The organism is Rhizobium altiplani (genome assembly GCF_001542405.1).
Lineage (GTDB): Bacteria > Pseudomonadota > Alphaproteobacteria > Rhizobiales > Rhizobiaceae > Rhizobium > Rhizobium altiplani.
Window position 1 is genome coordinate 1 of the sequence record NZ_LNCD01000085.1, and the last position, 113,540, is coordinate 113,540.

The window sequence follows — 113,540 nt, forward strand, 5'->3', positions numbered from 1 at the left end:
AAAAACGCTGTTCGCCCTTGAGCAGGGCCGCGTCGACATTGCCCGGCGCAGAGCCCGCTGGAAAGCCTGGCAAGACCGCTTCGATCCGAAGCGGCTCGTCTTCATCGACGAGACCTGGATCCGCACCAACATGGCGCCGTTACGCGGGTGGGGGCCGAGGGGCAAAAGATTGCGCGGCTTTGCCCCGCATGGCCGCTGGCGCACCCTGACCTTCCTCGGCGCCCTCCGCTGCGACAAGCTCACTGCGCCCTGCGTCTTCGACGGTCCCATTAATGGCGAATGCTTCCACGCCTATGTCCGCCAGCAGTTGATCCCGACCCTCAAACCTGGCGACATCGTCATCCTCGATAATCTCGGCTCTCACAAAGCCAAGGCCATCCGCGATGCCATCAGGGCCGTCGGCGCCAGGCTATGGTTCCTGCCGAAATATTCCCCCGACCTTAATCCGATCGAGCAAGCCTTCGCCAAGATCAAGCACTGGATGCGCCAGGCTCAAAAGCGAACCATCGAGGAAACGTGGCGCCACCTGGGCTTACTCGCCGACACCATAAAGCCAGAGGAATGCGCCAACTACTTCTCAAATGCCGGCTACGCTTCCGTCAAAACATGAAAGGCTCTAGCATCCGCTTATGAGACCGGCCGAATGCCGGCATTCCCTTGCGGACATGAGGAGCTACGGAAGGCTTGCAGGAAGAGTTTCAGCGAGAATGCAGGTCTGCCGAAAAAAGTGTTAGCGGCGGTGTGTCGTGCCGCTCGCCACGATCGGGCCCGTGGCCTGGCCTGTCGGAGAGCCGCCAAAGGGCTCGAGGCTGACGGCAAGGGACGTGCCCTCGCTTATGTTGCCGCGCATATCAACCGGTATGACCAGCTCGCCGGTCTGATCCGGAGGAAACACGCCAAGCGATCTTGGCGACCCGGTTGCCGGAACAAGCCAGAGCTCCAGTGACTTCTCCTGCGGCTTGCCAATGGCGACGGGTACGATCCTCACCCTTCCGCTCTGCCGCTCATAGGAGGCGAGCAGGTTCACCTGGCTGTTGGCAGCGGTCAGCTCGGCGACGAGCGGTGCCGGTGTTTGAGGCGGCGTGACCGCGACGGTCGCGATTGTCAGTGCACCCGCCGTGATCAGCAGCGAGACGAGCGCAAGACAGCGCCAGAAAACGATAGAGCTCCATAGACCGCGCGACGGCACCGAGACAGCTTCCGGCTCACCGAACAAACGTGCTTCGATCTGCTTGAACGTTTCCTGACCGGGGCTGACGACGTCGTAATCGTCGTTGAAAGCGGAAAGGTTGGTCTCCCAGCGGCTGACGATGGCTGCGAACTGCCTGTCGCGGCGCATCCGCTCTTCCACAACCCGCCGATCCTTGAAGGAAAGAACACCAAGAACATACTCACCGGCGAGTACCTCGTCGCGGGAGCGGCCTCCCTTGCTCTGATCCGGCGATGTCATCGTTCCATGCACTCTCTCAGTTTCAAGAGGCTGCGACGCAGCCATGTGCGCATCGTGTTCAAGGGGACGCCAAACTGATCGGCCAGTTCCTGATAGCTCTGCCCTTCGACATAGGCTCTCTTCACCGCCGTTGCCCGATCAGCTTCCAACTCTTCCATGCAGGTGTCAATCCGCCTTCCCTCATCCTTGATCACAGTCTGTATCTCGGGCGAAGGATCGTCATCCGCGAGGTCGTATGCACCGTCCAGTTCGTCGGCGATCGGCTTGCGCGCGCGCATGATGTCGATCGCCTGGTTACGCGCAATCGCAGCGAGCCAGGAAGACGGTGCCCCCGATCCAGCAGCAAAAACGCCGGCGCGTTGCCAGATCTTGACGTAGACCTCCTGGGTCGCCTCCTCGGCGTCCGTTCTGTCTCTCAAGATACGCAGGCAGATGGAAAGAAGTTTCGGGCTCGTCTCGCGATAGAGCACAGCGAATGCCTTGCGGTCCCCGATCGCAACGAGGCTTATCAAATGTGCGATTTCGTCGCTGGTCATCCCATGCCTCTTGCCAAAGCGCCGATCTTCTCGAGCGCGGTTGCCAGCACATACGGCAAAGTATTGGCCTCTGGATTATTCCATCTGTCAAAAACTTGAGATAAAAGGCCGCGATCAATTCCACGGGGTATCCCATGAACCAGTCCGAAAGCGAAACCCAGGCACGCCTCCTAGCGCAGGCCCTGCCCTTCATGCAGCGTTACGAAAACAAGACGATCGTCGTGAAGTACGGCGGCCATGCCATGGGCAATCCCGAGCTCGGCAAGGCCTTCGCGAGCGACATCGCGCTGCTGAAGCAGTCCGGCGTCAATCCGATTGTCGTCCACGGCGGCGGCCCGCAGATCGGCGCGATGCTGACGAAGATGGGCATCGAATCGAAGTTCGAGGGCGGCCTGCGCGTCACCGACGCCAAGACGGTCGAGATCGTCGAAATGGTTCTAGCCGGCTCGATCAACAAGGAGATCGTCGCGCTCATCAACCAGACGGGCGAATGGGCGATCGGCCTTTGCGGCAAGGACGGCAACATGGTCTTTGCCGAAAAGGCGCAGAAGAAGGTCAAGGATCCGGACTCGAACATCGAGCGCGTGCTCGACCTCGGCTTCGTCGGCGAGGTGGTCGAAGTCGACCGCACGCTGCTTGATCTGCTTGCCCGCTCCGAGATGATCCCGGTCATCGCACCGGTCGCGCCCGGCCGCGACGGCGCAACCTACAACATCAACGCCGACACTTTTGCCGGCGCGATCGCCGGGGCGCTGAGTGCAACCCGTCTGCTCTTCCTGACGGACGTCCCCGGTGTTCTCGACAAGCAGGGCAATCTGATCAAGGAACTGTCCGTTGCCCAGGCGCACGCGCTGATCGCCGACGGCACGATCTCCGGCGGCATGATCCCGAAGGTCGAGACCTGCATCGATGCGATCAAGGCCGGCGTCCAGGGTGTCGTCATCCTGAACGGCAAGACCGCGCATTCCGTGCTGCTCGAGATCTTCACCGAGCATGGCGCGGGAACGCTGATCGTTCCCTGAGCCGCGGCTCTGCGCTTTTCCGGGAGTTGTGCTTTAGCCTGCGGCGGCATAGACCGCCGTGGCTGCCTCTTTCAGCTTCTCCATCATCATCCGATAGGGTCCTGGCCCATAGCTGACGCGGCTGACGCCAAGCCTCGCAAGCGTCTTAACATCTGGAGCGCCCGGTCGCATCATGATGTTGACCGGCAAGTCCGAGGCGGCCGAGATTTTCTCGATCAGGCCCTCATCGATCAGCCAAGGCACGAAGAAGCCGTTGGCACCGGCAGCGGCGTAAGCCTTGCCACGCTCGATCGCTGCATCGACCAGTCCTGCGTGCTTTGAGAGATCACCTTCGCGCAGAAACAGATCGGTGCGGGCGTTGATGAATAAGGCAATGCCACGGCGATCCGCCATCTCGCGAATGGCGCGGATGCGGGCGGCCTGCTTCTCAACCGGGTGCAAGCCTTCACCGCCGACCACCTGATCTTCGAAATTGATGCCGATGGCGCCGGCGTCGATCAGCTTTTCGACATTGGCGGCGGCACCGGCCGGTTCCGTCGAATAGGCGCCCTCGAAATCGACCGAGAGCGGCAGGTCATTCACCGTGGTGATCGACCGCGTGGTGGCAACCAGCGCTTCGAGCGGAATCTTTTCACCATCCCCATAACCCTGCGCGGCGGCGACTGACCAGCTTCCCGTCGCAAGAGCCTTGGCGCCGGCTTCGGTCACGGCCTTCGCCGTTCCGGCGTCCCATATGTTGTAAAGGACGACAGGGTTGCCCTTCTGATGCAGCGCACCGAATGCCTTTGCCTTCTCAGCCTGATTCATTGGATCTCCTCCACAAACAATCCCTTGGTCTTCATCTCATCTTCGTGCCGCAAAAGCCATTGCTTGCGCCAGAGCCCGCCGCCGTAGCCGGTCAGAGATCCGTCAGCGCCAATCAGGCGATGGCACGGGATGACGATTGCCATCTGGTTCGCGCCATTGGCGCGCCCGACGGCCCGCACCATCTGCGGGTTCTCCATGTCACGCGCAATATCACCATAAGCGCGTGTCTCGCCGACGGGTATCTCCATCAGTTTCGACCAGACCTGACGTTCGAAGGCTGTGCCGAAGCCCAGCGCAAGCGGCGTCCGGAACGCAGCAGACCGGCCATCGAAATAGTCCTTCACCTCAGTATCGATCTGATCGATCGCAGGTGTGCGGCCGGCCGCAACCGAGGAGCGCGTCTTGCGCTGCAGCTTATCCAGCTCGGCCGGCAGCGCCTTGCGGTCGTGGAATTCAAGGAGATGCAGATGTGTCTGGTCCGCGACCGCCACCATGGGCCCGAGAGGCGTTTCGAACCAATCGGCAAACAGGAGATCACGCTTCTGCGACATGACAGGCGCCTTGCCGATCAGCCGCTGGAATGCGGCGCGAAAGCCGCTGCCGGACTCATACCCAGCCTCAATCTGAGCATCGATGACACGAGCGCCATTCGCCAGTTGCTTCGCCGCCTCGCCAAGACGGCGATAGCGGGCGATATCGAGGAACGTCACGCCTGTTGATCGCTTGAAAGCCCGCCGCACGGTCGAGGGGTCGTAGCCGCGCGCGATAAGATCGTCCTCCGTCCATCGCGCTGCCGGATTGTTGTCGAGTGCCTCGAGGAGTTCGTCAACGATCGGCTCCCTGCCCGCCTCTTCCAATGGCCGGCACCGCTGGCACGGCCGAAATCCGGATCGCATGCAGGTGGCGATGGAATCGTAGAAGAGGGTATTTTCTCGCTTCGGCTTGCGAGCCGGGCAGGTCAGCCGGCAGAAAATGCCGGTTGTCTTGACGCAAACGTAAGCGCGGCCCTCATAGGCAGGGCTTCGGGTAATCAGCGCGTCGTAGAGCGCATCGTCATTGGGCAGATCGAAGAGCATGAGGCGTTCTAACATCCCTTGCCGGCTGCGTCCGCCGCAAATCGGGCGTCTATTTTTTCTTGCCGATTTCCTTGCGCGGCAAGCCGTGCCATAACGCCCCCATGACCAAGATAGATCGCACGCCGACCAAGGCGGACTTCTCGCATGTGACCGAGTGGGTTTTCGACCTCGACAACACGCTCTACCCGCATCACGTCAACCTGTTCGCGCAGATCGACAAGAACATGACGGCCTACGTCTCGACTTTGCTGCAGATGGAGCGGGATGAAGCCCGCAAGCTGCAGAAGCAATACTATCTCGATCATGGCACGACGCTGCAGGGACTGATGATCCACCACGGCATCGATCCGAACGACTTCCTAGAGAAGGCACATGCGATCGATTACTCCAGCCTGACGGCGCAGCCCGAACTGGGCGCGGCCATCAAGGCCCTGCCGGGTCGGAAATTCATCTTCACCAATGGAAGCGTCAAGCATGCCGAGATGGCGGCGGGCGCGCTGGGCATCCTCGAGCATTTCGACGACATCTTCGACATCGTGGCGGCGGACTTCGTGCCAAAGCCGGCGCAGGCGACCTACGACAAGTTCGCAGCGTTGAAGCGGGTGGAGACCGGCAAGGCGGCGATGTTCGAAGACCTGCCGCGCAATCTCAAGGTTCCAAAGACCCTTGGCATGCAGACAGTGTTGCTGGTGCCAAACAATCTCGAAGACACGGTTGTCGAATGGTGGGAAAAGACCAGCGGCGAGGACGATCATATCGACTTCGTGACCGACGATCTCACTGATTTTCTTGCGAAGATTACCGGTTAGGTTACGAAAGTTTTATCCAGCTTACCGATCTTTAATTGGGCGTTTTGCCACACCAGCCCTACCCTCTCATCTGTAATCCGATTGCGATTGCATATTGAAAGGAGCTGAAATGTCTCGGAACAAGCTGATACTGGCCGCACTCTCCTCCGTCTTGATCGTTGGTGCCGCAGGCACCAGTTTTGCAGCATCTCACGACAAGAAGCCTCATCGGCCTCGCCCGCAGCACAGCATGGGCATGATGATGGGCCCGCGCATGGGCGCGATCCGCGAAGTCATCTTCGTTCGCATGCTGAAGCAGTTCGACACCAACAAGGACGGCCAGATCTCCAAGCAGGAAGCCAAGGACGGCATGGAGGCAATCTTCGTCGCGATCGACACCGACAAGGACGGCTCGCTGACGCCAGGGGAAATCCGCAAGCACCGCGAAGCCATGATGGCCAAGATGAAGGCACCTGCGGATGATACCGCGGATGACGATGCAATGCCAATGGCACCGCCGGCCGATGCCGACAGCGCCCAGCCAGCACCACCGCAGGCCACCCCTGAAGGCCGCGGCATGCGTGGCGGAATGATGCGAGGCATGATGATGATGCAGCGCTTCGACACCGACGAGAACGGCCAGATTTCCAAGCAGGAAGCGGAAGCCGCCTTCGACAAGTTCTTCACCTGGATGGATCGCAACAAGGACGGGGTGATTTCGCTCGACGATATGCCGGATCGTCCATTCCCGTAAGCTAATACTTACCGATCGATCGCCAGGGCCCGCCGTTCCGGCGGGCCTTTCTATTCGTGGTGTTCGTAGAAGTCCTCGATGATCTTCCAGGCGGCATCCGCAGTGTCGACGAAACTGATCAGGTCGACATCGTCAGGCGCAATCGTGCCGAACTCGGCCAATGCCTCGAAATTGATGATGCTGCGCCAGAACTTCTCCCCGAACAGGATGAGCGGCATCTTCTCCATGCGGCCTGTCTGAATCAGCGTCAGGCACTCAAAGAATTCGTCCAGCGTGCCGAAACCGCCGGGAAAGACCGCAATCGCCTTTGCGCGCACCATGAAGTGCATCTTGCGGATGGCGAAGTAGTGAAAGTTGAAGCTGAGCTCCGGCGTGACGTAGACGTTCGGCGCCTGCTCGTGCGGCAAAACGATATTGAGACCGATCGACGGCGCGCCTTCATCGGCGGCACCACGATTGCCGGCCTCCATGACACCAGGCCCGCCACCGGTGACAATGACGTATTCGTGGAAATCGAAGCTCGCCGAATACTTCGAGCAGAGCCGCGCAAACTTGCGTGCCTCGTCGTAGTAGACCGACGCGGCCTCGAGATTGGCCCGCTGCACCTCGTTGCGCGCCGCCCATGCGCTCTGGCCGGGAGCAGGAATACGGGCGCCACCAAACATCACCACCGTCGACTTGATGCCGCGCTCGGCGAGCAACATCTCGACCTTCAGCAGCTCGAGCTGCAGCCGGATCGGCCGCAACTCCTCGCGGCACAGAAAATCCTCGTCGACATAGGCAAGGCGATAGGCCGGTGACAGGGTCTGCGGCGTCTTTGGGACGGACTCGGCGCGATGCTTGTCGACCGCGCTCGTCTTGAGCGGGGCCCAAACGCCATCCTTGCGCCGCAGTCTACCGTTTCGTGCCTTTGCCATGCCTAATGCCTTTCAATACCGCCGGCTTCCACAGCCGGTATGTCGTCCCGAGGCGTTGAAACACCGCGGGAAAAATCATTCCATTTTACCCGTTCATGCGATAGAGCAGATCGCACCCTGCCAATCACAATTCCGGAGGCTTCGGTCTCCAACGATAAAGATCGAAGTTTAAGGAATTCTCATGAGCGCCAGCGACCTTTCCTCCCTCGAAAAGACCATCGAAGCCGCCTTCGACAACCGCGACAATGTGAACACGTCGACGAAGGGCGAAGTCCGCGACGCCGTCGAAACCGCGCTCGAACTTCTCGATGGCGGCAAGGCGCGCGTTGCCGAGCGTGGCAGCGATGGTGTCTGGAAGGTCAATCAGTGGCTGAAGAAGGCCGTCCTCCTCTCGTTCCGCCTGAACGACATGGAAGTCGTCAAGGGCGGTTCGGGCAACTCGACCTGGTGGGACAAGGTGCCATCCAAGTTCGAAGGCTGGGGTGAAAACCAGTACCGTGCCGCCGGCTTCCGCGCCGTGCCGAACTGCGTCGTGCGTCGCTCCGCCTACATCGCCAAGAACGTCGTGCTGATGCCGTCCTTCGTCAACCTCGGCGCCTTCGTCGACGAAGGCACGATGGTCGATACCTGGGCGACCGTTGGTTCCTGCGCACAGATCGGCAAGCATGTGCACCTCTCGGGCGGCGTCGGCATTGGCGGCGTTCTTGAGCCGATGCAGGCAGGCCCAACGATCATCGAGGACAACTGCTTCATCGGCGCGCGTTCGGAAGTCGTCGAAGGCTGCATCATCCGCGAGGGCTCGGTCCTCGGCATGGGCGTTTATATCGGCAAGTCGACCAAGATCGTCGATCGCGCCACCGGCGAAGTCATGTACGGCGAAGTGCCGCCCTACTCCGTCGTCGTTGCAGGCTCGATGCCGTCGGGCAACGCCACCATGACCAACGGCCAGCCGGCGCCGCACCTCTACTGCGCCGTCATCGTCAAGCGCGTCGACGAAAAGACCCGTTCGAAAACCGGCATCAACGAGCTGCTTCGCGACTGATCAAGTCTTGAGGTTCCGGCGGTCTACGCGTCTGAAACGATGGGTGCCTCCGGAACGCTGACGGTCGGACTTGATCCGGCAAAATGAACGGCACATTTCAACAAGGCGGTACCGCCGCCTTGCCTTTTCTTTGCCACTACCGCTGGATAGTTCCACTCCCATGACCGCTACCGATCCCGTTGCCAATCTTCAGACTCTGATTCGCTGCCCGTCCGTCACGCCCGCTGAAGGCGGCGCGCTTTCGGCGCTCGAGGCAATGCTGTCGCCGCTTGGCTTCAAGGTGGATAAGGTGAAGGCGACCGAGCCGGGAACGCCCGATATCGAGAACCTCTATGCGCGGCTCGGCGGCGAAGGCCCGCACCTGATGTTTGCCGGGCATACCGACGTCGTGCCGGTTGGCGACGAAGCCGCCTGGACGCATCCGCCCTTCGGCGCCGAGATTGCGGACGGCGAACTCTTCGGACGCGGCGCTGTCGACATGAAGGGCGGGGTCGCCTGCTTTGTCGCGGCCATTGCCCGCTATATCGAAAAGCATGGCGCACCGAAGGGCTCGGTCTCGTTCCTGATCACCGGCGATGAGGAGGGCCCGGCGATCAACGGCACGATCAAGCTGCTGCAATGGGCGGCCGAGCGCGGCGAGCGCTGGGATGCCTGCCTCGTCGGCGAGCCGACCAATCCGAACAAGCTCGGCGACATGATCAAGATCGGCCGCCGTGGCTCGCTCTCCGGCAAGATCACCGTGCATGGCGTCCAGGGCCATGCCGCTTACCCGCATCTTGCCGACAATGCGGTGCGCGGCATCCTGCAACTCACGCAAGCGCTGATGGACCCACCTTTCGACGCTGGCACCGACAATTTCCAGCCGTCCAACCTGGAAGTGACGACCATCGACGTCGGCAATCCGGCGACGAACGTCGTACCCGCCAAGGCAACGGCGAGCTTCAACATTCGCTTCAACGACACGTGGACCGCCGCGAGCCTGCAACAGGAGATCCTGCGCCGCCTCGATGCCGCGGCAGCGGAAGGCGTGCTGCGCCCCGGCCGTGCGCCGCTCAAATACGATATCGTCTGGGCCGAGCGCCCGAGCCACGTCTTCCTGACCCGCAACAACGCGCTGATCGCCTCGCTGTCTTCGGCCGTCGAAAGCGTCACCGGCCAGTCCCCGAAGCTCTCCACGACGGGCGGCACGTCGGACGCCCGCTTCATCAAGGATTACTGCCCGGTCGTCGAGTTCGGCCTTGTCGGCCAGACGATGCACATGGTCGATGAACGCGTCGCAGTTTCCGACCTCGAGCGACTTACGGTAATCTATGAAACCTTCATCGAGCGCTGGTTCGCTAATGCCGGGCTTTAGGGAAGTTCAGTACTATCTTGCCGGGATCTGGCTGCTGATCCGCATGGATCCGCGCGGCTTTCGCTTCCTCGACATGTCGGATCGCGGCGTCAACCGCTCGTTCTGGGCGATCTTCTGGTGCCTGCCGCCAATGGGCATCTCGTGGCTGTGGTGGCGCCAGGCCTTCCTGCAAACGATGCCGCCGCATACCGACGTCGGCGCACTCTTCTATTTCAGACTCGGGCTCGTCGAGGCCGCCAATTGGTTCGTGCCGCTGGTCTTTGCAGGCTTGCTGCTGCTGGCCTTCAAGAAGGGCGAGCGTTTTGGGCCTGTTATCGTCAGCGTCAATTGGCTCGGCGTGCCGCTGTCCTACGTCAATGGGATGCTGCTCGCGCTCGTCTTCTTCCTGCCACAGCTGGTTGGCCTCGTCTCGGTGCTGCTGCTGGCCTTCATGCTTGCGCAGGTCTTTGCGATCGCACGCATCCTGAGGATGATCTTTTACGGCCAAGGCCTGATGGTTGGGGCACTCACGCTGGTGCTGCTCGTGCCATCACTGATGCTGTCGGAATACCTGCAGCGCTTTCTCGGCATTTATCCCGTCTGATCAGCGAAAAAATCAGAAGTCCTCGCCGTCGTCGCCTTCCACCGGCGGGCGCCGGTCGACGATGACGTCGGGATAATCCACCTGCATGAAATAGAGTCCATCCGGCGGCGCGACCGGGCCACAGGCCTTGCGGTCTCGCGCATCTAACGCGGCGCGGACGTCGGCCGGCGTCCATTTGCCCTCACCCGCGAGCTTGAGTGTTCCCGCGAAAGAACGGATCTGGTTGTGCAGGAAGCTTTGGGCCGTAGCACGAATCTCGATCAGTTCGCCGTTTCTCGTCACGTCCAGCCGATCAAGTGTTCGAATCGGACTGTTGGCCTGGCAATGTGCGGAGCGGAAGGTGGAGAAATCGTGCTTGCCGACGAGCGTCTGCGCCGCCGCATGCATGACCTCATGGTCAAGCGCTTTTGGGACCCACCATGCCTTCCCGGCCTCCAGCGCCAACGGCGCCCGGCGGCTGATGATGCGATAAAGATAATGGCGCCGCAGCGCCGAGAACCGTGCGTCGAAGAACTCGCTCGCCGCTTCCACGCTGACGATCGCGACCCGCTCCCCGGCCATCTTGAGATGGGCGTTCAGCGCATTCTGCAATTTGAAGGCCGACCACACCCTGGCGAGATCGGCATGGATGACCTGGCCCATTGCATGAACGCCGGAATCGGTGCGCCCCGCGCCGCGGATCGACACCGTCTCACCGCTTGCCGACAGAATCGCCTTCTCGATCGCCCCTTGGACAGACGGTCCGTTCTCCTGCCGCTGCCAGCCAACGTAAGGACCACCGTCATATTCAACGATCATGCGGTAACGATGCATCAGGGAAGCCTCGTGCCTGATGGAAGCGGTGTCCCGCGCAGGAAATCAGCGGCCGGCAACGGCTTGCCGCCGGCTTTCTGCAGTCTGGTCAGGCGAACGGCGCCGGTTCCACAGGCAACGACCAGATCATCGGTCAACAACTCGCCAGCGCTGCCGCGGCCTTGTGCGATTTCCGAGGCCAGCACCTTGACGCGCTCAGGCTTGCCGCCGATTGCCACTTCGAACCACGCACCCGGAAACGGCGCCAGACCGCGAATGTGATTGTGGATGTCAGCGGCGTCCCGCGAGAAGTCGATCCGCGTCTCGCCCTTGTCGATCTTGGCGGCGTAGAGCACACCGTCCGACGGCTGCGGCGTCAGGGGAAGATCGCCCATCTCGAGCTTGACCATCGCCTCAGCCATTGCCCTGGCCCCGACATGCATCAGCTTGTCGTGCAATTCCCCGGCCGTGGTGTCGGGGCCGATCTCGACTTCACCGGTGAGAGCCACCGGGCCGGTATCGAGCCCCTTGTCCATCTTCATCACCATCATGCCGGTCTTTTCGTCGCCGGCCATGATCGCCCGCTGAATCGGAGCAGCACCCCGCCACCGGGGCAGGAGTGAGGCATGACCATTGTAGCAGCCGTGGCGCGTGCCGGTCAGAATCGCCTCCGGCAATAGCAGTCCATAGGCAACCACAACAGCGACATCTGCATCATGCGCCCTGAAGCGCTCGCGCTCTTCCGGATCCTTGAAATTCACCGGCGTAAAGACGGGAATGCCGAGCAGCTCAGCCGCCTGGTGCACCGGCGACTTCTGCAGGTCCAACCCGCGCCGTCCGCCCGGCCGCGGCGGCTGCGTGTAGACGGCAAGAATCGTGTGACCCGCGTCGATCAGCGCTCGCAGGGTCGGGACGGAGAATTCGGGCGTGCCCATGAAGATGATGCGAAGCGACATTTCTATCCCGCCATGTTTCTGGTCAGACGTCTTCAAACGGGCTTGCGAGCTTCAGATCAAGCCCCTTCAGGCATCCGGCCCGCGAAATCGCCTGTCCAGCAGGGCTGCGTCAGCAAAAGTCCGGTTAGAGCGCCTTCGCCGACTTCGCCGCCTTTGTGAACTTCTTGATCACCATGTCCCGCTTCAGGCGAGAAATGTGGTCGATGAAGAGTACGCCGTTCAGGTGGTCAATCTCGTGCTGCAGGCAGGTCGCGAGCAGGCCGTCGGCTTGCACCGTCTGCTCCTTGCCATCACGGTCGAGATATTTGACGGTGACGGTCGCCGGGCGTTCGACTTCGGCATAATAGTCAGGGATCGAAAGGCATCCCTCCTCATATACCGAACGCTCGTCTGTCGATGCCACGACCTCCGGATTGACGAATACGAGGGGCTGCTTTTCTTCGCCCTCGCGGGAAACGTCGATGACCAGCATGCGGCGCGGCACGCCGATCTGGATGGCAGCAAGGCCGATACCGGGCGCGTCGTACATGGTTTCAAGCATGTCGTCGGCAAGTCGCTGAAGATCGGCGTCGACGCGCTCGATCGGCTTGGAAACCTGACGAAGCAGCGGATCGGGGAGAATGATGAGTGGCTTGATGGTCATGGCGTTCCCATAACGCATCTTTTTCCAGGATGGAATTATCCGGTGGGCGGGCGGAGCGCTTTTTTACGCCCCAGCCCGGAATTTCGCCGCATTCCCGTCATGCGGCGCGGCGTGTCGTGGTCATCGAACGTTGCTCGACGCCGGTACGGAAGCGCTGCAGCAGTGCAACCAGATTGTCGACTTCGCCGCGCAGGCGCCGCGTCTCGGCAGAGGTGTTCTCGACCATTCCCGAGTTCTGCTGCGTGATCGTGTCCATGTTGCGGATGGCGACACTGACCTCGTTGACCCCGGTTGCCTGATCGCGCGCGGCAGCGGCGATATCGGCAACGAAGCTGTTGATGATATCGATGCGGTTGATCATGTCGTTCAGCGCCTCGCCCGTGCTGCTGACGATGTCCACCCCTTCGTTCACCTGGACCGAGCTTTCCGAAATCAGGTTCTTGATCTCCTTGGCCGCGTCGGCGGTGCGTTGCGCCAGTTGGCGGACCTCTTGCGCAACGACGGCAAAGCCCTTGCCCGCTTCGCCGGCCCGCGCAGCTTCCACGCCGGCGTTCAACGCCAGCAGGTTCGTCTGGAAAGCGATCTCGTCGATGACGCCGATGATCTTGGCGATCTCGGTCGAGGATTTTTCGATGCCCGCCATCGCGGAAACGGCGCTGGTGACGAGTTCGCCGGAGTTCTTGGCCTTCAGCTGCGTCTCACGGACAGCACCTGATGCCTTTTCGGCGTTTGCGGCAGTCTGTCCGACACTGACCGAAAGCTGTTGCAGCGCCGCCGAGCTTTCCTCGACGCCAGCTGCCTGCTGGGCCGTCCGCAAGGCAAGGTCATCGGAGGCCTTGGCGATCACGTCCGTACCCCTCAGGATCTCGCCCGAGGTTGCCCGCACCGAGCCAAAGGACGTGCGAAGAGCGGCGACGGCGCGGTTATAGTCGTCAGCCATGGCTTTGAAATTACCGGGGAGATCTGGCGGCAGCGTGGCCTCGAGATCGCCGTTCGACAGCGCCTCCAGACCGCGGCGAAGATGATCGAGCGCAACGGCCTGATCCTGCTCGGCCTTTACGCGCTCTTCTTCCAGCTTTCGTCGCCTCTCTTCGAGCGCTTCCAGATAGACCGAGATCGAATAGTCCATATCGAGCATCGCGGCCTTGATGACCGCTGAAAGCTTCTCGGCCAGCACCTTGCCCTGCTGCCTGGCGAACATGGAGGGCCACTGCTTGGCCATCAGGCCCTTCACGAGTTCGCTCATCAGCAGCGCGTAGCCACCGATATACCAGCGAGGCTCGAGGCCAATACGGGCATGGGTCTTGCCCACCGTGACCACGCCTTTGACGTAGGTTTCGTCGAAGTTGCCGCCAGCCAGATTGGCCCAGTGGTCTTCCTGGCGCTTCTTGGCGTGTCCCATATGCGCTTTATCGGCAAAGAAGCTTGCGACCTCAGACGTCCTTGCCAGCTTCGCGTAAAACTTGTCGAGAGCGCCGCCGAGCAACTCCGAGATTGCCGGGCGCATCTCACGCAGCGCCGCGCGGGCTCCGTCGTCCAGCTCGATGAAATCGAGGCGTTGCTTGAGCGTGCTGTCGGACTGCTGGCTGGTCATGATCTCTCTGCTTTGTAATTGATGCAAAAGGGAATTTGACCTGACCTTTTACGTAATATGGTTGAGCAAAGGTTAAATCAACTTGAGATTTGTCAACTGTCGTTTGTTCCCTCTACGAGCCAATCCTTTCTGAAGGCTTGCAAGTTGTTCACGTTTTGATCTAGCCATCCCACACGAGTTTGTTATGGTGGCAAAATGAACACCAACTCTGAGTCGTTTCTCCTCGCCCTTTCCCGTATCAGTCCTGCCACGCTGGCGCTCGCCGGAGGCGCGATCGCGGCTCTGGTCTTGTTGCTGATCCTCCTTCTCGTCCGCAGCGGGCAGGTGCGGCGCGAGCAGGCCGAGGTAGCGAGCCTCCGTGCCGCCGAGACGGATGCTCGAATGGCCGAACTTCTGAAAATCCAGGCGGAAATGCACGGGCGCATGTCGACAATGGCCGAAGTGTTCGGCTCGAGGCAGTCCGAGCTGAACCAGGCGATCAACCAGCGTCTCGATGGTATGTCGCAGCGCGTCAGTTCGACGATCAGCGAGCAGACCAAATCGACGCACGAGAACCTGCAGCGGCTGCAGGAGCGTCTCGCCGTCATCGATGCCGCCCAGAACAACATCCAGACACTGGCGAAAGATGTCGTCGGTTTGCAGGCGATCCTCTCCAACAAGCAGACACGCGGCGCTTTCGGCCAATCGCGCATGGAGACGATTGTCGCCGACGGCCTTCCGATGGGGGCCTATGCCTTCCAACAGACGCTTTCCAATGGCTCGCGCCCGGACTGCACCATTCGCATGCCCAACGGCGCACCACCGCTGGTGATCGACGCGAAGTTCCCGCTTGAAGCCTGGAACGCGATCCGGGACGCCGGCGGACCTGACGGAGCCAAGGTCGCCTCGCAGCAGTTCCGCCGCGACATGGAAACGCACATCCGCGATATCTCCGAGAAATATCTGATCCAAGGCGAGACGCAGGACACGGCCTTCATGTTCGTGCCGTCGGAATCGATCTTCGCGGAGATCCACGAGAATTTCGAAGCGATCGTGCAGAAGGCGCACCGGTCGCGCATCGTCATCGTGTCGCCTTCGCTGCTGATGCTCTCCATCCAGGTTATTCAGGCAGTCCTGAAGGATCAGCGGATGCGGGCCCAGGCACACGTCATCCAGGGCGAAGTCGCGAACCTGATGGACGATCTCGGCCGTCTCGACGAGCGTGTCCGCAAGCTGCAGAGCCATTTTTCCATGGCCCAAAGAGATGTCGACCAGATCCTCACCTCCACCGATAAGCTCACCAAGCGCGGCGCGAAAATCGAAGCTCTGGAGTTCGAGGGCGGCGACAACAGCAAGGCCGCGGCGCGGGACGGTGATGGCGCGCCAAAATCCGTCGACAGCCGCAGCGGGCTTCTGAAGCTCAGAGTGGTTGACGACGAGTAAGCCCTTCAGGCAGTGTCGCGCTCAAGAAAAAGCATTGGACAGGACACTCATGATCACAGTCTTCGGCTCCATCAACATGGATCTCATCGCCACCACCGCGCGCTTGCCGAAGCCCGGCGAAACGGTTGCCGGCAACGGCTTCTCAACGGCAGCAGGCGGCAAGGGCGCCAATCAGGCACTTGCGGCGCGACGCGCCGGCCGAACCGTTCACATGGCGGGAGCCGTCGGCCGCGACGCCTTTGCGGAGCCGGCGGTTGCTCTTTTGAAGGACGCCGGCACCGGACTTGAAACCGTCAAGCAGGTCGACGAGCCGACCGGAACCGCACTGATCCTCGTCGGCGGTGACGGCGAGAACATGATTGCCGTTGTGCCCGGCGCAAACGGCACGATGACGCCGGCCGATGCCGACGCCGCGATCGACGCGATGAAGGAGGGCGACATCCTGATGCTGCAGCTCGAGGTGCCCGTTCCGGCCGTCGAGCGGGCGCTGGCCGCGGCGCGCGCCAAGAGCGTCACGTCCATCCTCAACCTGGCCCCACTGATTGAAGACGCTCCACGCCTCGGCCGCCTTGCCGACATCGTGATCGCGAACGAAACCGAGTTCGAGCGTCTTGCCGGCCAGGAAAACATGGGCACGGCGGATCGCGAGGCCGCGCTGAAACGGCTCAATGCGGAGACGGGGCAAACCCTGATCGTGACGCTCGGCGCAGACGGCGTCATCGCAATCCGCGACGGCGTCATCTCCCGTGCGAAGGGATTGAAGATCGAGCCTGTCGATACGGTCGGTGCCGGCGACACCTTCTGCGGCTATTTCGCCGCGAGCCTGGACGAAGGCCTCGATTTCGAGGCATCGCTGCGACGGGCCGCCGTCGCAGGATCGCTCGCCTGCCTCAAGCAAGGCGCTCAGCCATCGATCCCATCAAGCGCCGAAGTCGCAAACGAGCTATAGGGCAATTCGCCCCGCGACATATCGGGGCGGTTTGCCATACGCAGCGTCTGTTTTCATTAGATTTCATTCAAATTTAATAGGTTTCCGGCGATGTTCCAGCCATCGCCGGCCTTCGCCAAAGGGGGCGGCTTCTGTCACGGCTGCTCCATGAGGGGGCGACGCCTTCGTCCCCTGTGCCGATGAATGCCCCGTACGGCACATCCTTGCTTCCCGAGGAATCCATGTTCATCTTTCGCATGAAATCGCTTGCAGCCAAGCTTATCCTCATTACGGGCGTTGCCATCGCCCTCGTCCTCCTCATTTCCAACTTCTTCCTCATCGGCGAGACGCGCAACCGCGTGCGGACCCTCACCATGGACCAGGCTAATCTCGAGGCGAAGGCTATCGCCAACGAGGTTGCCTCATCCGTCGGCGAGCTGGCAGGGGCCGCGCGCTCGATGGCCGGCACGATCGGTCATGGTCAAGAGGGCAAATATCTCGACCGCAAGGCCGTTCTGGACATGCTGAAGGCAAACGTCGAGCGCAACCAGTTTGCCTTCGGCAGCTGGTTTGCCGAAGAGCCGAACGCCTTCGACGGCCAGTCGCCGTCCATGGCCGGCAAGGCCGAATTCGGCGCAGCCAAGGATGGCACATTCAACCCGTACTGGACGAAGAGCAAGGACGGCGGCTTCAGCTTCTCCACCTTCGATTCCGACTATAAGGCTGCCTGGTACGCGCTCGCCGCAGAAAGCAAGAAGGGCGCGCTTTCGCCGCCTTATGCCGAGACGACGACCGGCGAGAATACCGCGATGACGTCCATTGCCTATCCGGTGTTCTCGGGTGGCAAGATGATCGGCGTCAGCGGCGTCGACATCTCCCTCAAATCGCTCCGCGATAAGCTTTCGACGCTCCACCCCTTCGGCTCTGGCCGCGTTACGCTGCTCTCGCAGACCGGCAAATGGATTGTCTCGCCGATTCCCGAGCTTTCCATGAAGGACTATGACGGCGAAGGCACAGATGCCGTGAAGAGCGCGCTTTCGACGCTACAGCCAGCCGTCGTCAAGGACCTGAGCTACGATAGCTACGAGCCCTTCGACCGCGTCGTCTATCCCTTTGCCCTGCCCGACGTGAACACGACCTGGGTCATCCTCGTCGACGTCCCGCACTCGGCCATCAACGCGCCTGTTCAAGATCAAACCTTCATGATGGTTGTCGCCGGCATTCTCGTGCTCGCAGCCGTCATGATTGCCCTCTACCTAGCCGTCCGTTCCCTCGTCCAGCGTCCGATCGGCGGTCTCGTCGCCAGCGTCAAGGCACTCAGCGACGGCAAGTACGAGCAGCCGGTAGCCGGTCAGGATCGCGCTGACGAGATCGGCGCCGTGGCCAAGGCTCTTGAGGGCTTCCGCTTCGCACTCGCCGACACGCAGCGTCTTGAGGCCGAGGCAAACAACCAGCGCGATGCAGCCGAAACCGAGCGTGGCCGCTCGGAAGCCGAGCGGCATCAATCGATCACGCTGCAGCGTCATATCGTGTCGATCGTCGGCTCAGGCCTGTCCGAATTGTCCCAGGGCAACCTCGGCCATCGCATCACCGAGGACTTCCCGGGCGAATACGCCAAGCTGAAGCAGGACTTCAACGCGGCTCTCGAAAGCCTCGAGGAAACCATCAACACGATGAACCTCAGCGTCGTGAACATCGGCTCCGGTACAAGTGAAATCAGCGGCAGCGCCTCCGACCTCGCCAAGCGTACGGAACAGCAGGCAGCAAGCCTGGAAGAAACGGCAGCCGCGCTCAACGAGCTCACCGCACAGGTCAACTCCAGCGCCGACAACGCCCGCACGGCGGCTGATAACGTCAACCTCGCCTGCGAGGATGCCGAAAAGTCAGGCGAAGTGGTGCGCAAGGCAATTGCTTCGATGCAGGGCATCGAGCAGTCCTCCACCGAGGTCTCGCGCATCATCGGCGTCATCGACGAGATCGCCTTCCAGACCAACCTGCTGGCCCTGAATGCCGGCGTTGAAGCCGCACGCGCCGGCGAAGCCGGCAAGGGCTTTGCCGTCGTCGCGCAGGAAGTCCGCGAGCTGGCCCAGCGTTCCGCGAACGCCGCCAAGGAGATCAAGACGCTCATCAACACTTCGGCCGTACAGGTCAAGGAAGGCGTCGATCTAGTCGGCCGCGCCGGCGATACGCTGCATAAGATCTCCGAGCAGGTCATGGGCATCAACGGCCTTATCCGCCAGATCTCCGCATCGGCCAGTGAACAGGCGATCGGACTGAAGGAGATCAACCAGGCCATGAACCAGATGGACCAGGTTACCCAGCAGAACGCAGCCATGGTCGAGGAGACGACGGCAGCCAGCATCACGCTGAACGATGAGGCCCAGACGCTGAAGCAACTCGTGACACGCTTCCGCGTATCCGGCATGAGCCACGCTTCCGCACTACGCTCGACGGCTCAGCAGATGCGCGGGCCGACTGCTGCACCGACGTATCGCCAAGCTGCAGCACCGGCACCGCGCCGCGCAGTTCCGCAGACTCAGGGCTCGGCAGCGCTTGCTCAGGACAACTGGGAAGAGTTCTAGAGTTCTAAGCCGAACTCGACGGCTTGAATGAAAAAAGGCGCCTGGGCAATCAGGCGCCTTTTTTACTGGCATGTTGAATGCTCAGGCTGCGTTCGAGGTCTGCTCCTCATTGAGGAACGCATAGATCGCCGAGGCGGAGTCGGTCGCACGCAGCTTGGCGACGAGATCGTGGTCGCGCAGCACGCGGGCGATGCGCGAGAGGGCCTTGAGGTGATCAGCGCCAGCGCCTTCCGGTGCGAGGAGCAGGAACACCAGATCCACGGGTTGATCGTCCAGGGCCTCGAAATCGACGGGCTGATCGAGACGCGCGAAGATGCCGACGATGGAATGGACGCTTGCCAACTTACCGTGCGGAATAGCGATCCCGTTACCGACGCCGGTCGAGCCAAGGCGTTCGCGCTGCAGGACAACATCGAAAATTTCCCGCTCCGAAAGCCCTGTGACTTTCGACGCCTTTGCAGCCAATTCCTGGAGGAGCTGTTTCTTGGAATTTACCCTAAGGGCGGGAATGATCGCATTTTGCTGCAGCAAATCTGCCAAAGCCATTTTATTTTCCTTCTGCGCCAAGAGAGGAGAGCGGCAGCCTAACTGCCGCCCTTCGCCTTGATCTCAGCTTTTGATACTGGCTGCATCGATCCAGCCAATGTTACCGTCGTGCCGACGATAAACGATGTTCAGTTGTTCCTTGCCTGGACTGCGGAATAGCAGCAGCGGCTCATCCGTCATGTCGAGCGCCATCACGGCGGTCGCGACAGACATTGTTTTTAGTTGCTTGGTGCTTTCGGCGACGATCGCCGGCGCGAAGTCATCCGGGATCTCGTCTTCGTGGTCCGACATGCCATCCATGACGGTGTAGGCAACTTCCGCAGAACCATTCTGGTGATTTCCGGCGTAGTGATCCTTCAGCTTGCGCTTGTAGCGGCGAAGGCGCTTCTCGATCCGCTCGGAAGCGGCATCGAAGGCCAACTGCGGGTCCATCGCCTCTCCGGCGGCATGCAATACAACTCCGCTATCGAGATGAAGCTTGCAGTCGGCGGAAAAACGGGCGTTGGCCTTATGCACGATCACTTGACCAGAATACCCTCCGTCGAAGTATTTCGTGACGGCGACACCGATTTGGTCCTCGATCCGCTGACGGAACGAGTCACCAATTTCCATATGTTTACCGGATACACGCACACTCATGGAGTTTCCCTTCTTACAGTGTTTGCGGGTACCAGTTTACGCCAAGGCTCACCCTCATCCAAGCACTTCGCGCGATCCCAAGCAAGATCGGCCGAAGTTGCCGGCTTCAGGCGCCCTGAGGATGATGGGGATAACTTCCAACGCTGTCCACAGCGCCAATTGCGGCGCGCTTCTAGCCAGAAGTTACCAAAATGTCAACAGACGCATGAATTAGAATTTATAAATACACGTATCGGTAGCTCCAGGCAGCAATCAAAAACCCGCAACCTTGGCCAAAGCGCGCTTCTCCCGCCGGCGCTGGACCGACGATGCGATGTTCATCGCTTCCCGGTATTTAGCCACCGTGCGACGGGCCAGGTCGATGCCGCCCTTCTTGAGAATATCCACGATATCGTCGTCGGAAAGCACGGATTCCGGGCTTTCCTGCGAAATCAGCGTCCGAATCTTGTGGCGTACGGCCTCGGCCGAATGGCTGTCACCGCCTTCGACGGCGCTGATCGAAACGCTGAAGAAATACTTGAGCTCGAAGAGCCCCCGCGGCGTCAGCATGTACTTGTTGGATGTGACGCGGCTGACGGTGGATTCGTGCATCTTGATGGCGTCGGCCACCGTCTTGAGGTTGAGCGGCCGCAGGTGATCGACCCCATGCATCAGGAAGGCGTCCTGCTGCCGAACGATCTCACTCGCCACCTTCATGATCGTCTTGGCGCGCTGGTCGAGGCTCCGGGTCAGCCAGTTGGCGGTCTGCAGGCATTCCGACAGAAACGCGTGATCCTCACCACTCTTGGTGACTTTTGAAAAATACGCCTGGTTGACCAGAACGCGCGGCAACGTGTCGGGATTGAGCTCGATCAGCCAGCCGCCGTCGGAGCCTGCCCGCACGACGACGTCAGGCATGATCGCTTCCGACATTCCGGTTTCGAAGCCGGCACCTGGCTTGGGATTGAGCTGCCGGATCTCGCCCAGCATGTCGAGCAGATCTTCCTCGTCCACGCCACACAGCCGCTTCAGCGTCGCGAAGTCACGCCGGGCCAGGAGCTCGAGATTGCTGACCAGCGCCTGCATGGCAGGGTCAAAGCGGTCTTTCTGCCGAAGCTGGATCGCCAGGCACTCCGCCAGATCGCGGGCGAATACACCGGGCGGATCGAGCGCCTGCAAGGCGGCGATTACACGCTCGACATCGTCGACACCCGCGCCCAGCCTGTCGGCTGCTTCCGTCGCATCGCCCTGGAGATAGCCTGCCTCATCCAGCTGATCGACGAGATGTTGCGCGATCAGGCGATCGGCCATATCGGGCAGGACAAAGGGCAACTGCTGGGCAAGGTGATCGCGAAGCGAGATTTGACCGGCAACGAAATCATCGAGATCGTAGCTCTCCGCCCCTTCGCCGCTGCCGGGCATCGACTTCCACTGGCTGATCAGCTCCGGAGCATCGGCGCGCTGCGGGACGCCGTCATCGGGAAACACGTTGGCATAATTGGCGTCGAGTTCGTCGCTGAGGCGGCTTGCCCCACCGCTGTTGCCACTCTCGTACCAATCGCCCGACAAGACCTCGGTTCGGCTATCGTAGCCGTCGTCGGAGGGGTCTTCAGCCTGATGCGCGTAGGCCTCGTCCTCCGCGCCCCCGCGCTCGCTGCCCGATTCCGCATCATTTGACGGAATCTCGAGCAGCGGGTTCTTTTCGACTTCCTGGGCAATAAACTGCGTCAGCTCGAAATGCGTCATCTGCAGCAACTGGATGGACTGCATCAGTTGCGGTGTCATCACCAGCGACTGGTTCTGGCGCAGGAAAAGATTGGCCGACAGTGCCATAGCGGACGCGAAACTCCCGTTCGTCTCCTCCGGGAAACCGCGTCCTGCCAAGGGCTCAGGCCACGGAAATCCAAGTTGGCCCAAAAATTGCTTTTTTATTCTACTTGGTCAAGCGGAACCGTCACAGAAGGTGAATTTCCGCGGCGCGAGAGCGCGTCAGAGGCTGAAATTATCGCCGAGGTAAAGGCGCCGCACTTCCGGGTTGTTGACGATGTCGTTGGCACGACCGTGCGTCAGCACTTCGCCGGCATGGATGATATAGGCGCGGTCGATCAGGCCCAACGTCTCGCGCACATTGTGGTCGGTGATCAGCACGCCGATGCCGCGCGCCGTCAGATGATGCACAAGATGCTGAATGTCGGCGACGGAGATCGGATCAACGCCCGCAAACGGCTCATCGAGGAGCATGAAGGTCGGATCGGTCGCCAGCGCGCGGGCAATTTCGAGGCGGCGACGCTCGCCACCGGAAAGCGACACGGCGGCGCTCTTGCGCAGCTTGCGAATGTGAAACTCATCGAGCAGTTCGTCGAGCTTCTTCTCGCGCGCAGCCTTGTCGTTGATGTGCACTTCCAGGACGGCGCGAATATTCTCTTCGACGGTCAACCCCCGAAAGATCGACGCTTCCTGCGGCAGATAGCCGACGCCCAGCCGCGAGCGACGATACATCGGCATCGTCGTGACTTCGTTGCCGTCGATCTCGATCGTACCTTCATCAACGGGCACAAGCCCGGTGATCATATAGAAGCAGGTTGTCTTGCCGGCGCCGTTCGGACCCAGCAGGCCAACGGCCTCGCCGCGTCGAACGACCAGCGACACGCCGTTCACGACACGGCGGGTGCTATAGGTCTTGGTCAGACCGCGCGCAATCAGCGTGCCCTGGTAACGGCTTTTGTCGCCGGCGGGGGCTTCAGCAGCTTGCTGCCCGGACCTGCCGAACATGGTCGATAGCGAGAATAACTTCACGTGGTACGGCCGGGGTCAGTTCTGTTTCTGCGATTTCGGATCAAGCTGAATCTGGACGCGCCCCCCGCAGCTCTCCAGCTGTGCCTGTCCCGTCTCCATGTGCACAGTCAGCTGGCAACCCGTAAAGACGTTGGGCCCATCGGTGAGGACGACCCTGTCACCCTTGAGGATGAAAAGCTGCTTGGCCATGTCGAACGAACCGTTGTCGGCGGTAGCTGTCTGCGTGCCCGAGGTCAGGTACACCTTGTCCGTCACCACGATGTGATCGATATCGGCGTTTCCGGATGAAATCGATGCCGAAGCATTCTTGGTGTCGGCGGCCTTGGCGTCGGCGGCAGGCGCGTTCGCATCGCCGGCCTTCGGCTTGTAGTAGACCGTCATGTGGCCGGCCTGCAGCGTCGTCTTGCCCTGCACGACCTTCACATTGCCAGTGAAATCGGCCGTGTGCTCCTTATCGTGGATCTCCAGCTTGTCGCTCTCGATCTGGATCGGTTCGTTACTGCTGAGCTTCAGCCCATCCATCTGACTGGTTGTTGCCTGCGCCAGGGCGCCTCCGGTCAACACGAGCAGCGCAACCGCGCCACTCAGAAATACTGCTCCCGCCTTGCGGGTAGAAATGCGACAAGCGTTTGTCATGGTGACCCGGCTGTTAAGTGCCCTGTTTGTGAATAGCTGAGGGATCGACGTTCATGCGTACATTTCCCTCGAATGTGATCGTCTGCCCCTTATCCGTCATCTTGACCGACTGCGCAACAATAGAGGCACCATCTTTCTGAATGCTTACGGGATCCTCGCTGGTGAGCTTCCCGCCCTTGATGTCGACCTTGGCGCTCTGGAAGTTGGCCGTCAGCCCATTGCTCAAAAGGATGGCAAAGGGAGATTTGACATCGAGATTGTCGGTCGCACGATCGTAGTCTGCGGCCGTCGCCTCGACGCGGGCGATCAGATCGTCCTTCATCGGGACGGCCGCCTTGATATTCTCAAGCGTCATCAGGTTGGGATTCTTGATATCCTGAAGCGCGCGTTCCGCCAGCATCGAATAGTTGATGCCATCCGAGTTGCGGCCGGAGATGGCGGGCTTTTCCATCACCACCTTGCCATTCTCGATCTTGGCGCCCTCGATCTTGATGTTCTCCGGCAGGTAGGTGCGGATCACGGATACACCAATGAAGATCAGCGACACCACAACGGCCGCGATCGGAAGGATGACCTTCAGGCGGCGCACCCGTGCCGAATGGAAGCGCGCAGCGACATAGGCGCTTCGCTCCGGCGTCACATAGTCAGCCTGTGCCGTTGTGTTCAAAGTATTGAGCATAACCTGGTCCGTGTAGGTGATGGAGCAGCGTATATAAGCATTCTCGCGCTCGATCACAGTTCGTTTCGCATTATTACACTGACTTGCCAATATGGATTTTTTTCTGCAACAAGCAACAAAGGCGCCGACGCGTGCAAAATCTACGTGTCCGAACGGCGCAGGAGCCCTAGATTTGCGGGATCACGCGTGCTCCCACCCCCTGGAGGAATGTATGGACAGTTCCATGATCGCCGATCGCCGCAGGCTTCGCCGCAAGGTCGGTTTCTGGCGCGTCGTCGCGGTGCTGCTGCTCGTGCTATTGGGTTACGCTGCTTACCGGGCACTCATCGGCGATATCGCGACCAGTCGGCCGCACGTCGCCCATGTGACCATTTCCGGGCTGATCACCGATGATGACGAGCTGCTGGAGCGGCTGAAGAAAATCGAAAAGAGCGATGCGGTGAAGGCCGTCATCGTCTCGATTTCCTCACCCGGGGGCACGACTTATGGCGGAGAGCGGATATTCAAGGCAATCCGCGCCATTGCCGCCAAGAAGCCTGTCGTATCCGACGTGCGCACGCTGGCCGCTTCCGCCGGCTACATGATCGCGACCGCCGGCGACATGATTATTGCCGGCGACAGCTCGATCACCGGCTCGATCGGGGTGATCTTCCAGTATCCGCAGATCAGGCCGCTGCTCGACAAGATCGGCGTTTCGATGGAAGAAATCAAATCGTCGCCCTTGAAGGCCGAACCGTCGCCATTCCATCCGGCGAGCGAAGAGGCCAAGGCCATGATCAACAACATGATTCTCGACAGCTACGGCTGGTTCGTCGATCTCGTCGCCGAGCGGCGCAAGCTGCCGCATGATGAGGTGCAGAAGCTTGCGGACGGCTCGATATTCACCGGCCGTCAGGCGCTCAAGGTCAAGCTGATCGACCAGATCGGCGGAAATGACGAGATCAGGGCCTACCTTGAGACGCGCAAGGTCAGCAAGAACCTACCTGAGGTCGATTGGGACAAGAGAAGAAACACAGCTTTCCTGCTCGCAAACAGCGCATCTCATATCCTCACGCTGCTTGGTTATGACGATCTTGCCAAGGCGCGCGACCTCGGCGGAATCCTGCCGCAGAAGTTGCTCCTTGACGGGCTCCTTTCAGTTTGGCAGGTTGGCAATGATTGATAAAAAATCAATAATTTAAGGGGGACGAAAGTGATCAAGTCCGAACTGGTGCAGATCGTTGCAGCCCGCAACCCGCATCTTTATCATCGTGACGTCGAGAATATCGTCAACGCGGTTCTCGATGAGATAACCGACGCGCTCGCGGCCGGCAATCGCGTCGAGTTGCGCGGCTTCGGCGCCTTCTCGGTGAAGAACCGCCCGTCCCGCTCCGGCCGCAACCCGCGTACCGGCGATACCGTTTTCGTCGAGGAGAAGTGGGTTCCCTTCTTCAAGACCGGCAAGGAGCTGCGTGAGCGCCTCAACCCGGGACAGGCCGACGAAGAGGATTGATCCTCTCCCTGATGCAGCCTGCGGCAGGCCCGCACTTGAACTTGGGTCTCGGCCCACTATCCTGCTGACCAGATCAAAGCGCTGCGTCAAAGTCGACGGGCGTTGATATACGGAGGCCGAGCATGGCGAAGAAGATCACCAACCTTTTGATTTTTTTACCACTCGGAATCATTTTGATCATCTTCTGCGTCGCCAACAGGCAGGTGGTGACGCTCGCCTTCAACCCGTTTCGGCCGGACGACCAAGTCCTTTCCTTGTCAGCGCCGTTCTTCGTGTTTCTTTTCATCACGCTGATCATCGGCATGCTGGTCGGCTCGGCAGCCACCTGGCTCAATCAGGGCAAATACCGCAAGCGCGCGCGAACCGAAGCGAAAGCGGCCGTTCGCTGGCAGGCCGAGGCGGGCCGCCACAAGACCCACGCCGAGGAAATTGCGGGCCATCTGCCGTCGAGGTGACGCGCACGCCAAGGGCGGACAGCGGGCCGAAATTCAGCTATGCAACCACTTGCAGCCATAGATCCGGCTTCATAGCTATATAAAATGCGACCCACTGCACATCTGCTAGGCGGCACAGTCGTTTCGCGGCATACGAGCCCTGCCTTGCGAGGATGAGACCATGAATATCGACGAAATCCTGCGGTCAGTCGTGGCCGTTCGCTCCTCAATTCCTGATGATGCCTTTACGGCCGGCACACTCGGCACGCGCCGGGAGGGAAGTGGCGTCGTCATCAAGCCATCCGGACTGGTCCTCACCATCGGCTACCTGATCACCGAGGCCGAGGAAGTCTGGCTGACCACGCTAGACGGGCGCGTTGTCGCGGCCCATCCTCTCGCCTACGATCAGGAGACCGGGTTCGGCCTGCTTCAAGCACTGGGTGACCTCGGCCTGCCGGCATTGGAATTCGGCGACGACATCGGCGCTAACCTCGGTGATCCGGTCGTGCTGGCGGATGGAATCGGCCAGTTCGTGGAAGCCAGGATCGTGGCAAAGCAGGAATTCGCGGGTTATTGGGAATATCTGCTTGATGAGGCGATCTTCACCACGCCTGCGCATCCCTCCTGGGGAGGCGCGGCACTCATTAATGGCGACGGCAAGCTGCTTGGCATCGGGTCACTGCGGCTGCAGATGAGTCAGGGCGGCGACGCCGTCGATATCAACATGATCGTGCCAATCAATCTGCTTCCGCCAATTCTGGACGACCTGATGACCCAGGGCCGCGTCAACAAGCCACCGCGTCCATGGCTAGGCGCGTTCTCCGCAGAAAGCAACGGCGATGTGATCGTTATGAGCGTCGCCGACGGAAGTCCTGCGGACGAGGCCGGCCTGCGCCGAGGCGACATCATTTCCGAGATCCGCGACGGCGAGGTCGATGGACTTGCCGATTTCTATCGCAAGGTCTGGAGCAGCGGCCCAGCCGGCGCGGAAATCCCGATGCGGGTGGTGCGCAATGGACGCGAGGCGTGGCTGCGCATCAGGTCCGCTGATCGCAATGCTTTCCTGAAGAAGCCGCAGCTTCAATAGGCGTGCGCATCCCGGGCGGCTGGGTAGAAACTCATCTCTTCGTAGTCGCCTTCCGCCGATGAGCCGGATCCCGTGACGATGAACCCCTTGGATCGATAGAAGGCGTTCGCACGCTCGTTCTTGACCAGGCATTTCAGCCGATACTTCCTGAGTGGCCAGTTCGGCAGCGCCGCGAGCAAGGCGGCTCCCGCCCCCTGCCCTTGCCAGGACTTGCTGATATAAAGCATGTGAATGAAATCGTCCGGCGGCCACAGGGTCATGAAGCCCGCGGTCTCACCGTTCGGCGCTTCTGCAATCCATAGGTCTTCGCCCTGTGTGTGGACGCTGAAATCCTCGTGGCGGAAGCTGGCCGGATCGACCCATTTGAATGTTTCGCGGCGGACGGCCAGATAGATGTCGGCCAGCCTTTCCAACTCCGACTGAAGTGGCGATCTGATGGTCCACTTCACGGATGGTGACGTCGTCTGAATGGAGAAATCTGTCAATTCCGACCCTTATTCTGCGGCTTTGGCACTGACGGCGGCGTTGAAGCTGGAGAAGAACTGCTGTGCCAGTTTAGCGGAGGTTGAGTCGATCAACCGCGCGCCGAGTTGGGCAATCTTGCCACCAACCTGGGCCTTTGCTTCATACTGCAGGACCGTTTCCCCGCCCTCGTCCTTCAATACGACATCAGCGCCGCCCTTCGCAAAGCCGGCAATACCGCCCTTACCCTCGCCCGAGATCGTGTAACTTTCCGGTGCCTGAATGTTGGAGAGCAAGACCTCGCCGTTGAACGTCGCCGAAACCGGACCGATCTTGACCTTCACCACTGCCGTGAGCTCCGTCGGGGACTTCATCTCCAGTTTCTGACAGCCCGGAATGCACTGCTTCAATATCTCGGGATCATTGAGTGCCGCCCATACGACATCCCGGGGTGCGGTAATCCGTTCTTCGCCGGTCAAGTCCATCCGAAAATCCTCCCCTTTTCGATGTGGCTCAATTTATCACAGCCCGAAAGCGCTTTGCCAAGATGAAACGGAATGCTATTTGCACGGACTCTATCGAATTGAAGCACGCGGAAGATCACGTTGAGACAGAAAGAACGCCGGCCAGGCCAGAAACCCGCCGCCGGCCCCTCCGGCGGACGCCGCGCCGACGATCGAGGCCCGCGCCCGGCAAAGCCCGCGGCGAAGCCGGCGCCGGCCCGTGAAAGGGTGCGCGAACCTGCCTCCGTGCCTACGGCAATCGACCGGCCGCTGATGGTGCGGACTGGCGAGCGTCCGGCTGAACGCGTGCCCGTCATCCTCGAATCCCTTGGCGCAGGCGACTTCCATCTGATCGACAGCGGCAATGGCGAGAAACTGGAGCAATACGGCCCCTACCGGATCGTGCGACCGGAGGGCCAGGCGTTCTGGCAGCCGTCCTTGCCGAAACAGGCCTGGGAGAAGGTCGATGCAGTGTTCACCGGCGATACCGACGAGGAAGGCACCGGGCGCTGGCGCTTTCCTAAGGAGGCGCTCGGCGAGACCTGGCCGCTCAATCTGCTCGGCGTGGATTTCCTCGGTCGCTTTACCTCGTTCCGCCACGTCGGCGTCTTTCCCGAGCAGATCGCCCACTGGACCTGGATGAAGCAAAAGGTCGAGGCCGCCAAGCGGCCATTGAAGGTTCTGAATCTGTTCGGCTACACCGGTGTAGCCTCGCTCGTCGCCGCCGCCGCGGGCGCCGAGGTTACGCATGTCGATGCTTCCAAGAAGGCGATCGGCTGGGCGCGCGAAAACCAGGCGATGAGCCGGCTGGAGAAGGCGCCGATCCGCTGGATCTGTGAAGACGCGATGAAGTTCATCCTACGGGAAGAACGCCGCGGCAACACCTACGACATCATCCTCACTGATCCGCCGAGCTTCGGCCGCGGCCCGAACGGCGAGGTTTGGCATCTTTTCGCGCACCTGCCGCTGATGCTCGATATCTGCCGTGAAATCCTGTCTCCGAAGGCGGTTGGACTTGTGTTGACGGCCTATTCGATCCGGGCCAGCTTCTATTCGATCCATGAACTGATGCGCGAGACCATGCGCGGGGCCGGCGGTGTCGTCGAATCCGGCGAGCTCGTCCTTCGCGAGGCCGGGCTGGACGGCAAGGCGCCGGGCCGCGCACTCTCCACCTCACTCTTCTCCCGTTGGTACCCAAATGAGCCATGAACACAGGGGCCACGGCCCGCATAAGGTCGGGCACGTGAAAGAGGTTACCTCGCTCGCCAATCCGATCATCAAGGACATTAAGGCGCTCAGCGACAAGAAGACCCGCGAGCAGAGCGGCACCTTCATGGCCGAAGGCTTGAAGCTGGTCATCGACGCGATCGAACTCGGCTGGACGATCCGCACGCTTGTCTATGCCAAAGCGGCCAAGGGCAAGCCGCTGGTCGAGCAGATGGCGGCAAAGACGGTCGCCTCCGGTGGGCTGGTGCTCGAGGTCAGCGAGAAGGTGATTTCCTCGATCACCCGTCGCGACAATCCGCAGATGGTGGTCGGCATCTTCGAAAGCCGCTGGAAGCCATTGCGCGAGATCCACCCAAGGCCGGGTGAAACCTGGATCGCCCTCGATCGCGTGCGCGATCCCGGCAACCTCGGCACGATCATCCGCACAGCCGACGCTGCCGGCGCCTCTGGCGTCATCCTTGTCGGCGAGACGACCGATCCCTTCTCGCTCGAAACGGTGCGCGCCACCATGGGCTCGGTGTTTGCCGTTCCCGTTGCACGCGCCACGGCGGAAGAATTCATTGCCTGGAAGAAGCACGCTGGAGCTTCCGTCGTTGCTACGCATCTGGCAGGGTCAGTTGACTACCGTACCATCGACTACAAGAAGAAGCCGGTGGTGATCCTGATGGGCAACGAGCAGTCCGGGCTGCCCGAGCATCTTGCCAAGGAAGCCGATGCGCTTGCCCGCATTCCGCAGCAGGGCCGTGCCGACTCGCTCAATCTTGCCGTCGCCAGCGCCGTCATGCTGTTCGAGGTGCGCCGCCACCTCCTCTCACTCGACGAGGCCAAATGACCGAACAGACGCTAGAACGACCGACGCTGCTTGCCCGGCCGCTGCCAATCCTGATCTTCATCGTCATCGCCGTCGCACTCGACCAGATCGTCAAGATCGTTGTCGACCACACCCTACCACTGCAGGAGCCGGTGCATCTTTTCCCGATGCTGGCGCTTTACCGAACCTACAATCTCGGCGTCGCCTTCTCGATGCTCTCGGGCATGGACGGCTGGTTCATCGTCGGCATGCGCCTCATCATCGTCGCTTTCGTCATCTGGCTCTGGCATCGCACCAACAAGCAGCGCACCTTCGCTCACCTCGGCTACGCGCTGATCATCGCCGGCGCGCTCGGGAACCTGATCGATCGCTTCCTCTACGGGCATGTGATCGACTACATCCTGTTTCACACCGAGACATGGTCGTTCGCCGTCTTCAACTTGGCCGACAGTTTTATCACGATCGGCGCGGGATGCGTGATTCTGGACGAGCTGATACAACCTAAAAACGCAGACCGTTAAAATCTTAGCGGTTTGCTGAAGGCATTTGGAACCGCCGCCGTGCTATTCCGGCGGGCATGCAAGGTCTCGGTCAATTGCACGACAGACTTGCCGCCGCGTTCGGGCGGCATACCGCTCATCGCCACGGTGAGCGGGACTCGGATATTGTTGCCTATCAAGCCGAGTTCGTTTCACCGCAATTCCAACGCAGCCGCGTCGGCCGCAAGCTTCTATCCTGGTGGTTGGGCGGTCTCGGCCTTGTTGGCGGCTTTCTCCTTGTTGTCGTGGCGCAGACGGGCGGCCCTCTGCTGCCATCGATAGGGCTCGGCGTTGCCGCGCTGTCCTTCGTTGTCCTGCTCGCGATGCTCGCAACCACCAGACAACGCCCGTTGCGGAAACACCTCACCGGCGTTTCATCCGCATGGAGCCAGAGGGCGGCTCTCTTTGCGGAGATCCACGATGCGCTTGGCGACATTACCGTCACACGGAACATGGATCGGCGCATCGTTGGCGCCAACGAGGCGTTTCGTCGGCTGACCGGCAGGCTCAATCCAGAGGGACTGACGTGTGAGGAGATTGGCATCGCCTTTCGACCGGGCTCGGCACCGCATCGCTTCGAGGTGGAGATCTCGACGCCGGAAGGCCAACGCATCTTTTTCTGGCGTGACGTCGTTACCCGCGACCCCGCCGACGGACGGCTCCTGCTGCAGAGCATCGCTCGCGATATCACCGACGAACGGCTGACCGCACAAGCCCGCGAGGAGGCCCGGCAGAAGGCCGAGTACAACAGCGCAGCCAAATCACGCCTGCTTGCCACGGTCAGCCATGAAATCCGCACTCCGCTGTCCGGCATCCTCGGCATGACGCATCTGCTGACCGAGACACGGCTGACGCAGGAACAGCAGAACTATCTGACGGGCATCCGCCAATCCGGCTATGCGCTGACGCAGCTGGTCGAGGACCTCCTAGACTTCTCGACCATCGAGGTCGGTCGTTTCCAATTGCGCCCCCGCGCAGAATCGCTGCGCAAACTCCTTGAAAGCGTCGTCGAAATGCTGGCCCACCGCGCCCATGAAAAGGGCATCGAGATTGGGACAACGGTATCCTCCGACCTTCCAGACATGATGAGCTTCGATCCGGCGCGCCTGCGACAGGTGCTGTTCAACGTGATCGGCAACGCCGTGAAATTCACGCAGGCGGGCGGCGTTTTCGTCCAGGCATCGCTGCAGGCGAACAACGTGCTGATCAGTGTCACCGACACCGGCCCCGGCATGACCGAGGAAGAACAAAACCGCATCTTCGGCGAATTCGAGCAGGGCGGAACGCTGGTCGAGAAGAGCGCCGGGACAGGGCTTGGTCTCTCCATCTCCGCCCGCATCATGCGCGAATTTGGCGGCACACTTACGGTGACAAGCGAAAAGGGAGCCGGTAGCGAGTTCAGCATCCGCTTTCCGATCGCCATTCCGGAGGAACGCCGCAGTCGCCACAAGGCCGTGCTTGCAGGCAGCGTCGTGCTGCTGCTGGCACCGGCCGGTTCGGCGCGCAAAGCGATATCGGAGACGATCGCAACGCTCGGCGGCGATTGCCACCTGGTCACCGACGGTGCGAGCGCCCGTGACATGTTGCTCGCCATGGCTGCGGGCGACCGCAGGCCAACCGACATCATCGTCGACCACCGGATGTCGACGGAGTTCGCCGAGCACCTTGCCGACCGTGCTGAAATCGCGGCACTGGGACTGCGCAAAATCTTCCTGGTCAACCCCGAGGAGCGCAACGCCCATCCCCTCGACCTATTCGACGCGTGGCTGATACGGCCGCTGCGCGAGCAATCGCTGATCGACGTGCTGCGTGGACGGATGCGCGGCATGGAGAAGCGCGATGCGTTGAACGATAACCAGCCCGGTTTCAGCGTTGCCATTCCGGAAGCGGGAATCCAGAGCGGGCTGCGTATCCTGCTGGCGGAAGACGACCCGATCAACGCGATGCTCATTCGCGCCATGCTCGAAAAAGCCGGTCATACCGTCGAGCACGTCGAGCACTTCGAGATGCTGCTCGACGCCGCGCTGTCGGAGGGAAGCGTGCGCCCTGACATTGTCATCAGCGACCTTTCCATGCCAGGAGGCGACGGCATCGACATGCTTGGCCGGCTACGCGGGCACGAACGCCGGCTCGATCTTCCGCCTGTTCCGATCCTCGTGCTCACCGCCGACAAGCGCGACGAATCCCGTAGACAAGTCTTGCTGAATGGTGCAAACCGCGTCATGGTAAAGCCGGTTGACCCGATAAGGTTGCTGACGGAAGTCCAAGCTGTTGCTGCGCTTTCGGCCCGCCGCGTGGAAGCGCGGTAGCCATCAAATAACCGGCACGCTTCTTGCGTATGGCGGCTGTATGATGTCACTTTCCTGTCGCATATAAGTGTTTTATGGCGTGTCAAAAGCCGGCAACGGGAGAATCGCCATGTCAGCAGACGCCCTCAACTGTGACGCTGTCGCCGAGCCCCCCCGGCCATCGACCACGCTTGCGCTAAAGGAAGGCGACGTTCTCGGCCGCATCGGCAATCTCGAAACTCGCCTTGCCCGAACGGCCAGCGAGATCGATGCCGCCCAGGCCGTCCGCTTCCGCGTCTTCGTCGAAGAAATGGGGGCACAGCTTTCGCCGGAGGCCATGCGCCGCAAGCGCGATTTCGATTCCTACGACACGTTCTGCGATCATTTGCTCGTGCTCGACCGCTCGATCGAGGGTGACAGCGAGGACCAGATCGTCGGCACCTATCGCCTGCTGCGACAGGAAGTCGCCATGGCGAACGGCGGCTTTTACTCGGCTTCGGAATTCGCCATCGACGAGCTGCTTGCTCGCCATCCGGACAAACGGTTCATGGAACTCGGCCGCTCCTGTGTGCTGCCCGACTACCGCACCAAGCGCACGGTCGAGCTTCTGTGGCAGGGCAACTGGGCCTATGCGCTGAAGCATGGCATGGGCGCCATGTTCGGTTGCGCCTCCTTCCCGGGCATCCACCCGGAAAGCCATGCGCTGGCACTGTCCTTCCTGCATCACAACGTCGCCGCGAAGGATGAGTGGGCCGTCGCCGCTCTTCCGCACCTTGCGCGCGACATGGATCTGATGCCGGCCGAAGCCGTCAACCCGAAGCGGGCTCTGATGGCACTGCCGCCGTTGATCAAGGGTTACCTGCGCCTCGGCGCCATGGTCGGTTCGACCGCCGTGGTCGACAAGGCCTTCAATACGACGGATGTCCTGATCGTGTTGCCGATCGCCAGCATTTCCGATCGCTACCTGAACTACTACGGCGCCGACGCCGGTCGTTTCGCGAGCTGACTTTCAAGCAGATGGAAGACGGAGCGGGAGGATGCCTCCCGCTCCGTTTTTGTTTCACGATCCAGCCGTATAGGCGGCGATCGCCGCCATGTTGACGATGTCGGAATCCTTTGCGCCCATCGAAGTGATCTGAACGGCCTTGTCGAGGCCGACGAGGATCGGGCCGATGACAGTCGAACCGCCAAGCTCCTGCAGCATCTTCGTGGAGATCGAGGCTGAGTGAAAGGCCGGCATGACGAGCACGTTGGCCGGGCCGGACAGGCGGCAGAACGGATACTGCTCCATGACCTTGCGGTTCAGCGCCACGTCGGCCGCCATCTCGCCGTCATACTCGAAATCGAGGCGGCGCTTGTCGAGGATTTTCACCGCCTCGCGCACACGCTCGGAGCGTTCGCCCGACGGATGACCGAAGGTCGAATAGGCAAGCATGGCGACGCGCGGCTGATAGCCCATGCGGCGCGCAAAGCCTGCGGCCTCGACAGCGATATCGGCGAGCTCCTCGGCGTTCGGCATATCGTGAACCGCTGTATCGGCGACGAACACCGTCCGGCCGCGGCACAGCGCGATCGATACGCCGATGACCCGATGGCCGGGTTTCATGTCGATGCAGCGGCGCACATCTTCCAGGGCCGTCGAATAGTTGCGGGTGATACCAGTAACCATCCCATCGGCGTCACCAAGCGCCACCATGCAAGCGGCGAAGTGGTTGCGATCCTGATGGATCAGACGCTGTGCGTCACGATGCAGGTAGCCTTTGCGCTGCAGGCGCGCATAGAGGTAGTCGATATAAGTTTCGACGCGGGTGGAGATACGTGCGTTGACGATTTCCAGCCCCGGCCGATTGAGGTCGATGCCGGCGCGCTCGGCGGTCTGGTGGATCAGGTCTTCGCGGCCGAGCAGGATCGCCGTGCCGAGCTCCTGGTTTGCGTAGGACATTGCCGCACGCATGACCTGCTCTTCTTCGGCCTCGGCAAAAACCACCCGCTTTGGACGGCGGCGAACGCGTTCGTAGAGGCTCGCCAGCGTCGAGGCGATGGGATCGCGGCGGCCGGAAAGTTCGCGGGCATAGGCCGCCATATCTGTAATCGGCTTGCGCGCTACGCCGCTGTCAATCGCTGCCTGTGCCACAGCAACCGGGATCGCCGAGATCAGGCGCGGATCGAACGGCACCGGAATGATGTATTGCGCACCAAAGCGCGGGCGGTTGCCCTGATAAGCGGCAACAACATCGTCAGGAACGTCCTCGCGGGCGAGATTTGCCAGCGCCTCAACAGCAGCGATCTTCATGGCGTCGTTGATGGTGGTCGCACGGACGTCCAGCGCGCCACGGAAAATATAGGGAAAACCGAGGACGTTGTTGACCTGGTTCGGATAATCGGAGCGACCCGTTGCCATGATGGCGTCGTCGCGGATGCGGGTAACCTCTTCGGGCGTAATTTCCGGATCGGGATTGGCCATCGCAAAGATGATCGGGCGATCAGCCATGGAGCGGATCATGCTCTCGGAGAACGCGCCCTTCTGCGAGAGGCCAAAAACCACGTCCGCGCCCTTCATCGCCTCCTCGAGCGTGCGCGCCTTGGTCTTGACCGCATGCGCCGACTTCCACTGGTTCATGCCCTCGGTGCGGCCCTGGTAGATCACGCCCTTGGTGTCGCAAAGGACGATATTCTCGGGCGCGAAGCCCATGGCCTTGATGAGCTCAACGCAGGCGATGGCTGCTGCACCCGCGCCATTGCAGACGAGTTTCGTCGTTTTCAGGTCGCGACCGGTCAGTTCCAGCGCATTGATGAGACCAGCGGCAGCAATGATCGCCGTGCCGTGCTGGTCATCATGGAAAACCGGGATGTCCATCAGTTCGCGCAGACGCTGCTCGATGATGAAACAGTCGGGCGCCTTGATGTCTTCGAGATTGATGCCGCCGAACGAGGGACCGAGGAAGCGGACGCAGTTGATGAACTCATCGACGTTTTCGGTATCGACTTCGAGATCGATGGAGTCGACGTCGGCAAAGCGCTTGAATAGCACCGACTTGCCTTCCATAACAGGCTTGGAGGCCAGTGCACCGAGATTGCCGAGACCGAGAATTGCGGTACCATTCGAGATGACCGCGACCATGTTGCCGCGCGTCGTATAATCATAGGCGGTGGCGGGATCGGCGGCGATTGCCTTCACCGGAACGGCAACGCCAGGCGAATAGGCGAGCGACAGATCGCGCTGGGTCGCCATAGGCTTCGTGGCGTTGATCTCCAGCTTTCCGGGCCGCCCCATGGCGTGGAACTCAAGAGCCTCGTTGTCGGTCACTGATGTAACCGGCCGCTGCTTCTTCTCGGTGTCGGGCATTTTTCCTCCAACGTCTTGTGGGTGACGCCTTGCTCTTCCTCAATCGCGGTTGTCATCTATAGCGGCGGGCGGCTAGGGTTGGCACCTCTTTTTTGGAAAAAATGCATCTCCGTGAACGAACGAATAGACACTGGAATAGAAGCCTTTTCGGCTGCCGAGCTGGCCACGGAAGAAAGCCGCGCCTCGGCAACGCCGATGATGGAGCAATTCATCGAGATCAAGGCCAACAACCCTGACTCGTTGCTGTTCTATCGCATGGGCGATTTCTACGAGCTGTTCTTCGAGGATGCTCTGGAAGCCTCCCGTGCACTGGGCATCACGCTGACCAAGCGCGGCCAGCACATGGGGCAGGACATTCCTATGTGCGGCGTGCCTGTTCATGCGGCCGACGACTACCTGCAGAAGCTGATCGCCCTCGGCTTCCGGGTTGCCGTCTGCGAGCAGGTCGAGGACCCGGCCGAAGCCAAGAAGCGCGGATCCAAGTCCGTCGTGAAACGCGACGTTATCCGCCTGGTGACGCCGGGCACGATCACCGAGGAAAAGCTGCTTTCGCCGTCGGAATCGAACTATCTGATGGCACTTACCCGGATTCGCGGCAGCGCCGAGCCGGTATTGGCGCTGGCTTGGATCGACATCTCGACCGGAATTTTCCGCCTGGCCGAGACCGAAAGCTCGCGGCTGCTTGCCGATATCCTGCGGATCGACCCGCGTGAACTGATCGTGCCCGATACGATCTTTCACGATGCCGAGCTGAAACCTGTTTTCGACGTACTCGGCCGCACCGCCGTTCCGCAACCATCCGTGCTCTTCGACAGCGCCACCGCCGAGGGGCGGATCGCGCGCTATTTCAATGTCTCGACGCTTGATGGCTTCGGCACCTTTTCGCGCGCCGAGCATGCCGCCGCCGCTGCAGCCGTCGCCTATGTCGAGAAGACACAGATCGCCGAACGGCCGCCGCTCGGGCGGCCGGAGCGCGAAAGCGCCGCGTCAACGCTGTTCATCGATCCCGCCACCCGTGCCAATCTCGAACTTGCCCGCACGCTTTCAGGCGATCGCAACGGCTCGTTGCTGAAGGCGATCGACCGTACCGTGACGGGCGGCGGGGCACGCTTGCTGGCCGAACGGCTGATGTCGCCGTTGACCGATCCCATCCGGATCAATGAGCGGCTGGATTCGATCGGTTTCCTGATGGAGGAGCCTTCGCTTTGCGGCGACCTGCGCCACCATCTCAAGCATGTTCCCGATATGCCGCGCGCGCTTTCGCGTCTTGCACTCGACCGTGGCGGGCCGCGTGACCTTGCCGCCATCCGTCAGGGCCTGAGTGCTGCGGGCGATGTCGCCCGGCTGCTGTCGGAAGCACTGCTGCCGGAAGAGCTGAAGCTCGCGCTTTCGCGCCTCGAGGCCCTCCCGGCCGGCCTCGCAACGCTGCTTTCCGAAACACTGGGCGACGAGCTGCCGCTGCTGAAGCGCGACGGCGGCTTCTTGCGGGACGGCGCCAACACCGAACTGGACGAGGTCAGGGCGCTGCGCGATCAATCGCGCCGGGTGATTGCCGGCCTGCAGCTGCAATATGCCGAGGAAACCGGCATCAAATCGCTGAAGATCAAGCACAACAATATCCTCGGCTACTTCATCGAAGTCACTGCCGGCAATGCCGGGCCGATGACCGATACGCCGGAGGCCAAGGGTCGCTTCATCCACCGCCAGACGATGGCGAACGCGATGCGCTTCACCACCACCGAGCTTGCCGATCTGGAAAGCCGGATCGCCAACGCCGCCGACAAGGCGCTTGCTATCGAACTGGCGGCATTCGACCACATGACCTCGGCCGTCGTCGCCGAAGCGGAAGCAATCAAGGCGGGGGCTCGCGCGCTCGCCGTCATCGACGTTGCCGCCGGCCTTGCGCTGCTTGCAGACGAGCAGGCCTATTGCCGGCCGCTGGTCGACGGCTCGAAGATGTTTGCGATCGAAGGCGGACGCCACCCTGTCGTCGAACAGGCGCTGCGGCGGCAATCATCTGGCCCGTTCGTTGCCAACAACTGCGATCTCTCTCCCGTCTCCGGCGGCAAGGATGGCGCGATCTGGCTGCTGACCGGCCCGAACATGGGCGGTAAGTCGACCTTCCTGCGTCAGAATGCACTGATCGCGATCCTCGCGCAGATGGGGTCCTTCGTGCCGGCGACGTCAGCCCATATCGGCATCGTCGATCGGCTGTTCTCGCGCGTCGGCGCTTCCGACGATCTTGCGCGCGGCCGCTCGACCTTCATGGTCGAAATGGTCGAAACGGCGGCGATCCTCAATCAAGCGACCGACCGGTCCCTTGTTATTCTCGACGAGATCGGCCGTGGTACGGCTACCTTCGACGGCCTTTCCATAGCCTGGGCCGCCGTCGAACATCTGCACGAAGGGAACCGCTGCCGCGGCCTCTTCGCCACCCACTTCCACGAACTGACGGTGCTGTCGGAAAAGCTTGCACGGTTATCGAACGCGACGATGCGCGTGAAGGAATGGGACGGCGACGTGATTTTCCTGCACGAGGTCGGCCCGGGTGCTGCCGACCGCTCCTACGGCATCCAGGTTGCCCGGCTTGCCGGCCTGCCGGCCTCGGTGGTGGCGCGTGCCCGCGACGTGCTGACACGCCTCGAGGACGCCGACCGCAAGAACCCGGCGAGCCAGCTCATCGACGACCTGCCGCTGTTCCAGGTGGCGGTTCGGCGCGAGGATGCCAGCCGTGGCCCATCGAAGGTGGAAGAAGCGCTAAAGGCCATGAGCCTCGACGACATGACCCCGCGCGAGGCGATGGACGCGCTCTACGACCTCAAGAAGAAGCTGAAGCAGGGCTAGCCGATGTTCATGGATCGGCTGCTCAACGAGACCCAGAGGCTTGCGGCGATCTTCAGCGCGCTTGAAGCGCTGCGGCTTGCGGATGAGCACGGCACCCCGCGCGGCTGGGCTTCTCCCTTCGGCCTGCTGCAGATCATCCGCTGCTGCGCCCGGATTCTGGAACTTTCCTCGTGTGTTGCCAAAGCCGGCTACCGCGAGTGCGACCAAGAGACGCTGGAGGCGATCACCAGCGAAACGCGGCAGGTGCTCTATTCCGTACAGGCTCAGATCGCTGCCTGATCGCCCGATGCCGCCGCTTTCGCGCGCGGCAACACCTTTTCGCCAAAATTAAAGGTTCTGCAGTATGAAAGCCCGTGTCATCGGCGGGCAAAGAGGCTATAGCGCATGCAGACGAAACGAGAGGAGCAGCAGCACACGGCTGCGCCACGCGAACAGGGAGCCGCCCCGCGCATGGCGACGACGAACGACATCGATTTCTCCGATATCCTCGACACCGATCATCTCTCGAAGACGTGCGACGCGGTGGCCGAGGCCAACAAGACGCGGCCCGACGTCATGCGGTCCGATCTGCTGGCGATCCTCAAGAAGGCGAGCAGCGAAGGTAGACAAATTGCGCGCGAGTTGCTTTCTGCCGATGGCAGCGGCATCAATTGTGCCCGCCGTATTTCCTGGCTGCAGGACCAGATCGTCACGGTCCTCTACGAGTTCGTCTGCACCCACGTCTTTCCGAAGCAGAAGGACAAGTTCGCCGTCACCGCCGTTGGCGGGTATGGCCGCGACACGCTGGCGCCAGGCTCCGATATCGACCTTCTGTTCCTGTTCCAGCCGAAGCCGGCGGAGGAGACGCACAAAGCAGTCGAATTCATGCTCTACGTCCTCTGGGACATGGGCTTCAAGGTTGGCCATGCTACGCGCACCCTGGAAGAGTGCATTGCGCTGTCGAAGTCGGACATGACGATCCGCACTGCGATCCTCGAGATGCGCTACATCTGTGGCCTGCGATCGCTGGAAACGCAACTGGAGACGCGCTTCGACAAGGAAATCGTCACCGGCACCGGCCCCGAATTCATCGCCGCCAAGCTTGCCGAGCGTGACGAGCGCCACCGCAAGGCGGGCGACACGCGCTATCTCGTCGAGCCGAACGTCAAGGAAGGCAAGGGCGGCCTGCGCGACCTGCACACGCTCTTCTGGATTTCGAAATACTACTACCATGTTCGCGACACGGCGGAGCTGGTGCCACTCGGCGTTCTCTCCAAGCACGAGTATCGCGTTTTCGAGAAGGCCGACGACTTCCTCTGGGCGGTGCGCTGCCACATGCATTTCCTGACCGGAAAGGCCGAGGAACGGCTGTCCTTCGACATTCAACGCGAGATCGCCGAAGCGCTTGGATATCATTCGCGACCCGGCCTTTCGGCCGTCGAGCGCTTCATGAAGCACTACTTCCTCGTCGCCAAGGACGTCGGCGACCTGACGCGCATCCTCTGCGCGGCGCTCGAGGATCAGCAGGCGAAGTCGACGCCCGGCCTCACCGGTGTCATCAGCCGCTTTGCGCACCGCAGCCGCAAGATCGCCGGCAGCACGGAGTTCGTCGAGGACCGCGGTCGTATCGCGCTTGCAAGCCCGGATGTCTTCAAGCACGACCCGGTCAACATCATCCGCCTGTTCCATGTTGCCGACATCAACGGGCTGGAATTCCATCCCGATGCGCTGAAGCGGGTGACGCGCTCGCTCAACCTCATCGACAGCGATCTGCGCGAAAACGATGAGGCCAATCGCCTCTTCATGTCGATCCTGACTTCGAAGGGCGACCCCGCGCTCATTCTGCGGCGCATGAACGAGGCCGGTGTGCTCGGCCGCTTCATTCCCGAATTCGGCAAGATCGTCGCGATGATGCAGTTCAACATGTACCACCATTATACGGTGGACGAGCATCTGATCCGCACCGTCGACGTCCTGTCGGAAATCGACAAGGGCAAGGCCGACGACCTGCACCCGCTCGCAAACAAATTGATGCCCGGCATCGAGGACCGCGAGGCGCTCTACCTTGCCGTGCTGCTGCACGACGTTGCCAAGGGCCGCCAAGAAGACCATTCCATTGCCGGCGCCCGTGTCGCCCGCAAGCTGTGCGCCCGTTTCGGCCTGTCGCAGAAGCAGACAGAGTTGGTCGTCTGGCTGATCCAGGAGCATCTGGTCATGTCGATGGTCGCGCAGACGCGCGACCTTACGGACCGCAAGACGATTACCGACTTCGCCGATGTGGTGCAGTCGCTCGACCGGCTGAAGATGCTGCTGATCCTGACGATCTGCGACATCCGCGCCGTCGGTCCCGGTGTCTGGAACGGCTGGAAAGGCCAGTTGCTGCGCACGCTTTACTATGAAACGGAACTGCTGCTTGCCGGCGGCTTCTCGGAGGTTTCGCGCAAGGAGCGCGCCAATTTCGCAGCCGAAGCGCTCTACAACGCGCTCTCCGACTGGAGCCAGAAGGACCGCAAGATCTACAGCAAGCTGCACTACCAGCCCTATCTGCTCTCCGTTCCCCTGGAAGATCAGGTCCGGCACGCCGGCTTCATCCGGCAGGCGGACAAGGCCGGCCAAGCGCTGGCGACAATGGTGCGGACCGACAGTTTCCACGCGATCACCGAGATCACGGTGCTCTCGCCCGACCATCCACGCCTCCTGGCCGTCATCGCCGGTGCCTGTGCCGCTGCCGGTGCCAACATCGTCGACGCGCAAATCTTCACGACGTCGGATGGGCGTGCGCTCGATACGATCCACGTCAGCCGCGAATTCAAGGACGATGCCGACGAGTTGCGCCGCGCCGGCACCATCGGGCGGATGATCGAGGACGTGCTTTCCGGCCGCAAGCGGCTGCCCGAGGTCATCGCGACCCGCACCAAGAACCGCAAGAAGAGCAAGGCCTTCGTCATCCCGCCGTCGGTCAACATCTCCAACAGCCTGTCGAACAAGTTCACGGTCATCGAAGTCGAATGCCTTGACCGGCCTGGCCTGCTGTCGGAAATCACAGCGGTTCTCTCGGATCTTTCGCTCGACATTCAGTCGGCCCGCATCACCACCTTCGGCGAGAAGGTCATCGACACCTTCTACGTGACCGATCTCGTCGGCCAGAAAATCTCGGGCGACAGCAAGCGCTCGAATATCACCGCGCGCCTCAAGGCCGTGATGGCCGAGGAACAGGACGAGCTGCGCGAGCGCATGCCCTCCGGCATCATCGCGCCGCCTGCTACGGCCAGCGCCGCGACGCAAACAGAAAAGAAGGCGGATTCGCCCGCATGAGCCCAAACGCATGAGCCTCGTTAGAAAATTCGCCACCGTCGGCGGCGCCACGCTCGGCAGCCGCATCTTCGGCTTCGCCCGTGAAACGCTGATGGCGGCCGCACTCGGCACCGGTCCGATGGCCGACGTCTTTTATGCCGCCTTCCGTTTTCCGAACCTCTTCCGGCGGCTCTTTGCGGAAGGCGCTTTCAATGCCGCCTTCGTGCCGCTCTTTGCCAAGGAGATCGAGGCGAACGGCACCGATGGTGCCAAGCGCTTTTCGGAAGAAGTGTTCGGCGTGCTGTTTTCGGTGCTGCTGCTCATCACCATCGTGATGGAGCTCTCCATGCCCCTGCTCGTGCGCTTCGTCATCGCGCCGGGCTTTACCAACGATCCGGACAAGTTCGACATTACCGTGCGCATGGCGGCGGTCATGTTCCCCTACCTCATGTGCATGTCGCTGACGGCGATGATGAGCGGCATGCTGAATTCGCTCCATCATTTCTTCGCCGCCGCGATTGCGCCCGTTTTCCTCAACGTCGTGATGATCGGCGCGCTGTTCTATGCGCTCTATATCGGCGCGGAGCCCCTGCAGACCGCGTGGTATCTCTCCTGGGGCGTGCTCGTCGCCGGTATCCTGCAGCTCGCCGTCGTCTACTTCGGCGTGCTCCACGCCGGCATGAGCATCGGGTTGCGTTTCCCGCGCTTCACGCCCAACGTCAAACGACTGCTGATCCTCGCGATCCCCGCGGCGGTGACTGGCGGCATTACCCAGATCAACCAGATGATCGGCCAGGCGATTGCGTCCTCGCGCGAAGGCGCCATTGCAGCCCTCCAGTATGCCGACCGTATCTATCAGCTGCCGCTCGGCGTCGTCGGCGTCGCCGTCGGCGTGGTGCTGCTGCCGGAACTCGCCCGCGCCCTGAAGGGCGGCAATCTGCGCGAGGCCGCAAACCTGCAGAACCGGTCGATGGAATTCGTACTGTTCCTGACCATCCCCGCTGCCTTCGCGCTCTGGATTCTCTCCGACGAAATCATCCGTGTGCTCTATGAGCGCGGTGCCTTCCATCAGGAAAACACCTCCATCGTCGGCTCCATCCTCGCCATCTACGGCATTGGCCTGCCGGCTTTCGTGCTGATCAAGGCGCTGCAGCCGGGATTCTACGCGCGCGAGGACACCAGGACGCCGATGCGCTTTTCCGCCATCGCCGTTGGCGTCAATTGCGCCTCGGCGCTGACACTCTTCCCGTTCCTCGGCGCTCCCGGCATTGCAGTCGCGGAAGCGACGGCAGGCTGGATAAGCACCGTACTGCTCTTCACCACCCTGCTGCGTCGTCGCCATCTCACCTGGGAATGGGCCTTGGCGCGGCGCACGGCGCTGCTCGTCGTGTCGGCGGCCGTCATGGGCGGCGTGATCATGTACCTGCAGCACCGCTGGGAGCCGTGGCTTGCCTCAAGCGCGCACCTGACGACGAAGGTCGGCACGCTCGGCCTTCTGATCGTGATCGCCATGGCTGTCTACTTCGCGACCGCATTCCTGATCGGTGGCGCAAATCTCGGCATGATCCGGCGCAATCTCAATCGCAAGCCGGCTGCAAAGGTAGACGGTTGAGGCTCAGCAATAGGTCCATCGTCGTTTGGGGCCCACGTCCACATGGACGATGCCGTTGCAGTAACGGCCGATCCCGCCGATTCCTGGTGCCGATTCAGCGATCGCAATGATGGTGCGCTCCGAAACGCCGGGGATCCGGATATCGGCGGCTGCGCAGTAGCGATGCTGGGAATGAGATCGACCGTGCGCCCGGAACCCCGAGGTTACCATTGGACGGCGACCGGTCTTGGCGGCGATATAAGCAAGAACGCCGCGTAGCCGCGGCGGGAAGCAGTTCGCCTGGACGCTGACGGTCTGCAGCGAGTAGGCAAGCGTTTCCTTATGCTTGAGCGGCGGTATTGCAACTCTTCTGACGTTCTGGGCGTCGGCACTGTCGAAACACGACAGACTGAACAGGCCGGCGAGTGCGATGGAAAATGCCGAATGCATGGTTCCCTCCCCTCGAAATGCGCCGGCATCGCTGGCGCAGTTTTTGGCGAATGGAACGCTCACCCCAAAAATGGCCTTTTTGTGAAATTCTTTACCTACCGTTACGGAACCGTAACACAATTTACGGCCAATTGATGAATTAGCTCTACCTCAGAGGTGGTATAAATTTCCAAGCTGCGCAAATTTTCTTGACATATTCACAGCAAGCAATTCATCGCCAAACTCCCATTCATAGCGTTTCTCGTGCAAATACCACCGCGAATCCCCGCCGGGTGCAATGAGTGTTCAAACGCTTGCTAGACCTCACGGTCGCGAAGGCGCTCCCGTCGGCGCGAGGAGCATGATCCTTGACCGAGCCCCCGCAACCGGCAACAACACGACACGACAAATCGGAGCCTGCAATGTCCCAATCGCTCTTCCTCGTAACGCTCGTCGTCGACGACTACGATCGCGCCAAGGACTTCTACTGCGGCGCGCTCGGCTTCGATTGCCTCCAGGATGACGTCCAGCCGGATGGCAAGCGCTGGGTCGTCGTCAGACCGAAGGGCAGCGACGCAGCCTTTCTGCTCGCGCAGGCGGCCAACGATCGGCAGATGGCGGCAATGGGCAACCAGACGGGCGGGCGTGTCGGCTTCTTTCTCAAGACCGACGATTTCGCAGGCGACCATGAGTCGATGCTGGCCAAGGGCGTGCAGTTTCTCGAGGCGCCGCGGCATGAAAGCTACGGGACCGTCGCCGTGTTTGCGGATCCTTATGGCAACACCTTCGATCTGATCGAACACGCCGCAGGCTGAACCCCTTGATTGCGGGAGCGCGCGCGTGCATAAGCGCGCCCGTTAGCAACATGGGTTACAGACCCTGGGGCCCTCCACCAGCCTAATCGAGGACATAATGAACGAATTCAAGAAAGTCGTTTTTTCCGGCGTCCAGCCGACCGGCAACCTCCATCTCGGCAACTATCTCGGCGCGATCCGCAAGTTCGTGGCACTGCAGGAAGGCAACGACTGCATCTACTGTGTCGTGGATATGCACGCGCTGACGGCGCAGCTCGTCCATGAGGATATGCCGAACCAGATCCGCTCGATCGCCGCCGCCTTCATCGCCTCCGGCATCGATCCGGAAAAGCACATCGTCTTCAACCAGTCGGCCGTGCCGCAGCATGCAGAACTCGCATGGATCTTCAATTGCGTCGCGCGCATCGGTTGGATGAACCGCATGACGCAGTTCAAGGACAAGGCCGGCAAGGACCGCGAGCAGGCCTCGCTCGGTCTCTACGCCTATCCGAGCCTGATGGCTGCCGACATCCTCGTCTATCGCGGGACGCATGTCCCCGTCGGCGACGACCAGAAGCAGCACCTTGAACTCGCCCGCGACATCGCCATGAAGTTCAACCTCGACTACGCGGAGCATATCCGCAAGACGGACTATGGCATCGACATCACCGTCGGCAACGAGCCGGTGCATGCCTATTTCCCGATGGTCGAGCCGCTGATCGATGGCCCGGCGCCGCGTGTCATGTCGCTTCGCGACGGTACCAAGAAGATGTCGAAGTCGGATCCATCAGATCTTTCGCGCATCAACCTAATGGACGACGAGGAGGCGATCTCGAAGAAGATCCGCAAGGCCAAGACCGATCCGGACGGCTTGCCCAGTGAAGTCGACGGTCTCAAGGGTCGCCCGGAAGCGGACAACCTTGTCGGCATCTACGCGGCGCTCGCTGACAGGTCGAAAGCTGACGTGCTTGCCGAATTCGGCGGGCAGCAGTTCTCGGTCTTCAAGCCGGCGCTCGTCGATCTCGCCGTCAATGTGCTCTCGCCGATCACCGCCGAGATGCGCCGCCTGATGTCGGACACCAGTCACATCGACGCGACCCTGCGCAACGGCAGTGAACGGGCTCGGGCCCGCGCCGAGGTGACGATGAAGCAAGTGCGCGACATCGTCGGCTTCCTGTACTGAGATAGGCCTCAAGAGCTTACCCGGGGCGACCTTTGCCGCCCCGGGCTTGTCGAAGCCAGACCTGCGGCGTAGTCTGTTGAAACGACCGTCAGGAGGCTTCGATGCGAGATCGCAACCTCATCCAGATCGGCACGATGGAGATCCGGTTTCTGATCGACGAGGATCAGAGTGCCGGCGGTCTCGTGATGTTCGAATTCACGGTCCCGCCCCAGGCACGCGTCCCCGCCCCCCATTACCACCGCGACGTCGACGAAGTGATCTACGGATTGTCCGGCACGATGTCGACGACGCTGGACGGGCGCAAACACGAGATCGCAGCAGGGGAAACCCTGTTCATTCCGCGCGGTTACGTCCACACCCACGAGAACCTGCATGGCGAAACCGCCAAGGCGTTGATCACCATGACGCCCGGCCTGATCGGCAGGCGCTATTTCGAGGAGATGGCATCGGCCATCAATGTTCAGGGCAAGCCTGACATCGAACACGTGAAGGCGATCATGCGTCTCTACGGACTGGTTCCGGCCTGACTACACAGCACGCAGGCGATCCTTCGAAGGCGACCAAACGAGGGCTTGCAAATCTTCAGGTTCAGGTGTCAGAGTCCGGCCCATGGTATCAAAACGACTCTCCCGGCTCGAAGGTCATCGCCGCAAATTCATGGCGGTCATTGACGATACGCCCGAATGCTCCCGCGCCGTCCACTACGCCGGTCGGCGCGCCAAGAACTCGAATGGCGGCCTTGTGCTGATGTACGTGATTCCGGAGGGCGACTTCCAGCAGTGGCTGGGTGTGGAGGAAATCATGCGCGCCGAGGCGCGCGAGGAAGCGGAAGCAGTGGTCGCCAAGGCGGCGCATGTGGTTCGCGAAACGATCGGCATCGACCCTGAGATCGTCATCCGCGAGGGAAGCGCCACGGAACAGATCAACGCCGTCATCGAAGAAGACCGTGATATCGCCATCCTGGTGCTGGCCGCAAGCTCGGCAAAGGAGGGACCGGGGCCGCTGGTGTCGTCGATCGCCGGGCGTGGCGCGACATTTCCGATCCCCGTCACGGTCCTGCCGGATACATTGACCGACGAGGAGCTGGATGCCCTCGCATAAAGCCATTTCTTGAGTGCCAGTCTCTTGAATAGAGTTGCCAATCGGCTTATTTTCTTTTTTGAAGAATTCTAAAGACGGCCTGGGCCACTGCCCGCCGCACGGAGAGCGACATGTTTATTCAGACCGAAGCCACACCGAATCCCGCCACGCAGAAGTTCCTGCCGGGTCGGGTCGTGATGGAAAACGGGACTGCCGAGTTTCGGAGCCCCGACGAGGCCCAGGCATCGCCGCTCGCGGCTCGTCTGTTCGAAATCCCGGGCGTGACCGGCGTCTACTTCGGTTATGACTTCATCTCCGTCTCCAAGGACAATGCCGAGTGGCAGCACCTGAAGCCGGCGATCCTTGGCTCGATCATGGAACACTTCATGTCGGGCAAGCCTGTCATGGGCGATGCATCGATTCTTTCCGAAGATCTCGATGCCGGCGGCGAATTCTTCGACGAAGCCGACGAGTCGATCGTGCTGACGATCAAGGAGCTGCTGGACACACGCGTGCGGCCGGCCGTTGCACAGGATGGTGGCGACATCACCTTCCGCGGCTTCAAGGACGGCAAGGTTTATCTCAACATGAAGGGCTCTTGCTCCGGCTGCCCGTCCTCGACGGCGACGCTGAAGCATGGCGTGCAGAACCTGCTTCGCCATTTCGTTCCGGAAGTCGAGGAAGTCGTCGCCGCCTGACGGCGACGCCCCTGTTCCGGCATTCGTCCTGGCGCAGCAATTGCAAGCGCGGCAGGGTGATTGTATGGACGCTGAGGAACGCTTTATTCGGAAATTGATGCCATGATCATACTGGCGCTCGACACCGCAGGTGTGGATTGCGCTGCCGCTCTCTATGACAGCGGCAGGAATACGATGCTGGGGGAGGCATCGGACATGATCGGCAAGGGGCATGCTGAGCATCTGATGGGGATCGTCGACCGCGTGATGGATCAGGCGGGCCTGGCGCTTTCGGCCGTCGATCGTATTGCCGTCACCATCGGTCCTGGCTCCTTCACGGGCATTCGCGTCGGCGTCGCCGCTGCCCGCGGCTTTGCGCTGTCGCTCGGCGTTCCGGCCGTCGGCATCACCACGCTTGCGGTGATGGCTGAAGCGCAGCGGCAAAAGACGCTCGGGCGCCCGGTGCTGACAGCCATGGATGCCAAGCGAAACGAGATCTACTTGCAGGCCTTCAATGCCGATGGCGAACCGCTCGACGAAGCGCGCGCCGTGACTGTCGAGGAAGCGCAGACGGTTGCTGCGGCATTCGATGGCGAAATAACCGGTTCGGCCACGCCCCTCCTGAAGCCGGACGCGACCGGCGACCATGCCAACCATTTCCCGATTTCTTTGGTGGCGCGCCTCGGTGCCGCCGCTGATCCGTCTGCTGGAAAGCCTAAACCTCTTTATCTGCGCGGACCCGATGCCAAGCCGCAGGCCGGATTCGCAATTGCGCGAGTATGACGATGTTGGAATCCTATTTGACCTTGAAGCCGGAATTTGAAATCGTCGCGATGGATGCCGATGATTGCCGCGCGGTCGCCGCGCTGCACGGCGAGCGTTTCGCCCGCCCGTGGGGCGATGGCGAATTCTACAGCCTGCTCAGCCAGGATACCGTCTTCGGATTCGTGGCCCGCCAAACCAATGCATTCCTCAAGAAGCCGTTGCCGGGCTTCGTGCTGGCGCGCCAAGTCGCCGGCGAAGCGGAAATCCTGACGATCGCCGTGCAGACAAAGGTCGCGCGCGCCGGCCTCGGCTGGCGGCTGATGCAGGCTGCCATGCGCGAAGCGAAACTGCGCGGTGGCGAGAGCATCTTTCTCGAGGTCGACGACGGCAATGCGGCCGCACTCGGGCTCTACGGCAAGCTCGGCTTCGAGAAGGTCGGCGAACGCCGGGGATACTACAAGGATGCCAAGGGCGCGGTTTCCACAGCGCTTGTCATGAAGCGCGTTCTTCGCTAGTTCCGTTGCTTGAACGTTGACTATCGGAAGGCAGCCCATGACTGACGTCGCCAAGACCCTCGAGGAGCTTTGCGCTGAACGCGGCATGCGCATGACCGAGCAGCGCCGTGTAATCGCACGCATACTCGAAGAATCCGCCGACCACCCCGACGTGGAAGAACTTTATCGCCGCTCGGTGAAGGTCGATGCGAAGATTTCGATCTCGACAGTCTACCGCACCGTGAAGCTGTTCGAAGACGCCGGCATTATCGAGCGTCATGACTTCCGAGACGGCCGCTCGCGTTATGAGACGGTGCCGGAAGAGCACCACGACCATCTCATCGACCTCAAGTCGGGTGTGGTGATTGAGTTTCACTCGCCCGAGATCGAGGCATTGCAGGAGCGCATCGCCCGCGAGCACGGCTTCAAGCTGGTCGACCACCGGCTGGAACTTTACGGCATCCCGCTCAAGCCGGACGAGCGCTGAGACATGATCGCAGCCATGGAGTCTTCGTCTTGATCGCCTGGCTGCGCGTCGCCTTTGCGGGTATCGTCATTTTCGTCGCCAGTCTCCTGCTCATGCCCTGGCAGCTTTTGGCGCTCCGCTTCGACTGGAAGCTGCGGCGCTGGCTGCCCCGCGTCTGGCATCGCATCGTCTGTTTCTGTCTCGGCATCCGGATTCGCGTCCATGGGAAGATGGAAACGCACAGGCCGTTGATGCTGTGCGCCAATCATTCGTCGTGGATGGACATCATGGTGCTCTCCGCGGTTGCCGACGTTGCCTTCATCGCCAAGATCGAGGTGCGCGACTGGCCGATTTTCGGCACGCTGGCGAAGCTGCAGAAGAGCGTCTTCGTCGTGCGCGAGGAAAAGCGCAAGACCGGTCATCAGGCGAACGAGATAGCGACCCGAATGGCGGATGGCGAGATCGTCGTCCTGTTTCCGGAGGGCACGACGTCGGATGGAAACCGGCTTCTGGAGGTCAAATCGTCGCTGTTTGGTGCCGCCGCCATGGCGGTTCCCGCTTCGCCGACCGGAGCCGTCGTCGTCCAACCGGTCGCGGTGGCCTATACCGGCGTCCACGGTCTGCCGATGGGGCGCTATCATCGCCCGCTTGCCTCGTGGCCGGGCGATGTGCAGATGTTCCCGCATCTGAAAGACATGCTGCGATGCGGCGCCTTTGAGGTGGAAGTCTGTTTCGGCGAAGCCGTCGAATATCGTGCGAACAGCAACCGCAAGGAAGTCAGCACGACCATCGCTCGTCGCATCCGCACGATGCTTGGCGCAGCATTGCGCGGTCGCAAAGCGGCCTGAGGCAAGATTTCCTTTTCTCGCGCATGAAAAACCACTAAATAGCCGCCCATGACCCAGGACAGTGCCCTACTTCATGCCCCGGAGACCGATCTCCGTGATGGCAGCAACAGCCGCAAGGTGTTCATCAAGACCTATGGCTGCCAGATGAACGTCTATGACTCGACACGCATGAGCGATGCCCTCGCGCGTGACGGATACGAGTCGACGGAAGTCTTGGAAGAGGCAGACCTTGTTCTGCTGAATACCTGTCATATCCGCGAAAAGGCTGCCGAAAAGGTCTACTCGGCGCTCGGCCGCCTGCGCGACATGAAAAAGGAGCGCAACAAGGAAGGCCGGGAGTTCATGATCGGCGTCGCCGGTTGCGTGGCACAGGCGGAAGGCGAGGAAATCCTGCGCCGGGCGCCCGCCGTCGACGTCGTCATCGGTCCGCAGACCTATCACCGCCTGCCGGAAGCGCTGCGCAAGGCGAAGGAAGGGCAGCGGATCGTCGACACGGAATATGCCCTCGAAGACAAGTTCGAGCATCTGCCGATCGCCGAGAGCAAGAAAATACGCTCTCGCGGCGTAACCTCCTTCCTGACGGTTCAGGAAGGATGCGACAAGTTCTGCACCTTCTGTGTCGTGCCCTATACGCGCGGTTCGGAAGTATCTCGGCCTGTCAGCCAGATCGTCGAGGAAGCACAGAAGCTCGTGGAAGGCGGCGTGCGCGAAATCACGCTGCTCGGCCAGAACGTCAACGCCTGGCATGGTGTCGGCCCGAATGGTCAGGAATGGACGCTCGGAGACCTGCTCTACCGGCTGGCCGAGATCCCCGGACTTGCACGTCTGCGCTACACCACCAGCCATCCTCGTGACATGGACGATCGCCTAATCGAGGCGCATCGGGACCTGCGCGCGCTGATGCCCTACCTGCATCTGCCGGTGCAGGCCGGCTCCGACCGCATCCTGAAGGCGATGAACCGGCGCCATACGGCCGCCGAATACCTGACCCTCGTCGAGCGCATCCGCGCCGCTCGCCCAGACATTGCCCTTTCCGGAGACTTCATCGTCGGTTTTCCGGGGGAGACAGAGCAGGATTTTGAAGATACACTCCGTCTCGTGGAGGAGGTGCGCTATGCGCAGGCCTTCTCCTTCAAGTACTCGACACGGCCGGGCACGCCCGGTGCGGAACTGAAGGACCAGGTGCCGGAAGAGATCAAGGCAGAACGGCTAGAACGCCTGCAGGTGCTTCTTCTGAAGCAACAGCAGGAATTTGCCGAATCCTGTGTCGGGAAAACGATCGAACTGTTGCTCGAAAAGCCCGGTCGCATGCCAGGACAGCTTATCGGCCGTTCTCCGTGGCTTCAGTCCGTGAATGTTGATGCAAAAGCATTGCAAATCGGTGACATTATTAACGTGCGAATCACCGGAACCGGAACCAACAGCCTGTTTGCCGAGATAGCAGAGGCTGAGGTCTAAACCCTAGGAGCTCGACCGCTTGAACGGACAAGAATTGGTTTCTTCACCGCGCCACCCACGCATTGCGAGCGACGCCAATCACTTTATTCTGACGTTCGAGAACAATCGGTTCGCCAGTGAGTTGTTCGGTCAGTTTGACCAGAACCTCAAGCTGCTTGAAGAGCGTCTCCACATCGACGCTCGAGCGCGCGGCAATTCCGTCGTTATCTCGGGAGACATTGTCGCCACCAACCAGGCGCGGCGTACACTCGATTACCTCTATGAGAAACTCCAGAAAGGCGGCAGCGTGGAGCGATCCGACGTTGAAGGCGCGATCCGCATGGCGGTCGCCGCAGACGATCAACTGAGCCTGCCGACGATGGAGCGCAAAGCCAAGCTCACCATGGCGCAGATTTCGACCCGCAAGAAGACTATCGTCGCGCGAACGCCGACCCAGGACGCCTACGTGCGCGCTCTGGAACGGGCCGAACTGGTTTTCGGCGTCGGTCCGGCGGGTACCGGCAAGACCTATCTCGCCGTCGCTCATGCGGCCCAGCTCCTCGAACGGGGTCTTGTCGAGAAGATCATTCTTTCCCGCCCGGCCGTGGAAGCCGGCGAGCGGCTCGGCTTCCTGCCCGGCGACATGAAGGAAAAGGTCGATCCCTATCTCCGCCCGCTCTATGACGCGCTCTACGACATGATGCCCGCCGACAAGGTCGATCGGGCAATCACGGCCGGTGTTATCGAAATCGCTCCGCTCGCCTTCATGCGCGGTCGGACGCTCGCAAACGCCGCCGTCATTCTCGACGAAGCGCAGAACACGACCTCGATGCAGATGAAGATGTTCCTGACGCGTCTTGGCGAGAATTCCCGCATGATCGTCACCGGCGACCCGAGCCAAATCGACCTGCCGCGTGGTGTCAAATCCGGACTGGTGGAGGCCCTTCAACTGCTGAATGGCGTCGAAGGCATTTCGATCGTCCGCTTCCGGGATACGGATGTCGTACGTCATCCGCTAGTCGGCCGCATCGTCAAGGCCTACGACTCGACCTATATCGCGGAAGCAGAGGAAGCCAGCCGGCAGGATTGATGGCCGAACTCGACATTCAGATCAGCATCGAAGAGGGCGACTGGCCCTCCGAGGATGCGTTGCATGCATTGGCGGATCGGGTGCTGGAAACAGCCGCCACCTATCTGCGTGAAACGGTCAAGCAGCCCTTTCCGAAGATGGTGCCCGAGGTTTCGCTTGTTTTCACGGATGATGCCTCGATCCAGGACATCAATGCCGAGTGGCGCGGCAAGGACAAGCCGACCAATGTGCTTTCCTTTCCGGCCTTCCCGGTCAAGCCGGGCAACGTGCCGGGACCGATGTTGGGCGACATCATTATCGCAAGAGAGACCGTTGAGCGGGAGGCAGTCGAGCTCGAAAAGAGCTTTGACGACCACCTGACCCACTTGATGGTGCATGGTTTCTTGCATCTCTTCGGCTACGATCATAATAATGACGCTGAAGCCGAGATAATGGAGGGGCTCGAGACTCGCATTTTGGCGGTACTCGGCCTATCTGACCCATACGAGGGTCAAGACCTTAAAATGGAACCATGAGCGACTTTACGACGAGACCGGCCGCGGAGGCCAAGGACGCCGACCAATCCTCCTCTTCTGACGAGGGTGGCAGTAGTAGTAGGCAGTCTGGACGACCCCAATCCTTCTGGACGCGCGCCGCGCGTATCTTGAGACCACAGCAGGGCTCGCGCCTTCGCGAGGACATCGCCGATGCGCTGCTGACCGACGCTGCCGACGGTGACGTCTTTTCGCCCGATGAACGGGCAATGCTGCACAACATCCTTCGCTTCCAGGAAGTGCGCGTTGCTGACGTGATGGTGCCGCGGGCCGATATCGAAGCCGTCGATCAGAACATCACGATCGGCGAACTGATGATCTTGTTCGAGGAATCTGGCCGTTCGCGCATGCCTGTTTATGCGGATACGCTCGATGATCCGCGCGGCATGGTGCATATCCGCGATCTCCTGTCTTACGTCGCCAAGCAGGCGCGCAACAAGCGCCGGGGCAGCACCAAGACAGTCAAGTCGACAGAGGCACTGGTCGAGGTTTCACCCGAACACTTGCAGAAGCCTACACGCGCTGCGAAGCCGAATTTCGACCTCAGCCGCGTCGACCTACAGAAGACGCTGTCGGAGGCCGGGATCATCCGCAAGATCCTGTTCGTTCCGCCGTCGATGCTTGCGTCGGACCTCCTTCGCCGCATGCAGGTCAACCGCACTCAGATGGCGCTGGTCATCGACGAATACGGCGGCACCGATGGATTGGCCTCGCACGAGGACATCGTTGAGATGGTCGTCGGTGACATCGATGACGAGCACGACGACGATGAAGTCATGTTCAAGCGCGTCTCCGAAGACGTCTTCGTCGCGGATGCCCGTGTCGAACTGGAGGAGATCGCCGAGGCGATCGGGCCGGACTTCGACATCACCGAACAGGTCGACGAAGTCGACACGCTGGGCGGCCTGATCTTCTCCGAGCTCGGGCGTATTCCGGTGCGTGGCGAGGTCGTGCAGGCTCTGCCCGGTTTCGAGTTCCATATCCTCGACGCCGATCCGCGCCGGATCAAGCGCGTGAGGATCACCCGCAAGCGTCAGGCCATCCGTCGCCGCGTCAAGATCGACGGCGACAGCACGCCCGGTTCGGATCACGGCGAGGAGAGGCAAACCGACGCCTCCACGTCGACCTGATGCCGCAACGCACGACAAACGGCGGCTTTTTTGAAAGACTGCGAGCGGGTTGATTCGCAGCTTGATGGGAGTGCGCATGGAGCGGCTTGCGGACAGGGTTATCCTTGCCTGGGGGTTCAAGAGGGTTGCGTTGGCGGTCCTTGCTGGCGCCGTCGGCGTTCTGGCCCTGCCTCCATTTGGCTTCTTTGCCGCAATGTTCGTGTCGTTCACGCTGCTCGTCTGGCTGATCGACGGCTCAGCTGCCGCTCCGGAAAGCGGGCTCATTGGGCGACTGTGGCCATCTTTTACCGTCGGTTGGCTCTTCGGCTTCGGCTATTTCGTCGCGGGTCTCTGGTGGCTTGGCCACGCCTTGATGATCGACGCGGAGGCCTTCGCTTGGGCGCTGCCGCTGGCGATCCTCGGGCTGCCTGCCGTGCTCGCCATCTTCTACGGCATTGCTGCGGCGCTGGCGCGAACCATGTGGTCCGATGGCATGGGGCGGATTGCGGCGCTTGCGGCGAGCTTCGGGTTGCTGGAGTGGCTGCGGAGCGTGCTTTTCACCGGCTTCCCCTGGAACGCTATCGGCTACGGCATGACGCCCGTGCCGCTCATGATGCAATCGGCGCACGTCATCGGCATCATGGGCATCACGTCGCTCTCGGTCTTCATCTTCGCCGCGCCCGCACTCCTCGGCACCCGGCAGGGCGCAAAGCTCGGGCTCTCGCTGGCAGCCCTGCTCTTCGCCGCACATATCGGCTATGGCGCCTATATCCTCCATGGCCCGCAACCCGCGCCTGCATCCGACTCCCCGAGCCCGGTCATTCGCCTGGTTCAGCCGATGATCGAGCAGACGGCGAAGATGGACAGCGACGCCGACCGCGCTGCTATCTTCGAGAAGCACCTGAAGCTTTCCGTCGAGTCTCCGAAGGACGGCGGGCGGAAACCGGACATCATTGTCTGGCCGGAAACGTCCATTCCCTTCATCCTGACCGACAATCAGGATGCGCTCAGCCGGATTGCGGACACGCTCGACGACAATCAGATCCTGATTGCCGGCGCTGTCAGGGTGGAGGACATGGGGCCTGGCAATCCGCCTCGCTACTACAATTCGATCTACGTCATCGACGGCCGTGGGCAGATTGCCGGCGCGGCCGACAAGGTGCATCTCGTGCCGTTCGGCGAATACGTGCCGTTCGAGAATATCCTCGACGATTTCGGCATCCAGAATGTGGTCGAGATGCCAGGCGGCTTCTCACCCGCCGCCACGCGCCAGCTTCTGAGTTTGCCCACGGGGATCAAGTTCTATCCCCTCGTCTGCTACGAGATCATTTTCCCCGACGAGATGACCGGCGACCTAGGCGCCGCCAATGCCATTCTCAATGTCACGAACGACGCGTGGTTCGGTGCAACACCCGGCCCCTACCAGCACTTTCAACAGGCTAGGTTGCGTGCCGTGGAGACCGGCTTGCCGCTGATTCGAAATGGCAATAGCGGAATTTCAGCCATCGTGAACGCCCGTGGCGAGGTCATTGCGGGTCTCGGCCTCAATGAAACTGGCTTTGTCGACGCAACCATTGAGCGTTTCGACGCCCAGCGCGATCCGGGTTACCCGCGCCAAACTTACTTCCGGTTGATCGAGATACTTCTGTTTGCAATTGCGCTGGTTTCGCGTTTTGGTTTAGTTTTCAAGCAGAATTGACCGAAAACCCCTAAAATTGCATAGTGGTTCGGATCGGCGTTCTTAGCGTATGTTTCAAGGTGGTTAATCAAGACTTTGCAACGTGGCGTTTTGGGGATGGGTTTGGGCATGCCGGTTTGAACAAGGTTGAAAATTTTTGTTAGGGCAGGACCATGATTGAGAACAAGAAGCGGCCGAACCCCATCGACGTCCACGTTGGTAGTCGCATTCGCCTTCGGCGAACGATGCTCGGAATGAGTCAGGAAAAGCTCGGAGAGAGCCTCGGCATCACCTTTCAGCAGATCCAGAAATACGAAAAAGGCACCAACCGTGTCGGTGCCAGCCGCCTCCAGAATATTTCCAGCATTTTGAACGTTCCGGTTTCCTTCTTCTTCGAGGACGCGCCGGGCGAACAATCCTCCGGCCTGTCCGGCATGGCGGAAGCCTCCAGCTCCAACTATGTGGTCGACTTTCTTTCGTCGTCCGAGGGGCTTCAACTCAACCGCGCCTTTGTAAAAATCACCGATCCCAAGGTTCGCCGCAAAGTCGTCGAGCTGGTGAAGGCACTCGCCGCCGAAGCCGACAGCGAATAAACGCCATTCAAAATTCGGAGCAGAGACAAAAGCGGTCGCAACGGCCGCTTTTGGCATTTTTGGGGCAAAATTTGCCACTTTGCAGCAGATATAAAGATATATTTATGTCCTTCTACGCTTGTTTTTCTGATGCGAACTGAGTACCTACTAGGCAGCTTTTGTTCTTTGAGGGGAATCCCGGAATGCGCGCGAATTACCTTTTCACCAGCGAGTCAGTTGCCGAAGGTCACCCGGACAAGGTGTGTGACCGGATCTCCGACGAGATCGTGGATCTGGTCTACCGCGAAGCCGCCAAGACCGGCGTCAACCCCTGGGGCGTGCGCATTGCCTGCGAGACCCTGGCAACCACCAACCGCGTCGTGATCGCCGGTGAAGTGCGCCTGCCGCCGAGCCTGATGAAGAAGGACAAGAACGGCAACGACGTCATCAACCCTTCGAAGTTCAAGGCCGCTGCCCGCCGCGCCATCAAGGACATCGGCTATGAGCAGGACGGGTTCCACTGGAAGACGGCGAAGATCGACGTGCTCCTGCACTCGCAGTCCGCCGACATCGCCCAGGGCGTCGATAGTGCCGCCGACCAGCAGGGTGACGAAGGTGCCGGCGACCAGGGCATCATGTTCGGCTACGCCTGCAAGGAAACGCCTGACCTCATGCCGGCGCCGATCTATTACTCCCATAAGATCCTGCAGCTGCTCGCGACTGCCCGCAAGAAGGGCGACGGCGAAGTTGCAAAGCTCGGCCCGGACGCCAAAAGCCAGGTGACGGTGCGCTACGTGAACGGCAAGCCTGCCGAGGTCACGTCGATCGTTCTCTCCACCCAGCATCTCGACGAAAGCTGGGATTCGAAGAAGGTTCGCGCGGTGGTCGAGCCCTATATCCGCGAAGCCCTCGGCGATCTGCCGATCGCCGGCGATTGCAACTGGTACATCAATCCGACCGGCAAGTTCGTCATCGGCGGTCCTGACGGCGACGCCGGCCTCACCGGCCGCAAGATCATCGTCGACACCTACGGCGGCGCTGCTCCGCACGGTGGCGGTGCGTTCTCCGGCAAGGACACGACCAAGGTTGACCGCTCGGCTGCCTATGCTGCCCGCTACCTCGCGAAGAACGTCGTTGCCGCAGGTCTTTCCGACCGCTGCACGATCCAGCTCTCCTACGCTATCGGCGTCGCACAGCCGCTGTCGATCTATGTCGACCTGCACGGCACCGGCAAGGGCGTGACGGAAGACCAGATCGAAGCCGCTATCCGCAAGAACATGGACCTGTCGCCAACAGGTATTCGCCGTCACCTCGACCTCAACAAGCCGATCTATGCCAAGACTTCGGCCTATGGTCATTTCGGTCGCAAAGCTGGCCGCGACGGCTCGTTCTCCTGGGAGCGCACCGACCTCGTCAAGGCGCTCAAGGACGCCGTCAAGGTCAAGGAAGCAGCATGACCGACATGGAGCGTCGCGGCCGCGCGACCGAAGCCTTCTTCGGTCGCCGCAAGGGAAAGGCTCTGCGCGAACATCAGGCAGAGCGACTGAACACCCTGCTTCCGGCGTTCCTCATCGATCTTTCAGCGGCTCCGCCCGAGCCGCTGAAGACCCTCTTTCCGGTGCCGACCGAAAGGCTGCGCCTGGAAATCGGTTTCGGCGGCGGCGAGCATCTGATCCATCGCGCCGTGGAAATGCCCTCGACCGGCTTTATCGGGGTCGAGCCTTTCATCAATTCCATGCAGAAGCTGCTGACGAGCGTCGACAAGGCAGGCGCCAAGAACGTTCGTGTCTACAACGATGATGCGACGCAATTGCTGGATTGGTTGCCGGACGCCTCGATCGACCAGATCGACCTGCTTTACCCGGATCCGTGGCCAAAGCGGAAGCACTGGAAGCGCCGCTTCGTGTCGAAGACGAACCTCGACCGATTCCACCGCGTGCTGAAGCCGGGCGGGCTTTTCTGCTTTGCGTCCGATATCGATACCTACGTCAACTGGACGCTGCTCAAATGCCGCGACCATGGCGGCTTCGAATGGCTAGCACAGAATGCGGCAGACTGGCTGACGCCCTACGAGGGCTGGCCGAGCACACGCTACGAGGCCAAGGCACGGCGTGAAGGCAGATCTTCCGCCTATCTCACATTCAAGCGCGTCTGAGCCTGCCTAGTGCAGGCTCACCGTTTTCAGCTCATCCTCAGCGGCCTTGAAGAAGGTGCTGGAGCGATTATCCGTCAAAAGGATCGGCGTGCCATCGGCGCCGAATAGCGCCCAGAGGTCAACGCTCGGATCGATGTCTGGCGCTTCCGGGAAGCACTTGGCAACTTCTTCGTTGCGCATCTTGCGGATATAGGCGACCTCGCCGTTGCCGATGCCGGCAAGTTCGGTTTTGGTCAGGTGCGAATTGGCTTCTTTCATCAACATTCCTGTACCTCCAAGAGAAGGGACCAACGGCTCAACATGCGCCGTTGTCCTACTGTGAGACCGAAATGTTAATTTTCTTCACCATGCGGCTCGGTTCGGGGCGGATGAGATCCACCGACAGCAACCCATTCTTGAGGCAAGCGCCCAAAACCTGCATGCCGTCGGCCAGAACAAAGGTCCGCTGGAACTGACGCGCGGCGATGCCGCGATAGAGATAATCGCGCTCTCCCTGCTCTGCCTGACGGCCGCGGATCGACAGCTGATTTTCCTCGACGGAGACATCGAGGTCGTCCTCAGCGAATCCCGCGACGGCAAGGGTTATGCGCAGCCTTTCCGGATCGCCGGAAGCGCGGTCAGGAGCAACGCGCTCGATATTGTAGGGCGGATAGCCATCACTCGCCTTGGAAAGGCGCTCCAGCGTCTTCTCCATGGCGTCAAAGCCCAAAAGCAGCGGGCTCGCGAAAGGCGTCATGCGGCTCATCTTTCAAGTCCTTGATTCAAGCGACCTTGCCGGACCTGAAATGCAGCATCCGACTGCCGACTATATGGGAATTGCCGAGCCCGGGCGCAAGGCGGACGTCCATGCTCGCTCCCCGGAAGCCAGCAAGGGTCCGACCTTGACAAAGCAGGCGCCGCCTCGCATCAAATCCTGCCCGCGCCGGCTGTGCCGATTTGCGACGGGAATATAAACAAACGGTGCATGCCACGAAGACGCGCACCACGAGGATGGGAACGATCGGAATGGCAAACCCTAGAAAGATCATCATCGACACTGACCCCGGTCAGGACGACGCAGCCGCCATCATGCTGGCCTTTGGCAGCCCGGAAGAGCTCGATGTACTCGGCATCACCACGGTCGCCGGCAACGTGCCACTGTCCTACACCAGCCGCAATGCGCGCATCGTCTGCGAGCTCTGTGGTCGCACCGATACGAAGGTCTTTGCCGGCGCCGACAAGCCGATTGCGCGCAAGCTGGTGACAGCGGAGCACGTGCACGGCAAGACCGGCCTCGACGGTCCGGTTCTCGACGAGCCCACGATGCCGCTGCAGACGCAGCATTCGGTGGATTTCATCGTCGAGACGCTGCGCAGCGAGCCGGAAGGCGCAGTGACGCTCTGCACGCTGGGGCCGCTGACCAATATTGGCCTGGCGTTCCAGCAGGCGCCCGACATCATCCCGCGCGTCCATGAACTGGTTATGATGGGCGGCGGCTTCTTCGAGGGTGGCAACATTACGCCGGCCGCCGAATTCAACATCTACGTGGATCCTGAGGCAGCCGACATCGTCTTCCGCTCCGGCGTTCCGATCGTGATGATGCCGCTCGACGTCACGCACAAGCTTCTGACACGCAAGGACCGCGTCAAGCGCATGGCTGATCTCGGCACACGCCCGGCCATCGCCATGGTCGAGATGCTGGAATTCTTCGAACGCTTCGATGTCGAGAAATACGGCTCGGACGGCGGCCCGCTGCACGACCCGACGGTTATCGCCTATCTGCTGAAGCCGGAGCTTTTCAAGGGGCGGACCTGCAATGTCGAGATCGAGGTGAAGTCGGAACTGACTGCCGGCATGACCGTCGTCGACTGGTGGCACGTGACCCACCGCAAGCGCAATGCGCAGGTCATACGCGATGTCGATGCGGACGGCTTTTTCGATCTGCTGATCGAGCGTTTCGCCCGCATCTGATTTCGGATTGTTTGACGGGGGCCTGAGGGATCAGGCGTCCTTCTGGTCGAAAACCGAATTGGTTTCGGGTTCGACCAGCTTCGGTCCGCCCTTGGCGACGCCGACCATGGCCGGGCGCAGAACACGCTCGCCAATCGTGTAGCCAGCCTGAACGACCTGAACAACGGTGTTGTTCGGCACCTCAGGGTTCGGTACTTCGAACATGGCCTGGTGGAAATTCGGATCGAACTTCTGGCCAACCGGCTCCAGCTTTCGGACGCCGTGGCGCTCGAGCGCCGACAACATCGAGCGTTCCGTCATCTCGACACCCTCGATCAGCGTTGTCAGGCCGGCATCAGCGGCAGCCTTTGCTTCCTCCGGAATCGCATCGATGGCGCGGCGCAGGTTGTCCGAAACGGCCAACATGTCGCGGGCGAAGCCAGCAGCCGAATAGGTCTTGGCGTCCTTGATTTCCCGCTCGGTGCGGCGGCGCAGGTTATCCATCTCGGCAGCAAGCCGCAGATAACGGTCGCGCAGCTCTGCGTTCTCGCCCTTCAGAAGTTCCAGCGGATCGGGCTGTGCGGTGGCTTCGTTCTCGACGTTTGCGGCAGCGTCCGCTGCGGCTTCGGCCGCGGCTGCGTCAGGTCCGTTCTTCGTCGTTTCGTCAGTCATGACGTTCTCCGGTGATTGGTGTCTTTTAGGATGTGCCCGATATCGAGCTTTGACGGGCAAAAATCAAGTCTGCGTGACTGAAAAGCGCGCGATGCGGGGCAACTCATGCCGGGTTGAGCGAGAGGGCCAGCTTGACTTGCTCGCGCTAAAGTTCTTTTATTTTAGAGCTACCTAAATCTTTCTCGCTTCGGCCTAATCCTGGGTCAGGGAGCTGCTACCATGAGCGATCAGAAAAGCTATTCCGGGCGCTGCTTCTGCGGCGCCGTGGAGATTGTTGCTACCGGCGAACCGGTGGCGATGGGATACTGCCACTGTGCCTCCTGCCGGCATTGGTCCGCAGGGCCGGTCAATGCCTTCACGCTCTGGCAGCCGCAGGCTGTCCGGGTCACTAAAGGCGGAGAGCATGTCGAGGGCTATCAGAAGTCCGATACCAGCGTGCGGAAGTTCTGCGAGCTGTGCGGTGGGCATCTCTACACCGAGCACCCGACCTGGGGCGTCACCGACGTCTACGCGGCACTTCTGCCGGATCTCGACTACACCCCGGCGCTGCACGTGAACTATCAGGAGAGCGTGCTGCGCATTCGTGACGGCCTGCCCAAATATAAAGACATGCCCGCGGAGATGGGCGGCTCGGGCGACACGTTGCCTGAGTAGCTGCGCTACTTCGCGCTGCGTGACAGTCGCGTCATAAGCTGAGCGGTATAATCGACCATCGGGACGATGCGCGAGTAGTTGAGACGCGTCGGCCCGATCACTCCCACGGCACCTACAATGCGGTCGTCATCATCACGATATGGCGCAACGATCAACGACGAGCCGGAGAGCGAGAAGAGCTTGTTCTCCGAGCCGATGAAAATGCGCACACCTGGCCCGCTTTCGGCCAGATTGAGGAGTTCCAGCAAGCTGTCTTTTTTCTCGAGGTCGTCGAACAGCATGCGCAGGCGGTCGAGATCGTCGGCACCGGCGAGACCGGCGAGCAAATTGGCGCGGCCGCGAATGATGAGCTGAGCCGGTTTGCCTTCGTCCGCGCTGCCAGACCACACAGCGATGCCGCGCTCGACGAGATCCTGCGACAGCGTGTCGAGTTCGCGGCGGACATCGTCCTTCAGTCGGCTCAGCTGATTGCGCAGTTCCGGCAGCGTCTGGCCGGTCATATGCGCGTTGAGGAAGTTTGCGGCCTCGGTCAATTGCGATGATGTGACGCCTGCCGGAAGCTCGATGATGCGGTTTTCCACCTGGTCGTGATCGCCAACGAGCACCGCAAGCGCCTTGGTCGGCTCGAGGCGAATGAACTCGACATGCTTGAGCACAGGATCGCTTTTCGAGGTGATGACAAGTCCGGCGCCGCGCGAAATGCCCGAGAGCATTCGGCTCGCCTCGTTCATCATCAATTCCATCGGATTGTCGCGGCTTTCGGCGCGCACCTGCCGATCGATGTTGGCACGATCCTCGGCCGAGAGATCGCCCACCTGCATGAAGGCGTCGACGAAGAAGCGCAGGCCGATCTGCGTCGGCAGACGCCCGGAACTGACATGCGGTGAATAGATGAGGCCGAGTTCTTCCAGATCGCTCATCACATTGCGTACGGACGCCGGCGACAGCGACATCGGAAGGATTCGCGAAAGGTTGCGGGAACCGAGCGGTTCGCCCGTTTCCAGATAGCCCTCCACGATGCGGCGAAAGATTTCCTTGGAGCGTTCATCCAGCGCAGCCACTGCCTCTGAAACCGACGTCGATCTGAACTCCATGAAACCTTGCGTACCCGTGCTGACGATGATCCGACAAAATATAGCCAATCTCTCCGCAGCGGCAAAAGGGAAATTGCAAATGGACGCTGCCAATCGTAGAAGCTCTCAACACCATAGCACGCATGATCTACCCGAAGCCTGCTTGGGTCTTCGGCACGATGATTAGGAGAATAGTATGCGGCCCTCAGGCAGAAAAACCGACCAGATGCGCAAGGTCTCTTTCGAGCGCAATTTCTCCAAGCACGCGGAAGGCTCCTGTCTGGTGAAGTTCGGCGATACGCATGTGTTGTGCACGGCGAGCGTCGAGGAAAAGCCGCCGGCATGGCTGCGCAACACCGGCAAGGGCTGGGTTACGGCCGAATACGGCATGCTGCCGCGCGCCACCGGCGATCGCATGAAGCGCGAAGCTGCGGCCGGCAAGCAGGGCGGTCGCACCCAGGAGATCCAGCGCCTGATCGGCCGCTCGCTGCGCGCCGTCGTCGACCTCAAGGAGCTCGGCGAGCGCCAGATCACCCTCGATTGCGACGTCATCCAGGCGGACGGCGGAACGCGCACCGCCTCGATCACCGGCGCCTGGATTGCGCTCTACGACTGCCTGAAATGGATGGAGAGCCGCAACATGCTCAAGGTCGAGCGCGTACTCAAGGACCATGTCGCGGCCATTTCCTGTGGCATCTTCGCAAACCAGTCGGTCCTTGACCTCGACTATCTCGAAGACTCCTCGGCCGAGACCGACGCGAACTTCGTAATGACCGGCACTGGCGGTATCGTCGAAATTCAGGGCACCGCCGAAGGCACGCCCTTTACCGACGAGGAGTTCGCTTCGCTGATGACGCTCGCCAAGGGGGGCATTGCCGAACTCGTGGCGATGCAAAAGCAGGCGATCGCCGGATGAACGACGTGCTGGAAGGCATGCTGGAGACGGCGCTCTATGCTGAGGATCTCGACAAGGTCGAAGCCTTCTATGAAGGCGTTCTCGGTCTTTCGAAGATCTCGCGGAGCGGCAACCGGCATGTCTTCTTTCGCTGCGGCCCCGGCGTGCTGCTGATTTTCAATCCGAAAGAAACGATCAAGCCGCCCTCACCGACCGCGCTGCAGGTGCCGCCTCATGGCACGACAGGTGCGGGACACGCCTGTTTCCGCGTCTCGGGCGAAAATCTCGATGCGATTGCCGCCCGGTTGATGTCCGAAGGTGTTGCCATCGAATCCGAAGTCACCTGGCCGCAGGGCGGCCGATCGATCTATTTCCGCGATCCAGCGGGCAACAGCCTTGAATGCGCTGAAGCCCGTATCTGGGGCATCGAATAGGACAATCATGCGCAAGCTCGAAACCAAGACCATTGTCGTTGCCAGCCACAATGCCGGCAAGATCCGGGAAATCCAGGACCTGATCGGCCCCTTCGGCTTCACCGCGAAGTCGGCGGCTGAATTGAACTTCGTGGAGCCTGACGAAACCGGCACCACCTTCGAGGAAAACGCAAAGATCAAGGCGCTCGCTTCTGCGGAAGCCGCTGGACTTCCGGCGCTGTCGGATGATTCCGGCCTCGCCATCGATGCGCTCGGCGGCGATCCTGGCGTCTATACCGCCAACTGGGCCGAGAAGCCCGACGGGACCCGCGACTTCGCGATGGCGATGGAGAAAGTCGAGGCGGCGCTGGACAAGGCCGGCGCTTCAAAGCCGGAACAGCGTACCGCCCGCTTCGTAAGCGTGCTCTGCCTTGCCTGGCCGGACGGCCATACGGAGCTCTTCCGCGGTGAAGTCGAGGGCGCTGTCGTCTGGCCGCCGCGCGGCAGCCAAGGCTTCGGCTACGATCCGGTCTTTCAACCCGAGGGCTATGACACTACCTTTGGAGAGATGAGCGGGGAAGAAAAACACGGCTGGAAGCCGGGCGACGCAGAGGCCCTGTCGCACCGCGCCCGCGCCTTCAAGATTTTCGTCGAAACCTGCCTGGAAGCCTAAGGGCACACGTGGACACTTTGGAACAGCCTGACCTGATGCGCTATGCCGCTCTTCTGCCCGATACCGGCGAACCCGGCTTCGGCGTCTACGTGCATTGGCCGTTCTGCGCCGCCAAGTGCCCCTATTGCGATTTCAACAGCCATGTCCGCCACCAGCCGGTCGATCAGGAGCGCTTCACTGCGGCCTTCCTGAAGGAAATGGCAACGGTGCGCCAATTGAGCGGGGTGAAGACGGTGACGAGCGTCTTCCTCGGCGGCGGCACGCCCTCTCTGATGAACCCTTCGACGGTTTCGGCCATTCTCAATGGTATTGCCAAGCATTGGCATATGCCAGACGGTATCGAGATCACCATGGAGGCGAACCCCTCCAGCGTCGAGGCGGAGCGTTTCCGGGGCTATCGCGCCGCCGGGGTCAACCGCGTCTCGCTTGGCGTCCAAGCCTTGAATGACCGCGACCTGAAGTTTCTCGGACGGCTGCACGACGTTGCCGACGCGCTGAATGCGATCAAGCTGGCACGCGACATCTTTCCGCGCATGTCCTTCGACCTGATCTATGCTCGCCCGAACCAGACTGTCGAGGAATGGGAGCGCGAGCTGAAGGAGGCGATCTCCTACGCGGTCGATCACCTCTCGCTCTACCAGCTGACGATCGAGGAAGGCACGCCCTTCTACGGTCTTCACAAGGCGGGCAAGCTTGTCGTTCCGGACGGCGATCAATCGGCATTGCTCTACGAAGCGACGCAGGAGATCACGGCTCGCGAAGGAATGCCGGCCTACGAGGTGTCCAACCACGCACGCCCCGGCGCGGAGAGCCGCCACAACCTCACCTATTGGCGTTACGGCGACTATGCCGGTATCGGCCCCGGCGCCCACGGGCGGCTGACGCGCGGCGCGATGAAGATCGCGACGGCGACCGAGCGGAAGCCGGAAAGTTGGCTCGATCTCGTCGAGCGCGACGGCCACGGCATCCTCGATCAGGAACAACTCGGCTACGAGGAGCAGGCGGACGAACTGCTGTTGATGGGACTACGCCTGAAGGAAGGTGTCGATCTCGCCCGCTGGCAACAGCTTTCAGGCCGCGATCTCGACCCAAAGCGTGAAGAATTCCTGCTGGAACACGGCTTCGTCGAGCGGATCGGCAATTCCCGGCTTCGCTGCACGCCGTCGGGTATGCTGATCCTCGATTCCGTCGTAGCCGACCTCGCCTGCTAGGCCGGCCGCTTTCGTCCCAGGGAAAACAACCGCCCGTCGATCGCCGCAAGGCCGATCGCGATCATCGCCATGCCGATCAGATGCTTGGCTTGCAGTTGCTCGCCGAGAATAGCTGCGCCGAGCAGGATGGCGCTGACCGGGATCAGGAAGGTCACGAGCATGAGGTTTGTCGCCCCTGCCGTTGCCAGGATGCGGAAGAACAACACATAGGCGATCGCCGTCGACAGCAAGGCCAGGCCCAGCAAGGCCATCCAGGTCTCGAGTGACGGGGCGGCCAAAGTCCAGGGTTGATCCACGACGAGCGCGATCGGCAGCATCAGGATGGTCGAAGCGGTAACCTGTCCGGCGGCGGGAATGAGCGGCGCCATGCCCATCTGGCGGAAGCGTCGGCCGAAGATCCCGGCGAAGGAGTAGGAGAGCGCAGCACCGAGCACGGCAAGCTGCGCCAGCACGTTCGAGCCGAGATCACGCAACACGTCGAAGCCAATCATGTAGGCAACACCAGCAAAGCCAACGAGGACGCCGAGCAGGCGGTTGCCGGTCATCTTTTCGTCCGCTGTCAGGAAATGCGCGACGACGACACCGAAGAGCGGCGTCGTGGCATTCAGGATCGAGGCAAGGCCGCTTGCGATGTGCGTCTGGCCCCAGACGATGAGGCAGAACGGGATCATGTTGTTCAGGATGCCCATGCCGAAGAACGCAGCCCAGGACCTAGCGTCGCGCGGCATCGCATGGCCGGTGGCTCGGACGATAAGGTTCAGCGCAAGTGCGGCAATCAGGACCCGGCCCGCGACGATCGTGAACGGCGGCAGGGTCTTCACCAGAATACCGTTGAAGAGGAAGGAGCCGCCCCATAACAGGGACAACACCAGCAGCATTCCCCACTCGGCAAGACCCATTTGTTTCTGCTGCATTATCTTCTCCCTAGTCAGCCTGACCGGAATACATCCAGCCGCTGGCTGCCACCACCCGATTGTTGCGCGTCTCGAACGCGGCCATTCTCGATTAATTCTCGCTCATCGCGCAGCTTAAATCAGCTTTTTCGACGGCTTTCATGCTGATATTATTGCGATGCCAGGCAGGAGACAAACGAGTCTTTCTCGTTACATGATATAGCTGAGCTAAACCATGAGCGACTATCTTCCCTCTCTTTCAGCACTTAGGGCCTTCGAAGCCGCCGCGCGACACCTCAGCATGACGCTTGCGGCAAAAGAGCTCAACGTCACGCCGGGCGCCGTCAGCCTGCAGATCCGTGACCTGGAAGCATCGCTTGGCGTCAAGCTCTTCGAGCGCAAGACGCGCGCGCTGGCCTTGACGGTTGAGGGCGCGGATTATTTTTCGACGCTTAGGGCAGCATTCCGTCTGGTCCGGGAGGCGACGGCAGCGATCACGGCGCGGGGACGCGGCACCGTCCTCAACGTCACCTGCACGGCGGGCTTTGCGACCTACTGGCTGGTGCCACGTCTCGGACGTTTCGAAGCCATGCACCCTGAAATCGACGTTCGCATCAGCGCATCGCACCGCGTGCTCGACTTTCAGCGTGACGGCATCGACCTCGCAATCCGCCACGGGCTCGGCGGGTATGACGGCCTGATCAGCGAGCGGCTCGTCGATGACGAACTCGTGCCGGTCTGCACGCCAAAGCTTGCCGCTGAACTGGGGAGCAATCCGTCGCCCGGCGCGCTCGCTGGTTTCCAACTGATCCATGACGTCTATCGCCATGACTGGCAGCTCTGGCTGGAAGCGGCCGGCGCAACGGGGGTCGATCCGTCGCGCGGGCCGATCTTCATGCATGGCAACGGAGCCTATGACGCGATGAAAGCCGGGCTCGGCTTTGCCTTGATGCGACGCTCGTTTCTGGAGCGGGACCTGAAGGAAGGTGCGGTGATCACGCCTTTCCCGCTTGGGATCGCAAGCCGCCTTGCCTTCCACCTCGTCTATCCGGGCCCTGCGCTCGAGCGACCGGCAGCGGCGGCCTTTCGCCGCTGGCTGCTGACCGAGGCACAGGCCTGACCTGACTGTGGCTGATTTGTCATGCTGATTAAAAAGTGGAGCATTTTAATCATAAAATAGGGTTTTCTTCGGGCTTTTTCTTGACTATTACACTCCAGATAAAATTCTGCAATGAGCCTTCCGGTGTGATAAGCTAATGAATAATCTTCAATTTTCTTCTCGATTCCTTTCCACATCAGCTTTGACGGGCGTGGTGCTCGCCCATCTTCTCGCGCCGGCTGCGGCACAGGATGCCGCGGGGCAGCAAGACGGAGCGACGGTTCTCGAAGATATCATCGTCAATGGCGGCAGCGGCGGCGTGATCCAGGCTGACGGCTATGTCGGCAAGAGCAGCGCGACAGGCACGAAGACCGACACGCCGTTCATCGAGATTCCTCAGTCGATTTCGTCCGTAACCGAGCAGCAGTTGAGGGACCGCAATCCGCAGAGCCTGCTCGATACGGTCGCCTACACACCGGGCACTCGTGTCGGTGCTTACGGCTTCGATCCGCGCTTCGATTCATTCTCGGTGCGCGGCTTCGACGTGACCTATACCGGGATCTTCCGCGATAACCTTCGTCAGCCCGGCGCAGGTTCGTCACTCTTCAAGACCGAGCCTTACGGCCTCGAAGGTGTCTCAATCCTGCGTGGACCATCCTCAGCGCTGTATGGAGCAACGGGCGCCGGGGGTCTCTACAACCTCATCACCAAGCGGCCGACGGAAGACGCTTTTCACGAAGTTCAGCTGCAGTATGGCACCGACCAGCGCTATCAGACCCAGTTCGACCTCTCGGGTCCCGTCAACAACGAGGACCCCTTCTACTATCGCCTGACGGGCCTCTACCGCGATGCCAACACGGAACAGGTCAGCGTTCCCGACGACCGCGTCTATATCGCGCCGGCCTTCATGTGGAAACCGGACGAAGATACCAAGCTTACCATTCTTGGGGAGTATTCCCGAACCAAGACCGGCGGCACGGCGGCCTACTATAACGATCCGGCCGGCAACGTAACCGACATTTTCGCAGGCAATCCGGCCTTCAACGATTCAGTCCAGAACCAGGCGCGCATCGGCTATGAATTCGAGCACCGGCTGAACGACGTCTTCGTGTTCCGCCAGAACGCCCGCGCATCGACGCTCAACATCGACGCCGACTGGGCCTTTGCCTACGCCCCCAACGCGGTCGATCCAAGTCTCCTCGACCGCAGCGCCGGCACGTTCGACGAGCGGCTGACGGCCTTCGTCATCGACAATCAATTGGAAGCCAAGTTCGAAACGGGGGCGGTCGACCATACGGTGCTTGCGGGCCTGGACTTGACCAAGCTGCGCTGGCGTTCGCTCGATGGTCGTGGCGTGTCGCCGCCGCTCGACACCAACAATCCGACCGCGGGAGCGCCCGTTGCACCGATCGACTTCGACACGCGCACCATCCAGGATCAATGGCAGGTCGGCACCTACCTGCAGGACCAAATCCGCTATGACGCATGGATACTCACCGTCGGCGGGCGCTACGACTGGGTTTCCACCGACACCGACAATACCGACCTCAGCACGAACGCTCTGACCAGCCTCTCGCAAAAGGACAAGGCATTCTCCGGCCGTGTCGGCTTGGGCTACGAGACCGATTTCGGCGTTGTACCTTATGCCAGCTACTCCACCGCCTTCGCACCCAATGCCGGTATCAACCAGGAGACGGACCAGCCCTTCAAGCCGACGGAAAGCGAGCAGGAAGAGATCGGCGTCAAGTACCTGCTCCCGAACAGCAACACGCTGCTGACGGCTGCGCTGTTCAATATCGACCAGAAGAATAGCCTCTACTACGAGGTCGTGAACCTGCCGACAGGACCGGCGAACATTCAGGTGCAGCGCGGCAAGATTCGCTCCCGTGGCTTGGAACTCGAAGCGAACACGAGCCTCGACAACGGCCTGTCGCTGGTCGCGTCTTATACCTACACCGATACCGAGATCCTGGAAGGAACGACCGGGACCGTTGGCAATTCCGTCTCGTCGGTTCCGAGGCACATGGCTTCGCTCTGGGCGAATTACACATTCCAGGAGAGCAGCCCGGTCTACGGCCTCGGCATCGGCTTCGGCACCCGTTATCTCGGCAAGAGTTACACCAGCGACGCCAACACGGCGCAGAACGGCTCACGCGTCCTCTTCGACGCCGCCATCAGCTATGATTTCGCGGCGCTGGACAAGAAATACGACGGCCTGAGCCTGCAGGTGAACGCCACGAACCTCTTCGACCGCCGGGAGGCCGTCTGCTCGGCGGGCTTCTGCTATCGCGACCAGGGCCGCGCCGTGATCGGCAGCCTGCGCTACACATGGTGAGCTGATGGAGAGCGCACAGCACCATGTCGCCGATCGAGGCCAGAGCGCCTCGATTCTCTCGCCGGCTTTCGCCGGCGAGCATGCGTGGTGCAGCGAGAAGATGGTACTCTCAACCGAGCTATCGGACGGGGTACCGCTGCCGCGCTTCTTCGGTGACGGCGGGTTCAGGCAGGCGATTGATCGCTATGCCGAGGCATGTGGAGACAGCGACAGGCGCGCCGTCGTCTCGATGTGGTCGTTATATTACTTCTCCACTCTTTCCATCCCCTACGTGCTGGCGCGCCGCCTCGCCGCGCAGGCGCTGCCGATCGCCTTCGATGAGATGACCATCGCATTGCAGGAGAACGGGCTGCCACGGGCGTTCGGCGTTCCACACCGGGGCGGGCATGCCGCGGTCGAGGAGGACGACGGGTTCGGGGCGATAGGTCCATTGTTGGAGCAACATCTTCCCGAGGCGGTCGCGAAACTCAACGCTTGCGGTATTTCGGCCAAGCTGTGCTGGAACAATGCCGCTGTCTATCTCGACTATGCGCTGCGATTGACCCGGCCAGCTGAAGGCCCCGATCTCACGGTGTTCGTGCGTGGCTGCCTGCCGGATGGCGGCGTCAATCCTCTTTGCGGCAGCGTCCGATATGTCGAGGAGGATGGTGAGCGCGTCGCCCGGCGGAAGATATGCTGCTTGCGCTACATGCTGCCCGGCGTGCCTAGCTGCGGCAAGCCTTGCGCTCTTCCGAGCCAAAGGAACGTACAATGACCCTTTCCACGATCACGAGACGTGGCTTTCTCGCCGCCGCGTCCACGACGCTCTGCGCGCCGGCTCTCTTGAAGGCCGAGACGCGCTGGCCGCTGACCGTGACCGACGCGGTCGGTCGAACGGTGACGATTTCAAGGAAGCCGAAGTCGATCATCCTCGGAACGGGATTCAATCTTTTCGCGCTGTCGCTGATCCATCCGGATCCGGTCAGCCTGCTTGCTGGCTGGGCGACCGACATGAAGACGGACAATCCGTTCATCTACGACGCCTTTCGCAGCAAGTTTCCGGCCCTCGACAAGGTCCCGCTCGTCAGCAATGGGCAGGCGGATGGCATGAACTTTGAGGCCGCACTCTCCTTGGAGGCGGACCTTGCAATCATGGGCAGGTGGCAGGCCGATGGCGAACAAGGCGAACGTGCCATCGACTATCTCCAATCGATCGGCGTGCCTGTCATCGTCGTCGATTTCAATCTCGATCCACTGAAGAACACCCCGCGAGACATTCGCCTCCTCGGCCGCGTTCTGGAATGCGATCGGCAAGCGGAAGATTATGCGCAGTTCTTCGAAAAGCGGGTGCAGCGCATCAAGGCGGAGTCGGCAGGGAGAGGCGAGGATGCGCCGCTGGTGCTGATGGACGCCTTCCCGAGCGCAACACGGGGCAGCTGGGCGATCGGCCGGACCGGCCTCGGCGAGTTGATCACGCTTGCCGGCGGACGCAACATCGCGGACAAGAACCTACCGCCGCAGGGCGGGCCGGTGACGGCTGAATACATCATCGCGGCGGAGCCGGACGTCTATATCGCCACAGGCTCGCCGGGTGGCGTCTACACCGTCTTCTCGATTGGCCCTGGCGTCGATCCCGCAGAAGCCCGTCGGTCTCTCCAGGAAACCGTTAAGGCACCCGCCCTTGCCCCACTGAAGGCTGTGCGCGATGGAAATGTGCATGGCATGTGGAACTTCTTCAACGCCGTGCCGCTGAATGTGCTGGCGGCGGAAGCCGTGGCATCCTGGGTAAGGCCTGACCTGTTCGGCGATCTCGATCCGGCGGGCAGCCTCGCCGAAATCAACGAGCGTTTCGCTGCGGTCCCGTTCGAGGGGGCATACTGGACTAGCTTGGCGGGCTAACGTCCAGGCGCACCGGTCTTGAAAAGACTGCCCGTCGGCGTGTTGAGGAACATCTCCAGCGGAATGTATTCCTGATGCAGGAAGCCGGTGGACGGCAGCAGATCCTCGCGCACCATTTCGATCACGGCAACCACCGAGGCCGATGTCGTCCAGGCAATCGCCGTCCGGCGAGCGCCTGCTATCTCTATCGGATAGTAGGCGCGCACAAACTCCTTGCGGCGCAGGTTGCCGTTCTCCGTGCCCTCCGCTGCCACGTGGACATACACAACATCATCCTCGACCGGCGGCTTGGCGTTGGTGAGGATTTCACCGGCAAGCTTGCGCCTGTCGCGCATCAGGAGTTCGTGAAAGAAGAAGTTCATCAGATCCATGTGTCCGGGATAGCGCATCGTCTTGTAGTCGAGGTTCTCGACCTTGCCGAGCATGGTGTCACACATGGTGCCGAGGCCGCCTGATGTCGTGAAGGCCTCCAGCTTCACACCCTCGACATAGATCGTCTCGTGCCATTCCATCGGCGAGACGAGCTTGCGAATGCCCCCCTCGATCACTTCGCAGTCGTTCAAATACTCATTGACCACGCCTTCGGGCGACCAGTTGAAGGCGTAGCCGAGGAGACCGGTCGGATGCTGCGGCAGGGCGCCGACGCGCATGCGAATGGAACGGCATTTGTCGAATCCATCCGCAAGGCTCGATCCGACAATACCGACGAAGCCGGGGGCGAGGCCACATTGCGGCGCCATCAGCCCGCGCGCGTTCTTGGATAGTTCGATGATGAAATTTGTGGTCGGCACGTCTTCCGTGAGGTCGAAATAATGGATCCCGGCAAGATGGGCAGCGCGCGCCAGGCCGATGTTGAGGTGATAGGGCAGGCAGGAAAGTACGGCCTCGACACTCGACAGCAGTTCGCCGATGGTGGTGGGGTCGGAAACGTCCCCACTCATGCACTGGAACGGAAGGCTCTCTGTCGGCGCCTGAATATCGATGCCGAGAACGTCGAAGCCCCCCTCGTGCAGGAGCGTCGCGGCCAACCGCCCGATCTTGCCCAGCCCGAGAACGGCAATCCTGTCGAAACTCATCAACTCCCTCCCCTTTTGCGCACGCGGCACACGCCCCTCACAGCCAGCGTACAGAAGATTGTGCGCAAAAGAAAACGGCCGGAGCAATGCCCCGGCCGTCAAAGCACAGAAGGTTTCCCGACTATTCGTTGATCAGGCGCTTCAGCAACTCGATCTCATGCGAGAGCTTCGTATCCTCAGCAATCAACTCCTCGATCTTGCGAACGGCATGCAACACGGTCGTATGATCGCGACCGCCGAAGCGACGGCCGATTTCCGGGAAGGACCGCGGCGTCAGCGTCTTCGACAGATACATGGCGATCTGGCGCGGCTTGACGATGACACGGGTGCGGCGGTTCGAGACCAGCTCCTGGCGCGACACGTTGTAGTGCCGTGCGACGATGCGCTGGATATCCTCGATGCGGACGCGACGCGGCTCACCCGAACCAACAAGGTGGGCAAGAAGCTCGTCCACGCGCTCTACCGTCAGGTTCGGCTCGAAGGAGCGACGGAAGAGCAGCTGGTTGAAGGCGCCTTCCAGTTCGCGGCCGCTCGCAGTGATGTTGCGGGCAACATGGTTGAGCAGTTCCGCCGGGATTTCCAGAGACGGATCCTCGACGCGAGCTACGGCGAGGCGACGCTTCAGGATTTCGAGGCGCATTTCGTAGTCCGGCGCATCGAGCTCGATGGCAACGCCGCCCTGCAAACGCGAGCGGACACGTGGATCGAGCGATTCCAACTCCCAGGGAGCGCGGTCGGCAGCGACCACGACCTGCTTGGCGCTGTCGAGCAGCATGTTCAGCAGGTGGCAGAACTCGTGCTGGATCATCTTGCCCTGCAGGAACTGCATGTCGTCGATGATCAGAAGGTCGATGTTGCGCAGCGAGTCTTTGAGCGTCAGAGCATCATTGTCGCGGATCGCGGTTGCGAAACGCCACATGAAATACTCTGCCGTCAGATAGACGACGCGCAGTGCGCGCGGGTTCTGAACCGCGGCATTGGCGATCGCCTGCAGAAGATGCGACTTGCCGAGGCCGACGCTGGAATGGACGAACAGCGGATTGAAACGGACAGCGCCCTGTCCGGCTTCCGCAATCGTCTTGGCGGCGGCAAGTGCCACGCGGTTCGAGCTGCCTTCGACGAAGGTGTCGAAGGTGAAGCGGGAATCCAGAGGCGAGCCGAAGAGCGGCTGGCCGGAGGTGGCCGGACGGGCTGCGGCAGCGGACGAAACCGCCTGCTGCGCAATCTGGCCGGCATGCTGCGCCACAGGGCGGCGCGTCTGCGCAGCGGCAACAGGCTCCGGGGAAACCGGCTCTTCAGCCGGCTTACCAACGCCACGCGTTGCCGTGCGAACAAGAATTTCGACTTTCAGGATTTCAGAGTCTTCGGCCCGGAACAGGCTGGTGATCAGCTCAAGATACCGATTGTTGATCCAGGACTTCAGGAAAGTTGTCGGCACCGTCAGGCGCACGACGCTCTTTGAAACCGAATGCAATTTCAGCCGTGCAAACCAGCTTGCATAAACATCCGGACCGACCTGCGCCTTCAGACGGGCGCTGACACGCTCGAAAAGTACACCATGCTTCATGTCTCCCTTTTCCCCTGCCGCCTCGGCGCAAATAGAGCCAAACGCCTGCGGTTCATTGTCCCCACTCTCCAGGACATCCGCCGTCATTGTATTCATCTGCATCATGCCGCCTTCCATTCGTCGGCCGACTTTGTTTCGTCGCCCGATTATTTCCCCGCTATGGCTAGAAAGTGGCACCCTCATGAGCCACTCGCCTGCCGGTTCACTCAAATACTGCCCCACTCGCAAGATGCTCCCGGGAAAGTGCGCGCCGCATCATGCGGTTCGACTGCGTTCCCTCGGACTGGATGCCGTTCCTCGTAACACCGGCTTCCAATCGTCCTGCCACGACTTCTCTTCCCATTCGGCTTCACGCAACGCGTGCAACCAACACACAAAACATCACCGTTCCGCGACAGCCACATCGCGGTCAAAAATGCCTAACTGCGTGAAAAACCGAAGACTTTGACTCTCCGTAACAAGTGGCACAGGATCATCGCCCTGCCGACGTGGCAGTTTCAGACCAAGCCTTTACAGGTGATGTCTGGACCCCTTGTTGATCGGCATTTAGGCAGGATCGAATGCGGGAATCAACGATGAATTTTACGCAAAATTAAGAGCGGGCCGTTGACTCCGGCTGCAGTTTTTGAGCGTCACATTGATGTCAAAAAAGAATCGCTTTTGAATCAAGGGGATTCCGATTCTGGGCATTTTTGACACGCATAAAAAGAAAAAAATAAAAAAGCTTCTTGACTCTGCTCAGACCGCAGATTGTAGGGCCCGAGTCGAGCACACCTGAAGTATCCTACAACAAGTATTTGTTTTAATTGCATTTTTCATGTCACACGCTCGACATGAAATCGTCGCCGAATTAACCATACGGAAGCTAGTCGGCGGAATCGAAAAAGCCCGACAAAGTTGCCGGGCTAATCATAATGCTGCGTTTATTAACGAAAGATTATGCGGTCGCAGAAACCGACAGAGCCTTCACACGAGCTGCGAGGCGCGAAACCTTGCGGGAAGCCGTGTTGGCGTGCACAACGCCCTTGCTTGCGGCGCGAGCCAGTTCCGGCTGCGCAGCCAGGAAAGCTTCCTTAGCCTTGGCAGCATCACCAGATGCGATTGCCTCTTCGACCTTGCGAACGAAAGTACGAACGCGCGAGCGACGAGCCTTATTGACGTCGGTACGGCGGGCGATCTTGCGGGTCGCTTTTTTCGCCGAAGTTGTATTGGCCATGGATGCCTCTCTAAGAATTCGAACAAACTCCGTCATCACCGCGGGCCTTGCGGCCACTTCATACAGCAATGCGGGAGCATAATCGGAAAACCGGAGTGGCTTCCCGAACCGTGGGCGGGCATATAACCCTAAAGCCGACCCACGTCAACGCGCATTTTCAAGGAAACGCCGCCTTTCTCCAAGGCTCAGCGGTTCTTGAAGGCAGGCTTACGCTTTTCGATGAAGGCCGTCATCCCCTCTTTCTGGTCTTCAGTGGAAAACAGGCTATGGAAAAGCCGGCGCTCGAAGCGCAGACCTTCGTCCAGGGTCGTCTCCAAGGCGCGGTTGACCGCCTCCTTCGCCATCAGAACGGAAGGATGCGATAGCGAGGCAATCTTGGCGGCCGCCTCCAGCGCCTCATCCAACAGGCGCTCGGCCGCCACCACACGCGAAACGAGTCCTGCGCGCTCCGCTTCGGCGGCATCCATCATCCGGCCGGTGAGGATCAGATCCATGGCCTTATATCTGCCGACGGCGCGCGTCAGCCGCTGAGAGCCGCCCATGCCGGGGATGACGCCGAGGGTGATCTCGGGTTGGCCGAACTTGGCAGTCTCCGAGGCGATGATGATGTCACACATCATTGCAAGCTCGCAGCCCCCGCCAAGCGCAAAGCCGCTGACCGCTGCGATGACAGGCTTGCGCACCTTGGCAACGTCGTCCCAGCCGCTCATCAGATCGCGGCTATAGACATCGACATAGCCGAGAGGCTGCATTTCCTTGATGTCGGCGCCGGCGGCGAATGCGCGCTCGGAGCCAGTCAAAACGATCGCACCAATAGCGTCGTCGGCCTGGAAGGCTTCATGAACCTGTAGAAGCTCCCTCAGCACTGTCGAATTCAGCGCGTTCAGCGCCTGCGGGCGATTCAATGTGATGAGCCCTACCGCTCCGTGGGTTTCGACGATCAGCGTTTCATAGGCCATGGACAATCCTCCCGTTATTTTTGGCAGTCAGGGCAGTAGAAGGTCGAGCGCCCCGCCTGAACGACGCGCGCGACCGTACCGCCGCAACCGGGCGTGCGGCAAGGTAGACTTTCGCGATCATAGACCGAGAAAGAGTGCTGGAAATACCCGAGAGACCCATCCGTCTGGATATGATCCCGCAGGGACGAGCCCCCCGCCTTGATGGCGTCGGCGATGACGTCGCGGATCGACGCAACGAGGAGGTCCACCTGCTTGCTCGGCTTACCGGTCTTGGTGACGACAGTCGCCGCTGCCCGGGTGGGGCGCAAATGCGCGCGCCACAGCGCCTCGCAGACATAGATATTGCCGAGCCCGGCAATATTCTTTTGATCGAGCAGCGCGCTCTTCAGCGGCTGCGCCTTGCCCATGAATCGTTCCGCCAGATAGGCAGCGCTGAGTTCGTTGCCGGTCGGCTCCGGCCCGAGGCCGAAGAGGAAGGGATTGAGATCAAGCTCGGAGCGCTGCGCCATATCCATGAAGCCGAAGCGGCGCGGGTCATTATAGATGACGCGGCTGATGCCATTTGGTCCTTCCAGGTGGAAGATCGCGTGGTCGTGCTTTTCATCCTTCGAACGGGCATGATGAAACTCGCCGGGAGCATCGGATAGCGGTCCTGCCTCGATGCGGAAGGAACCTGACATGCCGAGATGCGAGATGATCGTCGTGCCGTCATCGAGATCGATCAGCAGATATTTGGCGCGGCGACCGAGCGCGACGATTTCGCGACCGGTTGCCCGCGCCTCCAAACCGTCCGGAAAGGGAAATCGCAGGTCCTTGCGGCGGAGTTCCAGGCGGGCGATCCGCGCGCCTTCCATGGTGGGGGCAAGCCCGCGTCTGACGGTTTCGACTTCTGGCAATTCCGGCATCTTAACCCATCTATATCTAACATGTTTCAACCACGGGCGTTGTGCGCTATAGCGCCAAGGTGCCGCAGCTTTGACCGTGGCCCACAGATAGCGCTGCGCGGGTCCGTTCGCTATGGTCGCCGCGCCGATTTCAGATAGATGGAGTATTTCGATGTCAGAAAGCCGTACCTCCGCCGAAGGCGGCATGGAAACATCCTACGGCTTCCGCGAAGTGGCGGATGGTGAAAAGCAGGGCCTCGTCAACGAGGTCTTCCATAAGGTCGCCAAGCGCTACGACATCATGAACGACGTCATGTCGGTCGGCATGCACCGCGTCTGGAAGGATGCGATGATCTCAGCCCTCAATCCGCGCAAGGAACCCGGCTACAAGGTTCTCGACGTTGCCGGCGGCACCGGCGATATCGCGTTTCGCATCGTCGAGGCCTCGAACCGGCAGGCCCATGCAACCGTGCTCGACATCAACGGCTCGATGCTCGCCGTCGGAGCCGAACGCGCCGCCAAGAAGAAGCTCTCCGACAACCTGACTTTCGTCGAGGCCAATGCCGAGGACCTGCCGTTCGAAGCAAACAGCTTCGACGCCTATACGATTGCCTTCGGCATCCGCAACGTGCCGCGCATCGACGTGGCGCTCAGCGAAGCCCATCGCGTGCTGAAGCGCGGCGGCCGGCTGCTCGTGCTCGAATTCTCCGAAGTGGAGATGCCACTGCTCGACCGCGTCTATGACAGCTGGTCGTTCAACGCCATTCCGAAGTTCGGCAAGGCGATCACCGGCGAGGCCGAGCCCTATCAGTATCTCGTCGAATCCATCCGTAAGTTCCCCAACCAGGAGAACTTCGCCGAGATGATCCGCAATGCCGGCTTCTCGCGCGTGAGCTTCACGAATTATACCGGCGGCATCGCAGCCCTTCATTCCGGCTGGAAGCTCTGACGCATGGTTGAGGGCACATCGTTCACCCGCTGGCTTTCGCAGGCAGGCAATCCGGCATGAGCGCTCTGGGGGCATATTTCCGGCTCTCGCGCGTCGGCTGGATTCTGGTGCGCGAAGGTGTAATTTCGGCCCTGCCGTCGGAAGATCTTCCGCCGTCCGTCGGCATCGCCAAGTCGTTTGTCGGCTTGTTCGCGCGCAATCGTTCGAAATCGAAGAAGCGCAGCGACCGGCTGGCGCAGGCGGTGGAGCGGCTCGGCCCCTCCTACGTGAAGATCGGCCAGTTCCTGGCGACGCGTCCGGATGTCGTCGGCGTCGAGTTTGCCGACGATCTGTCGCAGCTTCAGGACCGCATGGCATTCTTTCCGCTCGCAGCGGCCAAGGCGAGCATCGCCGGGTCTCTCGGCCGCCCGATCGAGGAGCTTTATGCGAGCTTCGATGAGCCGATTGCAGCGGCTTCGATTGCCCAGGTTCACCCCGCCGAGGTCGATACGCCTGCCGGACGCAAGAAGGTTGCGGTCAAGGTCGTCCGCCCCGGCGTGCGCCAGCGGTTCACGCATGATATCGAGGCGATGTACCTCGTCGCTCACATGCAGGAGCGCTTCATGCCTTCTAGCCGGCGCCTGAGGCCGGTGGAGGTCACGAAAACACTGGAGCAGACCACCAAGGTCGAAATGGACTTGCGGCTGGAGGCCGCGGCCCTTTCCGAGATTGCTGAAAACACCGAGAAGGACCCGGGCTTCCGTGTGCCGAAGGTGGATTGGGAGCGCACCGGCCGCGACGTGATCACCATGGAGTGGATCGACGGCGTGAAGATGTCGGATGTCGACGGCCTGCGCGCCGCCGGCCACGATCTCAACCTGCTCGCGGACACGTTGATCCAGTCGTTCCTCCGCCACACGCTGCGCGACGGCTTCTTCCACGCCGACATGCATCCCGGTAACCTCTTTGTCGACGAACACGGCGATATCGTCGCCGTTGACATGGGGATCGTCGGACGCCTGGGGAAAAAGGAGCGCCGCTTCCTCGCCGAAATTCTCTTCGGCTTCATCACCCGCGACTATATCCGGGTCGCGGAAGTTCACTTCGAAGCCGGCTACGTGCCAGGCCACCACAATGTCGAGAGCTTCGCGCAGGCGATCCGCGCGATTGGCGAGCCGATTCATGGCCAGCCTGCCGAGACGATCTCGATGGGCAAGCTGCTGACGCTGCTATTCGAGGTGACCGAACTCTTCGACATGGCGACGCGACCGGAACTTGTCATGCTGCAGAAGACCATGGTCGTGGTCGAAGGCGTGTCGCGTATGCTCAATCCACGCTTCAATATGTGGAAGGCGTCCGAACCCGTCGTCGGCGACTGGATCCGCAACAATCTCGGCCCGAAGCGCATCGTCACCGATCTCAAGGACGGGCTGAAGGCGGCTGTGAAGCTTGCCGAAGCGGCGCCGGAGATTGCCGCCAAGACCGAGAAGTTTCACCATCAGCTGCTACAGATGAGCGAGAATGGATTGCGGTTCGACGCGGAAACGGCCGAGGCGATCGGCAAATCCGAGGCGCGCCACAATCGCTCTGGCCGGGTCGCCCTCTGGATTATCGCTCTTGCTCTTCTCTATATAGCCTGGGTGATCACCTGATCCATCACAGCAATGCATGCTGTGTTCGATATTTGGGATATCCCATTCAGTAGCGCCGTCGCATACTCTCACTTTTCAAGGAGATATGGCAGATGAAGCATGAACGCCCCCGCATCGAACTTTCCGGGCAGCCGCTCAGCTTTGCTGAGATGGTGAGGGTCGGATCGGGCAAGGTGGCGCTTTCAACTTCCGCGACCGGAATGGCCCGCATCGAGATTGCCCGGGGGATCGTCGAGGACGCGATCAAGGCCGGGATGCCCGTCTATGGGGCGACCACCGGCGTCGGCGCCATGAAGGATGTCGAGTGGTCTCCAGAAGATCTGGACGCCTTCAATCTCGGGCTGGTGCGTGCGCATCACTTCGGCACCGGGACACCGTTTTCGAGCTCGGTCGTGCGCAATGCGATGGCCATCCGCATCAATACCGCGCTGACCGGACAGGTCGGCTGCACGCGCGAACTCGTCGATGCCTATATGCGAATGCTGGAAGCCGATATTATACCGGTCGTCCGCCGCACCGGCTCGATCGGTTGCGCCGACATCGGTCTCATGGGACAGATCGGCGCCGTGCTGACCGGCGTCGGGGAAGCGGTCTATCGCGGCAAGCGCATGCAGGCTGCTGACGCCTTCGCCGCCGCCGGCATGAAGCCCTTTACGATGGCCCCGCGCGACAGCCTGGCGTCGCTCAGCGTTAACGCCGTCAGCTTTGCCGCGGCGGCGGACGCGACACGCAGCGCCGCGGCCTCCATACGCGTGCTGCTGGCCTCCGGCATGATGGCATCAGGCGCGCTCGGCGCTTCCCGCGATCCGTGGCTTTCCGTTCGCCATGTCGGCACCTCCCGGGAGGCCTTGATCGGCTCCTGGCTCTGCAATGCGTCGGACGCCTGGCAATGGCCAGTCAAAACTCATGTCCAGGATCCGTTGAGCTTGCGCATGATCGCGCAGGTCTTCGGGGCGGTGATCGAGAACCTTTTGACGACGGGCCACAAGATTTTGGCCGCCACCGGACGCTCCGACGACAACCCCGTCGTCGTCGAGGGGCGGGTGATGACCTCGGGCGGATCGCTGCCGCTCGACGTGACGATCCTGCTGGAATCGGCCGCTCTCTGCATGGCGCACGCCGCCCGCAATGCTTTTAACCGCTGCGTCCTGCTCGGCAACGGCCAGCGCCGCGACCTGCCGGTCAATCTCGTGCCGCCTGGCCGCATCGCCACTGGCTTTGGCCCGATCATCAAGCTGGCCGGCGAAATCTTCTCCCGCGTCCTGTCGATGTCGAACCCGGTTTCGGCGCAGTCGCTGGTGGTTGCGGCCGGCCTCGAGGATGAGGCTGCCTTCCTGCCGCTGGTAATCGAGCGCTTCGAGCGCCAGATGCGGGCACTGATGCGCCTCGCCGCTCTCGAGGCGCTGCTTTCGGCCCAAGCCGTGGACATTCTCGGCGACAAGCCGAAAGGTGTCGGCGGAATGCTCTACGACGTCGTTCGCAAGCATGCGGACTTTTACACGGTCGACCGGCCACTCTCTGCCGAGGTGGAAGCGATCGAGGAAGAATTCGGCTCCGACGCCTTCATGTCCAAGCTGATCGAAGAGGTGCCGATCGCATCCTTCGACGATTTCTTTGCGCTCGGCTCACTGGAGCGTATCGAGCAGCGTCTGACCCAGGAACCGGTCGCCATCTGATCCTTCAATATTTGCCACGGAGAAAGCGGCATGGCTGATTTCGATCTCGTTCTGCAAGGCACGGTCGTTCTGCCGGAGCGCATCTTGGAAACCGGCTACGTCGCCGTCCGCGACGGCAAGATTGCGGAAATCGGCCTCGGCGTGCCGCCTGCCGCCCGCGAACGCCATCTCCTCGGCAAGGCATTGATCCTGCCCGGAGCAATCGACGCCCAAGTTCACTCTCTGTCGCAGAAGAACCAGGAGGATTTCATCTGGTCGACGCGCTCGGCTGCTGCCGGCGGCGTGACGACGATCGTCGACATGCCCTATGATGAAGGCAATCTTGTCTGTTCGGCGGAAGCGGTAAAGAAGAAGATTGCCCATGCCGGCCCGCAGGCGCGGGTCGATTTTGCGCTCTACGGCACCGTGAATCCGGAGGAAGGCGCCAAGCGGGTCGCCGAAATGGTGGATGCCGGCGTTGCCGCCTTCAAGTTCTCGACGTTTGGTACGGATCCGAAACGTTTTCCGCGCATTCCCCCTGCCCTGTTGGACGAATGCTTTGCCGCAATTGCGCCGACCGGGCTGACCGCCGGCGTCCACAACGAGGATGACGAGGCCGTCCGCACCTACATGGAGCGCGTGAAAGCAAGCGGGATCACCGATTGGCGGGCGCATGGGCTGTCGCGGCCGCCGATCACCGAACTGCTGGCGATGCACACCATCTTCGAAACCGGGGCCAATACCGGCTGTCCGTCGCATGTCGTGCATTGCTCGCTCGGACGCGGCTATGACATCGCGCGCGCCTATCGCCGTGACGGATTCGAGGCGACGGTGGAATGCTGCATTCACTATCTGACGCTGGACGAGGAAAACGACGTCAAACGCCTCGGCGGCAAGGCGAAGATCAATCCGCCGATCCGGCCGCGTGGCGAGGTCGAGGCGCTGTGGCGCAGGGTTGCCGAGGGCAATGTCTGGCTGGTTTCGACGGATCACGTCAGCTGGTCCGAAAATCGCAAGACCAATCCTGACATGCTGGCGAACGCGTCCGGTGTGCCCGGGCTCGAGGTGATGGTGCCGCTCTTCATCAAGGGGGCCGCCGAGCGCGGTATCCCGCTGACCTGGGCGGCCAAGCTGATGGCAGAGAACCCGGCAAAGCATTTCCGCCTCGACCACGTGAAGGGAGCGCTCACGCCAGGCAAGGACGCCGATATCGTCGTGCTTGAGCCGCACGAAACGGTCTATGACGCAGCTGCGAGCGGCAACAACGTGGTCGGCTGGAGCCCTTATAACGGCATCCGCCTTCCCTGGACGGTCGCCGCGACCTATCTGCGCGGGGAGAAGATCACCGATGGCGCGACGGTGCTGGCTGAACCGGGGACCGGCCGATTTATGCGTCCGCTGCCGAGGCAGGTGATCGCGGGAGCCGCAGAATGACCAGAAACCTGCCGGTCAACGCAGGTCGTATCGCCGAGGATATCGACGCTCTGGCCGGGATCACCGAGCCCGGCCGTCCCTGGACCCGTCGTGCCTTCTCGCCGCTCTTTCTCGAGGGGCGCGCCTATATCGAAGCGCGCATGCGAGCGGCAGGCCTTGAGACCCGGATCGATGCCGCCGGCAATCTGATCGGCAAGCGGCGGGGCGCCATCGACGGGCGCGGCACGATCATGCTCGGTTCGCATTCAGACACCGTGCCGGATGGCGGGCGTTTTGACGGCATTGCCGGCGTGGTGGTGGCGATTGAGGTCGCGCGTGCGCTCAGCGATCGGGGCATCGAGCTCGATCACGACCTGGAGATCGTCGACTTCCTTGCGGAGGAGGTCAGCATCTTCGGCGTTTCCTGTATCGGCAGCCGGGGCATGACCGGGCAACTGCCGGAAGCCTGGCTTTCGCGCGCGACGGAAGGACGCGACCTCGCCGTGGCCATTGCCGAGGTCGGCGGGCGCCCGGGCGTGCTGCAGCAGCAAAACAGGCCCGATATTTCGGGCTTTCTCGAACTGCATATCGAGCAGGGTCCGGTCCTTGAGAACGACGAGAAGAACGATATCGGCATCGTCACGGCGATCGCCGGGATCACCCGCATTGAGATCATCGTCGAAGGCCGCGCCGACCATGCCGGCACGACGCCGATGGATAGCCGCTCGGATGCGCTGGTCGCCGCCGCACAACTGGTCCTCGATATCCGCAATGCCGCAGCCGCCCGCGGGAAGACGCCGGGGCATTTTGCGGCGACGGTCGGCGAGTTCCGGATCGAGCCGAATGCCGCCAACGTCGTTCCCTCGAAGGTCGTCCTGCTGATCGATGGGCGCGCCGAGATTCGCAACGACATGGAGGCCTTCTGCGAGTGGCTGGACGAACATGTCATAAAGTTAGCCATCGCTTACGGAGTGTCCATCAAAAGCCCGATGCGCGTCTCCGACAACTATCCGACGCCGAGCGATGCCGGGCTATTGAAGACGCTCGAAAGGGCTTGCGAAACCGTCGGCGCCAGGCACCGGCGCATGGCATCGGGCGCCGGACACGACATGGCCTGGATTGCCAAGGTAGCGCCCGCCGCGATGATCTTCGTACCCTGCAAGGAGGGGCGCAGCCACTCCGCTGACGAGTGGGCCGAGAACGACGACATCGCGCTTGGGGCGGCCGTGCTTTTCGAAGCCGTCATGGACATGGACAAGAGCTTGAAGCAGGAGAATGCCTGATGGGACGCATACTCGTTGAGAAGGACGTAGAAGCAGCGGTCAAGGGCGGGTCGGTCTATGCCGCCGGCGGCGGCGGCTGGGCGGATCACGGACGCATGCTCGGCTATGCAGCGGTCAACGTCGGCAAGCCGGAACTTGTGTCGATCGACGAGCTGAAGGACGACGACTGGATCGCGACGGCCGCCGCGATCGGCGCGCCCGCTTCCACGACACCCTGGGAGATGCAGGGCATCGACTATGTGAAGGCGGTGCAGCTGCTGCAGGACGAACTCGGCGAAAAACTGTCCGGCCTGATCATCGGCCAGAACGGCAAGTCGTCGACGCTGAACGGCTGGCTGCCCTCCGCCATTCTCGGAACAAAGGTCGTCGATGCCGTCGGCGATATCCGCGCGCATCCGACCGGCGACATGGGCTCGATCGGCATGGCGGGCTCGCCCGAGCAGATGATCCAGACGGCGGTCGGCGGAAACCGCGCCGAAAGCCGATACATCGAGCTTGTCGTGAAGGGGGCGACGGCGAAGATCTCGCCGATTCTGCGGGCGGCTTCCGACCAGTCGGGCGGCTTCATCGCCAGCTGCCGCAATCCGCTGCGCGCCTCTTATGTGCGTACCCACGCAGCACTTGGCGGCATCTCGATGGCATTGGCGCTGGGCGAGGCGATCATTGCGGCTGAGAAGAACGGCGGTTCAGCCGTGATCGATGCCATCTGCAAGACAACAGGCGGGCACATCCTGGCCGAAGGCATCATCACCAAGAAGGACGTCGTCTATACCAAGGAGGCCTTCGACATCGGCACGATCGTCGTCGGCTCCGGCGACGAGGCGGTGACCATGCATGTGATGAACGAATACATGGCCGTCGACGACATCGAGGGCAAACGGATCGCCACCTTCCCCTCGGTTATCACAACGCTCTCGCCCGAGGGCGAGCCGCTGAGCGTCGGTCAGTTGAAGGGTGGGATGCATGTCTTCATCCTGCATGTGCCGATGAGCATCATTCCGCTGTCGGCAAGCGTTCTCGACCCGACCGTCTATCCCCCGGTGGAGAAGGCGATGGGGATCGAGCTTGCCCGCTACGCGCTCGCGGCAAAGGCCTGATCGCATGCCGCGGGACGTCGGCCTCGAGGAATTGCTGAGGGAAGAGCTGGATACTATGTCCGGTCTCAGCGAGAAGCCGATGTTCGGTGGTTTGGCCTTTCTGCTCGACGGCAATCTCCTTTGCGGCGCCCGACAAGACGGCATGCTGGTCCGCCTCGGCAAAGGCAATGACGGCTGGGCGCTCGATTTGCCCGGCGCCGTGCAGATGCTTTCCGGCGGTCGCGCCATGCACGGCTGGATCCGGGTCGGCGCGGAGATTTACGGCGATGACGATTTGCGGCGCCGCCTCCTGGAGGCCGCGACGGCCTTTGTGCGCTCACTGCCCGCCAAGTGAACGGAGCTTAGGCCCAAGAGACCCAAAAAAGACAGAGATAGAGGAACGACCAAGATGCCGAAGCCCAATCCACGTCACCCGAAATTTCCGATACCGGGCGGGCCGGAGCTGCGCGCCAAGGGTTGGCGGCAGGAGGCGCTGCTGCGGCTCCTGGAGAACGTTCTCTCCGTCGGTGAGGACCCGGACAATCTCATCGTCTATGCCGCGCTCGGCAAGGCAGCGCGCAACTGGGCGGCGCACAAGGGCATCGTCAAGGCACTGACAGAAATGGACGAGGACCAGACGCTGCTGATCCAGTCCGGCAAGCCGATCGGCCTCGTGAAGACGCATCCGAAGGCGCCGCTTGTGATCATGGCGAACTGCAACATCGTCGGGCAATGGGCGAAGGCCGAGGTCTTCTACGAGCTGCAGCGCAAGGGGCTGATCTGCTGGGGTGGGCTGACGGCTGGCGCGTGGCAGTATATCGGCAGCCAGGGCGTCATCCAGGGCACCTATGAAATCTTCATGCGCATTGCCGAGCGCCGGTTCGGCGGTGATCTCTTCGGACGCTTCGTGCTGACGGCGGGGCTCGGCGGAATGGGCGGCGCGCAGCCGCTCGCCGGCCGCATGGCGGGGGCCGCCATCCTCTGCGTCGACATCGATCCCGAGCGCGCGAAGAAGCGCCAGGAGATCGGCTACTTGCAGGAAATCGCGCCGGATCTCGATACGGCGCTTGCGATGATCGATGCTGCCGTGAAGGACAAGCGGGCGCTTTCGGTTGGTCTCGTCGGCAATGCTGCGGAATTCTATCCCGAGATCGCGCGGCGCGGCATCGTGCCGGATATCGTCACCGACCAGACCTCCGCGCACGACCTCGTCTACGGCTACGTGCCGAAGGGCATGAGCCTTGCGCAGGTTCGCGAACTGCGCGAGGACGGTCAAGGACAGCTGATGGCGGCAAGCCGAGCTTCGATCGTGCAGCACGTCACTGCCATGCTGGACTTCCAGAAGAAGGGCTCCGAGGTCTTCGACAATGGCAACCTTATCCGCACACAGGCCAAGGAAGGCGGCGTCGCCAACGCTTTCGACATTCCGATCTTCACCGAAGCCTATCTGCGACCGCTCTTTGCCCGGGCAATCGGCCCTTTCCGCTGGATGGCACTGTCAGGCGCGGAAAGTGATATCGCCCGGATCGACGATCTGCTGCTCGAAATGTTCCCCGAGAACAAGATCATCACCAACTGGATCCGGTTGGCGCGCGAGTACGTGCCCTTCGAGGGCTTGCCGGCGCGCATTGCCTGGCTCGGCCATGGTGAGCGTACGATGCTGGCCCGCCGGGTCAACGAACTGGTCGCAAGCGGTGAACTGAAAGGTCCTGTCGCCTTCTCGCGTGATCATCTCGACGCCGGCGCGATGGCGCATCCGAACATCATGACCGAGCGGATGAAGGATGGCTCCGACGCCATCGCCGACTGGCCGCTGATCGATGCGATGATGCTCTGCTCGTCGATGGCAGATCTCGTGGCCGTGCATTCCGGCGGGGGCGGCTATGCCGGCTACATGACGAGCTGCGGCGTCACCGTCGTGGCCGATGGCACCGACGCTGCCGACGAGCGGCTCGACCATGCGCTTACCAACGACACGGCGCTTGGCGTCATGCGCTATGCCGATGCCGGCTATGACGAGGCGCTCGACGAGGTGGCCAAGAAGGACGTTCCCTACATTAGGCTCGGATAGCGCTAAGGCACCTGTCTCGGAAACATTTCTGTCCGATTACGCTATGGCGTGGCGCAACCGATCGATCGCAGGTCGTGCGCCTCTGATAGAGATCGAGTGTTGATTCGACGCTGCCCTTCCAATGAACGGACCCGCCATGCAGCCCCGCACCTACGGTATGCTCCTCGTCAGCATTGCTACGATCATGTGGAGCACCGCGGGGCTCTTCGTCCGCGCGCTCGATCTCGATGTCTGGACCGTGCTCGGATGGCGCTCGCTGTTTGGCGGCCTGGCGCTGACGATCATCATTCTGGCAAAGAAGCGGATCAGTGCGGAACCCGGCAAGGTACCGCTCTATTTCTATCCGCTGTTCGGTCTCATGGCCGCTATATCGATGTATGGCTACATCGGCGCGCTGAAGCTGACGACCGTCGCCAACGTGCTGGCGATCTATGCGACCGTCCCGTTCGTCGCGGCAGCCATCGCTTATGTCTGGTTGAAGGAGAAGATCAGCAGGCGCGTGCTCATCGCCAGTATGATCGCCTTCGTTGGCGTCCTGATCGTTGCAGGTTTCGGCGCGAGGCCCCAGGACATCGCCGGCAACGCGCTGGCGTTCTTGATGACGCTGACCTTCAGCATCCTGCTCGTCGCGGCGCGGCGCTACCCCGCACTGCGCTTGGCGCCGGTCAATGCGCTTGGATCCGGCTTCTGCGTGCTGCTCTGCCTGCCACTGATGTCGCACGCGATACCGAGCCTGCAGGAGATGCTCGTGCTTGCCGTCTTCGGGTCGACGACATCGGGAATCGCCTATCTACTGTTCATGACCGGCGGCCGCTATATTCCCTCGAGCGAGGCCGGGTTGATCGGTTTGCTCGACGTCGTGCTCGGCCCACTCTGGGTCTGGCTCGCCTTCTCAGAGACGCCGACGCTTTCCACGATCATCGGCGGCGTGATCATCCTGATCTCGGTCTTCTGGTATCTGTGGAGCGGCATGGCCCGGTCACAGCAGCCACGCCGCACGCTGAAAAACGTTTAGTCGGCTTATTTTTCGCAAATGATTACCGCTTCGCCAGCTTGGCGGCGGTGAGCGCCGCGACCATGCCAAGCGCCAGCAGCGACAGCGTGAAGGCAACGACGGCGTTCCAGCCATCGGCACCCCAGAAATAGCCACCGACCGAACCGGCAACACTGGAGCCGATGTAGTAGGACAACAGATAGAGCGCGGACGCGTGCCCCTTGGTGCCGCGGGCAAGGCGACCAACGAGGGCGCTCGCCACCGAGTGGGCGACGAAGAAGCCCGATGTCAGCAACACGATGCCAAAGACGATCAGCGGCAGCGAGGATGACAGCGTGACCGCGACGCCGACCGCCGCAATCGCAATGCCGGCCGGCAGCACGATGAAATGGCCGATGCGATCTCCAAGCAGGCCGGCGATCCAGGATGCGGCGATACCGAACAGATAGACCGTGAAGATCAGGCCGAGTTCCGTCTGGTTGAGATTGTATGGCGGCTGAACGAGGCGGAAACCGATGTAGTTGTAGACGGTGACGAAGCTGCCCATGGCGAGAAAGCCGATGGCGAAGAGCAATGGCAGCGCCGGGTTGCCGATATGGCCAACCCAGGCCCTCACGTGAAAGCGGACATCGAAACCCTTGCGCGGCGCAAAATTGCGCGACGCGGGCAGCAGCAGGAAGAAGCCGATTGCCGCGGCAAGGCCGAGCACGCCAAGCGAACCCAATGCAATGCGCCATGAGAAGAACTCAGCCAATGTGCCGGTGACGACGCGGCCTGCCATGCCGCCAAAAGCATTACCGGCGATGTAAAGACCCATCGAGGCGCCAAGACCGCGGGGATCGATCTCTTCCGAGAGATAGGCCATCGCCACGGCCGGCACGCCGCCAAGCAGCAGCCCTTCAAGCGCGCGGATGACGAGCAGCGCATGCCAGCTCGGCACCAAGGCGCAGGCAATCGTGCACACGGACGCGCCGAGCAGCGAGGCGAACATCAGGCTGCGGCGGCCGAAGCTTTCGGAGACGGCAGCGGCACAGAAGATCGCGAAGGCGAGAAAGCCGGTCGACAGAGATAACGACAGAGAGCTCGCGGCCGGGCTTACGCCGAAGTCCGCGGCAAAGATCGGCATCAGTGGCTGCACGCAATAGAGCAGCGAGAAGGTAGCAAAGCCGGAAAGGAAGAGGGCGAGGCTGGCACGTCGATAAGGTGACGTGCCGCGCAGCAAGAACTGCTTTTCCTGCATTTCCGCCGTCGTTCGCACGAGGTGGAGATTCGGACGGGGATGGGTTTCGGAGGCGTCTGGCGAGCTGTTTGCGGCGCGTTGCATTGGGGGTACCAACCTTTCACGCCTTTTGATCTAGCCAGCGGCGCGCCATTTGTCCAATATATGAAAATACCATTCTTCATAGCTTTTGGAGATACCGATGGAGTTGCGCCATATCCGCTATTTTCTCGCCGTCGCCGAAGAGGGAAATTTCACCCGCGCCGCAGCAAACCTCGGCATCGGACAGCCGCCGCTCAGCCAACAGATCCGCGATCTTGAAAACGAGATCGGGGCGGCACTGTTTCATCGCGTCCCACATGGCGCGGAACTGACGGAGGCGGGGAGCGCCTTTTTGCCGGAGGGTCGCGCTGCCATCGCGGCCGCCGAGAAGGCGAAGCTCGCCGCCCAGCGCGCCACCCGAGGCGAGACCGGTCGGCTGGCGCTCGGCTTCACGGCGTCCTCAGCCTTCAACACGGCGGTCAGCGGCACGATCCGTCGCTTTCGCGGGCAGTGGCCCGAGGTGAGCCTCTCCTTGACCGAGATGAACAGCAACTGGCTGATGGAGAAACTGCTGCGTGAGGAAATCGACGTTGCCTTCATCAGGCCCGGCCTGGAGGATCCGAAGAACGTCACGCTGAAACGCCTGGCGGATGAGCCGATGCTGATTGCCTTGCCGGCGCACCACCCGCTTGCGAAATACGAGAAGGTGCCCGTGTCGGCGCTCGCCGGCGAGCCGTTCATTCTGTTTCCGCGGACGGTTGGCCTCAGTCTCTATGATGATATCGTGCGTGGCTGCCGCGATGCCGGTTTCGAGCTTGTCGTGACGCAGGAGGCGCCGCAGATCCCATCCGTCGTCAATCTGGTCGCCGCCGATCTCGGCGTATCGATTGTGCCAGCCTCGATTGCCCACCTGACACTCGACGGGGTCGCCTATCGCCAGATCGAGGGGCCGCCGCTGGTGGCGCGTCTCGGGCTTGCGATGCTGAAGGCGCAGCGGTCGCGCGTCGCCGCAAACATGATGAGCCTCGTCTGATCAGCCGGCAGGATCCCAATAGGGCGGATCGCCGAAGGTCTTGCGCAGGTGGTCGGCGACAGCGCGCAGCTTGGCGGACGGATTGCGCCCCTCCGGATGCGCCATGTAGATGAACTCGGCTTCCGGCCTGTAGCCGACATCGATTTCCTGCAGCTTTCCCACACTGATCGCAGGCCCAGCAATGAAGGCTGGCAGAAGCGCGATACCGAGACCCGCAGCCGCGGCATCGCGGATCATGTCCCCATTGTTCATGCCGACGGCCTGGCTTGCCCGCACGACGATGGCTCCATCCGGCGTCTGGAACCGCCAGTCCGCAACGCCCCGGTTGGTGTAGAAGATGCCTTTATGGCCATCGAGATCGGCAAGGGTCTTCGGCACACCATGGCGGCTGAGATAATCCGGTGACGCGACCAAAAGCCGACGGCTGCGACTGAGTTTCCACACGACCAACCGGGAGTCGACGATCGGACCATGCCGGACCACGGCATCATACCCTTCCGAGGAGACATCGACGCGGCGGTCGTCGATGTCGAGCACCAATCGGATTTCCGGATGCGCGGCCAGAAACGGGTATAGCGCGGGGCCAAGATGCATGCGCCCGAAGGTAACGGGGGCGGCAATGCGCAGCGGGCCGGACAACGTGCCTCGGCGCACCGCCATCTCGGCGGTGGCGTCCTCGATTTCCTGAACGATCCGCGTCGCGCGCTCCAGAAAGGCCGTGCCGTCTTCCGTCAAAGTGAGTTTTCGCGTGGTGCGATGCAGGAGCACACCGCCAAGCGACTTTTCAAGCTCCGCAAGCCTCTCGCTGACGACAGACTTCGATAGGCGCAGGCGTCGGGCAGCCTCGCTGACCGAGCCGGATTCCACGATCGCCACGAAGGCCGTTATTCCCTCAACCCTGATCATCGTTCGGCAAATCCGAATTCGAGTTCCACCATTTGGAGACTAATCCGAACGAAAAGAAAATGCCATCTTCTGCCCATCGAAAGGGACGGCAATCGCCATCCCAACCCCCATACTGGAGATGGAACAATGAACCGCTTGAATGGAAAAGTCGCCATCGTCACTGGCGCAAGTGCCGGCATCGGTCGCGCAACGGCCAAGCTCTTTGCGGCCGAAGGCGCCAAGGTCGTCGTCGGCGCCCGCCGCCAGGCTGAACTCGAAAACCTGGTCGCAGAGATCAAGGCAGCCGGCGGACATGCCGTTGCTGTTGCCGGCGACGTCCGCTCGGAAGACTATCACAAGGCGCTGGTCGCCACCGCCGTCGAGCGCTACGGTAAGCTCGACATTGCCTTCAACAATGCCGGCATCCTTGGCGAAGCCGGCCCGAGCACCGGTGTTTCCGAGGCCGGTTTCACCGAAGCGCTGACGATCAACCTGACGGCCTCCTTCCTGGCTGCCAAGCATCAGATCGCGCAGATGGAAAAGGATGGCGGCGGCTCCGTCATCTTCACCTCGACTTTTGTCGGCTACAGCTTCGCCTTCCCGGGTGTTGCCGCCTATGCCGCCAGCAAGTCCGGCCTTATTGGCCTGACGCAGGCGCTCGCTGCCGAATTCGGCCCGAAGGACGTGCGCGTAAACGCGGTTCTGCCGGGTGCGGTCGATACCGACATGTATCGCGAGATGAACGACACTGAGGGCAAGCAGAGCTTCATCACCAACCTGCATGCGCTGAAGCGTGTCGCAGCGCCTGAGGAACTTGCGCGCTCCGTACTCTACCTCGCATCCGACGACTCGAGCTTCGTCACCGGTACGGCCTCGCTGGTCGATGGTGGCGCATCGATCACCCGCACCTGATCCTGCGTTCGACTATCCGCTCTGACTGGACAAGCTTTCCGGAAAAGGGCGGATTATCGCGACGGCATTTTCATCACATCATCGAAGGCATCAACGGGCGCTCGCCCAACGGGAACACAGGAACTCACGACAATGGCACGCTTGCCGAACAAGACAGCCCTGATCACCGGCGGCACCAGCGGCATCGGCCTCGAAACCGCCCGTCAATTCATTGCCGAAGGCGCTCGTGTTGCCATCACCGGCAGCAGCGCCAAAAGCGTCGAGGTCGCCCGGGCCGAGTTCGGCGACACCGCACTGGTCATCCAGGCGGACGCCGGCAACGCGGCCGGTCAGAAGGTCGTCGCCGATGCGATCAAGGAGAGCTTCGGGCATCTCGACATTCTTTTCGTCAACGCCGGCGTGGCGGAGTTCGGTGCGCTCGAACAATGGAGCGAGGAAGCCTTCGACAGGTCGGTCGCGATCAACGTCAAGGGACCTTTCTTTTTGATCCAGGCCCTTCTGCCGCTGTTTTCGAAGCAGGCTTCGATCGTTCTCAACACGTCGATCAATGCCCATATCGGCATGCCGAATTCGAGCGTCTACGCCCTGACCAAGGGCGCGCTGCTGACGCTTGCAAAGACGCTCTCCGGTGAACTGATCGGCCGCGGCATTCGCGTCAACGCCGTCAGCCCCGGGCCGATCGCGACACCGCTCTATGGCAAGCTCGGCATGTCGGAAGCCGACACCAAGGCAAGGGCGGCACAGATCCCGGTCGGCCGGTTCGGCGATGCCGGCGAAGTCGCCAAAACCATCATCTTCCTCGCCTCCGACGAGGCTCCCTACATCGTCGGCAGTGAGCTCGTTATCGATGGCGGGATGAGTAACCTCTGAGGACCGAGACCCATCAGAGGATGCCTGAGAAGGCCGCGGACCCTCTCCTCCGCGGCCTTTCCGTGTTCATCAGCCGGCGTCATGAGGACGACGGCGGGGAGGAGAAGCACCGGATCGCGTCCCTCACTTACGCCGAACGCTTCGTCCTGCTCCTGATATAGACCCAGTCCGCTGCCAGCATGACGACCAGCGACGGGCCAACGAGCGGGAAGAACACTCCGCCAACAGCGAGCATCGCGATCAGGCCGCGGACAACGCGCTTGTCGTCAGGCATCGGCGGGACGCCGAGCGAGCCCGCTGGGCGTCGCTTCCACCACATGACGGCCGCCGAAACCGCAAGCAGGATGATCGCCGCGCAAGCGGCAAGCAGCACCAGTTGGTTCGCAAGCCCGAACTGCTGACCAAGATGAGTGTTGATGCCCCATTCGAGCGATTTGCCGAGCGGACCGTAGTCGGCATAGCTCATGTCGATCAGCGGCGTCCCGGAATATTGGTCGAGATGCACGACCCGCTGCTTAGAAAGATCGTCGGGATAGACCGATCCGGTAAACACCCCATCCGCTGTGGTTGGTATGTTGACGGCGTAGCCCCGATGCAGGCCAAGACGATCAAAGGTGGCTACGGCGTCATCGAGGCCAATCGCCTGTACATGATGGGCGTGCCCTGACGAGTGCGGTACTTGCGCCTGCTCCAGCGACCAGGATGTCTTGGCGACGTGGTCGAGATGCTCGTCGGACATAGGTACGGCAACTCGCACGCCCGCGGGATAGCCGAAGTTGTTGCCATTGGCCCATTCGTTGACCTTGCCGCCCCAGACCCCCGACCAAGGCATGCCTGTGATGGCCAGGAAGACGATGAAGAAGCCGACGAAGATACCGGTGACCGCATGAGTGTCCCGCCAGAAGACCCGCCGCTTAGGGGTGCCGCGAACGGAGAGAACACCGCCTGTCTGTAGGCGTGGCCACCAGAGGTAGACGCCGGTGGCAACCAACAGGATCGACCATCCGGCGGCGATCTCGATCAGCATACGCGCGTAGTTGCCGAAATATTTGAGGCTGTGGAGGTAGCGGATCGTCCACATGACAGTGCCGCGATCCGGCAACGCGCCCAGCACCTTAGCGGTATACGGATTGACGTAGACGGCAAGTTTGCCTTCCGCCTCGGTGCCGATGGTGACTTCGGCAGAGACATCGGGCGTGGCAGGGTCGGTAAACTTGACTGCAATTCCGGGGTAAACAGCAAGGGCAGCAGCCACCATCGTGGAAGGTGCCGCGCGGTTTGCGCCTTGCTGCACTTCGACGCGCTTGAGTTCGGAATGGATCACCGCGTCAATCTCATCCTTGAACAGGTAGAGGCCGCCGGTGATCGCCAGCGTGATCATGAAGGGCAGGACAAGAAGGCCTGCGTAAAAATGCCAGCGCCAGACGGCGCGATAGAGGTCTGAGGCGGAGCGCGCGGAGGCGCTGACGCTCTCGCGACCGATGGTAAGATCGGACATGGAGGACTCCCAACGTAGGAAAATCGACCCTCGGCGTGACGCACGCGAGGTCGAGCGATGACGTCAGGCGGTAATGGGAGGTGCTCGCGGTTCAGCGATCCGCCCGCGTAAAGCGGGCGAAACGTCAGCATCGGTTCGGATCGCTGCGTCGATGGCAGTTTCGACTGCGACGTAGAGGACCGCCGCCTGCGCGGCGAGAACTGCCGGCATGGCAGCCGATGCCAGACGGCAGAGCGTGCCGCACGGGCACTCGGGCGCCTTCTTGGCCGGCAATTTGCCATGTCCGGCATCGTCGATAGAACCGTGTCCGCTCGAAGAGCAGATGATTGCGAAGGGATCGACGGCGGACGCCGCCATGGAACCCTGCACAGTGCCGCTCAGCAGTCCTTGGATCAGGAATAGACAGGCGACCAGCAGCGCGACGGCGCTGGCCGATACCCAATCCCGCAAGATGCTCCGCATGGTCCCCATGCTTCGCTCCATGCCACAGGGGGGCAGCATTGTCACTGCTACCGATGCGCTTTCGCTGCTGATTGCTTATTATTCCCCAAAGGCTTAGGGTCGGATACAACCAGATAGTCGATGGAAGAAGCCATGGTTCTCAGCGGCAAACGCATCCTCCTCATCATTTCAGGCGGGATCGCGGCCTATAAAAGCCTGGACTTGATCCGACGGCTCAGAGAGCGGGGTGCGTCCGTGCGACCGCTGATGACGACGGGGGCGCAGGAATTCGTGACACCGCTTGCCGTCGGCGCGCTCGCCGCCGATCATGTGTTCACCGATCTTTTCTCCCGCCAGGACGAGCAGGATGTCGGCCATATCCGGCTGGCGCGCGATTGCGACCTCGTGCTGATTGCGCCGGCGACGGCGGACCTGCTCGCCAAGATGGCGAATGGGCTTGCGGACGACCTTGCCTCGACGGTGCTGCTTGCGACCGACCGTCCGGTACTCGCCGCCCCCGCCATGAACCCGCACATGTGGGCGCATCCGGCAACCAAGCGCAACGTCGAGACCCTGCGCGGCGACCATATCCGTTTCATCGGACCGATGTCAGGCGAGATGGCGGAGAGCCGCGAAGCGGGCGTCGGCCGGATGGCTGAGCCGCTCGAGATCGTCGCGGCCGCGGAAGCGCTGCTCAACGATGGACCGAGGCCGCTTACCGGCCGCAAGGCGATCGTCACCTCGGGGCCGACTCATGAGCCGATCGACCCTGTGCGCTACATCGCCAATCGCTCTTCCGGCCGTCAGGGGCACGCGATTGCCGCCGCCCTCTCCGCCCTTGGGGCAGATGTGACACTCGTTTCCGGGCCAGTCTCGGTCCCTGATCCCATGGGTGTGAAGGTCATTCACGTCGAGCGCGCAGACCAGATGCGCGACGCCGTTCTCGCCGCGCTTCCCGTCGATGTCGCGGTGATGGTTGCGGCCGTCGCCGACTGGCGTGTTGCCTCGGCCGCCGACCAGAAGATCAAGAAGCATCCGGGCGAATCCATCCCGACGCTCGCGCTGACTGAAAATCCCGATATTCTGAAGACCGTCGGTCATCACACGCTGCGGCCGAAGCTGGTGATCGGCTTTGCGGCGGAGACCCAGGATGTCGAGAGCAACGCCATGGCGAAACTCGAACGCAAGGGGGCTGACATCATCGTCGCCAACGACGTTTCGCCCGCAACCGGCATCATGGGCGGCGTTCGCAACAGGGTGAAGATCGTCGCTCATAGCGGCATCGAACAGTGGCCAGACCTTGCGAAGGAAGAGGTTGCGACGAAGCTCGCGGCGATGATCGCTGAACGGCTCAAGCAGTAATCGCGACCGGGGCGGTCTTTGCCACGGCCAGCGCCGGACGAAACGGTGCGATATCGAGGCCAATGTCGGCAAGCGTAACGGCACTGCCATCCGGGATCTCCGCCCAGGCATCGACATCGTCGTTGAGCGGCTCGGACACCAGGCAATAGCCCCTGCCGACAGGAGACGCGTAGAGCGTCGGCGCCTTGCGGTCGGTCGCATAACGGATCGCATAGAGTAACTTGCCATCGGAAAAGGCGGCCGTGTAGCGCACCAAGACTGAACCCAGGACGTTTTCGGCAAGGCCCTCTACGAAGCGTATCATCTCCGCCATGGCTGCCATCGGCGTCTGGCGCAGGCCAAACTGCAGGGCGAGCAGGAACATCAGTTCGGAATCGGTGGTCCCGCCGCGCGCGTTGAAAAGCTCATCGTCTAGCATGGCCTCCATGGGACGGCGCAGCCGTTCGAAGCCTGAGATCTGGCCGTTGTGCATGAAGGACCAGTTGCCGAAGGTGAAGGGATGGCAGTTGTCGCGCCGCGTGCCGCCGCCGGTGGCGGCCCGCACATGCGCCAAGAACAACGGCGACCGGATCTGCCGCGCAAGGCTCTTCAGGTTGCAGTCGGACCAAGCCGGCAAAGTATCGCGGTAGCGCCCTGGCTCCAGCCGGTCGCCATACCAGGCGATGCCGAAGCCGTCGCCATTGGTGGGGGTTTTGGCGCGGGTGGCGCAATGCGACTGCTCGATCAAGGAGTGCGCGGGCGAGGACACCAGTTCCTCCAGATAGAGGGGGTCTCCACGATAGGCTGCCCAGCGACACATGCTCTTTCCACTCCCGAGCCCGCCCTGAGGCGGGAGAATGCCGAAACGCGACAGTGATTGTCGAATCCGATGGTTAATAAGACCTGAACGGCCGCGTGGCTTGCAAGCGGAAGATGACAAATTTCCGGCGGCGGACGCGATCACATTGCGCAATGGCGCATCTTCTTTTGTGAACAGTGCGTTGCCGGGCAGGCTGATTTCGCGGATGCCGGTCAGGCGGCTATAGTCCCGGGCAAGTTGAACCCTTCGAGAGGATGCCATGTCGATCCGTCCCGTAAAGCATATGAGCACCGCAACTCCGACGATGGAGGGCGCCGGCGTGAAGCTGCATCGCGTCTTCGGCTTCGGGGATCCGTCAATGACCGACCCGTTCCTTATGATGGACGATTTCCGCAATGACAATCCGGCCGAATACATCCGTGGCTTTCCCTGGCATCCGCATCGCGGCATCGAGACGATCACGTACGTGCTCGCCGGCACGGTCGAGCACGGCGACAGCCTCGGCAATCGCGGCCTGCTCGGCGCCGGCGACATCCAGTGGATGACGGCCGGCAGCGGCATCATGCACCAGGAAATGCCGAAGGGCGATTTCGCCGGACGGATGCACGGCTTCCAGCTGTGGGCCAACCTGCCCTCGTCGCTAAAGATGACGGCGCCACGCTATCAGGACGTCAAATCCGCCGACATTCCTGTCGTGGTCGACGACGACGGCACCGCCGTACGCGTTATCTGCGGCGACTTTTGGGGCAAGGCGGGCCCGGTTGACGGCGTAGCTGCCGAACCGATCTATCTCGACGTCTCGGTGCCGCCGGGCAAGAAGAAGCGCCTGCCCGTCGACACCTATCGCAACGCCTTTGCCTATATCTTCGTAGGCTCCGGCACGTTCCGCGACGCCTCCAAGCCGTTTGGCGTCCGCGTCGAGAAGGAGGTCAACGGGGAGGAGTTGAACATTCGCGATATGTCCGGCAACCGCACGCTCGTCGTCTTCGACAGCGGTGATGAAGTGACCGTGCAGGCCGGCGACGAAGGCATCCGCTTTCTGCTCGTTTCGGGCAAGCCAATCGAGGAGCCGGTCGCCTGGCATGGGCCGATCGTCATGAACTCGCGAGAGGAGATCATGCAGGCGATGCGAGAACTGCAGAACGGCACCTTCATCAAGGCCGCACATTGAGCCGGCTTATCCACAAGCGCTACCACTAAATCTGTATATCGACGCAACGAAACAACATTTCATTGTAAACGTTGGCGTATTCCCGACAGCGAGGAAATGAAATCGGGCATTCCTGAAGATGTGGCAGCGACTCGGCCGAGGTTTTTTCTTGCATCGCGGACGAATCATCCTACCTTCTTTCCATCGACAACAGAACGAAAGGAAGGTGATCCAATGTCTAATGAGATTTCAGACCTCGTAAAAGGCATGGAAGTGGTGATGAAAGCGAGGCAGCCCTCGCTCTAAGCCCCACCTTCCTAGGATCGCTTTGACGGTCCGGCCATTTACAGGCCAGAACTCATGGAAAGGGTCGCCTCGAGCGACCCTTTTCATTTTCCATCACAGGATTGACGACGCCCACGATCTTGGCGTATTCGTAAAGTCATCAGATGACTTTACGAATACCGATGATGCAACCACTCGCAAAAACGAAGCTTGCCGACACGGCCATCGAGGCAATCCGCGCCGAAATATTGGGTAAGCGTTGGGCCGTTGGGGAAAAACTGCCCAACGAGGCAACGCTGTCGTCCATGCTCTCCGTCAGCCGCGGCACCATACGGGAAGCCGTCCGCGTGCTGGTGTCGCAGGGCCTTCTCGAAACCAGGCAGGGCTCCGGAACCTACGTGCTGTCTACCACCGATACGAGGCTGCCGCTCACCATGGCGCGTCGTGCCGGTCTGCGTGATCTCTTCGAGGCCCGGTGTGCACTCGATGTCGAGGCGGCGCGGCTGGCCGCGGTACGACAAACTCCGCAAAACATTGCGGAATTGAGGGCGCTTCTCGCCAAGCGGGGCAATTTCGAAGGCGGCGACAAAAGCGGCTTCGTCGAACGCGACCTTGCCTTCCACCAAGCCGTCATTGCGGCTTCCGGCAACCGCGCGATGGTTGAGATCTATCAGTTCTTCTCCGCCTCGATCGCCGAAACGATCGCGGCGACTTTGGACAATGAGATTCCCGAGCCTGATCTGCAGGCGCATGCCGACATCATCGACGCGATCGCCACCGGCGATCCGCAACAGGCCGACGCGGCCGTTCGCCGCTTCATGGCTCCCATCATCAGCGCTCTCGACCGGATGCTCCATTCATGACCACCCCCCTTCAGGACTCCGCGGAGGTCTACGACCTCGCGGACGAGCAACTTATCGATGCCGAAGCCGATAGCGTTCCCCAACCACAACCCCCAGTGGGCAGCAGTGCAGCGGCACGCTTCCTTCTCGGGGTTAGTCTCGTCCTGATCGCCTTCAATCTGCGGCCGGTCTTCTCCAGCGCCTCCGCGCTGCTGCCCGAAATCAAGACGGAACTCGGCCTTTCGTCGCTCGGCGCCAGCTTACTGACCACCCTGCCCGTCGTCTGCCTCGGTGCTTTTTCGCCAGTGGCGCCGCGGCTTGCCCAACGAATCGGAGCAGAGCGTACGCTTCTGGGAGTACTGCTCCTGCTGGCCCTCGGGACAGCGCTCCGGGGCCTTTCATCCGTTCCGCTACTGTTTATCGGCACCGCGCTCGCCGGCGCTTCCATTGCTGTCGGCAACGTGCTGCTGCCTGGCTTGGTCAAGCGTGACTTTGCCGATCGCGCCGCGCTGATGACCGGCTTCTACACGATGGCGCTCTGCGCGGGCGCGGCAAGTGCTGCGGGCTTCACGTTGCCGCTCGAGCACATTCTCGGCGACTCGCTCTCCAGCGCACTGGCCGCCTGGGGGCTGCCCGCGCTGATTGTCGGGATCATCTGGTTGCCGCAAGTGCTGTCCACCAAGAGCCAGGTCAAGCGCAGCGGCTTTTCCGTCCAAGGACTCTGGCGAGACCGGCTGGCATGGCAGGTCACGCTCTTCATGGGCCTGCAGTCTGCTCTGGCTTATTGCGTATTCGGCTGACTCGTTCCCATCCTGCGCGAGCGCGGCGTTGACGGTTTCACCGCGGGAGCGATCGTTTCGGTATCGGTGATGGTTCAGGCCGCGGCTTGCCTTGTAGCTCCGCAGATCGCCGTGAGGGGCAAGGATCAGCGACTGATCAACGCGTCGCTCTGTGCCGTCGCCGTCGTCGCCTTGCTCGGCCTACTGTTCGCGCCGCTCTCGACGATCTGGGTCTGGGCCGTGCTGCAGGGCATCGGCCAGGGCGGCCTGATCGCCGTCGCCATGACGACAATCGTGCTGCGCTCCCGCGATCCGCATGTGGCGGCCCATCTTTCGGGCATGGCGCAATGCGTGGGCTACCTGCTTGCGGCGATTGGCCCGCTGGTCGTCGGGCTCATCCGCGGCTGGACCGGCAGCTTTGCGTGGTCGGCCGTGCTTTTCGTCGCGCTTGGCGCGGGGGCTGCGATCAACGGCTGGAACGCCGGCCGCGCGGAATATGTGAATGCGCAGACGATCGCAAAAATGGACTAACGCCCCCCTCACCATCTGTTGATTTCTCCCGCCAGACGGCGATGTTTAGGTTACGCCTCCAATACCGCTTCCGTCAGAGGACAAGTTTTGCGTTTCCTATCCGCCATCCTGCTTGCAACGGCCTTGCTGGCGCCACTCGCACCCGCCATGTCGCAGGAGGGTCGAGGCGAACCTGCCACACGGGCCTCATCGAGCGACGGCGTACTGAAGCTGCTGCCGGAGGACTCGGTCACCCAACACACACTGAAGATCGGCGACCGGACGCTCGACTATGTGGCCACGGCCGGAACGCTTGATCTCTTCGCGCAAGACGGCACCAAAACAGGCGCTATGTTCTACACGGCCTATGTCGCCAAGAACGGCGCCCCCGACCGCCCGCTGACCTTTGCCTTCAATGGCGGCCCCGGTGCGGCCTCGGCATTCCTGCATCTCGGCCTGATGGGGCCGCGTATCCTGGACTTCGGCCCGAAAGGCGACGATGGGGCCGACGCGAAGTTGGTCGACAACCCGCACACCTGGCTCGACTTTACTGATCTTGTTTTCATCGATCCGATCGGAACTGGCTGGAGCCGGACCGCCAAGGCCGACGACGCCTCCAAATACTACAGCGTCAATTCCGACGCAGAGAGCATCGCGAAGGCGATCGCTCTTTATGTCACTCACAACAATCGATCCGGTTCGCCCAAGTATCTTCTCGGCGAGAGCTATGGCGGCTTTCGCGCCGCCAAGGTGGCCGGCGCCCTGAAGGACAGCCAGGGCATTATCGTCTCGGGCGCGATCATGCTCTCGCCACTGCTCGAGGGGCAACTGATGTTCAATGCTGATCAGTTTGCGCTCGGCGCGGCACTCGAATTCCCCTCGCTTGCAGCAGCGTACATGGACAGACACAACGCTTTCGATGAAGGGCAGCAGCGCGATGCGGAGAAATTTGCGCTTGGCGACTATCTCACGACACTCGCCGGCCCGACGCCAACAGGCGAAGCCGCTAAGGCCTTTTACGAGAAAATTGCCGGCATGACCGGGATCCCCTCAGATGTCGTTGAGAAGAACCGTGGCTTCCTCGGAAATGCTTACGCCAAGCAATCAGAAGGGCAGGACGGGCGCGTTGTCAGCCCTTACGACGCGGCGTTCTCGACGCCCGATCCTTATCCGGAATCAGACTCCGATCGCGGCGACGACGCCATCCTCGACGGCTTCACCCGTGCCTATGGCGGGGCCTTCGCCGACTATGCGCGCAGTGAACTCGGATTCAAGACCGAGATGACCTACTCGCTGCTCGACAGCGATATCAATCGCAAGTGGGAATGGGGCGGGCGTGGCGGCGGTTCCATGCGGCAGGCGAGCGTTACCGACGATATCCGCCAGCTTCTCGCCTCCAATCCGAAATTCCGCCTGCTGATCGCCCATGGCTATAGCGATCTCGTGACGCCGTATGGGGTGAGCCGCTATGTTGTCGACCACCTGCCGGCGTCGCTTGCCGGCGAGCGCGTGGCGCTGAAGGTTTATCGTGGCGGCCACATGTTCTATACGCGGGCCGACCAGCGCGCTGCCTTCACCGCCGGGGCCAGGGCCTTCTTCGCCGGACGTTCCGCTGCAATGCCGGCTGAATGAACTGGGTATCCAACGCGAAAACCTGAGATTTTCTCGCGTTTTACGCCAAAATGGGTTGCCTTCGGCCGATGCCGACATAGGTAAGTCACCATGTCATACCCCAGTAAGCCATTTCCTGCCACGACGCCGCAACCGGCCTCGGGGCAGACGGAATTGCTGAGCGCCCTTTCGTCCTCCCCTCAAGACTGCGCTCTTTTTCTCGATATCGATGGGACGGTGCTTGACCTGGCCGAGATGCCGGACGCGATCGTCGTGCCGCCGTCTTTGCCGGCGGCGCTTGACGCGGTCTCGCGCAGGCTTGGCGGTGCGCTTGCCTTGGTAACAGGGCGAGCGCTTGCCTATGCCGACGCGCTGTTTGCGCCATTTCGTTTTCCGATCGCCGGCTTACACGGCGCCGAACTGCGCGGACCTGATGGCAGCGTCGCAAAGGCCGAGACCACTGCCGCATTCGAAGCGATGAAAGCGGATCTTCGCAGGGCGGCTGAAAGCCTGGACGGCGTCATCGTGGAAGACAAAGGCGCCGCCGTTGCCGCTCACTATCGCCTTGTGCCGCAAAGGCAGACAGAGGTGGAGCCGATCATGGAGGCGATGCTGTCCAAGGTAGGGCCCGACTGGACCTTGCAGCGCGGCAAGATGGTTCTCGAAATCCGACCGGCCAGCGCCGACAAAGGTCAGGCCATAGAGGCGTTTCTTTCGATGCCGCCATTTGCCGGCAGGCGTCCGATCACCATCGGTGACGACGTCACGGATGAGGCGATGTTCCGTGTCGCCAATCGCCAGGGCGGCCTCTCCGTTCGGGTCGGCTCGCCCTCCGACACCACCGCCGCCTTGACGCTGCCTTCGGCGTCGGCGGTGCGGGAACTGATCGCGCAGTTCGCCGTTTGATCCCAAGCACCACGTGCTGCCCTCCCAGGAAAGGAATTTTCGTGTCCCGTCTCGTCATCGTTTCCAATCGCGTGCCAGCTCCCGTGAAGGAGGGCGCAGCCTCGGCCGGCGGACTGGCGGTGGCGCTGAAGGCGGCGCTGGAAGAACGCGGCGGTATCTGGATGGGTTGGTCCGGCAAGTCGAGCGAAAACAACGAGCCCGGCCCGCTCTCCCTGACGGGGGAAGGCAAGATCACCTATGCGCTGACCGATCTCACCGGCAAGGACGTCGAGGAATACTACTTCGGCTTCGCCAATCGCGTGCTTTGGCCGATCTGTCACTATCGGCTGGACCTTGCGGAATACGGCCGCAAGGAGATGGCGGGATATTTCCGCGTCAATCGCTTCTTCGCGCATCGGCTGGCGCCGTTGCTCAAGCCTGACGACATCATCTGGGTACATGACTACCATCTGATTCCGCTGGCCGCGGAATTGCGGCAGATGGGCTTCAAGAACCGCATCGGCTTTTTCCTGCACATTCCCTGGCCGCCCGCCGATGTGCTCTACACCATGCCGGTTCACGAGGAGATCATGCACGGACTTGCGGCCTACGATCTTGTCGGCTTCCAGACGGACCACGATCTGGAGAACTTCGCCGGTTGCCTTCGCCGCGAGGATATGGGCGATGCCATCGGCGACGGCCGCTTCACGGCGAATGGTAAGGTCTTCAAGGGCGGAGCCTACGGCATCAGCATCGAGACGGCAGCCTTTGCCGAGTTCGCGAAGAAGGCCGGCAGCCATCACATGGTGCAGAGGGCGCGGCAGAGCATCAAGGACCGCGACCTGATCATCGGCGTCGATCGGCTGGATTACTCCAAGGGCATCACGCAGCGGCTGGATGCCTTCGAGCGCTTCGTCGTCAACAATCCGGCCCACCAGCGCAAGGTCACCTATCTCCAGATCACCCCGAAGTCCCGCTCGGAGGTGCCGGAATACGAACAGATGCAACGCACCGTCGCGGAGCAGGCAGGCCGCGTCAACGGTGCCTTGGGAACCGTGGACTGGGTGCCGGTCCGCTATATTAACCGCTCCGTCAGCCGCCCAATCCTCGCCGGTCTCTATCGGCTCGCCAAAGTCGGACTGGTCACGCCGCTTCGCGACGGCATGAACCTCGTGGCAAAGGAATATGTCGCAGCGCAGGACCCGGAAGATCCCGGCGTTCTGGTGCTCTCCCGCTTTGCAGGCGCGGCGCGCGAATTGAAGAGCGGCGCGCTGCTGGTCAATCCCTATGATATCGAAGGAACGGCCAACGCGCTGGCGCGCGCCCTGAACATGCCGATGGAAGAGCGCCGCGAGCGCTGGCAGCGGATGATGGACTATTTGCTTGAGCACGACGTGACGCGCTGGTGCGACGACTTCCTCAATGACCTGGCTGCCTGAGCGCGAGTTCAGACGATTCCCACCTCTGCCATAAGCCATGCCGTGAGCAGATCGCTTTGAGCGTCGCGTGTTCGCGGCGGCAACAGCCAGTAACCCCGGTCCGGCGCCTCCAGCGTCGGGCCTGCGGTTCTCAGCATCCCCGACGCGAGCAGCGGGTCGACGAGGCCCATCCATCCGATGGCAACGCCCTGCTCACCGATAGCGGCCTGCACGACCAGAGAGTATGTGTTGAAGCTCAGATCGCCCTGCCCCGCGTTAGGATTGCGACTGACCCCGAGTTGCGCGAAGTACCGCCGCCAATCGAACCAAGGCGAAGGCTCCGGCGCATCGAGATGGATCAGGCGTGCGCGGGCAAGGTCAACCGGCGTGGCGATAGCGCCATGGCGATCAAGGAAGCCCTGCGTACAGACGGGCGTGACCCTTTCCGGCAAGAGCAGAACGGCCTGGCGCTCGAACTCCGCGCGCGTACCAAAGACAACGGCAACGTCGCCGTCATCAGAGCGGTCGCCCTGCACTCTTTGCGTCGCGACAATCTGAATATCGACGTTCGGGTAAAGGGCGCTGAACGCATGCATGCGCGGAATCAGCCATAGCGCGGAAAACGCATAATCTGTGCGCAGCCGGATGATCGGCCGATCTGCTTCGTTGCGGAATCGCCGCGCCAGTTCATCGATGTCGCTGACACTCTTTGCCACGACATCGAGGAGACGCTGGCCTTCCGGCGTCAACTCCACTCCCCGATGCTGCCGCTTCAACAGGCTGACGCCGAGTTGCTCCTCCAAACGACGGATCTGATAGCTCACGGCCGGCTGAGTCAGGCCAAGAACACTTGCCGCCGCCGACAGGCTCCCAGTCTTGCCAATTTCCGCGAAGATGCGCATCCACCCAAGATCGAGACGACGGCTTTCCATAAAAATTCCTTAGAGGAGACGTCAAAAAATGCCTACTTCACAGGTCATTCGATATTGATAATCAATAAATCAAACAGATGGCAAACGTGAGCGCCTCTCGAACTCTAAGCAGTCGATGCCAACTGGAAGACCTCCGCAGACGCGGCTAAGTTCCCGCTCTCGCAAACTGAAGGACGATACGCATGGCGCGCCCGAATATTCTCATTCTGATGGTCGATCAGTTCAATGGCACGCTGTTTCCAGACGGACCGGCTGATTTCCTTCACGCGCCTCATCTGAAGGCCCTGGCAGAGCGTTCGGTGCGCTTCGCCAACACCTATACGGCAAGTCCGCTTTGCGCCCCGGCACGGGCGTCCTTCATGTCCGGGCAGTTGCCGAGCCGGACTCGCGTTTATGACAATGCCGCCGAGTTTGCGTCCGATATCCCGACCTTCGCGCACCACCTGCGGGCGGCGGGCTATCATACCGCCCTGTCGGGAAAGATGCATTTCGTCGGCCCCGACCAGCTGCATGGCTTCGAGGAACGTCTGACGACCGACATCTATCCCGCCGATTTCGGCTGGACGCCTGACTACACCAAGCCCGGCGAGCGCATCGACTGGTGGTACCACAATCTCGGCTCGGTGACGGGCGCCGGCGTTGCAGAAATCACCAATCAGATGGAGTATGATGACGAGGTCGCCTACAACGCGACCCGCAAGCTCTACGACCTCTCGCGCCGTCACGACGACCGCCCCTGGTGCCTGACGGTGAGCTTCACGCATCCGCACGACCCCTATGTCGCGCGCCGCAAGTACTGGGACCTCTACGAGAATTCCCCAGCGCTGGATCCTGAGGTCGGCACAATTCCGTTCGACGAGCAGGATCCGCACTCGCAGCGTCTGTTGAAAGCCTGTGACTATGATGCCTTCGACATCACGCCGGAACAGATCCGGCGCGCGCGACAGGGCTACTTCGCCAGTATCTCCTACATCGACGACAAGATCGGCGAGATCCTTGACGTGCTCGAGCGCGGGCGGATGGCGGACAATACGATCGTTCTGTTCGTTTCCGACCACGGCGACATGCTTGGCGACCGCGGCCTCTGGTTCAAGATGTGCTTTTTCGACGGTTCATCGCGGGTGCCTCTGACGATCGCGGCGCTGGGCTGGACACCGGCCTCTATCCGGCAGCCTGTCTCGACGCTTGATGTGACCCCGACGCTGGCGGCACTGGCGGGCATCGACATTGCCAAGCTGGCGCCATGGACGGATGGCGAGGACCTGACGCCACTTGCAACAGGCACTGGCGGTCGTGGCCCGGTGCCCATGGAGTATGCCGCGGAAGGGTCGGAAGCGCCGCTCGTCTGCCTGCGGGATGGCCGCTTCAAGCTGACGCTCTGCGACAAGGACCCGCCGATGCTGTTTGATCTGGAGGCGGACCCGAAAGAGCTGATCAACCTCGCCGGCGATACCGGGTATGCCGACGTCCTGGCGAAGCTCACAGCCCTGGCCGAGAAACGCTGGAACCTGCAGAATTTCGATGCCGCCGTGCGCGAAAGCCAGGCACGCCGCTGGGTGGTCTACGAAGCGTTGCGGAATGGGGCGTACTACCCTTGGGACTACCAGCCACTGCAGAAGGCGTCAGAGCGTTACATGCGCAACCACATGGATCTGAACGTACTGGAGGAAAGCCAGCGCTATCCGCGCGGCGAGTAAATTGCAGCAGCACACCTCAGCCACTACACTCCGCACGCAAAACAGGAGGCTTCGATGCAGATCAGTGCACGCAATCGCTTGAAGGGAAAGATCGTCGAGGTGAAGGAGGGTGCGACCACGGCGCACGTCCGGATCGATATCGGCGGCGGCTCCATCGTCACGGCCTCAATCACCAACGAAGCGGTCGATGAACTCGGGCTTGCCGCAGGCGGCGACGCCTATGCGGTCGTCAAGGCCTCTGATGTCATGATCGCCGTCGACTGACCGTCAGGCTTTCCTGCAATAATGTGCCTCGTCGTCGCCGGTCTGGAAATCGCCAGGCTGCGGCGGCGCGATCGGCTTGAACAGCGTGCGATCGGGCTTCAGATCGAGAAGCGGTGTCCCGTCCAGGCAATCCATACCCCGCACCAGCAAGACGCCGTCTTCGACCCCTTCCAGCTTGACGATCGAGGTACCGATCGGATTTGGCCGCACCGGCGAGCGAAGCGAAAACGTGCCATGGACTTTTCCGCTATTGGCGGGGCTTTGCAGAACAAGATCGCGCCGCGCCCGATCCAGCCAATAGAGTACTTCCAGCCGCTCGAAGGCTTCCACGCCCCTGAGAGCCTGTCTCCAAGGCTCGAATATCTCGATTTTGCAGAGCGGACCGTCGTGCCGCCCCTGGCGCGGTGTCTCCATGCGCGAGGTCCAGGGCGTCGAGATACGCCCGATGAACACTAGGCCAGCGTCGGTCGCCGGGGGCACTTCAACCGCGACCTCATTTTCCCTGATTTCATTCTCGCGAACCATGAACGCTCCCTTTCGGAACGGCATCATGGCAGATCGTTGTATCCAATCCAATATCACGCCGCCTTGACGGCGTGATATTCCTTGAGGGCGGCCATCTTGATCGCCGGATAGCGCTCGGCCTCGTAACGCAGCGAGAAGCTGTCCTGCGCCAGGAACACCGGATCATGATCCAGATCCCGCGCGATATCGCCGCGACGCGCGGTGATGAACTTTTCGAGCTCCGCCGGCTGATCGGCCGAAATCCAGCGGCAGACGGAAAAGCGCGACATTTCAAAGGAAACCGGCAGGCCATATTCGGCCATCAGGCGTTCCTTCAGAACATCGAGCTGCAGGGCGCCGACAACGCCAACGATAGCCGGCGAACCATCTTCCGGCGAAAACAGCTGGACAACGCCTTCTTCAGCCATCTGCTGCAGCGCTTCCTTGAGCTTCTTCGCCTTCATGGCGTCTTCCAGACGTACGCGGCGCAGGATTTCCGGCGAGAAGTTCGGCACGCCCTGGAACACCAGCGACTCTCCTTCCGTCAGCGTATCGCCGATGCGCAGCGTGCCGTGGTTGGGAATGCCGACGACGTCGCCGGCGTAGGCCGTATCGGCCAGCTGGCGCTGCGAGGCGAAGAAGAACTGCGGCGCGGTGAGACCGAGCTGTTTGCCGGTACGCGACAGGCGAGCCTTCATGCCGCGCTCGAGCTTGCCGGAGCAGATGCGGGCAAAGGCGATGCGGTCGCGATGGTTCGGGTCCATGTTGGCCTGGATCTTGAAGACGAAGGCGGTCATCTTGTTGTCGGTCGCCTGCACGGTGCGGATATCGGCCACCTGGTCGCGCGGCGGCGGCGCAAACTCGCCGAGCGCGTCAATGAGGTCGCGAACGCCGAAATTGCGCAGCGCCGAACCAAAGAAAACCGGCGTCAGATGGCCTTCGAGGAAGGCCTTCTTGTCGAAGGGTTTGCAGGCCTCGATCGCCAGCGTCGTCTCCTCGACGAACGCGTCGCGCTCGTTTTCCGGCAAGCGATGGGCAACCATCTCGGGATCGGTGACCTTCGTCATGATCTCCTGCGTGTCGGCACCGCGCACCTCGTTCGTTGCGAGGTGATAGGAGCCGCAGAAGGTCTTCGACCGTCCGATCGGCCACGTCACCGGCGCGCAATCGAGCGCCAGCTTTTCCTCGACTTCATCCAGGATTTCGAACGGGTCGCGGCTTTCGCGGTCCATCTTGTTGATGAAGGTGATGATCGGAATGTCGCGCATGCGGCAGACTTCGAACAGCTTCAGCGTCCGCGGCTCGATACCTTTGGCGGCGTCTATCACCATGACCGCGGCATCGACGGCCGTCAGCGTGCGATAGGTGTCGTCGGCGAAGTCTTCGTGGCCGGGCGTATCGAGAATGTTGAAGACATTGTCCTTGTACTCGAACGTCATGACCGAGGTGACGACGGAAATGCCGCGCTCACGCTCGATCTTCATCCAGTCGGAGCGCGTCTGCATGCGATCCTTCTTTGCCTTGACTTCGCCGGCAAGCTGGATGGCGCCGCCGAACAGCAGCAGTTTTTCGGTGAGCGTGGTCTTACCCGCGTCCGGGTGCGCGATAATAGCGAATGTGCGGCGGCGGGAGACCGCCTCGGCGAGACTTTCGGCCATGATGTGAATCCTGTGGAATTGCGGCGTATCTAGCGATTAAAGCCCGGCATTGCAATTGACCTTGGCGCATCGGGCGCAAACTAATGCCCCATGACAATCCATACCGATACGCGCCCGACGCTCAACATCATCCGCCTCGCCAATGGCCAGGGCCTCGATCTGCCCACTTACGAAAGCAAGGGGGCGGCCGGCATGGACCTGCGCGCCGCCGTTGATGCCGACGCGCCGACCATTCTACAGCCTGGCAAGCGTGCGCTGGTGCCGACGGGCTTCGTCTTCGAAATTCCGGAAGGATTCGAGGGCCAGGTACGCCCGCGCTCCGGCCTTGCCTTCAAGCACGGGCTCACCTGCCTCAATACGCCGGGAACGATCGACAGCGACTATCGCGGCGAGGTCAAAGTCCTGTTGATCAATCTCGGCGAAGAGCCGTTTGAGATCACAAGGGGCATGCGCATCGCGCAGATGGTGATTGCGCCGGCAATCCAGGCCCATATCTGCGAAATCTCCGAGGCGAGTGCCACGGCGCGCGGCGCTGGTGGCTTCGGCTCGACCGGCGTATGACCTCCAAGGGTATCGATCATTCCGGCCTGACCTTCCGCCGAGACTATTTCGGCGACCTCAAGGCCTGGCAGGCACTGGTCGATCTCCTGAAGGACACATTCGCTATCGATATCGGCCCGTTGCAGCAAATGGGCGGGCCGGACCCGAGCAGCATGCCCTTCGGCTGGTTTGACGGCGATGGCCTGCTTGCCGCCAATCTTTCGGCCTTTGCAATGCCGCTTGTTATCAACGGTCGACCGCTGAATGCTGCCGCCTTCCAGTCCGGTGCGGTTCGCCCGCCTTGGCGTGGGCGCGGCTTGTATCGCGACCTGACCCAAAAGGCGCTCGCCTGGTGCGAGGAGAAGGGTTTCGAAGCCATCGTGCTCTACACCGACAAGCCGGCGCTCTATGGACCTTACGGCTTTCGCGTGCTGCCGCTGCACGCTTATTCCGGCAAGGCACCGACGGTACCGAAAGCACAGAGGTCGGCCCGGCGTCTCAATCCGCGAGAAACGGCAGACCTGGAGATGTTAAGCGCCGTCTTGAAGACGCGTCAGCCGGTCTCGGACGTGCTCGCCGTTTGCGAGAGCGCCGCGATGTTTCTGATCAACACCCAGCTCGATCCTGGCGTCAGGATCAGCTGGCTGGAACGGGAACGGGCCGCAGTTGCATGGAAGATGGACGCGCCGCGACATGTCATGCTGCTCGACGTCGTCGGCGGCAGTATCCCGTCGCTCGCGACGATCATTGGTGCACTCGACGTCGAGGCTGAGATCGTCGATGTGCTGTTTTGCCCGGACAAGCTTGACTGGAGTGGACAGGCGAAGCCTCTTGAGAGCCACACGCGTCTGATGATCCGAGCGCCCGGCACCATCGCCTTCGATCGACCAGCCATGCTCTCGCCGATGGCCGACTTCTGAGCTACCGCTCGCGCGAAAGCGGAGGCAGACGCCGCTTGACCGGCGATGCCTTGACCATCGAGGTGCTTGTTTCGGCCTTCTCCGCAACCTTGTCGAGGATCGTGTCGAGCTCCGGCATCGAGCGGACGACGAGCCGGGCAATGAAACAGTCATCTCCCGTCACCTTGTCGCATTCCACGAACTGAGGCGTCTCCTGGATGATCCGCTGAACGACATGCAATTGCCCGGGCAGCGGCCGAACGCGCACGATCGCCTGC

Annotated in this window: 109 protein-coding genes and 2 pseudogenes (1 of these 111 running past the window's edge); 73 read left to right on the forward strand and 38 right to left on the reverse strand. The window is 61.4% G+C overall.

Annotated features, from left to right (window positions below):
* A pseudogene (locus tag AS026_RS19865) lies at window positions 1-610 on the forward strand (IS630-like element ISRel6 family transposase); the annotation flags it as partial.
* 120 nt (window positions 611-730) lie between these two features.
* Here the strand turns inward: AS026_RS19865 and AS026_RS19870 are convergent.
* On the reverse strand, window positions 731-1,450 hold the full coding sequence (locus AS026_RS19870; protein WP_062371256.1) for an anti-sigma factor: 720 nt from the start codon (window positions 1,448-1,450) through the stop codon (window positions 731-733).
* On the reverse strand, window positions 1,447-1,986 hold the full coding sequence (locus AS026_RS19875) for a sigma-70 family RNA polymerase sigma factor (protein WP_062371258.1): 540 nt from the start codon (window positions 1,984-1,986) through the stop codon (window positions 1,447-1,449). The genes AS026_RS19870 and AS026_RS19875 overlap by 4 nt, the downstream gene beginning before the upstream one ends.
* 134 nt (window positions 1,987-2,120) lie before the next feature.
* Here AS026_RS19875 and argB point away from each other — a divergent pair, with 134 nt between their 5' ends.
* Window positions 2,121-3,008 carry an acetylglutamate kinase gene (argB, locus tag AS026_RS19880; protein ID WP_018857708.1) on the forward strand — a complete coding sequence of 296 codons (888 nt, stop codon included), beginning with the start codon at window positions 2,121-2,123 and terminating at the stop codon, window positions 3,006-3,008.
* A gap of 33 nt (window positions 3,009-3,041) precedes the next feature.
* On the opposite strand, the gene AS026_RS19885 is transcribed toward argB, so the two are convergent.
* Entirely contained in the window at window positions 3,042-3,815 is a 774-nt protein-coding gene (locus AS026_RS19885; protein ID WP_062371260.1) for an isocitrate lyase/PEP mutase family protein, read from the reverse strand.
* Window positions 3,812-4,891 (reverse strand): bifunctional transcriptional activator/DNA repair enzyme AdaA, encoded by a 1,080-nt coding sequence (locus AS026_RS19890; protein ID WP_062371262.1) that lies wholly within the window; start codon window positions 4,889-4,891, stop codon window positions 3,812-3,814. Before AS026_RS19890 ends, AS026_RS19885 begins: the two co-directional genes overlap by 4 nt.
* A gap of 101 nt (window positions 4,892-4,992) precedes the next feature.
* Here AS026_RS19890 and AS026_RS19895 point away from each other — a divergent pair, with 101 nt between their 5' ends.
* Both AS026_RS19895 and AS026_RS19900 read left to right on the forward strand, forming a co-directional pair.
* On the forward strand, window positions 4,993-5,700 hold the full coding sequence (locus AS026_RS19895; protein ID WP_018857711.1) for a pyrimidine 5'-nucleotidase: 708 nt from the start codon (window positions 4,993-4,995) through the stop codon (window positions 5,698-5,700).
* A gap of 109 nt (window positions 5,701-5,809) precedes the next feature.
* Window positions 5,810-6,433: an EF-hand domain-containing protein gene (locus AS026_RS19900; protein WP_018857712.1), complete on the forward strand. Its 624-nt coding sequence runs from the start codon at window positions 5,810-5,812 to the stop codon at window positions 6,431-6,433.
* A gap of 50 nt (window positions 6,434-6,483) precedes the next feature.
* Here the strand turns inward: AS026_RS19900 and AS026_RS19905 are convergent, their stop codons facing one another.
* Window positions 6,484-7,350, reverse strand: coding sequence for an LOG family protein (locus AS026_RS19905; RefSeq protein ID WP_018857713.1), 867 nt, complete (start codon window positions 7,348-7,350; stop codon window positions 6,484-6,486).
* A 181-nt stretch (window positions 7,351-7,531) separates the two neighbouring features.
* On the opposite strand from AS026_RS19905, the gene dapD reads away from it, so the two are divergent.
* The 3 genes from dapD to AS026_RS19920 all read left to right on the forward strand — a co-directional run bounded on the left by dapD (window position 7,532) and on the right by AS026_RS19920 (window position 10,329).
* Entirely contained in the window at window positions 7,532-8,392 is an 861-nt protein-coding gene (dapD, locus tag AS026_RS19910) for a 2,3,4,5-tetrahydropyridine-2,6-dicarboxylate N-succinyltransferase (RefSeq protein WP_062371264.1), read from the forward strand.
* 160 nt (window positions 8,393-8,552) lie between these two features.
* On the forward strand, window positions 8,553-9,746 hold the full coding sequence (gene dapE, locus AS026_RS19915; RefSeq protein WP_062371266.1) for a succinyl-diaminopimelate desuccinylase: 1,194 nt from the start codon (window positions 8,553-8,555) through the stop codon (window positions 9,744-9,746).
* Window positions 9,733-10,329 carry a hypothetical protein gene (locus AS026_RS19920; protein ID WP_062371269.1) on the forward strand — a complete coding sequence of 199 codons (597 nt, stop codon included), beginning with the start codon at window positions 9,733-9,735 and terminating at the stop codon, window positions 10,327-10,329. The genes dapE and AS026_RS19920 overlap by 14 nt, the downstream gene beginning before the upstream one ends.
* A gap of 12 nt (window positions 10,330-10,341) precedes the next feature.
* On the opposite strand, the gene truA is transcribed toward AS026_RS19920, so the two are convergent.
* The 4 genes from truA to AS026_RS19940 all read right to left on the reverse strand — a co-directional run bounded on the left by truA (window position 10,342) and on the right by AS026_RS19940 (window position 14,314).
* Entirely contained in the window at window positions 10,342-11,142 is an 801-nt protein-coding gene (gene truA, locus AS026_RS19925) for a tRNA pseudouridine(38-40) synthase TruA (protein ID WP_062371271.1), read from the reverse strand.
* The gene (gene fmt, locus AS026_RS19930; RefSeq protein WP_025658740.1) at window positions 11,142-12,077 is read right to left on the reverse strand and encodes a methionyl-tRNA formyltransferase; all 936 of its coding nucleotides are present in this window, start codon (window positions 12,075-12,077) and stop codon (window positions 11,142-11,144) included. Before fmt ends, truA begins: the two co-directional genes overlap by 1 nt.
* Before the next feature lie 124 nt (window positions 12,078-12,201).
* Window positions 12,202-12,720, reverse strand: coding sequence for a peptide deformylase (gene def / locus AS026_RS19935; RefSeq protein ID WP_025658739.1), 519 nt, complete (start codon window positions 12,718-12,720; stop codon window positions 12,202-12,204).
* 97 nt (window positions 12,721-12,817) lie between these two features.
* Window positions 12,818-14,314 carry a globin-coupled sensor protein gene (locus AS026_RS19940; RefSeq protein ID WP_062371273.1) on the reverse strand — a complete coding sequence of 499 codons (1,497 nt, stop codon included), beginning with the start codon at window positions 14,312-14,314 and terminating at the stop codon, window positions 12,818-12,820.
* Between the two features lie 195 nt (window positions 14,315-14,509).
* Here AS026_RS19940 and AS026_RS19945 point away from each other — a divergent pair, with 195 nt between their 5' ends.
* The 3 genes from AS026_RS19945 (at window position 14,510) to AS026_RS19955 (ending at window position 19,246) form a co-directional block, all read left to right on the forward strand.
* Window positions 14,510-15,736: a DNA recombination protein RmuC gene (locus AS026_RS19945; RefSeq protein WP_062371276.1), complete on the forward strand. Its 1,227-nt coding sequence runs from the start codon at window positions 14,510-14,512 to the stop codon at window positions 15,734-15,736.
* Window positions 15,737-15,785: 49 nt separating this feature from the next.
* Complete coding sequence (locus AS026_RS19950; protein WP_062371278.1) at window positions 15,786-16,685, forward strand: ribokinase; 900 nt, start codon at window positions 15,786-15,788, stop codon at window positions 16,683-16,685.
* 221 nt (window positions 16,686-16,906) lie between these two features.
* Window positions 16,907-19,246, forward strand: a complete 2,340-nt coding sequence (locus tag AS026_RS19955; RefSeq protein WP_062371280.1) for a methyl-accepting chemotaxis protein — start codon at window positions 16,907-16,909, stop codon at window positions 19,244-19,246.
* Between the two features lie 81 nt (window positions 19,247-19,327).
* On the opposite strand, the gene ptsN is transcribed toward AS026_RS19955, so the two are convergent.
* The 6 genes from ptsN to lptC form a co-directional block, all read right to left on the reverse strand.
* Window positions 19,328-19,792, reverse strand: coding sequence for a PTS IIA-like nitrogen regulatory protein PtsN (gene ptsN / locus AS026_RS19960; RefSeq protein ID WP_007529605.1), 465 nt, complete (start codon window positions 19,790-19,792; stop codon window positions 19,328-19,330).
* A 63-nt stretch (window positions 19,793-19,855) separates the two neighbouring features.
* The gene (gene hpf, locus AS026_RS19965; RefSeq protein WP_025658734.1) at window positions 19,856-20,431 is read right to left on the reverse strand and encodes a ribosome hibernation-promoting factor, HPF/YfiA family; all 576 of its coding nucleotides are present in this window, start codon (window positions 20,429-20,431) and stop codon (window positions 19,856-19,858) included.
* Window positions 20,432-20,683: 252 nt separating this feature from the next.
* A complete protein-coding gene (gene rpoN / locus AS026_RS19970; protein ID WP_062371282.1) occupies window positions 20,684-22,243 on the reverse strand; it encodes an RNA polymerase factor sigma-54 in 1,560 nt (519 codons plus the stop codon).
* Window positions 22,244-22,399: 156 nt separating this feature from the next.
* Entirely contained in the window at window positions 22,400-23,182 is a 783-nt protein-coding gene (gene lptB, locus AS026_RS19975; protein WP_018857727.1) for an LPS export ABC transporter ATP-binding protein, read from the reverse strand.
* A 39-nt stretch (window positions 23,183-23,221) separates the two neighbouring features.
* Entirely contained in the window at window positions 23,222-23,842 is a 621-nt protein-coding gene (locus AS026_RS19980) for an LptA/OstA family protein (RefSeq protein WP_062371284.1), read from the reverse strand.
* Window positions 23,843-23,855: 13 nt separating this feature from the next.
* Window positions 23,856-24,521: an LPS export ABC transporter periplasmic protein LptC gene (gene lptC, locus AS026_RS19985; RefSeq protein WP_062371487.1), complete on the reverse strand. Its 666-nt coding sequence runs from the start codon at window positions 24,519-24,521 to the stop codon at window positions 23,856-23,858.
* A 211-nt stretch (window positions 24,522-24,732) separates the two neighbouring features.
* On the opposite strand from lptC, the gene sppA reads away from it, so the two are divergent.
* The 4 genes from sppA (at window position 24,733) to AS026_RS20005 (ending at window position 27,534) form a co-directional block, all read left to right on the forward strand.
* Entirely contained in the window at window positions 24,733-25,683 is a 951-nt protein-coding gene (sppA, locus tag AS026_RS19990; RefSeq protein ID WP_062371287.1) for a signal peptide peptidase SppA, read from the forward strand.
* 30 nt (window positions 25,684-25,713) lie between these two features.
* A complete protein-coding gene (locus tag AS026_RS19995; RefSeq protein ID WP_003544934.1) occupies window positions 25,714-26,013 on the forward strand; it encodes an integration host factor subunit beta in 300 nt (99 codons plus the stop codon).
* A gap of 122 nt (window positions 26,014-26,135) precedes the next feature.
* Window positions 26,136-26,468 carry a hypothetical protein gene (locus AS026_RS20000; protein ID WP_062371289.1) on the forward strand — a complete coding sequence of 111 codons (333 nt, stop codon included), beginning with the start codon at window positions 26,136-26,138 and terminating at the stop codon, window positions 26,466-26,468.
* Window positions 26,469-26,628: 160 nt separating this feature from the next.
* Entirely contained in the window at window positions 26,629-27,534 is a 906-nt protein-coding gene (locus AS026_RS20005) for a S1C family serine protease (RefSeq protein ID WP_018857732.1), read from the forward strand.
* On the opposite strand, the gene AS026_RS20010 is transcribed toward AS026_RS20005, so the two are convergent.
* Window positions 27,528-27,983: a GNAT family N-acetyltransferase gene (locus AS026_RS20010; protein ID WP_062371291.1), complete on the reverse strand. Its 456-nt coding sequence runs from the start codon at window positions 27,981-27,983 to the stop codon at window positions 27,528-27,530. The genes AS026_RS20005 and AS026_RS20010 overlap by 7 nt on opposite strands.
* 45 nt (window positions 27,984-28,028) lie before the next feature.
* The gene (locus AS026_RS20015; RefSeq protein ID WP_062371294.1) at window positions 28,029-28,481 is read right to left on the reverse strand and encodes an SRPBCC family protein; all 453 of its coding nucleotides are present in this window, start codon (window positions 28,479-28,481) and stop codon (window positions 28,029-28,031) included.
* 120 nt (window positions 28,482-28,601) lie between these two features.
* Between AS026_RS20015 and AS026_RS20020 the strand changes: the two genes are divergently transcribed.
* The 5 genes from AS026_RS20020 (at window position 28,602) to olsB (ending at window position 34,370) form a co-directional block, all read left to right on the forward strand.
* Window positions 28,602-29,708 carry a class I SAM-dependent methyltransferase gene (locus AS026_RS20020; RefSeq protein ID WP_062371296.1) on the forward strand — a complete coding sequence of 369 codons (1,107 nt, stop codon included), beginning with the start codon at window positions 28,602-28,604 and terminating at the stop codon, window positions 29,706-29,708.
* The gene (locus AS026_RS20025) at window positions 29,698-30,558 is read left to right on the forward strand and encodes a TrmH family RNA methyltransferase (RefSeq protein ID WP_062371299.1); all 861 of its coding nucleotides are present in this window, start codon (window positions 29,698-29,700) and stop codon (window positions 30,556-30,558) included. Before AS026_RS20020 ends, AS026_RS20025 begins: the two co-directional genes overlap by 11 nt.
* A complete protein-coding gene (lspA, locus tag AS026_RS20030; protein WP_029867569.1) occupies window positions 30,555-31,058 on the forward strand; it encodes a signal peptidase II in 504 nt (167 codons plus the stop codon). Before AS026_RS20025 ends, lspA begins: the two co-directional genes overlap by 4 nt.
* Before the next feature lie 56 nt (window positions 31,059-31,114).
* Window positions 31,115-33,385 (forward strand): hybrid sensor histidine kinase/response regulator, encoded by a 2,271-nt coding sequence (locus AS026_RS20035; protein WP_062371301.1) that lies wholly within the window; start codon window positions 31,115-31,117, stop codon window positions 33,383-33,385.
* Window positions 33,386-33,494: 109 nt separating this feature from the next.
* Window positions 33,495-34,370: a l-ornithine N(alpha)-acyltransferase gene (gene olsB / locus AS026_RS20040; protein WP_025658721.1), complete on the forward strand. Its 876-nt coding sequence runs from the start codon at window positions 33,495-33,497 to the stop codon at window positions 34,368-34,370.
* A 54-nt stretch (window positions 34,371-34,424) separates the two neighbouring features.
* On the opposite strand, the gene AS026_RS20045 is transcribed toward olsB, so the two are convergent.
* Complete coding sequence (locus tag AS026_RS20045) at window positions 34,425-36,710, reverse strand: NADP-dependent malic enzyme (protein WP_018855097.1); 2,286 nt, start codon at window positions 36,708-36,710, stop codon at window positions 34,425-34,427.
* Window positions 36,711-36,821: 111 nt separating this feature from the next.
* Between AS026_RS20045 and mutS the strand changes: the two genes are divergently transcribed.
* The 4 genes from mutS (at window position 36,822) to murJ (ending at window position 44,439) form a co-directional block, all read left to right on the forward strand.
* The gene (gene mutS, locus AS026_RS20050; protein WP_062371303.1) at window positions 36,822-39,554 is read left to right on the forward strand and encodes a DNA mismatch repair protein MutS; all 2,733 of its coding nucleotides are present in this window, start codon (window positions 36,822-36,824) and stop codon (window positions 39,552-39,554) included.
* Between the two features lie 3 nt (window positions 39,555-39,557).
* Entirely contained in the window at window positions 39,558-39,833 is a 276-nt protein-coding gene (locus tag AS026_RS20055) for a hypothetical protein (protein ID WP_062371305.1), read from the forward strand.
* A 105-nt stretch (window positions 39,834-39,938) separates the two neighbouring features.
* Complete coding sequence (locus AS026_RS20060; RefSeq protein WP_062371307.1) at window positions 39,939-42,848, forward strand: [protein-PII] uridylyltransferase; 2,910 nt, start codon at window positions 39,939-39,941, stop codon at window positions 42,846-42,848.
* A gap of 10 nt (window positions 42,849-42,858) precedes the next feature.
* Window positions 42,859-44,439, forward strand: a complete 1,581-nt coding sequence (gene murJ / locus AS026_RS20065; protein WP_062371309.1) for a murein biosynthesis integral membrane protein MurJ — start codon at window positions 42,859-42,861, stop codon at window positions 44,437-44,439.
* A gap of 3 nt (window positions 44,440-44,442) precedes the next feature.
* Here murJ and AS026_RS20070 read toward each other — a convergent pair whose 3' ends face one another.
* A complete protein-coding gene (locus AS026_RS20070) occupies window positions 44,443-44,868 on the reverse strand; it encodes a YcbK family protein (RefSeq protein ID WP_062371311.1) in 426 nt (141 codons plus the stop codon).
* A 401-nt stretch (window positions 44,869-45,269) separates the two neighbouring features.
* On the opposite strand from AS026_RS20070, the gene AS026_RS20075 reads away from it, so the two are divergent.
* The 17 genes from AS026_RS20075 (at window position 45,270) to trmB (ending at window position 59,728) form a co-directional block, all read left to right on the forward strand.
* Window positions 45,270-45,662, forward strand: coding sequence for a VOC family protein (locus AS026_RS20075; RefSeq protein ID WP_062371319.1), 393 nt, complete (start codon window positions 45,270-45,272; stop codon window positions 45,660-45,662).
* Between the two features lie 97 nt (window positions 45,663-45,759).
* Entirely contained in the window at window positions 45,760-46,824 is a 1,065-nt protein-coding gene (gene trpS, locus AS026_RS20080; RefSeq protein WP_025658714.1) for a tryptophan--tRNA ligase, read from the forward strand.
* A 101-nt stretch (window positions 46,825-46,925) separates the two neighbouring features.
* Window positions 46,926-47,351, forward strand: coding sequence for a cupin domain-containing protein (locus AS026_RS20085; RefSeq protein WP_018855105.1), 426 nt, complete (start codon window positions 46,926-46,928; stop codon window positions 47,349-47,351).
* 82 nt (window positions 47,352-47,433) lie between these two features.
* Window positions 47,434-47,925: a universal stress protein gene (locus AS026_RS20090; protein WP_007789346.1), complete on the forward strand. Its 492-nt coding sequence runs from the start codon at window positions 47,434-47,436 to the stop codon at window positions 47,923-47,925.
* Between the two features lie 110 nt (window positions 47,926-48,035).
* Window positions 48,036-48,602, forward strand: coding sequence for a NifU family protein (locus AS026_RS20095; RefSeq protein ID WP_025658713.1), 567 nt, complete (start codon window positions 48,036-48,038; stop codon window positions 48,600-48,602).
* 102 nt (window positions 48,603-48,704) lie between these two features.
* Complete coding sequence (tsaB, locus tag AS026_RS20100; RefSeq protein ID WP_062371321.1) at window positions 48,705-49,364, forward strand: tRNA (adenosine(37)-N6)-threonylcarbamoyltransferase complex dimerization subunit type 1 TsaB; 660 nt, start codon at window positions 48,705-48,707, stop codon at window positions 49,362-49,364.
* Window positions 49,361-49,861: a GNAT family N-acetyltransferase gene (locus AS026_RS20105; RefSeq protein ID WP_018855109.1), complete on the forward strand. Its 501-nt coding sequence runs from the start codon at window positions 49,361-49,363 to the stop codon at window positions 49,859-49,861. Before tsaB ends, AS026_RS20105 begins: the two co-directional genes overlap by 4 nt.
* A 37-nt stretch (window positions 49,862-49,898) precedes the next feature.
* Complete coding sequence (locus tag AS026_RS20110; protein WP_007789354.1) at window positions 49,899-50,327, forward strand: Fur family transcriptional regulator; 429 nt, start codon at window positions 49,899-49,901, stop codon at window positions 50,325-50,327.
* A 29-nt stretch (window positions 50,328-50,356) separates the two neighbouring features.
* Entirely contained in the window at window positions 50,357-51,154 is a 798-nt protein-coding gene (gene olsA, locus AS026_RS20115) for a lyso-ornithine lipid O-acyltransferase (protein WP_062371323.1), read from the forward strand.
* Window positions 51,155-51,202: 48 nt separating this feature from the next.
* Window positions 51,203-52,612, forward strand: coding sequence for a tRNA (N6-isopentenyl adenosine(37)-C2)-methylthiotransferase MiaB (gene miaB, locus AS026_RS20120; RefSeq protein ID WP_062371324.1), 1,410 nt, complete (start codon window positions 51,203-51,205; stop codon window positions 52,610-52,612).
* Between the two features lie 19 nt (window positions 52,613-52,631).
* Window positions 52,632-53,681, forward strand: coding sequence for a PhoH family protein (locus AS026_RS20125; RefSeq protein ID WP_025658708.1), 1,050 nt, complete (start codon window positions 52,632-52,634; stop codon window positions 53,679-53,681).
* On the forward strand, window positions 53,681-54,196 hold the full coding sequence (gene ybeY / locus AS026_RS20130; RefSeq protein ID WP_018855113.1) for an rRNA maturation RNase YbeY: 516 nt from the start codon (window positions 53,681-53,683) through the stop codon (window positions 54,194-54,196). The genes AS026_RS20125 and ybeY overlap by 1 nt, the downstream gene beginning before the upstream one ends.
* On the forward strand, window positions 54,193-55,344 hold the full coding sequence (locus AS026_RS20135; protein ID WP_062371326.1) for a hemolysin family protein: 1,152 nt from the start codon (window positions 54,193-54,195) through the stop codon (window positions 55,342-55,344). The genes ybeY and AS026_RS20135 overlap by 4 nt, the downstream gene beginning before the upstream one ends.
* A gap of 76 nt (window positions 55,345-55,420) precedes the next feature.
* Window positions 55,421-57,022, forward strand: coding sequence for an apolipoprotein N-acyltransferase (lnt, locus tag AS026_RS20140; RefSeq protein ID WP_062371329.1), 1,602 nt, complete (start codon window positions 55,421-55,423; stop codon window positions 57,020-57,022).
* 152 nt (window positions 57,023-57,174) lie between these two features.
* Window positions 57,175-57,594: a helix-turn-helix domain-containing protein gene (locus AS026_RS20145; protein ID WP_018855116.1), complete on the forward strand. Its 420-nt coding sequence runs from the start codon at window positions 57,175-57,177 to the stop codon at window positions 57,592-57,594.
* A gap of 182 nt (window positions 57,595-57,776) precedes the next feature.
* Entirely contained in the window at window positions 57,777-59,030 is a 1,254-nt protein-coding gene (metK, locus tag AS026_RS20150; protein ID WP_025658705.1) for a methionine adenosyltransferase, read from the forward strand.
* Window positions 59,027-59,728, forward strand: a complete 702-nt coding sequence (trmB, locus tag AS026_RS20155; protein WP_025658704.1) for a tRNA (guanosine(46)-N7)-methyltransferase TrmB — start codon at window positions 59,027-59,029, stop codon at window positions 59,726-59,728. Before metK ends, trmB begins: the two co-directional genes overlap by 4 nt.
* 6 nt (window positions 59,729-59,734) lie before the next feature.
* Here the strand turns inward: trmB and AS026_RS20160 are convergent, their stop codons facing one another.
* Window positions 59,735-59,992 carry a BQ00720 family protein gene (locus tag AS026_RS20160; protein ID WP_007799651.1) on the reverse strand — a complete coding sequence of 86 codons (258 nt, stop codon included), beginning with the start codon at window positions 59,990-59,992 and terminating at the stop codon, window positions 59,735-59,737.
* A 49-nt stretch (window positions 59,993-60,041) separates the two neighbouring features.
* A complete protein-coding gene (locus AS026_RS20165) occupies window positions 60,042-60,473 on the reverse strand; it encodes an Hsp20 family protein (protein WP_062371331.1) in 432 nt (143 codons plus the stop codon).
* 260 nt (window positions 60,474-60,733) lie between these two features.
* Here AS026_RS20165 and AS026_RS20175 point away from each other — a divergent pair, with 260 nt between their 5' ends.
* Complete coding sequence (locus tag AS026_RS20175) at window positions 60,734-61,678, forward strand: nucleoside hydrolase (RefSeq protein WP_062371490.1); 945 nt, start codon at window positions 60,734-60,736, stop codon at window positions 61,676-61,678.
* Window positions 61,679-61,708: 30 nt separating this feature from the next.
* Here AS026_RS20175 and grpE read toward each other — a convergent pair whose 3' ends face one another.
* Window positions 61,709-62,329: a nucleotide exchange factor GrpE gene (gene grpE, locus AS026_RS20180; protein WP_025658700.1), complete on the reverse strand. Its 621-nt coding sequence runs from the start codon at window positions 62,327-62,329 to the stop codon at window positions 61,709-61,711.
* Between the two features lie 219 nt (window positions 62,330-62,548).
* Between grpE and AS026_RS20185 the strand changes: the two genes are divergently transcribed.
* The gene (locus AS026_RS20185; RefSeq protein ID WP_018855123.1) at window positions 62,549-62,983 is read left to right on the forward strand and encodes a GFA family protein; all 435 of its coding nucleotides are present in this window, start codon (window positions 62,549-62,551) and stop codon (window positions 62,981-62,983) included.
* Between the two features lie 5 nt (window positions 62,984-62,988).
* Here the strand turns inward: AS026_RS20185 and hrcA are convergent, their stop codons facing one another.
* The gene (gene hrcA / locus AS026_RS20190; protein ID WP_025658698.1) at window positions 62,989-64,077 is read right to left on the reverse strand and encodes a heat-inducible transcriptional repressor HrcA; all 1,089 of its coding nucleotides are present in this window, start codon (window positions 64,075-64,077) and stop codon (window positions 62,989-62,991) included.
* 175 nt (window positions 64,078-64,252) lie between these two features.
* Here hrcA and rph point away from each other — a divergent pair, with 175 nt between their 5' ends.
* From rph to hemW, 4 genes are read left to right on the forward strand one after another with little or no spacing between them, the layout of a single operon-like run.
* Window positions 64,253-64,972: a ribonuclease PH gene (gene rph / locus AS026_RS20195; RefSeq protein WP_062371335.1), complete on the forward strand. Its 720-nt coding sequence runs from the start codon at window positions 64,253-64,255 to the stop codon at window positions 64,970-64,972.
* Window positions 64,969-65,385: a VOC family protein gene (locus AS026_RS20200; protein ID WP_025658696.1), complete on the forward strand. Its 417-nt coding sequence runs from the start codon at window positions 64,969-64,971 to the stop codon at window positions 65,383-65,385. Before rph ends, AS026_RS20200 begins: the two co-directional genes overlap by 4 nt.
* Before the next feature lie 7 nt (window positions 65,386-65,392).
* Window positions 65,393-66,037 (forward strand): RdgB/HAM1 family non-canonical purine NTP pyrophosphatase, encoded by a 645-nt coding sequence (gene rdgB / locus AS026_RS20205; protein WP_025658695.1) that lies wholly within the window; start codon window positions 65,393-65,395, stop codon window positions 66,035-66,037.
* Window positions 66,038-66,072: 35 nt separating this feature from the next.
* On the forward strand, window positions 66,073-67,248 hold the full coding sequence (gene hemW / locus AS026_RS20210) for a radical SAM family heme chaperone HemW (RefSeq protein WP_100248185.1): 1,176 nt from the start codon (window positions 66,073-66,075) through the stop codon (window positions 67,246-67,248).
* Here hemW and AS026_RS20215 read toward each other — a convergent pair.
* Window positions 67,245-68,162 carry a DMT family transporter gene (locus AS026_RS20215; RefSeq protein WP_062371337.1) on the reverse strand — a complete coding sequence of 306 codons (918 nt, stop codon included), beginning with the start codon at window positions 68,160-68,162 and terminating at the stop codon, window positions 67,245-67,247. The two genes, hemW and AS026_RS20215, sit on opposite strands and share 4 nt — an antisense overlap.
* Window positions 68,163-68,376: 214 nt before the next feature.
* Between AS026_RS20215 and gcvA the strand changes: the two genes are divergently transcribed.
* The 4 genes from gcvA (at window position 68,377) to AS026_RS20235 (ending at window position 73,453) form a co-directional block, all read left to right on the forward strand.
* On the forward strand, window positions 68,377-69,261 hold the full coding sequence (gene gcvA / locus AS026_RS20220; RefSeq protein ID WP_025658692.1) for a transcriptional regulator GcvA: 885 nt from the start codon (window positions 68,377-68,379) through the stop codon (window positions 69,259-69,261).
* Window positions 69,262-69,397: 136 nt separating this feature from the next.
* Window positions 69,398-71,575, forward strand: coding sequence for a TonB-dependent siderophore receptor (locus AS026_RS20225; protein WP_100248187.1), 2,178 nt, complete (start codon window positions 69,398-69,400; stop codon window positions 71,573-71,575).
* A gap of 4 nt (window positions 71,576-71,579) precedes the next feature.
* On the forward strand, window positions 71,580-72,329 hold the full coding sequence (fhuF, locus tag AS026_RS20230; RefSeq protein WP_062371339.1) for a siderophore-iron reductase FhuF: 750 nt from the start codon (window positions 71,580-71,582) through the stop codon (window positions 72,327-72,329).
* Window positions 72,326-73,453, forward strand: coding sequence for an ABC transporter substrate-binding protein (locus AS026_RS20235; protein ID WP_062371341.1), 1,128 nt, complete (start codon window positions 72,326-72,328; stop codon window positions 73,451-73,453). Before fhuF ends, AS026_RS20235 begins: the two co-directional genes overlap by 4 nt.
* On the opposite strand, the gene AS026_RS20240 is transcribed toward AS026_RS20235, so the two are convergent.
* From AS026_RS20240 to mutM, 5 genes are all read right to left on the reverse strand, one after another.
* On the reverse strand, window positions 73,450-74,529 hold the full coding sequence (locus AS026_RS20240) for a saccharopine dehydrogenase family protein (RefSeq protein ID WP_062371343.1): 1,080 nt from the start codon (window positions 74,527-74,529) through the stop codon (window positions 73,450-73,452). The genes AS026_RS20235 and AS026_RS20240 overlap by 4 nt on opposite strands.
* Window positions 74,530-74,650: 121 nt before the next feature.
* On the reverse strand, window positions 74,651-76,198 hold the full coding sequence (gene dnaA / locus AS026_RS20245; RefSeq protein WP_026371516.1) for a chromosomal replication initiator protein DnaA: 1,548 nt from the start codon (window positions 76,196-76,198) through the stop codon (window positions 74,651-74,653).
* A gap of 835 nt (window positions 76,199-77,033) precedes the next feature.
* Window positions 77,034-77,312, reverse strand: a complete 279-nt coding sequence (gene rpsT, locus AS026_RS20250; RefSeq protein WP_016552476.1) for a 30S ribosomal protein S20 — start codon at window positions 77,310-77,312, stop codon at window positions 77,034-77,036.
* Between the two features lie 185 nt (window positions 77,313-77,497).
* Window positions 77,498-78,271 carry an enoyl-CoA hydratase gene (locus AS026_RS20255; protein WP_062371345.1) on the reverse strand — a complete coding sequence of 258 codons (774 nt, stop codon included), beginning with the start codon at window positions 78,269-78,271 and terminating at the stop codon, window positions 77,498-77,500.
* A gap of 14 nt (window positions 78,272-78,285) precedes the next feature.
* On the reverse strand, window positions 78,286-79,176 hold the full coding sequence (gene mutM / locus AS026_RS20260; RefSeq protein ID WP_062371347.1) for a bifunctional DNA-formamidopyrimidine glycosylase/DNA-(apurinic or apyrimidinic site) lyase: 891 nt from the start codon (window positions 79,174-79,176) through the stop codon (window positions 78,286-78,288).
* A gap of 151 nt (window positions 79,177-79,327) precedes the next feature.
* On the opposite strand from mutM, the gene ubiE reads away from it, so the two are divergent.
* From ubiE to AS026_RS20305, 9 genes are all read left to right on the forward strand, one after another.
* A complete protein-coding gene (gene ubiE, locus AS026_RS20265; protein WP_062371348.1) occupies window positions 79,328-80,104 on the forward strand; it encodes a bifunctional demethylmenaquinone methyltransferase/2-methoxy-6-polyprenyl-1,4-benzoquinol methylase UbiE in 777 nt (258 codons plus the stop codon).
* Between the two features lie 56 nt (window positions 80,105-80,160).
* The gene (gene ubiB, locus AS026_RS20270; protein ID WP_062371350.1) at window positions 80,161-81,735 is read left to right on the forward strand and encodes a 2-polyprenylphenol 6-hydroxylase; all 1,575 of its coding nucleotides are present in this window, start codon (window positions 80,161-80,163) and stop codon (window positions 81,733-81,735) included.
* Between the two features lie 92 nt (window positions 81,736-81,827).
* Window positions 81,828-83,411 (forward strand): aromatic amino acid lyase, encoded by a 1,584-nt coding sequence (locus AS026_RS20275; protein ID WP_062371352.1) that lies wholly within the window; start codon window positions 81,828-81,830, stop codon window positions 83,409-83,411.
* Window positions 83,412-83,441: 30 nt separating this feature from the next.
* The gene (locus AS026_RS20280; protein ID WP_062371354.1) at window positions 83,442-84,824 is read left to right on the forward strand and encodes a dihydroorotase; all 1,383 of its coding nucleotides are present in this window, start codon (window positions 83,442-83,444) and stop codon (window positions 84,822-84,824) included.
* Window positions 84,821-86,086: a Zn-dependent hydrolase gene (locus tag AS026_RS20285; protein ID WP_062371356.1), complete on the forward strand. Its 1,266-nt coding sequence runs from the start codon at window positions 84,821-84,823 to the stop codon at window positions 86,084-86,086. Before AS026_RS20280 ends, AS026_RS20285 begins: the two co-directional genes overlap by 4 nt.
* Complete coding sequence (locus AS026_RS20290) at window positions 86,086-87,183, forward strand: thiohydantoin desulfurase (RefSeq protein WP_062371359.1); 1,098 nt, start codon at window positions 86,086-86,088, stop codon at window positions 87,181-87,183. Before AS026_RS20285 ends, AS026_RS20290 begins: the two co-directional genes overlap by 1 nt.
* A gap of 4 nt (window positions 87,184-87,187) precedes the next feature.
* Entirely contained in the window at window positions 87,188-87,517 is a 330-nt protein-coding gene (locus AS026_RS20295; RefSeq protein ID WP_062371361.1) for a TfoX/Sxy family protein, read from the forward strand.
* A 54-nt stretch (window positions 87,518-87,571) separates the two neighbouring features.
* Window positions 87,572-89,233 (forward strand): thiourocanate hydratase, encoded by a 1,662-nt coding sequence (locus AS026_RS20300; RefSeq protein ID WP_062371363.1) that lies wholly within the window; start codon window positions 87,572-87,574, stop codon window positions 89,231-89,233.
* A gap of 121 nt (window positions 89,234-89,354) precedes the next feature.
* Window positions 89,355-90,248 (forward strand): DMT family transporter, encoded by an 894-nt coding sequence (locus AS026_RS20305; protein ID WP_245307565.1) that lies wholly within the window; start codon window positions 89,355-89,357, stop codon window positions 90,246-90,248.
* Window positions 90,249-90,270: 22 nt separating this feature from the next.
* On the opposite strand, the gene AS026_RS20310 is transcribed toward AS026_RS20305, so the two are convergent.
* Window positions 90,271-91,551: an MFS transporter gene (locus tag AS026_RS20310; RefSeq protein ID WP_062371366.1), complete on the reverse strand. Its 1,281-nt coding sequence runs from the start codon at window positions 91,549-91,551 to the stop codon at window positions 90,271-90,273.
* A gap of 97 nt (window positions 91,552-91,648) precedes the next feature.
* On the opposite strand from AS026_RS20310, the gene AS026_RS20315 reads away from it, so the two are divergent.
* Window positions 91,649-92,521, forward strand: coding sequence for a LysR family transcriptional regulator (locus AS026_RS20315; RefSeq protein ID WP_018116793.1), 873 nt, complete (start codon window positions 91,649-91,651; stop codon window positions 92,519-92,521).
* Here the strand turns inward: AS026_RS20315 and AS026_RS20320 are convergent, their stop codons facing one another.
* On the reverse strand, window positions 92,522-93,427 hold the full coding sequence (locus tag AS026_RS20320; RefSeq protein ID WP_062371368.1) for a LysR family transcriptional regulator: 906 nt from the start codon (window positions 93,425-93,427) through the stop codon (window positions 92,522-92,524).
* A gap of 126 nt (window positions 93,428-93,553) precedes the next feature.
* Here AS026_RS20320 and AS026_RS20325 point away from each other — a divergent pair, with 126 nt between their 5' ends.
* Together AS026_RS20325 and AS026_RS20330 are read left to right on the forward strand one after the other, a co-directional pair.
* Window positions 93,554-94,318 (forward strand): SDR family oxidoreductase, encoded by a 765-nt coding sequence (locus AS026_RS20325; RefSeq protein WP_025658672.1) that lies wholly within the window; start codon window positions 93,554-93,556, stop codon window positions 94,316-94,318.
* 132 nt (window positions 94,319-94,450) lie between these two features.
* The gene (locus AS026_RS20330) at window positions 94,451-95,188 is read left to right on the forward strand and encodes an SDR family oxidoreductase (RefSeq protein WP_062371371.1); all 738 of its coding nucleotides are present in this window, start codon (window positions 94,451-94,453) and stop codon (window positions 95,186-95,188) included.
* A gap of 127 nt (window positions 95,189-95,315) precedes the next feature.
* Here AS026_RS20330 and AS026_RS20335 read toward each other — a convergent pair whose 3' ends face one another.
* Both AS026_RS20335 and AS026_RS20340 read right to left on the reverse strand, forming a co-directional pair.
* Window positions 95,316-96,686 carry a PepSY-associated TM helix domain-containing protein gene (locus tag AS026_RS20335; RefSeq protein WP_062371373.1) on the reverse strand — a complete coding sequence of 457 codons (1,371 nt, stop codon included), beginning with the start codon at window positions 96,684-96,686 and terminating at the stop codon, window positions 95,316-95,318.
* Window positions 96,687-96,749: 63 nt separating this feature from the next.
* On the reverse strand, window positions 96,750-97,157 hold the full coding sequence (locus tag AS026_RS20340; RefSeq protein WP_062371376.1) for a DUF2946 family protein: 408 nt from the start codon (window positions 97,155-97,157) through the stop codon (window positions 96,750-96,752).
* A 123-nt stretch (window positions 97,158-97,280) separates the two neighbouring features.
* On the opposite strand from AS026_RS20340, the gene coaBC reads away from it, so the two are divergent.
* The gene (coaBC, locus tag AS026_RS20345; RefSeq protein WP_018855154.1) at window positions 97,281-98,489 is read left to right on the forward strand and encodes a bifunctional phosphopantothenoylcysteine decarboxylase/phosphopantothenate--cysteine ligase CoaBC; all 1,209 of its coding nucleotides are present in this window, start codon (window positions 97,281-97,283) and stop codon (window positions 98,487-98,489) included.
* Here coaBC and AS026_RS20350 read toward each other — a convergent pair.
* The gene (locus AS026_RS20350) at window positions 98,479-99,288 is read right to left on the reverse strand and encodes a class II glutamine amidotransferase (RefSeq protein ID WP_025658667.1); all 810 of its coding nucleotides are present in this window, start codon (window positions 99,286-99,288) and stop codon (window positions 98,479-98,481) included. The genes coaBC and AS026_RS20350 overlap by 11 nt on opposite strands.
* 259 nt (window positions 99,289-99,547) lie before the next feature.
* Here AS026_RS20350 and AS026_RS20355 point away from each other — a divergent pair, with 259 nt between their 5' ends.
* The 6 genes and pseudogenes from AS026_RS20355 (at window position 99,548) to otsA (ending at window position 106,789) form a co-directional block, all read left to right on the forward strand.
* Window positions 99,548-100,459 carry a pirin family protein gene (locus tag AS026_RS20355; RefSeq protein ID WP_018855156.1) on the forward strand — a complete coding sequence of 304 codons (912 nt, stop codon included), beginning with the start codon at window positions 99,548-99,550 and terminating at the stop codon, window positions 100,457-100,459.
* A gap of 449 nt (window positions 100,460-100,908) precedes the next feature.
* The gene (locus AS026_RS20360) at window positions 100,909-101,586 is read left to right on the forward strand and encodes a FadR/GntR family transcriptional regulator (RefSeq protein ID WP_062371497.1); all 678 of its coding nucleotides are present in this window, start codon (window positions 100,909-100,911) and stop codon (window positions 101,584-101,586) included.
* Window positions 101,583-102,875: pseudogene (locus tag AS026_RS20365) on the forward strand (CynX/NimT family MFS transporter). The gene AS026_RS20360 and the pseudogene AS026_RS20365 overlap by 4 nt, the downstream one beginning before the upstream one ends.
* Before the next feature lie 147 nt (window positions 102,876-103,022).
* Window positions 103,023-104,486 carry a S10 family peptidase gene (locus AS026_RS20370; RefSeq protein ID WP_205634482.1) on the forward strand — a complete coding sequence of 488 codons (1,464 nt, stop codon included), beginning with the start codon at window positions 103,023-103,025 and terminating at the stop codon, window positions 104,484-104,486.
* A gap of 90 nt (window positions 104,487-104,576) precedes the next feature.
* Complete coding sequence (gene otsB / locus AS026_RS20375; protein WP_062371381.1) at window positions 104,577-105,371, forward strand: trehalose-phosphatase; 795 nt, start codon at window positions 104,577-104,579, stop codon at window positions 105,369-105,371.
* Window positions 105,372-105,412: 41 nt separating this feature from the next.
* Window positions 105,413-106,789 (forward strand): alpha,alpha-trehalose-phosphate synthase (UDP-forming), encoded by a 1,377-nt coding sequence (gene otsA / locus AS026_RS20380; RefSeq protein ID WP_062371383.1) that lies wholly within the window; start codon window positions 105,413-105,415, stop codon window positions 106,787-106,789.
* A gap of 8 nt (window positions 106,790-106,797) precedes the next feature.
* On the opposite strand, the gene AS026_RS20385 is transcribed toward otsA, so the two are convergent.
* Complete coding sequence (locus AS026_RS20385; RefSeq protein WP_062371385.1) at window positions 106,798-107,700, reverse strand: choline sulfate utilization transcriptional regulator; 903 nt, start codon at window positions 107,698-107,700, stop codon at window positions 106,798-106,800.
* 182 nt (window positions 107,701-107,882) lie between these two features.
* Here AS026_RS20385 and betC point away from each other — a divergent pair, with 182 nt between their 5' ends.
* Both betC and AS026_RS20395 read left to right on the forward strand, forming a co-directional pair.
* Window positions 107,883-109,397, forward strand: a complete 1,515-nt coding sequence (gene betC / locus AS026_RS20390) for a choline-sulfatase (protein WP_025658661.1) — start codon at window positions 107,883-107,885, stop codon at window positions 109,395-109,397.
* 54 nt (window positions 109,398-109,451) lie between these two features.
* Window positions 109,452-109,661: a TOBE domain-containing protein gene (locus AS026_RS20395; RefSeq protein WP_062371388.1), complete on the forward strand. Its 210-nt coding sequence runs from the start codon at window positions 109,452-109,454 to the stop codon at window positions 109,659-109,661.
* Between the two features lie 3 nt (window positions 109,662-109,664).
* Here the strand turns inward: AS026_RS20395 and tsaA are convergent, their stop codons facing one another.
* Both tsaA and AS026_RS20405 read right to left on the reverse strand, forming a co-directional pair.
* Complete coding sequence (gene tsaA / locus AS026_RS20400) at window positions 109,665-110,186, reverse strand: tRNA (N6-threonylcarbamoyladenosine(37)-N6)-methyltransferase TrmO (protein WP_062371390.1); 522 nt, start codon at window positions 110,184-110,186, stop codon at window positions 109,665-109,667.
* Window positions 110,187-110,239: 53 nt separating this feature from the next.
* On the reverse strand, window positions 110,240-111,823 hold the full coding sequence (locus AS026_RS20405; RefSeq protein WP_018116811.1) for a peptide chain release factor 3: 1,584 nt from the start codon (window positions 111,821-111,823) through the stop codon (window positions 110,240-110,242).
* Between the two features lie 90 nt (window positions 111,824-111,913).
* Between AS026_RS20405 and dut the strand changes: the two genes are divergently transcribed.
* Together dut and AS026_RS20415 are read left to right on the forward strand one after the other, a co-directional pair.
* Complete coding sequence (gene dut / locus AS026_RS20410) at window positions 111,914-112,384, forward strand: dUTP diphosphatase (RefSeq protein WP_018855164.1); 471 nt, start codon at window positions 111,914-111,916, stop codon at window positions 112,382-112,384.
* Window positions 112,381-113,283 (forward strand): GNAT family N-acetyltransferase, encoded by a 903-nt coding sequence (locus AS026_RS20415; protein WP_062371392.1) that lies wholly within the window; start codon window positions 112,381-112,383, stop codon window positions 113,281-113,283. The genes dut and AS026_RS20415 overlap by 4 nt, the downstream gene beginning before the upstream one ends.
* Before the next feature lies 1 nt (window position 113,284).
* On the opposite strand, the gene AS026_RS20420 is transcribed toward AS026_RS20415, so the two are convergent.
* Window positions 113,285-113,540, reverse strand: partial view of an Lrp/AsnC family transcriptional regulator gene (locus AS026_RS20420; RefSeq protein WP_062371394.1) — the 3' portion only. The gene runs 215 nt beyond the window's last position; 256 of the gene's 471 nt are visible here — the last part of the coding sequence; its start codon lies beyond the right edge, outside the window; the stop codon is at window positions 113,285-113,287.

Coding starts and splice junctions, on each gene's coding strand:
- AS026_RS19870 (WP_062371256.1), bottom strand. CDS start 1,450: ATGACATCGCCGGATCAGAGCAAGGGAGGCCGCTCCCGCGACGAGGTA.
- AS026_RS19875 (WP_062371258.1), bottom strand. CDS start 1,986: ATGACCAGCGACGAAATCGCACATTTGATAAGCCTCGTTGCGATCGGG.
- argB (WP_018857708.1), top strand. CDS start 2,121: ATGAACCAGTCCGAAAGCGAAACCCAGGCACGCCTCCTAGCGCAGGCC.
- AS026_RS19885 (WP_062371260.1), bottom strand. CDS start 3,815: ATGAATCAGGCTGAGAAGGCAAAGGCATTCGGTGCGCTGCATCAGAAG.
- AS026_RS19890 (WP_062371262.1), bottom strand. CDS start 4,891: ATGCTCTTCGATCTGCCCAATGACGATGCGCTCTACGACGCGCTGATT.
- AS026_RS19895 (WP_018857711.1), top strand. CDS start 4,993: ATGACCAAGATAGATCGCACGCCGACCAAGGCGGACTTCTCGCATGTG.
- AS026_RS19900 (WP_018857712.1), top strand. CDS start 5,810: ATGTCTCGGAACAAGCTGATACTGGCCGCACTCTCCTCCGTCTTGATC.
- AS026_RS19905 (WP_018857713.1), bottom strand. CDS start 7,350: ATGGCAAAGGCACGAAACGGTAGACTGCGGCGCAAGGATGGCGTTTGG.
- dapD (WP_062371264.1), top strand. CDS start 7,532: ATGAGCGCCAGCGACCTTTCCTCCCTCGAAAAGACCATCGAAGCCGCC.
- dapE (WP_062371266.1), top strand. CDS start 8,553: ATGACCGCTACCGATCCCGTTGCCAATCTTCAGACTCTGATTCGCTGC.
- AS026_RS19920 (WP_062371269.1), top strand. CDS start 9,733: ATGCCGGGCTTTAGGGAAGTTCAGTACTATCTTGCCGGGATCTGGCTG.
- truA (WP_062371271.1), bottom strand. CDS start 11,142: ATGCATCGTTACCGCATGATCGTTGAATATGACGGTGGTCCTTACGTT.
- fmt (WP_025658740.1), bottom strand. CDS start 12,077: ATGTCGCTTCGCATCATCTTCATGGGCACGCCCGAATTCTCCGTCCCG.
- def (WP_025658739.1), bottom strand. CDS start 12,720: ATGACCATCAAGCCACTCATCATTCTCCCCGATCCGCTGCTTCGTCAG.
- AS026_RS19940 (WP_062371273.1), bottom strand. CDS start 14,314: ATGACCAGCCAGCAGTCCGACAGCACGCTCAAGCAACGCCTCGATTTC.
- AS026_RS19945 (WP_062371276.1), top strand. CDS start 14,510: ATGAACACCAACTCTGAGTCGTTTCTCCTCGCCCTTTCCCGTATCAGT.
- AS026_RS19950 (WP_062371278.1), top strand. CDS start 15,786: ATGATCACAGTCTTCGGCTCCATCAACATGGATCTCATCGCCACCACC.
- AS026_RS19955 (WP_062371280.1), top strand. CDS start 16,907: ATGTTCATCTTTCGCATGAAATCGCTTGCAGCCAAGCTTATCCTCATT.
- ptsN (WP_007529605.1), bottom strand. CDS start 19,792: ATGGCTTTGGCAGATTTGCTGCAGCAAAATGCGATCATTCCCGCCCTT.
- hpf (WP_025658734.1), bottom strand. CDS start 20,431: ATGAGTGTGCGTGTATCCGGTAAACATATGGAAATTGGTGACTCGTTC.
- rpoN (WP_062371282.1), bottom strand. CDS start 22,243: ATGGCACTGTCGGCCAATCTTTTCCTGCGCCAGAACCAGTCGCTGGTG.
- lptB (WP_018857727.1), bottom strand. CDS start 23,182: ATGTTCGGCAGGTCCGGGCAGCAAGCTGCTGAAGCCCCCGCCGGCGAC.
- AS026_RS19980 (WP_062371284.1), bottom strand. CDS start 23,842: ATGACAAACGCTTGTCGCATTTCTACCCGCAAGGCGGGAGCAGTATTT.
- lptC (WP_062371487.1), bottom strand. CDS start 24,521: ATGCTCAATACTTTGAACACAACGGCACAGGCTGACTATGTGACGCCG.
- sppA (WP_062371287.1), top strand. CDS start 24,733: ATGGACAGTTCCATGATCGCCGATCGCCGCAGGCTTCGCCGCAAGGTC.
- AS026_RS20000 (WP_062371289.1), top strand. CDS start 26,136: ATGGCGAAGAAGATCACCAACCTTTTGATTTTTTTACCACTCGGAATC.
- AS026_RS20005 (WP_018857732.1), top strand. CDS start 26,629: ATGAATATCGACGAAATCCTGCGGTCAGTCGTGGCCGTTCGCTCCTCA.
- AS026_RS20015 (WP_062371294.1), bottom strand. CDS start 28,481: ATGGACTTGACCGGCGAAGAACGGATTACCGCACCCCGGGATGTCGTA.
- AS026_RS20025 (WP_062371299.1), top strand. CDS start 29,698: ATGAGCCATGAACACAGGGGCCACGGCCCGCATAAGGTCGGGCACGTG.
- lspA (WP_029867569.1), top strand. CDS start 30,555: ATGACCGAACAGACGCTAGAACGACCGACGCTGCTTGCCCGGCCGCTG.
- AS026_RS20035 (WP_062371301.1), top strand. CDS start 31,115: ATGCAAGGTCTCGGTCAATTGCACGACAGACTTGCCGCCGCGTTCGGG.
- olsB (WP_025658721.1), top strand. CDS start 33,495: ATGTCAGCAGACGCCCTCAACTGTGACGCTGTCGCCGAGCCCCCCCGG.
- AS026_RS20045 (WP_018855097.1), bottom strand. CDS start 36,710: ATGCCCGACACCGAGAAGAAGCAGCGGCCGGTTACATCAGTGACCGAC.
- AS026_RS20055 (WP_062371305.1), top strand. CDS start 39,558: ATGTTCATGGATCGGCTGCTCAACGAGACCCAGAGGCTTGCGGCGATC.
- AS026_RS20060 (WP_062371307.1), top strand. CDS start 39,939: ATGCAGACGAAACGAGAGGAGCAGCAGCACACGGCTGCGCCACGCGAA.
- murJ (WP_062371309.1), top strand. CDS start 42,859: ATGAGCCTCGTTAGAAAATTCGCCACCGTCGGCGGCGCCACGCTCGGC.
- AS026_RS20070 (WP_062371311.1), bottom strand. CDS start 44,868: ATGCATTCGGCATTTTCCATCGCACTCGCCGGCCTGTTCAGTCTGTCG.
- AS026_RS20075 (WP_062371319.1), top strand. CDS start 45,270: ATGTCCCAATCGCTCTTCCTCGTAACGCTCGTCGTCGACGACTACGAT.
- trpS (WP_025658714.1), top strand. CDS start 45,760: ATGAACGAATTCAAGAAAGTCGTTTTTTCCGGCGTCCAGCCGACCGGC.
- AS026_RS20085 (WP_018855105.1), top strand. CDS start 46,926: ATGCGAGATCGCAACCTCATCCAGATCGGCACGATGGAGATCCGGTTT.
- AS026_RS20090 (WP_007789346.1), top strand. CDS start 47,434: ATGGTATCAAAACGACTCTCCCGGCTCGAAGGTCATCGCCGCAAATTC.
- AS026_RS20095 (WP_025658713.1), top strand. CDS start 48,036: ATGTTTATTCAGACCGAAGCCACACCGAATCCCGCCACGCAGAAGTTC.
- tsaB (WP_062371321.1), top strand. CDS start 48,705: ATGATCATACTGGCGCTCGACACCGCAGGTGTGGATTGCGCTGCCGCT.
- AS026_RS20105 (WP_018855109.1), top strand. CDS start 49,361: ATGACGATGTTGGAATCCTATTTGACCTTGAAGCCGGAATTTGAAATC.
- AS026_RS20110 (WP_007789354.1), top strand. CDS start 49,899: ATGACTGACGTCGCCAAGACCCTCGAGGAGCTTTGCGCTGAACGCGGC.
- miaB (WP_062371324.1), top strand. CDS start 51,203: ATGACCCAGGACAGTGCCCTACTTCATGCCCCGGAGACCGATCTCCGT.
- ybeY (WP_018855113.1), top strand. CDS start 53,681: ATGGCCGAACTCGACATTCAGATCAGCATCGAAGAGGGCGACTGGCCC.
- AS026_RS20135 (WP_062371326.1), top strand. CDS start 54,193: ATGAGCGACTTTACGACGAGACCGGCCGCGGAGGCCAAGGACGCCGAC.
- lnt (WP_062371329.1), top strand. CDS start 55,421: ATGGAGCGGCTTGCGGACAGGGTTATCCTTGCCTGGGGGTTCAAGAGG.
- AS026_RS20145 (WP_018855116.1), top strand. CDS start 57,175: ATGATTGAGAACAAGAAGCGGCCGAACCCCATCGACGTCCACGTTGGT.
- metK (WP_025658705.1), top strand. CDS start 57,777: ATGCGCGCGAATTACCTTTTCACCAGCGAGTCAGTTGCCGAAGGTCAC.
- trmB (WP_025658704.1), top strand. CDS start 59,027: ATGACCGACATGGAGCGTCGCGGCCGCGCGACCGAAGCCTTCTTCGGT.
- AS026_RS20160 (WP_007799651.1), bottom strand. CDS start 59,992: ATGTTGATGAAAGAAGCCAATTCGCACCTGACCAAAACCGAACTTGCC.
- AS026_RS20165 (WP_062371331.1), bottom strand. CDS start 60,473: ATGAGCCGCATGACGCCTTTCGCGAGCCCGCTGCTTTTGGGCTTTGAC.
- AS026_RS20175 (WP_062371490.1), top strand. CDS start 60,734: ATGGCAAACCCTAGAAAGATCATCATCGACACTGACCCCGGTCAGGAC.
- grpE (WP_025658700.1), bottom strand. CDS start 62,329: ATGACTGACGAAACGACGAAGAACGGACCTGACGCAGCCGCGGCCGAA.
- AS026_RS20185 (WP_018855123.1), top strand. CDS start 62,549: ATGAGCGATCAGAAAAGCTATTCCGGGCGCTGCTTCTGCGGCGCCGTG.
- hrcA (WP_025658698.1), bottom strand. CDS start 64,077: ATGGAGTTCAGATCGACGTCGGTTTCAGAGGCAGTGGCTGCGCTGGAT.
- rph (WP_062371335.1), top strand. CDS start 64,253: ATGCGGCCCTCAGGCAGAAAAACCGACCAGATGCGCAAGGTCTCTTTC.
- AS026_RS20200 (WP_025658696.1), top strand. CDS start 64,969: ATGAACGACGTGCTGGAAGGCATGCTGGAGACGGCGCTCTATGCTGAG.
- rdgB (WP_025658695.1), top strand. CDS start 65,393: ATGCGCAAGCTCGAAACCAAGACCATTGTCGTTGCCAGCCACAATGCC.
- hemW (WP_100248185.1), top strand. CDS start 66,073: ATGCGCTATGCCGCTCTTCTGCCCGATACCGGCGAACCCGGCTTCGGC.
- AS026_RS20215 (WP_062371337.1), bottom strand. CDS start 68,162: ATGCAGCAGAAACAAATGGGTCTTGCCGAGTGGGGAATGCTGCTGGTG.
- gcvA (WP_025658692.1), top strand. CDS start 68,377: ATGAGCGACTATCTTCCCTCTCTTTCAGCACTTAGGGCCTTCGAAGCC.
- AS026_RS20225 (WP_100248187.1), top strand. CDS start 69,398: ATGAATAATCTTCAATTTTCTTCTCGATTCCTTTCCACATCAGCTTTG.
- fhuF (WP_062371339.1), top strand. CDS start 71,580: ATGGAGAGCGCACAGCACCATGTCGCCGATCGAGGCCAGAGCGCCTCG.
- AS026_RS20235 (WP_062371341.1), top strand. CDS start 72,326: ATGACCCTTTCCACGATCACGAGACGTGGCTTTCTCGCCGCCGCGTCC.
- AS026_RS20240 (WP_062371343.1), bottom strand. CDS start 74,529: ATGAGTTTCGACAGGATTGCCGTTCTCGGGCTGGGCAAGATCGGGCGG.
- dnaA (WP_026371516.1), bottom strand. CDS start 76,198: ATGCAGATGAATACAATGACGGCGGATGTCCTGGAGAGTGGGGACAAT.
- rpsT (WP_016552476.1), bottom strand. CDS start 77,312: ATGGCCAATACAACTTCGGCGAAAAAAGCGACCCGCAAGATCGCCCGC.
- AS026_RS20255 (WP_062371345.1), bottom strand. CDS start 78,271: ATGGCCTATGAAACGCTGATCGTCGAAACCCACGGAGCGGTAGGGCTC.
- mutM (WP_062371347.1), bottom strand. CDS start 79,176: ATGCCGGAATTGCCAGAAGTCGAAACCGTCAGACGCGGGCTTGCCCCC.
- ubiE (WP_062371348.1), top strand. CDS start 79,328: ATGTCAGAAAGCCGTACCTCCGCCGAAGGCGGCATGGAAACATCCTAC.
- ubiB (WP_062371350.1), top strand. CDS start 80,161: ATGAGCGCTCTGGGGGCATATTTCCGGCTCTCGCGCGTCGGCTGGATT.
- AS026_RS20275 (WP_062371352.1), top strand. CDS start 81,828: ATGAAGCATGAACGCCCCCGCATCGAACTTTCCGGGCAGCCGCTCAGC.
- AS026_RS20280 (WP_062371354.1), top strand. CDS start 83,442: ATGGCTGATTTCGATCTCGTTCTGCAAGGCACGGTCGTTCTGCCGGAG.
- AS026_RS20285 (WP_062371356.1), top strand. CDS start 84,821: ATGACCAGAAACCTGCCGGTCAACGCAGGTCGTATCGCCGAGGATATC.
- AS026_RS20290 (WP_062371359.1), top strand. CDS start 86,086: ATGGGACGCATACTCGTTGAGAAGGACGTAGAAGCAGCGGTCAAGGGC.
- AS026_RS20295 (WP_062371361.1), top strand. CDS start 87,188: ATGCCGCGGGACGTCGGCCTCGAGGAATTGCTGAGGGAAGAGCTGGAT.
- AS026_RS20300 (WP_062371363.1), top strand. CDS start 87,572: ATGCCGAAGCCCAATCCACGTCACCCGAAATTTCCGATACCGGGCGGG.
- AS026_RS20305 (WP_245307565.1), top strand. CDS start 89,355: ATGAACGGACCCGCCATGCAGCCCCGCACCTACGGTATGCTCCTCGTC.
- AS026_RS20310 (WP_062371366.1), bottom strand. CDS start 91,551: ATGCAACGCGCCGCAAACAGCTCGCCAGACGCCTCCGAAACCCATCCC.
- AS026_RS20315 (WP_018116793.1), top strand. CDS start 91,649: ATGGAGTTGCGCCATATCCGCTATTTTCTCGCCGTCGCCGAAGAGGGA.
- AS026_RS20320 (WP_062371368.1), bottom strand. CDS start 93,427: ATGATCAGGGTTGAGGGAATAACGGCCTTCGTGGCGATCGTGGAATCC.
- AS026_RS20325 (WP_025658672.1), top strand. CDS start 93,554: ATGAACCGCTTGAATGGAAAAGTCGCCATCGTCACTGGCGCAAGTGCC.
- AS026_RS20330 (WP_062371371.1), top strand. CDS start 94,451: ATGGCACGCTTGCCGAACAAGACAGCCCTGATCACCGGCGGCACCAGC.
- AS026_RS20335 (WP_062371373.1), bottom strand. CDS start 96,686: ATGTCCGATCTTACCATCGGTCGCGAGAGCGTCAGCGCCTCCGCGCGC.
- AS026_RS20340 (WP_062371376.1), bottom strand. CDS start 97,157: ATGGGGACCATGCGGAGCATCTTGCGGGATTGGGTATCGGCCAGCGCC.
- coaBC (WP_018855154.1), top strand. CDS start 97,281: ATGGTTCTCAGCGGCAAACGCATCCTCCTCATCATTTCAGGCGGGATC.
- AS026_RS20350 (WP_025658667.1), bottom strand. CDS start 99,288: ATGTGTCGCTGGGCAGCCTATCGTGGAGACCCCCTCTATCTGGAGGAA.
- AS026_RS20355 (WP_018855156.1), top strand. CDS start 99,548: ATGTCGATCCGTCCCGTAAAGCATATGAGCACCGCAACTCCGACGATG.
- AS026_RS20360 (WP_062371497.1), top strand. CDS start 100,909: ATGCAACCACTCGCAAAAACGAAGCTTGCCGACACGGCCATCGAGGCA.
- AS026_RS20370 (WP_205634482.1), top strand. CDS start 103,023: ATGTCGCAGGAGGGTCGAGGCGAACCTGCCACACGGGCCTCATCGAGC.
- otsB (WP_062371381.1), top strand. CDS start 104,577: ATGTCATACCCCAGTAAGCCATTTCCTGCCACGACGCCGCAACCGGCC.
- AS026_RS20385 (WP_062371385.1), bottom strand. CDS start 107,700: ATGGAAAGCCGTCGTCTCGATCTTGGGTGGATGCGCATCTTCGCGGAA.
- betC (WP_025658661.1), top strand. CDS start 107,883: ATGGCGCGCCCGAATATTCTCATTCTGATGGTCGATCAGTTCAATGGC.
- AS026_RS20395 (WP_062371388.1), top strand. CDS start 109,452: ATGCAGATCAGTGCACGCAATCGCTTGAAGGGAAAGATCGTCGAGGTG.
- tsaA (WP_062371390.1), bottom strand. CDS start 110,186: ATGGTTCGCGAGAATGAAATCAGGGAAAATGAGGTCGCGGTTGAAGTG.
- AS026_RS20405 (WP_018116811.1), bottom strand. CDS start 111,823: ATGGCCGAAAGTCTCGCCGAGGCGGTCTCCCGCCGCCGCACATTCGCT.
- dut (WP_018855164.1), top strand. CDS start 111,914: ATGACAATCCATACCGATACGCGCCCGACGCTCAACATCATCCGCCTC.
- AS026_RS20415 (WP_062371392.1), top strand. CDS start 112,381: ATGACCTCCAAGGGTATCGATCATTCCGGCCTGACCTTCCGCCGAGAC.